Source organism: Murimonas intestini (assembly GCF_024622195.1).
In the GTDB taxonomy this organism is placed as follows: Bacteria; Bacillota; Clostridia; order Lachnospirales; family Lachnospiraceae; genus Murimonas; species Murimonas intestini.
The window spans coordinates 1-115,343 of record NZ_JANKBI010000008.1; the positions used below are offsets into that span (position 1 = coordinate 1).

At 44.6% G+C, this 115,343-nt stretch carries 86 protein-coding genes, 1 tRNA gene, 1 pseudogene, 1 CRISPR repeat array and 1 other annotated feature (1 of these 90 running past the window's edge); of the genes and pseudogenes, 13 read left to right on the forward strand and 75 right to left on the reverse strand.

What is annotated here, in order from left to right; translation table 11 throughout:
• Positions 1–84: 84 nt before the first annotated feature.
• The 7 genes from NSB28_RS12730 to NSB28_RS12765 all read right to left on the reverse strand — a co-directional run bounded on the left by NSB28_RS12730 (position 85) and on the right by NSB28_RS12765 (position 8,157).
• Positions 85–2,025 carry an oxidoreductase gene (locus NSB28_RS12730; RefSeq protein WP_109625710.1) on the reverse strand — a complete coding sequence of 647 codons (1,941 nt, stop codon included), beginning with the start codon at positions 2,023–2,025 and terminating at the stop codon, positions 85–87.
• Positions 2,026–2,132: 107 nt separating this feature from the next.
• The gene (locus tag NSB28_RS12735; RefSeq protein WP_109625711.1) at positions 2,133–3,350 is read right to left on the reverse strand and encodes an AraC family transcriptional regulator; all 1,218 of its coding nucleotides are present in this window, start codon (positions 3,348–3,350) and stop codon (positions 2,133–2,135) included.
• 62 nt (positions 3,351–3,412) lie between these two features.
• A complete protein-coding gene (locus NSB28_RS12740; protein WP_109626019.1) occupies positions 3,413–3,748 on the reverse strand; it encodes an MmcQ/YjbR family DNA-binding protein in 336 nt (111 codons plus the stop codon).
• Positions 3,749–4,277: 529 nt separating this feature from the next.
• Positions 4,278–5,150: a tyrosine-protein phosphatase gene (locus NSB28_RS12745; RefSeq protein ID WP_257497777.1), complete on the reverse strand. Its 873-nt coding sequence runs from the start codon at positions 5,148–5,150 to the stop codon at positions 4,278–4,280.
• 137 nt (positions 5,151–5,287) lie between these two features.
• Complete coding sequence (locus NSB28_RS12750) at positions 5,288–6,259, reverse strand: Gfo/Idh/MocA family protein (protein WP_109625713.1); 972 nt, start codon at positions 6,257–6,259, stop codon at positions 5,288–5,290.
• A gap of 78 nt (positions 6,260–6,337) precedes the next feature.
• Positions 6,338–6,973 (reverse strand): MmcQ/YjbR family DNA-binding protein, encoded by a 636-nt coding sequence (locus NSB28_RS24720; RefSeq protein ID WP_306812185.1) that lies wholly within the window; start codon positions 6,971–6,973, stop codon positions 6,338–6,340.
• Between the two features lie 356 nt (positions 6,974–7,329).
• Positions 7,330–8,157, reverse strand: coding sequence for a MerR family transcriptional regulator (locus tag NSB28_RS12765; protein ID WP_109625714.1), 828 nt, complete (start codon positions 8,155–8,157; stop codon positions 7,330–7,332).
• A gap of 225 nt (positions 8,158–8,382) precedes the next feature.
• Between NSB28_RS12765 and NSB28_RS12770 the strand changes: the two genes are divergently transcribed.
• Positions 8,383–9,612, forward strand: a complete 1,230-nt coding sequence (locus tag NSB28_RS12770) for a LysM peptidoglycan-binding domain-containing protein (RefSeq protein ID WP_109625715.1) — start codon at positions 8,383–8,385, stop codon at positions 9,610–9,612.
• 19 nt (positions 9,613–9,631) lie between these two features.
• Here the strand turns inward: NSB28_RS12770 and pdxT are convergent, their stop codons facing one another.
• From pdxT to NSB28_RS12835, 13 genes are all read right to left on the reverse strand, one after another.
• Positions 9,632–10,213 (reverse strand): pyridoxal 5'-phosphate synthase glutaminase subunit PdxT, encoded by a 582-nt coding sequence (gene pdxT / locus NSB28_RS12775; RefSeq protein ID WP_109626021.1) that lies wholly within the window; start codon positions 10,211–10,213, stop codon positions 9,632–9,634.
• Positions 10,214–10,228: 15 nt separating this feature from the next.
• Positions 10,229–11,104, reverse strand: coding sequence for a pyridoxal 5'-phosphate synthase lyase subunit PdxS (pdxS, locus tag NSB28_RS12780; protein ID WP_109625716.1), 876 nt, complete (start codon positions 11,102–11,104; stop codon positions 10,229–10,231).
• 194 nt (positions 11,105–11,298) lie between these two features.
• Positions 11,299–12,126, reverse strand: a complete 828-nt coding sequence (locus tag NSB28_RS12785) for a GTP pyrophosphokinase (RefSeq protein WP_109625717.1) — start codon at positions 12,124–12,126, stop codon at positions 11,299–11,301.
• A 101-nt stretch (positions 12,127–12,227) separates the two neighbouring features.
• Positions 12,228–12,518 (reverse strand): BMC domain-containing protein, encoded by a 291-nt coding sequence (locus NSB28_RS12790; protein ID WP_109625718.1) that lies wholly within the window; start codon positions 12,516–12,518, stop codon positions 12,228–12,230.
• A 24-nt stretch (positions 12,519–12,542) separates the two neighbouring features.
• Entirely contained in the window at positions 12,543–12,842 is a 300-nt protein-coding gene (locus NSB28_RS12795; protein WP_109625719.1) for a BMC domain-containing protein, read from the reverse strand.
• Between the two features lie 24 nt (positions 12,843–12,866).
• Positions 12,867–14,303 (reverse strand): M24 family metallopeptidase, encoded by a 1,437-nt coding sequence (locus tag NSB28_RS12800; protein ID WP_257497778.1) that lies wholly within the window; start codon positions 14,301–14,303, stop codon positions 12,867–12,869.
• Entirely contained in the window at positions 14,296–15,777 is a 1,482-nt protein-coding gene (locus tag NSB28_RS12805) for a M81 family metallopeptidase (RefSeq protein WP_109625721.1), read from the reverse strand. Before NSB28_RS12805 ends, NSB28_RS12800 begins: the two co-directional genes overlap by 8 nt.
• Positions 15,774–19,097: a DUF5107 domain-containing protein gene (locus NSB28_RS12810; protein WP_109625722.1), complete on the reverse strand. Its 3,324-nt coding sequence runs from the start codon at positions 19,095–19,097 to the stop codon at positions 15,774–15,776. Before NSB28_RS12810 ends, NSB28_RS12805 begins: the two co-directional genes overlap by 4 nt.
• A 6-nt stretch (positions 19,098–19,103) precedes the next feature.
• On the reverse strand, positions 19,104–20,045 hold the full coding sequence (locus NSB28_RS12815) for a DUF5107 domain-containing protein (protein WP_109625723.1): 942 nt from the start codon (positions 20,043–20,045) through the stop codon (positions 19,104–19,106).
• Between the two features lie 19 nt (positions 20,046–20,064).
• Positions 20,065–22,161, reverse strand: coding sequence for an alpha-galactosidase (locus NSB28_RS12820; protein ID WP_109625724.1), 2,097 nt, complete (start codon positions 22,159–22,161; stop codon positions 20,065–20,067).
• 22 nt (positions 22,162–22,183) lie between these two features.
• Positions 22,184–23,008: a carbohydrate ABC transporter permease gene (locus NSB28_RS12825; protein ID WP_109625725.1), complete on the reverse strand. Its 825-nt coding sequence runs from the start codon at positions 23,006–23,008 to the stop codon at positions 22,184–22,186.
• Positions 23,009–23,020: 12 nt separating this feature from the next.
• On the reverse strand, positions 23,021–23,950 hold the full coding sequence (locus NSB28_RS12830; protein ID WP_109625726.1) for a carbohydrate ABC transporter permease: 930 nt from the start codon (positions 23,948–23,950) through the stop codon (positions 23,021–23,023).
• 153 nt (positions 23,951–24,103) lie between these two features.
• The gene (locus tag NSB28_RS12835; RefSeq protein WP_257497779.1) at positions 24,104–25,522 is read right to left on the reverse strand and encodes an ABC transporter substrate-binding protein; all 1,419 of its coding nucleotides are present in this window, start codon (positions 25,520–25,522) and stop codon (positions 24,104–24,106) included.
• A gap of 263 nt (positions 25,523–25,785) precedes the next feature.
• On the opposite strand from NSB28_RS12835, the gene NSB28_RS12840 reads away from it, so the two are divergent.
• Entirely contained in the window at positions 25,786–26,616 is an 831-nt protein-coding gene (locus NSB28_RS12840; RefSeq protein ID WP_109625728.1) for an AraC family transcriptional regulator, read from the forward strand.
• Positions 26,617–26,634: 18 nt separating this feature from the next.
• The gene (locus tag NSB28_RS12845) at positions 26,635–26,901 is read left to right on the forward strand and encodes a hypothetical protein (RefSeq protein WP_109625729.1); all 267 of its coding nucleotides are present in this window, start codon (positions 26,635–26,637) and stop codon (positions 26,899–26,901) included.
• A gap of 4 nt (positions 26,902–26,905) precedes the next feature.
• Here NSB28_RS12845 and NSB28_RS12850 read toward each other — a convergent pair whose 3' ends face one another.
• The 9 genes from NSB28_RS12850 to NSB28_RS12890 form a co-directional block, all read right to left on the reverse strand.
• Positions 26,906–27,730: an acyltransferase domain-containing protein gene (locus tag NSB28_RS12850; protein WP_257497780.1), complete on the reverse strand. Its 825-nt coding sequence runs from the start codon at positions 27,728–27,730 to the stop codon at positions 26,906–26,908.
• Positions 27,727–28,962, reverse strand: coding sequence for a Gfo/Idh/MocA family protein (locus NSB28_RS12855; protein ID WP_109625731.1), 1,236 nt, complete (start codon positions 28,960–28,962; stop codon positions 27,727–27,729). Before NSB28_RS12855 ends, NSB28_RS12850 begins: the two co-directional genes overlap by 4 nt.
• Positions 28,963–29,005: 43 nt before the next feature.
• Positions 29,006–30,553 carry a response regulator gene (locus NSB28_RS12860; protein WP_109625732.1) on the reverse strand — a complete coding sequence of 516 codons (1,548 nt, stop codon included), beginning with the start codon at positions 30,551–30,553 and terminating at the stop codon, positions 29,006–29,008.
• Positions 30,546–32,342 (reverse strand): sensor histidine kinase, encoded by a 1,797-nt coding sequence (locus tag NSB28_RS12865; protein ID WP_109625733.1) that lies wholly within the window; start codon positions 32,340–32,342, stop codon positions 30,546–30,548. Before NSB28_RS12865 ends, NSB28_RS12860 begins: the two co-directional genes overlap by 8 nt.
• Before the next feature lie 133 nt (positions 32,343–32,475).
• Positions 32,476–33,795: an alpha-L-fucosidase gene (locus NSB28_RS12870; protein ID WP_109625734.1), complete on the reverse strand. Its 1,320-nt coding sequence runs from the start codon at positions 33,793–33,795 to the stop codon at positions 32,476–32,478.
• 97 nt (positions 33,796–33,892) lie between these two features.
• Complete coding sequence (locus tag NSB28_RS12875; protein ID WP_109625735.1) at positions 33,893–34,741, reverse strand: carbohydrate ABC transporter permease; 849 nt, start codon at positions 34,739–34,741, stop codon at positions 33,893–33,895.
• A gap of 12 nt (positions 34,742–34,753) precedes the next feature.
• Complete coding sequence (locus tag NSB28_RS12880) at positions 34,754–35,665, reverse strand: carbohydrate ABC transporter permease (RefSeq protein ID WP_109625736.1); 912 nt, start codon at positions 35,663–35,665, stop codon at positions 34,754–34,756.
• A gap of 80 nt (positions 35,666–35,745) precedes the next feature.
• Positions 35,746–37,083: an ABC transporter substrate-binding protein gene (locus tag NSB28_RS12885; protein WP_109625737.1), complete on the reverse strand. Its 1,338-nt coding sequence runs from the start codon at positions 37,081–37,083 to the stop codon at positions 35,746–35,748.
• Positions 37,084–37,329: 246 nt separating this feature from the next.
• On the reverse strand, positions 37,330–38,616 hold the full coding sequence (locus tag NSB28_RS12890; protein WP_109625738.1) for an ABC transporter substrate-binding protein: 1,287 nt from the start codon (positions 38,614–38,616) through the stop codon (positions 37,330–37,332).
• A gap of 287 nt (positions 38,617–38,903) precedes the next feature.
• Here NSB28_RS12890 and NSB28_RS12895 point away from each other — a divergent pair, with 287 nt between their 5' ends.
• The gene (locus NSB28_RS12895) at positions 38,904–39,668 is read left to right on the forward strand and encodes a DUF305 domain-containing protein (protein WP_109625739.1); all 765 of its coding nucleotides are present in this window, start codon (positions 38,904–38,906) and stop codon (positions 39,666–39,668) included.
• Positions 39,669–39,727: 59 nt separating this feature from the next.
• Here NSB28_RS12895 and NSB28_RS12900 read toward each other — a convergent pair whose 3' ends face one another.
• The 3 genes from NSB28_RS12900 to NSB28_RS12910 form a co-directional block, all read right to left on the reverse strand.
• A complete protein-coding gene (locus tag NSB28_RS12900; protein WP_109625740.1) occupies positions 39,728–40,906 on the reverse strand; it encodes an iron-containing alcohol dehydrogenase in 1,179 nt (392 codons plus the stop codon).
• Positions 40,907–41,109: 203 nt separating this feature from the next.
• On the reverse strand, positions 41,110–41,520 hold the full coding sequence (locus NSB28_RS12905) for a winged helix-turn-helix transcriptional regulator (protein ID WP_109625741.1): 411 nt from the start codon (positions 41,518–41,520) through the stop codon (positions 41,110–41,112).
• A gap of 109 nt (positions 41,521–41,629) precedes the next feature.
• Entirely contained in the window at positions 41,630–42,268 is a 639-nt protein-coding gene (locus tag NSB28_RS12910; RefSeq protein WP_109625742.1) for a sugar O-acetyltransferase, read from the reverse strand.
• A 196-nt stretch (positions 42,269–42,464) separates the two neighbouring features.
• Between NSB28_RS12910 and NSB28_RS12915 the strand changes: the two genes are divergently transcribed.
• Complete coding sequence (locus NSB28_RS12915) at positions 42,465–43,361, forward strand: AraC family transcriptional regulator (RefSeq protein WP_109625743.1); 897 nt, start codon at positions 42,465–42,467, stop codon at positions 43,359–43,361.
• Here the strand turns inward: NSB28_RS12915 and NSB28_RS12920 are convergent.
• The 17 genes from NSB28_RS12920 to NSB28_RS13000 all read right to left on the reverse strand — a co-directional run bounded on the left by NSB28_RS12920 (position 43,338) and on the right by NSB28_RS13000 (position 69,657).
• Positions 43,338–44,327 carry a beta-galactosidase small subunit gene (locus NSB28_RS12920; protein ID WP_109625744.1) on the reverse strand — a complete coding sequence of 330 codons (990 nt, stop codon included), beginning with the start codon at positions 44,325–44,327 and terminating at the stop codon, positions 43,338–43,340. The genes NSB28_RS12915 and NSB28_RS12920 overlap by 24 nt on opposite strands.
• Complete coding sequence (locus NSB28_RS12925) at positions 44,311–46,215, reverse strand: glycoside hydrolase family 2 TIM barrel-domain containing protein (RefSeq protein WP_109625745.1); 1,905 nt, start codon at positions 46,213–46,215, stop codon at positions 44,311–44,313. Before NSB28_RS12925 ends, NSB28_RS12920 begins: the two co-directional genes overlap by 17 nt.
• 74 nt (positions 46,216–46,289) lie before the next feature.
• The gene (locus tag NSB28_RS12930; RefSeq protein ID WP_109625746.1) at positions 46,290–48,350 is read right to left on the reverse strand and encodes a thioredoxin domain-containing protein; all 2,061 of its coding nucleotides are present in this window, start codon (positions 48,348–48,350) and stop codon (positions 46,290–46,292) included.
• Positions 48,351–48,674: 324 nt separating this feature from the next.
• Positions 48,675–49,035: a CRISPR direct-repeat array (repeat unit 32 nt; unit sequence ATTTCAATCCACACTTCCACACAGGAAGTGAC).
• 188 nt (positions 49,036–49,223) lie between these two features.
• Positions 49,224–51,284 (reverse strand): TIGR03986 family type III CRISPR-associated RAMP protein, encoded by a 2,061-nt coding sequence (locus NSB28_RS12935; protein ID WP_109625747.1) that lies wholly within the window; start codon positions 51,282–51,284, stop codon positions 49,224–49,226.
• Positions 51,285–51,287: 3 nt separating this feature from the next.
• Positions 51,288–51,950 carry a type III-D CRISPR-associated protein Csx19 gene (gene csx19, locus NSB28_RS12940; protein ID WP_109625748.1) on the reverse strand — a complete coding sequence of 221 codons (663 nt, stop codon included), beginning with the start codon at positions 51,948–51,950 and terminating at the stop codon, positions 51,288–51,290.
• Positions 51,934–53,400 (reverse strand): RAMP superfamily CRISPR-associated protein, encoded by a 1,467-nt coding sequence (locus NSB28_RS12945; protein ID WP_109625749.1) that lies wholly within the window; start codon positions 53,398–53,400, stop codon positions 51,934–51,936. Before NSB28_RS12945 ends, csx19 begins: the two co-directional genes overlap by 17 nt.
• Positions 53,393–55,516, reverse strand: coding sequence for an RAMP superfamily CRISPR-associated protein (locus NSB28_RS12950; protein WP_109625750.1), 2,124 nt, complete (start codon positions 55,514–55,516; stop codon positions 53,393–53,395). The genes NSB28_RS12945 and NSB28_RS12950 overlap by 8 nt, the downstream gene beginning before the upstream one ends.
• Positions 55,479–57,134 (reverse strand): Cas10/Cmr2 second palm domain-containing protein, encoded by a 1,656-nt coding sequence (locus NSB28_RS12955; protein WP_109625751.1) that lies wholly within the window; start codon positions 57,132–57,134, stop codon positions 55,479–55,481. Before NSB28_RS12955 ends, NSB28_RS12950 begins: the two co-directional genes overlap by 38 nt.
• Positions 57,118–58,086: a DUF6602 domain-containing protein gene (locus NSB28_RS12960; protein WP_109625752.1), complete on the reverse strand. Its 969-nt coding sequence runs from the start codon at positions 58,084–58,086 to the stop codon at positions 57,118–57,120. Before NSB28_RS12960 ends, NSB28_RS12955 begins: the two co-directional genes overlap by 17 nt.
• Positions 58,087–58,100: 14 nt before the next feature.
• A complete protein-coding gene (cas6, locus tag NSB28_RS12965) occupies positions 58,101–59,009 on the reverse strand; it encodes a CRISPR system precrRNA processing endoribonuclease RAMP protein Cas6 (RefSeq protein ID WP_109625753.1) in 909 nt (302 codons plus the stop codon).
• A gap of 17 nt (positions 59,010–59,026) precedes the next feature.
• Positions 59,027–59,758, reverse strand: a complete 732-nt coding sequence (locus NSB28_RS12970) for an IS1096 element passenger TnpR family protein (protein WP_109625754.1) — start codon at positions 59,756–59,758, stop codon at positions 59,027–59,029.
• Positions 59,759–60,036: 278 nt separating this feature from the next.
• The gene (locus tag NSB28_RS12975; RefSeq protein WP_109625755.1) at positions 60,037–63,051 is read right to left on the reverse strand and encodes a 3'-5' exonuclease; all 3,015 of its coding nucleotides are present in this window, start codon (positions 63,049–63,051) and stop codon (positions 60,037–60,039) included.
• A gap of 255 nt (positions 63,052–63,306) precedes the next feature.
• Positions 63,307–64,593: an McrC family protein gene (locus NSB28_RS12980; RefSeq protein WP_109625756.1), complete on the reverse strand. Its 1,287-nt coding sequence runs from the start codon at positions 64,591–64,593 to the stop codon at positions 63,307–63,309.
• Between the two features lie 19 nt (positions 64,594–64,612).
• Positions 64,613–67,474 (reverse strand): DUF7225 domain-containing protein, encoded by a 2,862-nt coding sequence (locus NSB28_RS12985; RefSeq protein WP_243134952.1) that lies wholly within the window; start codon positions 67,472–67,474, stop codon positions 64,613–64,615.
• An 84-nt stretch (positions 67,475–67,558) separates the two neighbouring features.
• Positions 67,559–68,218, reverse strand: coding sequence for a uridine kinase family protein (locus NSB28_RS12990; RefSeq protein WP_109625757.1), 660 nt, complete (start codon positions 68,216–68,218; stop codon positions 67,559–67,561).
• A 2-nt stretch (positions 68,219–68,220) separates the two neighbouring features.
• Positions 68,221–68,706, reverse strand: coding sequence for a VOC family protein (locus NSB28_RS12995; protein ID WP_109625758.1), 486 nt, complete (start codon positions 68,704–68,706; stop codon positions 68,221–68,223).
• A gap of 105 nt (positions 68,707–68,811) precedes the next feature.
• Positions 68,812–69,657, reverse strand: a complete 846-nt coding sequence (locus tag NSB28_RS13000; RefSeq protein WP_109625759.1) for an HNH endonuclease — start codon at positions 69,655–69,657, stop codon at positions 68,812–68,814.
• Positions 69,658–70,133: 476 nt separating this feature from the next.
• On the opposite strand from NSB28_RS13000, the gene NSB28_RS13005 reads away from it, so the two are divergent.
• Positions 70,134–71,261 carry a zinc-dependent alcohol dehydrogenase gene (locus NSB28_RS13005; protein WP_109625760.1) on the forward strand — a complete coding sequence of 376 codons (1,128 nt, stop codon included), beginning with the start codon at positions 70,134–70,136 and terminating at the stop codon, positions 71,259–71,261.
• A gap of 166 nt (positions 71,262–71,427) precedes the next feature.
• Here the strand turns inward: NSB28_RS13005 and NSB28_RS13010 are convergent, their stop codons facing one another.
• The 10 genes and pseudogenes from NSB28_RS13010 to rlmD all read right to left on the reverse strand — a co-directional run bounded on the left by NSB28_RS13010 (position 71,428) and on the right by rlmD (position 82,074).
• Positions 71,428–71,649, reverse strand: a complete 222-nt coding sequence (locus NSB28_RS13010) for a DUF1016 domain-containing protein (RefSeq protein ID WP_257497781.1) — start codon at positions 71,647–71,649, stop codon at positions 71,428–71,430.
• Between the two features lie 139 nt (positions 71,650–71,788).
• Positions 71,789–72,787, reverse strand: a complete 999-nt coding sequence (locus tag NSB28_RS13015) for a serine hydrolase domain-containing protein (protein ID WP_109625762.1) — start codon at positions 72,785–72,787, stop codon at positions 71,789–71,791.
• Between the two features lie 341 nt (positions 72,788–73,128).
• On the reverse strand, positions 73,129–73,305 hold the full coding sequence (locus tag NSB28_RS13020) for a hypothetical protein (protein ID WP_257497782.1): 177 nt from the start codon (positions 73,303–73,305) through the stop codon (positions 73,129–73,131).
• A gap of 922 nt (positions 73,306–74,227) precedes the next feature.
• Positions 74,228–75,820 (reverse strand): UvrD-helicase domain-containing protein, encoded by a 1,593-nt coding sequence (locus tag NSB28_RS13025; protein ID WP_109625763.1) that lies wholly within the window; start codon positions 75,818–75,820, stop codon positions 74,228–74,230.
• Complete coding sequence (locus NSB28_RS13030) at positions 75,813–77,567, reverse strand: ATP-dependent nuclease (protein WP_109625764.1); 1,755 nt, start codon at positions 77,565–77,567, stop codon at positions 75,813–75,815. Before NSB28_RS13030 ends, NSB28_RS13025 begins: the two co-directional genes overlap by 8 nt.
• A 249-nt stretch (positions 77,568–77,816) precedes the next feature.
• Positions 77,817–78,893 (reverse strand): PDDEXK nuclease domain-containing protein, encoded by a 1,077-nt coding sequence (locus tag NSB28_RS13035; RefSeq protein WP_330665381.1) that lies wholly within the window; start codon positions 78,891–78,893, stop codon positions 77,817–77,819.
• Positions 78,894–79,092: 199 nt separating this feature from the next.
• Positions 79,093–79,959 (reverse strand): recombinase zinc ribbon domain-containing protein, encoded by an 867-nt coding sequence (locus NSB28_RS13040; protein ID WP_392391501.1) that lies wholly within the window; start codon positions 79,957–79,959, stop codon positions 79,093–79,095.
• Positions 79,889–80,086: pseudogene (gene tnpB, locus NSB28_RS25135) on the reverse strand (IS66 family insertion sequence element accessory protein TnpB); the annotation flags it as partial. The gene NSB28_RS13040 and the pseudogene tnpB, both read right to left, overlap by 71 nt.
• Positions 80,076–80,429 (reverse strand): IS66 family insertion sequence element accessory protein TnpA, encoded by a 354-nt coding sequence (gene tnpA, locus NSB28_RS13045; RefSeq protein WP_109625766.1) that lies wholly within the window; start codon positions 80,427–80,429, stop codon positions 80,076–80,078. The gene tnpA and the pseudogene tnpB, both read right to left, overlap by 11 nt.
• Before the next feature lie 235 nt (positions 80,430–80,664).
• Positions 80,665–82,074 (reverse strand): 23S rRNA (uracil(1939)-C(5))-methyltransferase RlmD, encoded by a 1,410-nt coding sequence (rlmD, locus tag NSB28_RS13050; protein WP_109625767.1) that lies wholly within the window; start codon positions 82,072–82,074, stop codon positions 80,665–80,667.
• Between the two features lie 454 nt (positions 82,075–82,528).
• Positions 82,529–82,835 (forward strand) — a binding site (T-box leader).
• 194 nt (positions 82,836–83,029) lie between these two features.
• Here rlmD and NSB28_RS13055 point away from each other — a divergent pair.
• Entirely contained in the window at positions 83,030–84,736 is a 1,707-nt protein-coding gene (locus NSB28_RS13055) for a carbon starvation CstA family protein (protein WP_109625769.1), read from the forward strand.
• A gap of 241 nt (positions 84,737–84,977) precedes the next feature.
• Positions 84,978–85,916, forward strand: coding sequence for an AraC family transcriptional regulator (locus NSB28_RS13060; RefSeq protein ID WP_109625770.1), 939 nt, complete (start codon positions 84,978–84,980; stop codon positions 85,914–85,916).
• Positions 85,917–85,961: 45 nt separating this feature from the next.
• Here the strand turns inward: NSB28_RS13060 and recR are convergent, their stop codons facing one another.
• The 4 genes from recR to NSB28_RS13080 all read right to left on the reverse strand — a co-directional run bounded on the left by recR (position 85,962) and on the right by NSB28_RS13080 (position 89,812).
• Positions 85,962–86,558 carry a recombination mediator RecR gene (gene recR, locus NSB28_RS13065; RefSeq protein ID WP_109625771.1) on the reverse strand — a complete coding sequence of 199 codons (597 nt, stop codon included), beginning with the start codon at positions 86,556–86,558 and terminating at the stop codon, positions 85,962–85,964.
• Positions 86,558–86,914 carry a YbaB/EbfC family nucleoid-associated protein gene (locus tag NSB28_RS13070; RefSeq protein ID WP_109625772.1) on the reverse strand — a complete coding sequence of 119 codons (357 nt, stop codon included), beginning with the start codon at positions 86,912–86,914 and terminating at the stop codon, positions 86,558–86,560. The genes recR and NSB28_RS13070 overlap by 1 nt, the downstream gene beginning before the upstream one ends.
• Before the next feature lie 14 nt (positions 86,915–86,928).
• On the reverse strand, positions 86,929–88,659 hold the full coding sequence (dnaX, locus tag NSB28_RS13075; RefSeq protein ID WP_109625773.1) for a DNA polymerase III subunit gamma/tau: 1,731 nt from the start codon (positions 88,657–88,659) through the stop codon (positions 86,929–86,931).
• A 79-nt stretch (positions 88,660–88,738) separates the two neighbouring features.
• Positions 88,739–89,812: a 6-phosphofructokinase gene (locus NSB28_RS13080; protein ID WP_109625774.1), complete on the reverse strand. Its 1,074-nt coding sequence runs from the start codon at positions 89,810–89,812 to the stop codon at positions 88,739–88,741.
• 229 nt (positions 89,813–90,041) lie between these two features.
• On the opposite strand from NSB28_RS13080, the gene NSB28_RS13085 reads away from it, so the two are divergent.
• Positions 90,042–90,130, forward strand: a tRNA-Ser gene (locus tag NSB28_RS13085).
• A 59-nt stretch (positions 90,131–90,189) separates the two neighbouring features.
• On the opposite strand, the gene NSB28_RS13090 is transcribed toward NSB28_RS13085, so the two are convergent.
• The 9 genes from NSB28_RS13090 to NSB28_RS13130 all read right to left on the reverse strand — a co-directional run bounded on the left by NSB28_RS13090 (position 90,190) and on the right by NSB28_RS13130 (position 106,059).
• A complete protein-coding gene (locus NSB28_RS13090; RefSeq protein ID WP_109625775.1) occupies positions 90,190–92,985 on the reverse strand; it encodes an ATP-binding protein in 2,796 nt (931 codons plus the stop codon).
• A gap of 76 nt (positions 92,986–93,061) precedes the next feature.
• On the reverse strand, positions 93,062–94,522 hold the full coding sequence (locus NSB28_RS13095) for a GntR family transcriptional regulator (protein WP_109625776.1): 1,461 nt from the start codon (positions 94,520–94,522) through the stop codon (positions 93,062–93,064).
• Between the two features lie 240 nt (positions 94,523–94,762).
• The gene (locus NSB28_RS13100; RefSeq protein ID WP_257497783.1) at positions 94,763–96,283 is read right to left on the reverse strand and encodes a response regulator transcription factor; all 1,521 of its coding nucleotides are present in this window, start codon (positions 96,281–96,283) and stop codon (positions 94,763–94,765) included.
• Positions 96,284–96,288: 5 nt separating this feature from the next.
• Positions 96,289–98,058, reverse strand: coding sequence for a sensor histidine kinase (locus NSB28_RS13105; protein ID WP_109625778.1), 1,770 nt, complete (start codon positions 98,056–98,058; stop codon positions 96,289–96,291).
• Between the two features lie 80 nt (positions 98,059–98,138).
• On the reverse strand, positions 98,139–101,303 hold the full coding sequence (locus tag NSB28_RS13110) for an alpha-mannosidase (protein WP_109625779.1): 3,165 nt from the start codon (positions 101,301–101,303) through the stop codon (positions 98,139–98,141).
• Positions 101,304–101,318: 15 nt separating this feature from the next.
• A complete protein-coding gene (locus NSB28_RS13115) occupies positions 101,319–102,398 on the reverse strand; it encodes a glycoside hydrolase family 172 protein (RefSeq protein WP_109625780.1) in 1,080 nt (359 codons plus the stop codon).
• Between the two features lie 50 nt (positions 102,399–102,448).
• On the reverse strand, positions 102,449–103,333 hold the full coding sequence (locus NSB28_RS13120; protein ID WP_109625781.1) for a carbohydrate ABC transporter permease: 885 nt from the start codon (positions 103,331–103,333) through the stop codon (positions 102,449–102,451).
• Positions 103,334–103,350: 17 nt separating this feature from the next.
• Positions 103,351–104,241, reverse strand: coding sequence for an ABC transporter permease (locus tag NSB28_RS13125; protein ID WP_109625782.1), 891 nt, complete (start codon positions 104,239–104,241; stop codon positions 103,351–103,353).
• 99 nt (positions 104,242–104,340) lie between these two features.
• Positions 104,341–106,059 (reverse strand): extracellular solute-binding protein, encoded by a 1,719-nt coding sequence (locus NSB28_RS13130; RefSeq protein ID WP_109625783.1) that lies wholly within the window; start codon positions 106,057–106,059, stop codon positions 104,341–104,343.
• A 278-nt stretch (positions 106,060–106,337) separates the two neighbouring features.
• Here NSB28_RS13130 and NSB28_RS13135 point away from each other — a divergent pair, with 278 nt between their 5' ends.
• Both NSB28_RS13135 and NSB28_RS13140 read left to right on the forward strand, forming a co-directional pair.
• Entirely contained in the window at positions 106,338–107,888 is a 1,551-nt protein-coding gene (locus tag NSB28_RS13135) for a sensor domain-containing diguanylate cyclase (protein ID WP_109625784.1), read from the forward strand.
• Between the two features lie 7 nt (positions 107,889–107,895).
• Entirely contained in the window at positions 107,896–110,613 is a 2,718-nt protein-coding gene (locus NSB28_RS13140) for a bifunctional diguanylate cyclase/phosphodiesterase (protein WP_109626023.1), read from the forward strand.
• Positions 110,614–110,702: 89 nt separating this feature from the next.
• Here the strand turns inward: NSB28_RS13140 and NSB28_RS13145 are convergent, their stop codons facing one another.
• The gene (locus tag NSB28_RS13145) at positions 110,703–111,734 is read right to left on the reverse strand and encodes a YeiH family protein (protein ID WP_109625785.1); all 1,032 of its coding nucleotides are present in this window, start codon (positions 111,732–111,734) and stop codon (positions 110,703–110,705) included.
• A gap of 140 nt (positions 111,735–111,874) precedes the next feature.
• On the opposite strand from NSB28_RS13145, the gene NSB28_RS13150 reads away from it, so the two are divergent.
• The gene (locus NSB28_RS13150; protein WP_109625786.1) at positions 111,875–112,777 is read left to right on the forward strand and encodes a LysR family transcriptional regulator; all 903 of its coding nucleotides are present in this window, start codon (positions 111,875–111,877) and stop codon (positions 112,775–112,777) included.
• Here NSB28_RS13150 and nudC read toward each other — a convergent pair.
• Both nudC and NSB28_RS13160 read right to left on the reverse strand, forming a co-directional pair.
• On the reverse strand, positions 112,758–113,594 hold the full coding sequence (gene nudC / locus NSB28_RS13155) for an NAD(+) diphosphatase (protein WP_109626024.1): 837 nt from the start codon (positions 113,592–113,594) through the stop codon (positions 112,758–112,760). The genes NSB28_RS13150 and nudC overlap by 20 nt on opposite strands.
• 111 nt (positions 113,595–113,705) lie before the next feature.
• On the reverse strand, positions 113,706–114,632 hold the full coding sequence (locus NSB28_RS13160; RefSeq protein WP_109625787.1) for a DUF1848 domain-containing protein: 927 nt from the start codon (positions 114,630–114,632) through the stop codon (positions 113,706–113,708).
• A 185-nt stretch (positions 114,633–114,817) separates the two neighbouring features.
• Between NSB28_RS13160 and NSB28_RS13165 the strand changes: the two genes are divergently transcribed.
• Positions 114,818–115,343: the 5' portion of a 6-phosphofructokinase gene (locus tag NSB28_RS13165; protein WP_109625788.1), read on the forward strand. It continues 692 nt past the right edge of the window; only the first 526 of its 1,218 coding nucleotides appear in the window; it begins with the start codon at positions 114,818–114,820; its stop codon lies off the right edge, out of view.

Consider the following 115,343-nt stretch of genomic DNA (forward strand, 5'->3'; position numbering starts at 1 on the left):
ATCCTCCCGCCCGCCTGTCCCTCATGCTGATTCACTGCCTAAATGCAAAGCGTCCCTCCCGCCCCTAATCAGCTAAACAGCAACTTACCTGCAGTCCATCGCCGCCTCATACGCTTCCCGTACTGCTTCGAGGGCCTGTCTTGGGGTGGCGGCGTCTCCTATGCAGTATACTTTGGAAAACTTGTCTTTTATTTCTTCATACAGCTTGTTCACGGGCCTGGAACCGCAGGCATAGATGATGTGGGTAAGGCTGTTAAGTTCTGTCACCTGGCCCCGGCATTCCACGATGGCGGCATTTTCTTTGACTTCAAGCAGGCGGCATCCTGTCTTCATCTCAATACCCATCTGAGCCAGTCTCTTCATCATTGGCACTTGGTTATTGACTACCATGCCGGCGCCGATTGCATCAGCCATTTCTATCATGGTCACATGCAGAGGGCCTCTTGCCTGATGCACGAGAAATTCGCATGTTTCACAGCCCACGATTCCTCCGCCGACTACAAGGACATTGCCTCCCAGTACCGGAACTTCCTCTGTAAGGACCTGCCATGCATTCACAGCCTTCTCCTTGTCGATTCCCTTTACTGGCGGAAGAGAGGGCTCTGCCCCTGTCGCTGCCACGATGACTTCGTATCCTGCAACTTTTAACATCTCAGCATCTGCTTTTGCTCCAAGACGGATATCCACAGGAAGCTTTTCCAATTCTTTTTCCAGATAGATTATCCACCTGCTGATCTCCTGTTTATGCGGCGGGATGCATGCCAGGCGCATCTGCCCGCCAAGCTGCTCTTCTTTTTCAAACAATGTAACATCATGGCCACACATGGCAAATGCTCTTGCCGCCGCCATACCTCCAATCCCTCCGCCGACAACAGCTGTCTTTTTAGGGGTATCGCTCTTTGTAAAGCAGAATTCCTTTTCTCTCCCCAATGCCGGGTTGATCACACAGGAAGCATGTCTTCTGTTGCTCTGTTCACCTACACATCCAATTACACATGCAGTGCATGGCGCGATCGCATCTGTCTCCCCGCGTTCTGCTTTTCCTACAAATTCCGGATCTGCTAAAAGAGCGCGTCCGATCACAACACCATCTACCTTGCCGGAATCCACAAGATACTCTGCGTAGGACGGCTCATTAATCTTTCCTACCACAATCACAGGAACTTTAGCCACATTTTTAATGGCCTCTGCCTCCGGCACATTGACACCCCTCACCTCTCCGTGGCAGGGGATGATCTTGTTGCACTGCTCATACTGGGTCCCGCCGCTGATCTCGAAAGCGTCAACCCCGTGTTTCTCCAGCATTGGCACCAGGTACAGCATATCCTGCAGAGTATTTCCCTGGCTGTTTCTCTCGCTGCCGCTCATACGGAGAATGACAGGGAAATCTCTTCCGCATTTTTCCTTAATGGCATCCAGAACCTGAAACAGAAGCCTTGCCCGGTTATCCAGGGAACCGCCGTACTCATCTGTCCTCTTATTCCGCATTGGTGAAAGGAATGAGCCCAGCAGCATATAGGCATGTGCACAGTGAAGTTCAATTCCGTCAAATCCTGCACGCTTTGCATCATAGGACGTCTTTGCATACTGCTCAATGATAGCAGGCAGTTCCTCTTTTTTCAGCTCTCTCGTCTTCTGGCCCATAGAATTTATGTATGTACTGCTGGCTTTTGGCGGTATACCCATAAACGCACTGATGCTTTCCGGACCAGGGTGGGTTATCTGAGGAATGATCTTTGTCCCGTATTTATGTATCCTGTCCGTAAAAGTCCTGTAGGATTCTATGCTCTCCTCACTTCTGAAACAAAGAGTATTTCCCAGATATGGCACATTTGGATCCACTGAAAGTGCATCTGTAATGATGCACCCCACTCCTCCCTTTGCTCTGGCTTCCCAGTATTCCTGCAGAACTTCATTTACTGTCCCGTCCTGACTCTCGTATCCAAGTGACATGGGCGCCATAAATGCAGCATTTTTCATTGTCATTGAACCAATCTTCAGTTCTTGAAATAATTTTGAACTCATAATACCTACCTCCGTTTTTATTTTGATTATAGCAGGAGAAAGCGCAGATATTATATTCAAATATCAAGGTTTTATTATCATATTTTATCTACTTTCAAAACAATTTTTCAACCAGCCTCCGGGCCGCCCATACTTTTTCTGTACTGTCCCGGAGTCTGGTTCATATGACACTTAAAATACCTCAGAAAAGTGCTTAATGAGGAAAACCCGCACATAGTGGATACTTCCAGAATACTTTTATCTGTAGACTGCAGAAAACCGCAGGCGTAACTGACACGTATCTGTCCCAGAAGTTCTTCAAAAGATTTCCCAAAACTTTTCTTGATTACAGTCTGCACTGTATATGGCTTCAGACAGAATTTGTGTGCCAGATCCGCTTCTGTGATGTCATCATAAAAATATAGATTAATATATTGAAGAAACTGCAGCGCCACGCTCTCTGACCCTGCTGCAAATCCGTCATCACCCACCTGAGTCTTTTGATACTGTCTGGGCGTCATGCCGCAGTATTGGGCAAATACACGGTAAAATCCCTGCACACTCGCAAACTCCAGCAAGTCACTGATATATTCTATGGACAATTCCGAAAAATGAAGGAGGGCACATGCATTGATTACTTTTCCAAATTGGACAAGCTGATGGAAAGTATACCCGCAGGCTTCCTTGATCCGCCGGTTCAGAGTGACCGGGGAATACCCGCATTCCGAGGCTGCCTCTTCCAGAGAGGGAGTACTGCTGGCTGCCAGAACGATCTTCAGTATTATATCCCAGGCTTTTCTTTCTTTTTCAGCACCCTGTTCTTCCTCACCGATTTGCTCAAAGGCGTAACGGCAGAAATAAGCATGAAGCTCCAGCGTCTTATATTCAATCATATTTTTTCTCTCGAACCTGTCGCTGTTCTGCTCTTCAAGCAGATCCTGTATAAGATTCTCTGTACGTGTCTTCTCTCTTCCCGTCAGTCTGACTACAGGCTTTGTATCGTAGACAAGCTTTGCATTTGCATTTCCCGGATGCTTCTCCCAGCTCATGTACATAAACAACCCGATATGGAACCTTACGCACACCATCTCAAGGCACTTTCTGACATGGCTTATGTAGTAAAAGTTGTGGGAATAAAGACAAAAAAGGCTGCCCTCCTTTGCCTCACAGGGACAGCCGTTTACCATGAACTCTCCTTCCCCGGACAGAACATAATACATTTCCACTCTCTCATGGAGCGATTGTTTCGTAGGCTTTGAAATCTTCATATATTCCACCTGAATGTCTCTCTCCATGTAATTACTGTAATGATCTATGCCGGTATACCAGTCATTCTGTCGTTTCATCTTCCGCCTCCTTGTGTACCACTTCACATCTCTTAGTTTCCCTCCACAGCTGCGATGTTATTTCAGGAATGACCGCTCACAATATCGTAGCTCTCAGCTATCATGCGCTTAACCTCTTTATCCGGAACCTTTCCATCGAGTATGACAGAGTTCCAGTGCTCTTTATTCATGTGATATCCAGGCACCACAGACTCATACGCCTCCCTCCAGAACACGATCCATTCGGGCCGGCACTTCACATTCACCCAGATATTCCCATTTCTTTCATAGATATAAGCAAACGACTTCTTAGATCCTCTGCAGCGCATAACAGTCCAGTTATCATCATGAAAAGGATAATCTTCATAGACATCCTTTAATGACATACAGAATTTTATTACCTCTTCTCTTGATTTCATCATTACTCCTTTCCCTATTTCTTCTCCCTGCAAGATGATATATGGCGGTCTGTATCTGCCTTCCCCCAGGGTTTTCCTTTTGATATCTGCCTTTGACTTCAGCTTATATCCGGTGGATTTTAATGTCAAGTAAAAATACGGGTAATATAAAAATGGCTGTTACTATTCACAGCCACTGTCCCGCGAGGTGTTTTCGTGCGAATTTCGCATGAAAATCCCGAGTTTTACAGCGCGAAACGGCGTTTTTGCCGATTCTGTGCATCGCGAAGCGCGTTACTGTTCGCAGAACCGCGTTTTTGCGGGGCTGTGAACAGTAACAAATGGCTGTGAATAGAAAAAAGTCCCTGTTCAGCTGAAGGCTGTCTGATTTTCAAACACACCTTGAACAAGGACTCTATATATAATGTATAAATCAAATCACCCATGGCATTCAACAAATGCACATGCAAACATGTTCACCCGACTTTGCCCGCGGTAATAACTCTCAGGCCAGGGACTCCTCCCCACCAGTTCATTGGATCATATCCCGCTATACAAGATACTTATCCTGAAGATTCTTAATATCTTCTTCTGTAAGTCCCACAGCTTCCTTCAGATAAAGATCCATTGAACCATATTTTTCATCTATGGCATCCAGCATCTTTTCCATAAATGCCCGGTCTACGCCTGTCAGCGTTCTGACACCCTCTATCACTGCAGGATCATCTGTCTTTTTAGCTGCCTCATCTGCCATGTACTCAATCTTTGCAGCATTAAAATCATTTGTCAGTGCAAAGTCATCAAGAATAGTCTCTCTGTCTGCGCCCAAAGCTGACAGCAGAAGCACTGCTGCAGTTCCTGCCCTGTCTTTTCCGCCTGTACAGTGCCACAGGACTGCTCCGTCTTCGTTTTCAAGCAGGATCTGGAAAAACTGGCGATATGCTTCCTGTGCATGTTCATCCATTGCCACATCCACATACATATCCTCATCAACCATACCGTTTTCTACCATAGATATCATGGCAGCAGCAGGATCATCCTGATATATGCCAGTCATAGCGTTTGCAGCAGATTTACCTGTATCCGAGCTCTCATCCAGTACCCTGACATTTGTATTTGTGACTCCCTCTATGTCCGGGTCCGGCTCAGATGATACCTCATCTGAAGTTCTGAAGTCTACCACCTGCTTCAGGTTATATTTTTCAGTCAAAATATTCAAATCTTCCTCTGTGGCCCCGGAGAGCTTACCGCTCCTGAGCAGCACATCCTCCCTGACATGTCTGCCGTCCGCTGTCTGATATCCTCCGATCTGCCTGGCGTTTTCCACCTTTTCAAGTCCCAGGGACTGGCTTTCCATTTTAAATCCAGCGAGAGCCCCCACGCTCATAACTCCGACCAATACCATACAAATTAATTTCTTCATTTTCTGCAGCATCCTCCAATCATCTCATGCCATTTACGGCACACTTATAATAGCGTCATGGAGTAATATAACAGAAAATTGTAAAATCAAATTCAAATATAGTTTACGTTTCTGTAAGATGCCCTTTGCTCAACTTTTTATATATCCTGCGGCTTTGTCTCCAATATCAGATCAAACGCCCTGGCGCAGGCTATGGTATCCTTATGGGGAATAACCTGGCTCTCGATCTCTCCCCTGGAGATACAGTCCATTACTTCCTGTATTTCATAAGAAAAACCGTAAACTGTCTCTTTATCCTGGAAAACCACTGGCTCTGTCCTCCCTGCTTCATATAGGAAGGCTTCCTTTCCGTAGTGGGGATGGGGAATCTCAATACGTCCCTTTTCTCCGCAGATAATAAGCTTGTCATCTAAAAGAGAGACTATGCTCGCATGCAGGGAAGCTATTTTATCCTTATAGGTAAGAACAATGTGGTCTGTATAGTCTACACCTGTAGCGCCCCACACAGCCTGGGCCTGAGTTTTCTCGATAATTCCTTCCAGAACATACGTTGTAATTTCATATGCATATACGGTAAGGTCATATGCCGCCCCTCCGCCCAGCTCAGGATTAAAATAACGCGTGTTTATATCCTGTGGAGCAGAAAATCCTATGGATGCCTCTGCAAAAGTCACCTTCCCGATCCTGCCCTCTTCAATCCATTTCTTTGCATTCTTTATATTCGGCAGGAACCTGCTCCACATGGCCTCCATCACAAAGACCTTCTCCGCCCGTGCCCTGGCAAATACTGCCTCTGCCTGGGCGCTGTTTAAAAACATGGCCTTTTCACACAGCACGGGGACCTTGTAGTCCAGGCAGAGCATGGAGAGATCATAGTGGGCATTGGGTGTGACAGCTATGTAGACACAGTCCGGCTTTTGCTCTATGAGCATTTTTTCATAATTGTCATAGGCAGCCTCTATTCCCTGCCCGTCCGCCAGCCTTCTGGCCTTCTCCATGGATTTGCTGGATACTGCCGCTACTTCACAGCCGTCCATACTTCTCACTGTATCACAAAATTGCTTCGCAATATTTCCTGAACCCATCACTGCAAATCTGAAATTTTTCATACTGCCTCCTGTAATTTCATATGCCCAGCAGGGCATAAATATTTGATGAGCTCATTTTACTACATATCTTTCACTTTATCATCTTAATTCTGAGATTTCCTTCTGTCTTTTCTTAGACAGACCTTTTATGATCAGTTCATATGACTTATCTATTATATCCTTCACAAGATCATCGGGCACCTCCCCATCCAGCCTGACAGAATTCCAGTGGATCTTATTACAGTAATACCCCGGAATAATATCATGATACCGGGCGCGCAGCCCCTCTCCCAGATCCGGCGGCAGCTTCACTGTCAGAAGATAATCCCTGCCCTCCTTGTCCTTACAGACAGCAGCATACATCTTTCCATCTACCATAAATCTTTTCCACTGCCACTCCACCTTAAAATCACTTTCTGCCCCCGGCTTATCCGCGCAGTATTCAGAGAGCCAGGGGTATCTGCTGTTCTGTACCTCCTTGAGCTTCCTGCACACTTCAACCCTTGCCCCCGGTGGATTATCCCCATTCTCCTCATCATTTGTAAAACTTATCAACAGTTCACAGGGAAATTCTCCACATTCCCCACAATGGACATGCCCCTTCTCCTGACAGCACTTCGCCAGCCTGCATTCCCCGTGAAATGGATTTCCGCCCGTCTTAATACAGCCGCCGCACCCAAAGTCTTCCTTCCACTTACAGTTCTCACAATCCAGTCCGCATCTTGTCGTAATCATAGTCTTTCTCCCATCCTTCGTCTTCTTTTATTATCCATTGGTAACTATTCAGCACTTTCACAGTTACATGCAGAAATCCATTTAAAATCGCTGGTAACGATGGGATTTCCTCACTCCTGAATCATGTTCAGCCAGTCTGCCTTAGCTGAATTAATAATATCTTACACGAAGTAATATGACAACAGTATGTCATGTATAAAGATTCTCATGATGAATTACAGGCCCTGCTCTCTGAAGCAGTTTCTAATTAAAATACCATATACAAAAACTGCCCTTTAAATAAACAAAAACGAGAGAATCAGTGAATCTTGCACTATTTCTCTCGTTTCTTTTAGCCTGCCGGCATTGCGCTGCTCTTATCTCTTTTCTTTCTTCTTCACCGGATAACAAACTTCTGTCACTAAATCGTCCGGGGTCTTGGCATTATAAGGGCTTACATGATAGATGCAGAAGGATGCTCCGTCATAATCATATCCGTTCTCACTGACCCAGTCAGCCACAGCCCTGTTTACCTTTGTCAGCTGATCATATCCGCCTTTATATGTGGCAGATGCTATCTGTACTTCCTCTACAGTCTTAAATCTGACATGCTCTGTATCCTCGTATGTCCCCTCCACGGCTGACTGTACCTCTACATCCACGTCACTTTCCTTGAATCCTTCATCATGGAAGATTGCCAGTCCGTAACACGGAACGGCAGGCCTGACATTCTGGGAGCGTATCTCATCATTCATTCTCTGCCAAAGCGTTCCCTCGCAATCATAAGAGGGGATTACATCCCTCAGACTTGCCACATATCTCTTAGGCATTGTTTTTAACGTAACCTCATAACCTGACATATTACCGTCCTTTCTCAGCCATCTGATAGTGCTGTCGATAACCTGCATCCGACGCCTGGCTTCCCTTGACTCTTCCTCTAACTCCTCCTTTTTCAGAAGCAGAAAATGCTCCAGTTCCTGAGGATCATCATACTTGTCCAGTATCTTCCCAATCATGGCCAGTCCGAAGCCCATGCCTTTCAGGGCCTGGATCTGCCCGGCTCTGGGAAGCTGTGATTCCAGATAATAGCGGTACCCGGTAAAGGAATCTACCTCGTTGGGAACAAGCAGGCCAATGTCGTCATAATGGCGCAGCATACGGATGCTGATTCTTGATAGTTTCGAAAAATCTCCTATTTTTAACATTCTTTATTCCTCACATATATGTGTAATTTTGAGCTCAAATACAGTATAAAGCATACCACTGTGTAAGAGTCAATACATATCTTGCCATAAGATCTCCATCAGCCGCACATGCCCTGGGTCAAGTTTTGTTGATGCTCATATATTAAAGTAGGGTAACTGTTCATTACTTTCACAGTTGCAAAGCAGGTTCATATTAAATATTTTGATGAAAGGAATATAACGCGTATGAAAACCGTTAGAAATATATTGTGTTTCCTGGTGCCCTTCCTTCTTTTTCTCACCTGTCCCATGGTTCTTTACGCCGAGAGCGCCAGGCTCTATCATGGAATTGACGTCAGCCAATGGCAGGGGGATATTGACTTCCAATCTGTCCGGGATGCCGGAATAGAGATCGTCTACATCAGAGCGGGCGAAGGTTTTAGCTATATTGACCCTTACTTTATATCAAATTACCAGAAGGCCAGGGCAGCAGGCATGAAGATAGGATTCTATCACTACGTGACAGCCTCCACTGCAGAAGAAGCCAGGCAGCAGGCCGATTTCTTCTATTCCCTGATCAGGGATAAGGTCATCGACTGCCGCCCGGCTATGGATTTTGAAAGCTTCCCGGAGCTCAGCGGGGAAGAAATAAATGAGATTGCCGCCGCCTATCTGGAAACTCTGGAAGGACATCTGGGCTACCTGCCTGCCTTTTACAGCAATTCCTATGATGCTTCGGCAGTCTTTGACTCCTCGTTCACAGAGTACCCGCTCTGGGTCGCAGATTATGAAGTTACGCAGCCTGAAAGCACAGGGGCCTGGAGCAGCTGGAGCGGTTTCCAGTATTCTGACTCCGGCTATGTCCCCGGTATCTCAGGCAATGTTGATTTAGATTACTTCAAGGATACGATTTTCACAGATAAGGAGCCAGCCCCCGAAGAACCAGGTGCCGGAGAAAATATTACGTACACTGTCAGAAGCGGCGATACACTGTGGGCCATCGCCCAGCGCTATGGAACTACTGTCTCCGACATTGCCTCATTGAACGGTATCTCCGACCCCAGCCTTATATTCCCCGGTCAGATACTGATAATCCCCCAGTCGGGCAATTCCGGCAGCGGCAGTACCGGCGGAAGCACCGGACAGAATCCTGGCGGTACACCTAGCGGGGAGACTTCAGACACTTATACAGTTAAAGGCGGGGATACGCTGTCCTGGATAGCTCAATATTTTGGCACAACTGTGCAGGAGATCGCCTCTCTGAATAACATTGCAGACCCTAACCTGATCTATCCCGGCCAGGTACTCCGGCTCCCCGGACAGGTAAACAATGTCATCTACCATGTAAAAGCCGGCGACACCCTGTCTGCAATAGCGCTGCGTTTTCATTCATCCACGGCAGCTCTTGCATATATTAACCATATCCAGAACCCTAACCTGATCTATGTCGGCCAGGTACTGGTCATCCCACAGTAAATGATTTTTTTAAACACGCTCAAGTATTGTTAAGGCTTTTCCTTATCATATCCAGAAAATATGCGTGTACTCCTGTGTCATCTGTGACTTCAGGGTGAAAGGATACTGCCAGCTGGTTCTGGTACCGTACTCCCACGATATGCCCTTCCACCCTGGCCAGGATCTCAGTTCCCGGTCCGGCGTCTTCTATATAGGGTGCCCTGATAAAGCTCATGGGCACCCTGCCCACATGGGCCATTCTGCACTCTGTATGGAAACTGCCCAGCTGGCGTCCATAGGCATTTCGTCTGACCGTGACGGGCAGAGTGCCAAAGTAAACGGCCTCATCATTGGAGATCTTTTCTGCAAGAAGTATCATTCCTGCACATGTTCCAAATACAGGAAGTCCTGATATTATTTTCTCCTTCAGCGGTTCTTGCAGCTCCAGCCCTGACATCAGCTTTCCCATGACAGTGCTCTCACCCCCCGGCAGGATAAGACCGTCAAACGGCCTCTGCAGATCCTGCTTCTGCCGTATCTCAAATACTTCGGCCCCAAGCCTTTTAAGCATTCGTTCATGTTCTGTGAATGCACCCTGCACAGCCAGGACTCCTACTGTTATACCGGCGCCCTTCATCTATTTGCCCCGCTCTGCCATGAGCACTTGGATCTCCTGCTCATTGATGCCCACCATGGCCTCTCCCAGGTTCTCGGAAAGTCTGGCCAGCATGTGAGGATCCTGGTAATTCGTCACAGCTTTTACTATAGCCTCCGCACGTCTTGCCGGGTCTCCTGATTTAAAGATTCCTGAACCTACAAATACTCCCTCGGCCCCCAGCTGCATCATCAATGCCGCGTCAGCCGGTGTGGCTACTCCTCCTGCGGCAAAGTTCACAACAGGAAGTGAACCATTCTCATGAACGTACTGTACCAGTTCATACGGCACCTGCAGTTCCTTTGCCGCCTGGAACAGCTCATCACCGCGCATGGACACAAGTCTGGCGATCTCCTGGTTCATTTTCCGCATATGACGCACTGCCTGCACAATGTCTCCTGTCCCCGGTTCTCCCTTTGTGCGTATCATGGAAGCCCCCTCACTGATTCGTCGAAGGGCTTCCCCCAGATCCTTGGCGCCGCACACAAAAGGCACCTTAAATCTGGTCTTATCAATATGGTAAACATCATCCGCCGGAGAAAGTACTTCACTCTCATCTATATAATCAATCTCTATGGCTTCCAATATCTGTGCTTCTGCAAAATGACCGATCCTGCACTTGGCCATTACAGGGATAGTAACTGCTTCCTGTATTCCTCTTATCATTCCGGGATCGCTCATCCTGGACACACCGCCCGCAGCCCTTATGTCCGCCGGAATCCGCTCCAGCGCCATGACAGCACATGCGCCTGCCTCCTGGGCAATACGTGCCTGCTCCGGAGTAGTCACATCCATGATGACTCCGCCCTTTAGCATCTGCGCCAGCTGCTTGTTTAACTTATATCTCTCCTGATCCATACTCTGTCTCCTTTCAATGTCTGACAATGCCAGCAATTATAGTAACAAAACGTAACTGTGACGGGACTTGACAGTTACAACAAGACTAAAGATATCATTTATTTGGTTTGTTTTAAATATCCAGTTATGATATTTTTAGCCAGTCCAGTTTTGTTTGTCAGGAGCACAGCAGCAGGCTCTTCGTTATTCGGATGTCAGGCATCCTCCCCTGTTCCTTCTGCATTTTCCGCCGCCTTCTCTGCAGCTTTTTCCGTATCTTCTTTTATGCTGCGCATCCTGCGGAAATATGAGCTCATCTCGTCAGCCATCCCTGACAGACGGTTCAGCAGAGTGGAAAAATCCGTAAGCATCTCGTCATCTTTAAAGTATGGATAAACTATATCGTGATCGATCTCACTCCATCCCTCCTCAAAAAGTGTCCTTCCCTGGATCTCCACATAGTACCCCTTGTACTTAATGATGTAATGGAGGGAGCGGTAGATTCCGTCAGACCTGATATCTATGATGTCCTCGTCATATATCCTGCTGTCACCTGTCCTGCGGTATACCTTAGGCCTCTCTGCAATATAATAGTGGGCCTCATTTTCGTCAAAGTCATGTATTCTGTCTTCAACATAAAGATCAGGATTATTTTCAAAAACCGATGTAATATACTTATGAAAATAGATCCAGTCCTCCCGGTAAAGGAAAAATACCCTGATTCCAATCAGATCAGTAAGATACTTATAATAATTGCTTCTGTCGATCTTCTCAAACCGTTCAAAATGCTCGCATCTCTTTCTGATAATCTTTTCCAGCAGATGTCCGGGAGCTTTTATTCTGTAGCGGTAAGAATGGATACCTGCCTTTTCAATATCATAAAGATAGTCATTCACAAAATCTTTGCCTATATTTCTCAGCTTCTCTTCCCGCTGTATATAGTCCTCACATATGGCCGTCAATTCATCCCAGCTCAATGCCGATGCTTCCAGCTCCGACTCTTCGATGTTATATTTAGTTAGAAATTCTTTTTTATCTATCATCTGTCACCTCTGAAATGTGTGCTGTCTTATCTGCCGAAAACACCGCAGCAGCAGATCTGCTTAAAAGATCCACTGCTGCGGTGCCTGATCAGGACTTGATTCTACTTCTTTTTCCTTCTGGCCTTAAACATCTCCACAATACCCACCATTTCTTCTGAAGGGTTGGATATTACTGCAGTCTTTATGACTTCACAGGGCGGGGCTTCAACAACTGTATCTACAGCAGCCTTTACCGCTGAGACGCTGCCGCTCACAAATATCAGGGCATGTCCTCCGCACTTTGTATCCTGTGTCTCATATTTTACATCTGCAGCCTTCAGCATCTGATCCGCCACTAATATTGCATTGGCTTCTCCCAGAACCTCAACTAATCCGAATGCTCCATACGTCATAAATATACCTCTTCCTTCCGCACATTATTTATTAATTGTTATCGCCATTGCTTTTTCTGTATCGCCAGCTGGTGATGCGATAACCGAATGGGCGGTGATCCTGGAAATCGGTTCTGCAGCCCTGAGGGCAGCCTCCATCGCCGCTTTGACATCTGATATACTTCCCCGCATCTTCACACAGGCACCTGCTTTGAGACGGTTCCTCTCCACACCCTGGATCTTGACAGCCGCTGTTTTAGCTGCTGCATCCAGCGCTACAAAACAGGCACACTCGCTGTCCAGTTCAAAAATACCTATCGCCATGCCTTCATAATTTTCAGCCATATATGCCTCCTGTACACTACCATACTATGAGGTTATTATATCAAAATCTGTGCAAGAAGTACAGCTCATATTCTTTAATGCATATCCTTTATTCAATAAATAAGGCCTGAAATACCCTGTTGAATCAGACATGGGCAATATTTCCTCTTTTAACCGGATCCCCAGTTCTTCTGCCATGTACTTACGTCTGCGGCACATGCGCTCCCAGGTTTCGGGATACTTGCTCCGGATCTCATCACGCAGGGCTTCATCTGCGATCACAATTCCATCTTCAGCACTCGCTCCTCCGTACCCTGCACGTTTTGGAATAATATCCATCTGCAGCATCATACCGCTTTTTAAACAGATGGCTGAGTCCCGTTCAATGGGAGAAGAGAGCCACTCTTCCGAAGAAGTCAAATGTCCGGGATTTAATACCCAGCCATATTCGCTTTTCGGGAGTACCCGCTCTATGATCTCATAGAGTTCTCCCCCTGTCACCCCGATTCCCACTGTCTCAAACCAGGCTGCCGCCGCTGCAAAATACGGCACTGCCATTTTCTCCATATAATCACAGGCCTTCTCCGGAAGGTCTTCCCTGCAGCGGGCTATGTATCCGGCCCGCGAAGTCAATCCTCCCCGCAGTCCCATAGTCACAGAAAACGTATCTCCCAAAGCAATCTTCTTATTTCTGGGCGCCACCTCAGCGTTTGTAAAACGCTCCCCCGTGGCGCAAATTGTCTGTACATTCACAGGCTGGCCACTGGCGGCGAGAAAGTCCGCTATCTCAAGTTCTGTTTTTCCTGTTTCCACCTGCTCAAGAGCCTCCAGCACACAATCGGATGCAAGGGCGGCGCCGTATTCAAAGTGGGCGATCTCATTAGCATTGTTCAGCACCCTCACTCCTGTATCCGGTGAAATGAACAGACCCCCCTCGTTTTGAACACGTCCCTGCTTTCCCACTGCACTCTTAATACTCTCCACTATCATGTATGGAACTTCAAAAAGCTGTGCGTTGTCCTCCTTATGGGAAGTAAATAATTTCCATCCTGCTATACCGATACACATTCCCTGACTGATTCCCGCCTTTTCAAAAAGCTCTCTCAGAGTAAACTCTGTTTCCATGGGCTGATTTGGCAGGGAAAAATGGGGTACATGTATCACAGTATTTTTTATTCTGCAGTAATTTCCCATACGCAGTGACTCATTGCCCAGCATTAAAAATGCTTTTCCGTCCCGGTGGAGCACAAGGACCGCCTCCTCAAAGCGCGGCTCAAATCCTGTCAGATATCCAAAATTTCCGCCGTGTTCCCGGTCTGCATAGACACAGAGCACATCTGTCCCTTTTTCTTCCATCTGTCTTAAAACTTTATTCAGGCGCTGGTCCATCGTCTCTTTTGTAAGGCTTACCGGACTTTTGGGCCAGTGCTGCACAGGAGGGTTTACTTTCTGGTAACTGATATTCTGATATGCTTTATCCACGTTTCCACCATCCTTCCCACTCTCCGTCCATATCAAACTCCACATCCGCCAAAGGGTAAAAATCCTTTCTCTCTTTTGCATAAGGGATCATCCTGGGCTTCTGCGGAGCATTTCCCGGTGAGAATACCATGTATGCGGCGTTAGCAATCTCCTCAAGTTCTGCATACAGATATCCCAGCTTTATGCAGATCAGATCATACTCCTCCAGATCGATATCCAGAGCTTCAAACTGCCGGGGATCAGTGTAGGCATAACGCTCAGCATTCAGAAGGATATCCGTGTTCCCTTTTCTTGCAAGAGCAAAAGGCATGGATTTATTAGAACGGCTTTCCGGGATCACTCCAGTCCGGATCAGAGTGAAACAGCCTTCCACAGCTGTGCTGGAAGAGTCCAGTTTTCCCCCTATGGAAAGTATCAATTCCTCTCCAGGCTCCCTCTTTGTACAGCAGTTTACCGCCTCCCTGTCTGCAATTCCTGTAATCAGAATTTTTCTGTCCGCACAGGACGGATGTTTCTTTATATACTTCAGAATGGCATCAGCCATGAATGCGTTATCTCCGGATGTTCCTGCCGTTACATTATCACCGGAGTCTGACAGAAATACCTTCTTCATATTTCCGGCCCTTTTCAGCGCCGTATGCAGCCCCTCATCCACTTCCAATGCCGGGATGTTAAAATGAAATTCCCTGCGCAGTGACCATATTTTATTCACAGCTGCTTTTACCCTCTTTTCCAGCTCCTCTGAAAATTCCCAGGATGTCACTGCCAGACTCATATGGTTTTCCATTGAATCAGACCAGATAAACCCGCAGAACCAGGATACTTCCATCGCCAGTTTGTCCCGGACAATGGCTTCTGTGCAGCTTTGGATCTCACAGGACGGGAACTCCCCTGTAATAACCATTTCCCCCGGAAAAGTCATGGGAATGCTGATGCATTTAACTTCCGGTATTTTTCCGCTTTTTAAGCTGGAAATCAGAGCCCTTACAGCTCTCTCCCCTGTTTCTGTTTCATCTACATGGGGTGCAGTCTTGTATGCAGTCACATAATTCAGTTTTTCCGCCAGTTCAGGAAACATATTTCCATGAAAATCAAATGAGGCAAAAACAGGCACCTTCTCCCCGTATTTTTCCCGCAGCTTTTTAATAAAGTACAGCTCGCCGCTCCCCACCCCTTTGATATACATAGCGCCGTGCATACACAGGTAAATTGCATTGGGAACTCCTTTGTCATTACAGGAGGAAAAGAAATCCTCTATGAATTTATCAAATTCCGTCCTGTCCAAAGGCGCCGACGGTATAGTTGTGGCAAATACCGCCGGAATCACCTCATATCCTGCTTCTTTAAACAGCCTGCACTGGGGCAGACAGTCTAACAGCTCTGCCCCGTGATATCTCCTGAAATCATTATATACCATCCTGACGCCGGAAAATGTATTAGCTTCCTGATGGATGCCGCCTGCTAATACCTTCATAATACTGTCTGGGGAATCTGAATGGCTCCCTGATGGTTTTTATCAAGGGAAAGTACCTGGGCAAAATAATCTTCCGCTTTTTCTGCATTTCCTTTTCCCAAATGTCCAAGCGCCATCATAAACAGACAGTGTATCCTGTTCTTTACATTCAGATCCTCTTCAAAAATCAGCAGATCTGGCAGTGATACGGCAAAATAATCTATTTTCACATCATCAAAAATATGTTCTTCCCCGTAACTGATCAGCTTGTTGAATCTGCTGTGTGCTTCCTTCATTTTACCCAATTTTGCCATGGCAGCGCCCTGATAATAGATCATCTCCGGCGGCTGGTCATTGTAATACATGGCCCCTACAGGTTCTGACAATCCCCTGGAGGCTTTTTCAAAACATTCCTCTGCCTTGCTGGTTTCCCCTGCTTTTTCATATGCGATACCCAGGTAATAATAAATATGGTTTTCCTGTGCTCCCTGCAGTTTTCCCTCTCCCAGATTCCATGGATAAGGTCCTGCCGCCTTTGTAAGCAAAGAAACTGCCTCCTCATAATCTTCCCCGGCAATGGCTTCTTTTGCCAGCTGTATCAGGGATATAATATACTGTTTCGGAATCTTGCCTTCTCCGCCCTCCCATGGATGGAATTTTCTGTTTTCCGTCACAGACAAAGCTTCCCGGTAATCACCTGTTGTATTTAAAAGGGTGACATACTCCACAGTCAGATCATCCCTGTCTTCCACCTGTTCCATGTGCTGCTGTAAAAATTCCAGACGTTCTTTTGCAGATATCCCTATTTTCTTATACAGCTGGTCCAGTTCCATCAATACGCGGGAGTCATTTTCATCAATCTTATAAGCAATTTCCAGTTCTCTTCTGGCAGCCTCCCTGTCATCCTTTTTGTTAAAATAAGCAAGCGCCAGATTTCTATGTGCTGTGGGGAACTCCGGTTTCAGTCTGGCTGTCTTTTCCCAGTTCTCTACTGCTGCCTCATACTGTTTTTTATCATATAAAAGGTTGCCCAGATAATAAGCCGCCATCGGCGTATTTTCATTCTGCTTCTGCACAGCCTCCAGGACCACAAGATCCTCCAGGCGATGCGGAAAGCAGTAGTCGCTGCAGGCTTTTTCACCTTTTTCAATAAATGAGTCAGCCTTTGATTTGTCTCCTCTTATCCCTTCGCAGTATGCAAGATAATAGTAAAACAGAGGATACACTTTTCCCTGTTCACAGACGGATATATAATGATTTAAAACAGTCTCTGCCTCTGTAAGCATGCCTGCTTCCATATAATCAACCGCCATCTCCAGATATGTCTGATGGTTTCCTGCCAAAATCCTGTCCGCTTCTGCCCGGTAATCTGCTCCCCCGGCTTTTTCTTCTTCCTGGATAAAGGAAAGCTCATAACGGCTGTTCAAATCCAACACATCAATTTCTTCTGCTGTCTGCGCCCATTTTTTTGCCTCCTGGATGCGTCCCATCTTTCTCAGGATAGCTGCCTTTAAATTTCTGGCCTTCATATTATGATAATTCCTGACAATTGAGCGTTCAATATGCTCCAGGGCTGTCTTATAATCCCCCTGAATACATGAAATACAGGCGAGATGATAGAATGCCGGATCCTGCCATGCCCCGTTCCAGGTGGCTTTGTAGAAGGCATCGTAAGCCTCCTCCATTTTTCCCTGATACTTCAGACAGAGTCCAAGATTGTACAGAGGTTCTCCGTCTTCAGGATTTGGATTGGAGCGTGTCATCTTCTTAACCGCCTTCCGGAAATATGCTTCGCTCTCAGCAATCTGTCCTCTGGAAAATAAAAGCCTTCCGTAGGCATTATTCAGCCTGATATCAGTACTGTCCCTGCGCAGCCCCTCTTTATAGTAATCTGCAGGCTCATAGGTGGCATGGCGGTATTGTTCCAGATGCCTGCCATACAGATAAAGATCTTCTGTTGTTTTTGCCTCTTCAGGAAGGGGAGCTTCCTTTGCCGGTTCCGGGATCTGTTCCACCTTTGGCTCTTTTCCCTGGTAGGATACAAGTTCTTTTCCTTTTTCATTCAGAACACAGACCCTTACATCCCACTCCTTCACATCCGGCTGCATATCTATTTCTTTCTCATAGATATCCACAGGGGACAGATCCTGTACCTCTGTTTTCCACAATTTCCCTTTTAAATATACATTGATCTGTGCATTATTTTCCACACCGGTTGTATATACCGTGACATTTGCTTTTCCGTCCTTTACCTCCAGCCCCAGTGATGCGTCTGTTGTAGCATTTTTTACCATGCCAACTCCCTTATACGGCATAAAATACTGGGTAAATACCTTTTCTTCATATGGAAGCATCCAGGTGAAATCCGGCTGGTTGTCTGTGAAACATCCTGTCATCAGTTCAATATACGGACCGTCCTCATCCGTCAGGTTTCTGTCCCAGGCCTGTCCAAACTCTCCGCAGCCCCAGGTCCACTGTTTCTTGCCCGGCGCTATGTGGTGGTCAGCCACATGGAGAATTCCCGCGTTCTTTTGATAATCATATCCGCCTACAAAATTATAGTCTGAGTGATATGCCATATAGGAGGTGGGAACCGGAATATTTTTATACCTGGAAATATCCACGCCCTCTGAATAATCCATCTTGTAATAAGTTCCCGTAGCAATGGGAAAACGGGAAACATCACGTTTTCCGTGGTCCATAACTGCATGGACATCCGGAGGAAAAACAGACTGTGTATAGTCATTTACAGGAACTGCCGGGTTCGCCCACCATAAAAAAGTCTGCTCCATATTGGTGCGGTTATAAAGCTGCGCCTTAATTTCCAGATAAGCTTTTCCAGGATATAGAGTAAAAGCTGCCATGCCCTTAGTGCGGAACATATTTTCCACTTCACTTACATATACCGTACAGCTGCCGTCTTCATTTTCAGAAAAGTGCCAGCTCACCGGATCGTATGTACTGGGCCTGTGATGCTGGGGCCAGTTAAACTCAATTCCGCCCGAGATCCAGGGGCCTGCAAGCCCTACAAGAGCCGGTTTGATAACATGGTTGTAATAGACGAAATCATAATTATTAGTCTTATCTGTCGCTCTCTGGATCCTGCCGCCCAGCTCCGGCAAAACCATAATCTTCAGATATTCGTTTTCCAGGTACACTGCATGGTACGTCTGGTCTTCCTTTTCATCATAGATTTTATCGATGACAGGATGCGGGTATACTTTGCCGTTGCTCCCCTGATATACCCTTTTCTCTAAAAACATGGGGTTTTTATTTGGCTCCCCTATCGCATAAGTGGGGATCACCACATCTTCTTCCCATACGGAAACAATTTTATTCATTATTTCTTACCTCACATTATCATTTTTTAAATCACATACTTCGATCTGCAATGAAAACTTTAACGGATTTTCCTTTTTTAAATAATAAAGCGTATTATTTTTTTCTGCGATTTTAACATTGTCATAGTAACCGTTTGCCGGCTCCATTGCACAATTGTAATCTCCCCGAAAACCTCCCGCTGTAATCCATACCCCAAGATAGGGGAATTTTTCAGCGTCATAATGGTATCTGCACTCCACACCAAGTGCCGGATATCTGTATCCGCAGAATCCGTTTTCCAATTTTCCGTCTACGTAAAACTTAACCATGGCCTTTGTTTTTTTAGGAGGGACACGCTCAAAATCATAGCGCTCATTTACCCTGTCATACCGTTCGCCGACTCTCCCCAGCTCTTCACTCTCAAAAACATTTTCAAAACGCTCTGCTTCGTCAGAATACAAAAACTGCATATCCTCTTCATAGCGCATCAACCCGTGGAAAGTCCAGATACAGGGAAAAGGCTGGTCCCACTGGTTTTGTATATCATAGTCCAGAATAATCTGATTTCCTGACAGAGTGATTTTCTTTTCATACACATAACCAAATCTTCTGCTGCGGTATTTCAGCCGGACTCCCTCTTCTTCCCTTATCCACCCAAAGCTGCTGCTCCATATTTCTCCATGATCCGGATATATGTATTCCTTCCCGTCTCTTTCAACAACCGCCTCCGCAATGTTGGGAAAGGCCTCGTCAAGACCAGATGCATCATAGAGCGAAAAATCATCCCCCCATTCGGGAATCCTGTAAAAATCACCCGCATTCTGGGCTGCCAGCTCCACTCCTCTCTTTTTTTCAAAGATGGAAGCAATTTTCCCTCCCAGGGACGGCAGCACCACAACTGACAGAAATTCGTTTTCTAACTGTATTCCCTCCAGGTTTTTCCAGACTATATTCTGTAGTTCTGTCATAACTGCATTCCACGGACAGTTACTTTACCTCTTTAAGCCGAATCAGTAAACTGTCATAGTCTCCTTTTAAAATTAATGAAATACCTGCATTCATCAAAAATTCTCCTGTCTTGGACTGTTCTTTTCCATTTAACTCAAAACAGTAGCGTTTTTCCGGTTTCAGTCCTCTAAGCTTCAGGTTATACCAGGAATTCCCGTAACGCTCATGGTCGAGGAATACAAACACTGCACTCTCTTCCCCTCTCACATACTGTACAGCATGGATATCTCCGTCCCTAAAGGAACACAGACGGTATAAATCCCCCAGCTGAACTGTCTCACGGATCTGTTTATAAATTTCAATATATCCTGCCAGAGTTTCCAGCTGTTCTTCTGAAGTTTTATTCAGATCTGTACCGATCCCCAGGGAGCCGCACATGGCGCTGTACATGGAAAACTGCAGCGGGATCTTTCTCTGATCCATTCCAAAATCATCTGTCAGCCACGCCCTCATATATTTGATGGGATAAAGATAGCTGTACCACTCCTGCATATAAAGACGGTCATAAGCATCTGTATTATCGCTGGGCCAGTATTCATCAAAATATTTCATTGCCCCATAATCTACTCTTCCTCCGCCTGAAGCGCACGCTTCAAACTCCACATGGGGATGGCGTTTTCTCAATTCTTCCGCCAGGCGGTAAACCCCCTGGGTATTCCTAAACCACAGTTCCTTCCACTGGGATTTGTCATAATTGGCGCTGCCCATTTCCGCTGCATAGCGGTTCATATCCCACTTAATATATGAAATATTATTTTCTGCCAGCAGTTTATCAAAAAGTCCGATTAAATAGTCTACGACTTCCGGATTTGACATATCCAGTTCATACTGATTTCTTCCCATCAGCACTTCTCTTGTCGGGTAGCGGTAAATCCAGTCAGGATGTTCTCTATATAACCTGCTGTTTTCATTTGTCATCTCCGGCTCTATCCAAAGGCCGAATTTCATGCCCAGTGCATTTACCTCACGGATAAGCTTTTGAAGTCCTTCAGGAAATTTTTTCTCATCCGCATACCAGTCTCCCAGAGCTGCCGTATCATCGTTCCTGCCGTCAAACCAGCCGTCATCCACCACAAAAAGTTCCACGCCCATCTTTGCCGCACGTTCTGCAAGGGCTATCTGTTCTTCACACTGTACATCAAAGGTTGTAGAATACCAGGAATTATAAAGCACCGGCAGCGGCTTCTCTGCCAGAACCTGGGGCATCATATGCCGGAAGCAAAAGTGATGGAGTGTGTGTGTCATATCCTCAAATCCATCAGATGTATATCCTGCATAAACCGCCGGAGTCTCAAAACTTTCTCCCCCATGCAGTGTCCAGGCAAAATCCGTGTCACTGATCCCGATCAGGATATTGAGATAATCACAGTTAACAGCTTCAATTACAGTTTTAAAATTCCCGGAATATTCCAAAGCTCCAAAATACACATCCCCTTTTGTCTCCTCTGCATGCTTATGTACTAAAAAGAAGGGGCTTACTGTATGGGCCGTCAGGCCATATAAGCTCTCGTATACTTTTTTTCCTGCCTCCACAGGCTCACTGTGTGCCAAGAATTCCGCCCCCCAGCGGCCCTTATAGTTAATTGTTTCATATCCTGTGCCTGAAAGCCCGTATTCCGCAGAATATACGCTCTCCAGAATAATAGGCTCCTGTCCTCTATTTTCAAGAACACGCCATTTTTTTATAAGATTTTCTTCCTCATAGACATGGTAATGCAGATGTACCGCAAATGGATAGCAGATATCCTGCAGAACCAGCTCCAAATGTTCTTCACCGGCCTTCACTTCTGCCAGCCTGTACCTGAAGTCCCGCACTCCATCCGCAAACGTCACCTTCAGCGAAGTCTCTTTAAACCGCATTCCCCCAAATGAAGAACATTCTTCTCTGTATAACTGGGGTCCGCTGACATTCACTGTCTGGTTGCTGCTGGAAATATCAGAAAAATCACTCAGCTCATCAACTCTTTTTCCCCAATACCGGTTTTCAACCAGCCCTTCCTTGGTTAAACCCAGCACATAGCTGGCGTTTTTTGTATGAAGTGCAAATAGTTTATTATCAATAATGTTTACTGCCATCGTTTTCTCTCCTTATTTTTAATCAACCTTTTGTTCCTGAGGTTGCAATTCCCTCCACAAACTGTTTCTGGAAAAGCAGGAATAAGATTACCATAGGAACAATCGCAATCAGGGAGCCTGCCATAAGCTGAGGATAATCCACAGAATACTGGCCCATGAGGTTTACAAGCCCGGAAGATAATGTCATCTTATCGATGGACATATTGACGATCAATGGCCACATCATATCTTTCCATGCAAACAGCGCAGTAAATATGGCAACAGACACCAGGCCTGATTTTGTCAGCGGAAGCATAACCTTCCAGAAGGTTTTCCAGATGGAACACCCGTCCAGCACAGATGCTTCCTCCAGATCCCTGGGGATCCCCATAAAAAACTGGCGTAGAAGAAATGTGCCAAAGGTGCTGACAATTCCAGGAAGTACAAGCGCCTTGATGGAATCAAGCCATCCCAGTTTACTGACGATCATATACTGAGGCAGGATAAAAATCTGCCCCGGAACCATCATCTGAAGCAAGACAATAACAAACAGAAAATTTTTAAACGGAAATTCCAGCCTTGCAAACGCATATGCAGCCAGTGCACTGAAAAATACGGAGCCCAGCACACGAAAAACCACCATTAAAAATGTATTCATAAAAAATGTGGCAAACGGAAGCACCTCACTAACCGCCTTATAGTTTTTGAAACTCCAGGAAGACGGTAATATCTGCGGAGGGATCCTCAGCGCTTCAGCCTGTGTCTTAAAGGATGTCAGTACACTCCAGACAAAGGGAAGTATCATAATAAATGCCATAATTATCAATGCTATGTAGACCGCTGCATTCTTTTTGTTTTTTACTTTCATTTCTTACACCCCCTAATCATTATAGTGCACCCATTTCTTCTGCAATTTATTCTGGATCAAAGTCAGTATCATAATAATCACAAAAAGAAATACCACAATTGCGGAACCATAACCTCTGTTATACTTCTGGAATGTATACCTGTAAAACAGATATACGATAGATTCTACTGATTTAAAGGACGGAGATGAAGGTTTGAACATCATATAAATCGTATCGAACACCTGCAGTGAGCTGATTACAGTTGTCACTATTACAAAAAACAGGGTGGGCGATACCATCGGTATGGTGATTTTAAAGAATTTTGCTACAGGACCTGCCCCGTCAATCTCAGCCGCTTCGTATAATCCCCGCGGAACATCCTGTAAGCCCGCCAGAAGAATGATCATATTATAACCCAGCATACTCCAGATACCCACCACAGCAACGGCCGCCATTGCCAGGGACGGATTTCCCAGCCAGTCCGGCCCCGTTATCCCGAAGACCGACAGTATCTGATTAAACAGGCCAAAATCTTTGTTATACAGCCACTTCCATACGAGAGCGACAGCTGCCGGCGCTGAGACAACCGGAAGGAAATAGATGCATCTGAAAATTCCTTTTCCCTTGATCTTTACGTTCAGCAATGTTGCCAGAAGAAGTGACAGAAACACCCCAATAGGAACCGTAATGACTGCATAAATAAGTACGTTTTTCAATGAGCGCCAGACTTCCATATCACCGGCTAGCTTTATGTAATTGTCTAATCCCACAAATTTTAATTCTGCAAACCCTTTTGCCTCATGGAAGCTGTAATAAATCGACTGGATCACTGCCCAGAGATTCAGGACAGCAACCCCAATAACTGTTGGCGCCACAAATGCGTATGCGTATGCCCATGTTTTTACATTTCTTTTTTTCAATGTAAGACCGGGGTTTTTAATTTTTTTCTTTTTACCCACCATGTTACCTCCACTTCTTTAAACAGGCTGATTAATCGGGAAAGACCATACCTCCTGCTGCACCCTGGCTTTGGCTGCGGCGAAGTATGGTCTTCCATCATATACCTGCTTAGGTATAATTTTCAAACAAGCAACCGATTTCCGTATATGAAATCCTTACTGCATACTTGCATTAATCTCTTCTGTAATAGTTTTCATTGCATCCTCAACAGGAAGTTTAAGAGAGAACACCTGCGGCATGTATTCTTCCAGAATCGCACTTGCATCACTTGTACTTGTTGTAAATCCCGGGCTTGTATGTCCATACTCTGCGCAGGTTACAAAAGGAGACACATCTACTTCATATTTTGCGATCCATGGGTCCTGAGTACCGTTAAATGCAGGAATCGCAACACCGGATTCTGCCTGAAGCGTCTGTCCTTCTTCTGATCCTAAGTATTCTACAAGTTTCTTTGCAGCCTCAGGATTCTTAGTATTTGCAGCTACAGAAAATGCCATTCCGCTGCAGATCACACCTTTCTCCTTACCTGTCGGCAGTTCAGCCACTCCAAAGTTCAGTGTGTCTACATTCAGATATTCCGTGAGCATCCAGGAACCGCCAAAGTTCATAGCCACTTTGCCAGATTCAAAATATTCATCTGGTGACAGGTTTGCCAGATCCGCTGAATTCGGAGAATATCCTTTTTCAATAAAGGACACTGCATATTTCATTGCCTCTATAGCTTCCGGAGAATCAAAGGTACAGAGATTCTTTTCTTCATCAAATACTTCTCCGCCATTCTGCCATACCAGGTTCCAGTAAAAGTTCTGCCCGTCATTAGCTGCTGCGATACCGTAAATTCCTTTTTCTTTATCTGTGAGCTTCTCAGCTGCAGACATCATATCATCCCATGTCCAGTCTGCAGTAGGATACTCCACATTAGCGGCATCAAACAAATCTTTATTGTAATATAACCCTAATGTCCCGATATCTTTTGGAATACCGTAATATGCCTCGTCAACTTTGAAATCATCAACTACATACTGGGGGAAATTGCTGGCATTTGCCACATCTCCTGCAAGAACGTCTGATAAGTCCATCAGCATTCCGCCTTCTGCATAATTCTTCACTTCATCCGGATGCATGACCACAATATCAGGCATATTTCCGCCCTGTGCCGCAGCCTGCAGTTTTGTCCAGTACTCATCCCAGGGAACAGTTTCTACAGTCACCTTACAGTCTGGATTATGCTTCATAAAGCCTTCCGCCATCTTTACAAGTCCCGGCTCCTGGTTGGAGTCCCAAAAAATCATTTTCAATTCCCCGGAAACAGAACTTTCTTCTGCCGATGCATTATCATTCTCCGGCGCTGTACTTTCACTCTCTGCTGCAGTACTGTCTTTTTCCGCCTCTGTACTTTCAGTAGCTGCATTGTCTTTTTTTGCTTCTGTACTTTCGCTTTTGGCTTCTGTTGTGCCAGCTTCTGTTTTTGCTGTATCTTTTTCTTTTGCATTATCAGAACCGCCGCATGCGCTCATGGAAACAGCTACAGTTCCGGCCATCAGCAGAGTCATCAATCTTTTATACTTTTTCACGTTTTCATACCTCTCTTCTGTTTTTTTACGCACTGATTCTATATCATTTTCAACATTCTGCACAATATCACCGAGTATATATGTGCTTTTATTTACTATTATTGAGTATTTTATACAAATTCGAATTTGTTTTTGTGATTATATCTTACACTTTTCCCATTACCAATTCTACAGAGATTACTTGTACTTTTTTATATAAATCTTGCATTATAACGTGTTTTAATCTATAATATAAGTAAATCACAAGGAAAGAAGTTGTTTGCATGCTTGTATATGACCAGTATATCTATTCTGAAAAACCTGATTGTGACGATGATATTATTGTCTTTCATTCGGGTTTTTGTTCAACACTGCCGAATTACAGTTACGGAAAAGATACCAGGGACTATTATCTGGTTCATTATGTCACAAAAGGTAAAGGAACATATCAGACAGAGCAGAATACTTATCACCTGAAAGAAAATGATGGCTTTCTTATCCTCCCGGGAGATACAATCGTGCACACTGCAGATAAAAATGAACCCTGGGATTTGTGCTGGGTGGCTTTCTTTGGCAGAAAAGCGGAAAACTTGCTGAAATCTGCAGGTCTGGACAAAAAACACCTGATCTTCCATTATGATGAGGATGACTTTCTGGAAACATGTATTAAAAATATTTATAACGAAAGCCGCACAAATAAAAATATTTCTTATATCAACGCACATTTTTATCTTTTTATGGGCAGACTGGTGGAACAGTACAACAGGCAGCACAACCGTAAGCCTGAGCCTGTACGTTTTAATCCCTTTGATGACGCGATGATATATATACGGAGAAATATACGCTATCAGATTTCTGTGGAACATCTGGCAAATTATATGCGCCTGGATACTTCACAGGTTTACCGGATCTTCAAAGCCCACACCGGAAAATCTCCTCATCAGATGATCAGTGATATGCGGATAGAAAAAACATGTGAATTTCTGGAAAAAACAGACCTTTCCATACGGGAAATTGCAGAATGGATGAACTACGAATATCAGTCGCACTTCACAAAACAGTTCAAATCTAAAATGAACATGAGTCCTTCAGAGTATCGTGCAATGAAAAAATAAATTTAAGGAGGGATATCTATGAAGAAAATGGCAGCACAAAAAAAGGCCTGCATGATTATCGTTATTATCTGGATAGCGCTGGGAGCCTTGCTTATGACGTTATCACTGACAATAGGGAATAGTAATCCTGATACAAGACCTTTTTTAACAGTATTGAGAAATATCTATATAACTGCTGTTCCTGTCATCCTGATCATCGAGGCAGTCATACGCAGGGAACATGTAGTTATGACGGTTGTGGGGAGCGCACTTGTCTTTGCCCTCTCCCTGCTGCTTTTATGGTAGACAGTCAGAGCATAAAGATACCTGACGCGTTTCCCAGATGCCTGCCTGCTAAAAGGTAAGCTTTGGCCCTTTTTTGAAATGCTGTATCTTCCGGATAGTCTGCGGGGTCTTCCCGCACTGTCCGGAAGATCCTCAGCTCTGCATCACGGTCCGCTTCATTTACTTCAAATATATGAAATCGTTCCTGAAATCTGATGATATTTGAATCCGCCTTCATCAGCTCCTTTAATCCCGGATACAGCAGCCATGAATCGCACACAAAGTAATGGAAATCCGGGAACATTTTTTGTGCCTGTCTCAGAGAATCCTCACATGCATCAAATCTCAGCGGTTCTCCCTGGGGTATATGGATATTCAGGAGCATCTGGCCTTTTTTGATTTCAAATCCTCCTGTACTTATGTCTTCTCTGGCAGGATACAGCTCATACTGCAGCCTTCCCAGCCTGAACAGCTTCAGATAAGAGTGGCGCCAGAGCCATTCACACTCCCGAAGCCCACACTCCCCCGTCTGTGCATAGCAGTTCTCACACCATATCCTGTAATCTGAAAAAGTATCCAGATAAAGCTGCTCTGTCAGCCCCTTTCTCTGATAATCTTCATATGCTTCACATGCAAACATTACATAATAATAGAGAAAACGCCTGCTGCTCCCTTCTTCCCGGTTTACCTGCCTGTTAAATTCCTGCCAGTCCCTGAAAAATGTCTCCCGCACAGCCCTGTATTCTTTATCCTCTGTCTTAAGCCGCTCTTCCTCTATGATCCCGGCAGCCGCCTCCGGCATCTTCACCAGCACGCAGAATTCTTCCGGTGTTATTTTTTTTATGCTCACAGACATACCACCTTTCCTGTTATTCTGGATTCCTCAGCAGCCAGAGCCATCAAATGACTCTCTACAGCCATACTTGCCTTGGATGTGCTTTCCTCGTTACCCAGCCCTGCTATAAGAGCGGTAAAGTCCTTCATCATAGCTTCATCACTTCCGCTATGGCCTCCCTCAGTCTTGTGCAGGACGATTTTCTCATAATCGCCGGAAGCAAAATCCATGATTTCTATTTCTCCGCTTTCCATATTTCCCCTGATCTGCCCTTCTGTGCCCATGAGGTTGATGACGCGCTCACATTTATCCGTAAAAGCACACATTGTAAACGAGGCTGTGACCTGGTTCTCAAATTCTATATTTACCACCTGATGATCAACTACGTTGTTCCCGCACTGGAACACGCACCTTCCATAAGGGCCTTTTTCCAGAGCACGGTGCAGGGATTCCCTGCCGGTATCCAGGCTCACTGCGCGGTACAGATCACCTCTTGACGGATGCTCCAGATAGAATCTGGGTGCATAGTAAGGGCATGCATCCCTGTGCCTGCAGCCATCCAGACAATATTTGGGGGCATCCTCCGGGGCATTTTCTTTCTTAAAATATTTCAGGCTTCCAAACGAGCTGATCCTGGTACAATGGCTGTCTGAGAGCCAAAGCAGGATATCCATATCATGACAGCATTTCTGGAGGATCATGGGACTGGCTGTTCTCCCATCACTCCAGTTCCCCCGCACAAAACTGTGAGCCTGATGCCAGTACCCCACGCTTTCTATATGCTGGATACTCACAAGCTCCCCTATCTTTCCACACTCCAGAAGCTCCTTCAATTTCACGAAAAAAGGAGAATAGCGCAGGACGTGGCAGACGCTTAATATTCTGTCATACTTTTTAGCTGCCCTGCCCATCTCCATGATCTCCTCCCGCTCAGGTGACATGGGTTTCTCAACCAGTACATGATATCCCTTCTCCAGAGCCGTCATGACTGGCTCATAATGCATTCTGTCCTGGGTGCAGATAAGTGCGCAGTCCGCCATTTTCTCTTTTGCAAGAAGTGATTCATAGTTCTCATAGCAGTAATCTGTGCTGATACCGTGAAGTCCTGCCAGCATCTCCCTTCTCTCCCTGTTTGGCTCTGCCACTGCAACGATTTTCAGTTCATTTGGATATTTAAGTGCATAAGAAGCGTAGGCATCTGCTCCCCGCAAGCCTGCTCCGATCAAAACTGCCGTAACCTGCTTCATATTTTCCTCCCATTGGTGTTCCATGCAGCTTTTGCCTCTGGAATCACTTATAATCTTTAGGGGATATCCCCGTATATTTTTTAAAAAAATGCGAAAAGTATGTCGTATTTTCAAATCCGAGGGCATCCGCGATCTCATAAATCTTCATATCCCTCTGGCTGAGGTATTCCTTGGCCTTCTCCACTTTCTTCCTGTTGATGGCGCTGATAACTGTAGTTCCTGTACTCTCCCTGAATATCCTGCTCAGATAGCTTGGACTCGTGCCGATGCTTCTGGCCACATCAGAGACAGATATACATTTTTCATAGTTGTCCTGGATATATTTCTCACATTCACAGATCAGCACATTCTTCCTGCTCACAGCAGCGCTCACGAAATCTGCCGTACTCCTTATGATCTTTTCCATGATGCATACATATTCATTTACGTGGCGGCATTCATATATCCTTCTTGAAAGGCTACCCTGAAGCCCTGTCACGTCATAAACTGTTTTGCCGTATTCCGCCAGGATCTTCCGGCACTGGCTGCGGATGAGGATTCCCGAATTTTTAATCACGTTCGCCGTCTCCCCTGCGCATTTCTGCTGATCCAGAAGCACATCAAAGGCTTTCAGAGCTTCTGTTGTCTGCCCCCTGCGGATCAGATGCAAAAGCTCCTGCTGTTTTAAATCAGCTTCCTCTGAATAGTTATTTCCCTCCTTCTTCTCTTCTGAATAAAAATTGATTTTGCTCTTTTCATCCAGAAAGCTTTTTCCCAGCGCTTCCTCCGCCTCACTATAAGCCAGTTTCAAACAGGAAGCCCCCTTCTGTCTCCTGCTGACACCGATGTATACATACAGCTTCATGAAATTATCCATCATGTCTGTGATCTGGGCGCACTTTTCACTGATTTCTTCTATGTAATCTGCATCACTCTGCTTTAAATAGATGGCAAACATGTTTCTTCCCACTGCTAATCCACGGATCATTGCCTCTGCGAAAACCATTCCGAAAAAATTAAGAAGGCTGGCATGGATCTGCTTTCTCCTCCCGGATTCCACCTCTTCCCCCATTCTAAAATGCAGCAGAATGATAAGATATCCATCCTCCATCTGCAGTCCAAGGCCCGCCGCCCTGGCCTCAACCTCTGACTGCTCATACAGGGCGCCGTCAAAAACTGATTTCAGATAATTCTCCTGCAGGACCTGCAGATTCTCCGGCTTTTCCCTATCCTTTTCCCGCTCCAGCTCCTCCCTGGCCTTCTCCACTGCTGTGATCAGACCCTCAAAGGCGCCTGTCTTGGTGACATAATCCACCACACCGTACTTTATCGCTGACTGGGCATAGGCAAAATCGGCATAGGCAGTCAGCAGGATGATCTTTATGGGAAGCCGCCGCTCCCAGACCCAGCGTGCTATGGATATACCATCCTGCCCCGGCATCTTAATGTCCAGTATAAGGATATCAGGGCAGACCTTTTCTATATTATCCATGACCTCACAGCCATTTGAAGCTATATAGGCAGTCTTACAGCCAAGCTTCTCCCAGTCCACGAGGGTGGACATTGCTTTTCTCACAATTGGTTCGTCATCCGCTATCATTACTTTATACATGGTCCATATCTCCTAACTGCGCGCCGCCCTCATCCAGAGGGACACAGATATAAATACTGGTGCCCCCGTTTCTCCTGGAATATCCTGAGAGCCCGTATTCCTCTCCATACATCAGGCGGATGATGTTGTGCACATTGTTCAGTCCTACATGATTATGCTGCCTGTCCTCTTCCTGTGTTTCCATTGGAAATATCAGAGGACCGTCTTCTCCGAATCCGACGCCATTATCCTTTGTCTCTATGTAGAGCTTACCGCCTTCTTCATAAATCCTCACACTGACCACTCCATTTTCCATCATTGGTTCAATCCCGTGGATCACTGCATTTTCCACTATCAGCTGGATACACAGCTTTGGTATATAAAGCTCCTTCAGCTTTTCATCTGCTGTGACAGAATAAGAAAGCCGTTCCCCAAAGCGGTAGCTCTGCAGGTACAGATAATACTCCACATATTCCAGCTCCTGGCGTATCTTTACCTTCTCTGTATTTTTCCTGTATATCTTGGCCTGGATGAGCTGGGCAAAGGAGGAAATCATTTTGTATACTTCCTCGTCACCGTTCATTTTCGCCTCCAGCGCTATAGTATTGAGTACATTAAACATGAAATGAGGATTCATCTGCATCTGCAGGAATTTCACTTCCAGTTCCTTGATAGAGAGCTGCTTTTCATAGACCTGGTTTATCAGATGGCTGATATAAGCTGTCATCTCGTTAAAGGTATGGCTGATCTCATGGAACTCCTGGCTGGAATATTCAGGGAGCTTTGTCTCAAAATTCCCCTCCTTCACCTCCATAAGCCTGCCTGTCACTTCTTTTAAAGGTCTGGTCAGGTAATAGATCACCATTATAAACAGGACCGCTGCGGCTATCATAATCAATACAATGAGCATCACATACAGCTTTATTGAATTATTGAGCAGAGCCGCTGTCTGTCCGCTTGGCACGGCCGCCATCACGCTCATGCCAAGGCACAGCTCTTGCAGACAGAGCCTGTAGGATTTCCCATAGAGGCTGGCAGTATACGGCCTTTCTTCATATACAGTACGTACCTCCTGCCATCCCTGATCTTCAAAAAGCATGCGGGTACCGCAAACCGGCTCTCCCCTCCCCTCATACAAAAGCCACATGGAATCCTCATAGTTCTCCATATTTTCCATCATTCCCTCTATGGCATCCAGGTGTATCTCAAATATCAGCGTCCCCGTCTCCCTCATATTGCTGTCGAAGATGCCATAGGCAATATATCCTCTCTTCTCTTCCCCCGTATAGCATCTGGCATACAGTTCATTGCCGCTTCCCTCTGTTTTGAAACGGCTGAAAATATCCTGAAAATCCTTACTGCTTTTTTCAGCTTCAGAGTAGATCATGGCATAGTAGGATGCCTGTATAGAATCACCGCTTCTGTCAAAAAGACATACTTTATCAATCAGAGGCTGGCTGGGCCTCCCCGAATTCTTTGCATCATTAATGTCCACCCTCTTTTCGAAGTCAGCCTGCAGAGCCAAAAGGCCGCCTGGCTCATGGTCCTCCCTGCCCAGATAATCCATGATCTCATCCGACTCCCTGACACTGTATATGATCTCTTCCAGATAATCCATCCTGTTTGCTACATTATTGCATGTCTCAGTCAGGAAAAAATCCATATCATTGTTAATATATTTCCCCACGATAAGATGGATCGAGACTACCAGCACGATGCCGCCCAGAACCAGGGCTGCCAGTGTAATGCAGCAGTTGATAAGCAACATCTTGTTTCTCAGTGATTCCCGGCGGCGGCACTTTCTCCCCATAATTTTCCCCTCCCCTGTTCCACCTGTGCAAAACAGTTCTCGTACAGGCAGCTTTGCACTGCTTTTTCTCCATTGTAGCAATTATGGGAAAATACTTCAATGGTAAGAGGATGCACGGGAGGTGTATGACTATTTATTCCGCGGCCGTTGAGAGTTCCAGCTCAATTACAGTATCAGCCGTCTCCTCAACAGAAAATGAAAAACATTCTGGCGTTCCGTAGTTGATAAATTCACAGTCAGGGAATTCCCTGGCTACCCATGGGGTCATTTTGAGCATCTCAAAACCGTCTGACAGCCTCCTGGCTTTCTTCAGCCTGCCTTTTATCCCGGGCAGGGCTACAGCGCCAATGCTTTCCTCCATGATATGTGCATACAGGTAATTTCCCTTCCTGGTATATCTCCCCCACTCAGGTTTCTCTATACCGGAACTTCCGCATCCATAAATACTCCCGCCGTTTCTCTTCATCCAACGGCCTACTTCCGAGAGTACCATCAGCTGCCAGTCAGGTATCTCCCCCTTAGCTGTAGGAGATACATTTACAATCATATTTCCGTTTTTGCTGGTGCACTCCACCAGTTTCTTGATTATCTGTACAGCTGTCTTATGGTGAAGGTCCATAGGATTGTAGCCCCAGTTATTGTTCAGCGTAAAGCAGGCCTCCCATGGAATCTGCCTGCCGGACGGGGTCTTCAGGCCCGATGGCGGGATAATCATTTCCGGACAGGCAAAATCTCCCGAAAAAATATTGGGATCATCTGTCATCACAGACCCGTAATTCTCACCATTAGCCTCCAGTCTTCCATTTATGATAATTCCAGGCTGCAGGGCACGGACCATTTCTATCAGCTCTTCTCCTCTCCAGTCGTGTCCAGTATGGCCTTCATATGAGAAATCAAACCACAGGAGATCGATCTTGCCGTACTCAGTCATCAATTCATGGACCTGGTTATGCATATATGTAAGATAATTGTTAAAATCATGCTCTTTTCCCCGGCAGGCCTCATTATTTCTCTCGGGATGATACATATCACCATAAGCCGGATAATCCGGATGATGCCAGTCCAGCAGGGAATAATAAAAGCCCACCTTTAGCCCTTCAGCCCTGAAAGCCTCCGTAAATTCCCGGACAAGATCCCTTCTGCATCTTGTATTTGTGCTCTTGTAATCTGTATACCTGCTGTCAAAAAGGCAGAAGCCTTCATGGTGCTTGGCGGTGAGAACCGCATACTTCATTCCGGCTTCCCGGGCTGCCCTTGCCCACTCTCCTGGATCGTAACGCACCGGATTCCACTCATCAAAATATTTTGTGTATTCTTCCCGGGAAATCTGCTCATCGCTCTGTATCCACTCGCCTCTCCCCGGAATTGCATAAAGTCCCCAGTGTATAAACATGCCAAATCTGGCTTCCATAAACCACTTCGTCCGCTCACCGCGCTCTTCTATGATACCCATTTATTCTCTCCTCCCGGCTGTTCAGTAATTTCGCAGTTGCCTCTCCTCACTATTTGATTTTCAGCCTGCCGTGCTGCCTTCCTGTCTCTGGGCGCACTTATCCCTTAACAGCCCCAGCCGTAAGTGATTTAACAAACGTCTCTGAAAGCAGGCAGAATATCACGATGGTTGGCACCACCGCCACTATGATGGCAGAAAACATTCCGTTTAAATTCTTTGAGTAAGCTGACGTAAACTGTCCCAGCAGGGCCGGTATCGTCATCTTCTCAGGTGATTTAAGCAGAATAGAAGCAAAATAAAATTCATTCCAGTTATTCAGAAAAGCCATGATCCCGGCTGTTGCCAGGCCCGGCTTTGCTATAGGCAGTATAATCCTCACAAAGGTGCCGGTATATCCGCATCCGTCTATCTTGGCTGCCTCCTCCATCTCCTTTGGAATAGTGGAAAAGTAACTCTGGAGGATGAAATAAGTCACCGCTATGCCCAGCCCGGAATAAATAAAAATCACACCCGCCCTGGTGTCCTTCAGTCCCAGATCGCCTAACAGGCGGTATATTGGAAACGATATTGACACTGACGGGATAAAAAGTGTGGTAGAAAACATCAGTGTAACAAGCGCACGGCCAAAGAACTTCATCCGCGCCACCACATAAGCTGCCATAGCGACAATAGCAACACTGATAACCGTGGAAATGATCGTAATAATAAAGCTGTTGATAAAATAAGTCTGAATATCCAGCTTTGTGAAGATCGTTACATAACCGTCAAAAATCCACTCATCCGGCAGGGACAGACCCCCCGGATTTTTTTTAAATGATGAAATAAATACCCACAATATAGGATATACAGAAACTATCATTACAAGCAGCATAATGAAGTAGCGGAATATTTTTGCCCCCCTGCTTCCGCCTTCGCTGTGTTCTCCGTTTTTCTTTCTTTTACTCATGCCTTTGCCTCCCTATTCCCCATCCTTAGTATGGAACAGACGGTTGATGCAGCCTACCAGCAGGATACCCAGGAATATCTGTATCACCCCGGCAGTATTTGCCCTGGCAAAATTCAGCTTCTGACTCCCCAGAGCCGTCTTGTATATATAAAAGCTCAGGCTGTAGGTAGAATTATCGGGGCCTCCCCCGGAGATCAGGGCTATCTCATTGTACAGGAGCAGTCCGTAGTTAGCTGCTATGACTGACACAGTGCCTATCATTGGTCTTAAAAGGGGCAGTGTTATCCTTGTATCTATCTGGAGACTGGATGCCCCATCCACTTTAGCTGCCTCATAGATGCCCGGATCAATGGAAAATATCTGGGTCATCAGAAGCAGGCAAGAGGATCCTCCAAACAGCACAAAGCTAAATGTCACTCCCCAGAAAGCCCATTTCTCATTTGCCAGAACACTCACATTGCTGCCGGGCACTATCTTGTTGCAGATTTCGGTCACAATACCTCTGGCCGGGCTGTAGAGATTCAGGAAAATCAGGCCTATGGCCGCCGTGGAAATAATATTGGGGATAACAAAAGCGTTCCTTGTCATCCTCCAGCCCCTCTCCCGCTTTGAAAGAACAAGGGCTACCAGTACACTCCAGGGAATCTGGATGAGCATGGTAAGTATCACCCACTTAATAGAATTGATAAGAGCCCTCTGAAAATTGGCATCAACAGTAAATATTTTTCTGTAGTTGTCAAAGACGTGGTCCCACCCCAAAAATCTGGGGGCCACAAAGTTTTTGGAATTCCACTCACAGAATGAAGTAAAGAAAATATTGATCAGCGGGTATGCGTAAATAATAAGGTAGAGCAGGATGGCCGGCATCAGAAAATACAAAATAAAGCCAGTCCTCTTATTCAACCGAGATTTTTTCTTTTTCATTTTACCCTCCTTAAAACTTCCTGTCCGGGAAAAAGCGGGGACTATCCCAGGACAGTCCCCACTGCTGCGCGGCTTACATTTTATTGTGCTGCCTCCAAAGCCTGGTCGAGCTCTTTAATGACATCATCCACGCTCTTTGATCCATCTTTTAATCCGGCATACTTATTCTGGTATTCACCTTCCACATCTCCGCCAAAATTATTGCCCCAGCCCAGTGCTTTAATATCCGCTGTATTCAGCGTTCTGCAGGCCTCCACCAAAAGTTTGCCGGCCGGACTTTCTACTGTGCCGGCTGCCGCTTCATAATCTACAGCCGTGCTGGGAACCATTCCTATGCCGTTTTCCACTATCCTGCCCGCTATCTCCGGACTGGTCATATATTTAATGAATTCTACACAGATCTCTTTTTGTTCATCAGAAAGTTTATCAGATACTACATACCCGCAGCCCCCTGAGAGAAGACCTGCCTTTTTGCCGTCATCTGTAGGAAAAAGTGCCGGTTTGAGATTTTCGATCCCCGCTTCACAGTCTGTAAAATCACCTGCCGCCCACACGCCGTTAAAGAGCATAGCGCTGTCGCCGCTTGTAAAATCCAGCATATACTGGTTATCGTCATCTCCCCCAGGGCCGAAATGAGCCGCATCTATCTTCTCAAGTACATTTTTCTGCATAAATCCTGTTGTCTGGCGGAAAGTCTCATCATCAAAGCTCTCTATTTCCCTGCCCTTAGCGTAGAACTCTCTGGATGCCTCATCTCTCTGGGAATATCCTGCTGCCAGGATATTAGTGGGCCATCCTGCATTCATACTAAATGGTGAGATTCCTGCTGCCACCAGCTTATCCACAGCTGCATCAAAATCTGCCCAGGATTTCCACATATCAGGCGTTTCTGCCCCCGCTTCCTTAAATAAGGCTTCATTATACCAGAAACCCACACCCTCTACCTGCTCTCTCACAGAGTATATTTTTCCATCCGCGGTCATGTTCTGGTCGTAGCATACGCCAACACCTGCCTTTAAGTCGTCATCTGCATCCAGGTATGGTTTCAGGTCCATGATGGCACCCGCACCCGCGGCTGCTTCCGTGATATCCCATCCGCCAAAATCTGCAATGTCGTAAAAGTCACCTGAACTCAGATCATTCAGCGCAGTGTTGTAGATGCCTTCCGCGCCGCCCTGGTCAGCCACGATATTAAAGGTAAATTCATCCTTGTGCATATCGGCAAATTCCTGATATATCTTCCTCATCTCTGCTGCCGGCGCCCACTCTGACTCATCATGATAATAGCCGTGTGTAAATGTCACACTTGGAAGTCCATCTCCCCCGTCATCTGCTGCCAGAACTGTCTGTCCTGCGGCAGATACAAAAGATACTGTCATTGCAAGTGCAAGAATGGAACTGAATACTTTGTTTTTCATAGTGCGTCCTCCTTTTGGATAGCTCTTAATGGCTTAACATATCCGTTACCTATAATCTACTATAGCCTTTGTACAAATCCAATAAACAGAACTGCCCCTTTCTTACGCTTTTTTGGCCTCTTTATACCTTAAAGGCAAAAAAATGCACTTTTTTTACCTGTTCTTTAGGAGACCGGTAAAAAAAGTGCATTTGTAACTGTTCATCACCTTCACAGTTACGTGTATCTTTCAGCTCTGTTCTATTATTTATTTCTCTGCTATGCGGTTCAAATCCTCCAGCATGGGGGCCAGCTTCTTCTCATCCCTAGCCGCTCCCGCCAGCTGATCTGCCAGCACATCCCCATAGCTGCCCGTCCACACAGAACGCAGTGTCTTGATCTTCACATCCGCCCTGTTGGCAGCCTGCAGTCCTTTTCCAAGCAGAGGATACTCCTGGAGTATCTCTTCCCCGCTTACCTGAGGATTCACAGGAGCCTGCCCTGTCTTCAGGGCCAGCTCTGTCTGTACCTCCTCACTGAGCATATATTTCAGGAAACGGACACACGCCTCTCTCTTTCGGGCATCCTGATTATTATAAACCACATAGCCCGCGGAAGGTGAGACATAGGCCAGACTTCTGCCGTCTTCCATGGGGTATGCTGCATAACCTATATTTTCTGCCCCGCTGCTCTCCCTGAAATATTCACTGTCCCACACTCCGTTAAAAAATATTGCGCATTTGCCTTCAGCAAAAAACTGCCTGGCATTATCCAGATTATTAACATCATGAGAATAAGAAAGCAGCCTCCCTGTATCCTTCACAGTTTCTTCCACAGCCTTTGCCGCAAAGTCACCGGGTATCGTATTTGTCATAGAGAAGCCTTCTTCACTGCCGGCCAGCCTTGCAAAGAAAAAATTCTCTACGATCTGGTCGTTTTCCAGGGCAAAAGGTGTAATATCAAGACCATTCTCTTTACTCCACCCTTCAATCTTATCACAGTCCCTAAAAAACTCATCCCATGTATCAGGAAGATCCACATCCCCCTTCTCATCTGTTATCCCTGCTTTTTTGAAAATATCTTCATTATACCAGTAGCCGCTGACCTCCATTGCATCCGGCAGGGTGTACAGTTTTCCGCTGCTCTCCCATGCTTCAAAAACTGCAGGTGATATCTCCTCTTTAAATTCCTCATCAGCCTCTATATATGGCATCAGATCCATTGCCATTCCCCGTCTCACGGCATTCTCCACGTAGTAAGAAAATCCGTTAGTGCTGATAATATCAGGCATCTTTCCTACTGAAAGCATATTATTTGCTTCTTCCACTGCAATGGTCACATCAGGAAAGGGCTGAAATTCGAGAACAATATCCTCATTCTGCTCATCAAACTGCCTGTAGATATCCTGCATGGTCTGATGATTCTTCAGTGTTCCGCCCCAGCCATGCATCAGCGTAATTGTGACAGGTTCCAGGATCTCCTCTTTTTCCCTGCACCCTGATACAAGCATTCCCAGGCAAAACATAAGACAGACAATATACCATCGTCCCTTCATCAGCCATCCTCCCCTTTCTGTATTCGTCTCAGGCAGTCAGGAAAACTCTGACCAGCCGGAATAAGCATTATTTTTATGAGTAAAAGTGTATCATATTTCTCCTGACATTTCCACTTCATCTGCGCGCATCTGTAATCCGTCAGAGACTTTCAAAATAAAACAAATGCATAATATCCCTTGTAATCCTAATAATAAAGTAGACCTTATCGTGCGCAGCATGCCCATCCGTAGGATCTGAATTATGGGATGCACGGAGGTGTATAAATTATTCAGAAAGGAAAATATTTATGGATAATAAAAAGATTTACTGGGTCATAGGAATCATTATCGCAGTCCTTCTGATCCTGCTCATCATCCTGGGATACAGCTTCAACGGCAGGAGAAACAAAGCTTCTGAGACGGAAGACGGCAGCACTGAGAGCATTCAGACTGAATCATTACAAAGTACTGCTTCAGAATCTGATACAGCCGGTGAGACATCCTCAGAATCAGATGGTTCACCTGCAGATTCAGCCGCTCTGAGCCAGTACCTTCAGGAGCAGGATATTATCATGTCCGACATGATGGGCAACATGGAGGTGGAGCCCACAGGAAATGCTTCGGTAGATTTTTTAAAGGGAATGATACCTCACCACAGGTCAGCTATCGACATGTCAGAGAGCTATCTGAAGCTTGGGGGCGCTAATGCCGAACTCAAAAAACTGGCAGAAGACATCATAGACGCACAGACTGGGGAGATCGACGAGATGAACCGTCTGATAGAGGAAATAGAAGCCTCAGGTAAGACTGACACTGATAAAGAGCAGGGCTACCTGAACAGCTATAATAAAATGATGGCGAGCCACCAGCATATGCATCACGGCACATCCTCCGCAAAGGATGTGGAACAGGCATTTGCAGAAGGTATGCTGATGCACCACCAGATGGCTGTGGATATGTCAAAGGCGATCCTGGATTATACTGATAATGATGAGGTCCGCAAACTGGCGGAGGATATCATTGACGCCCAGGAAAAAGAAATACAGCAGATGCAGGATATAATAAATCAGTAAAATACCGCTTTCCCGGCACTGCTGCAAAATTTCGGGAAAGCGGTATTTTGATAACTGCCTTATCTGGCCATCTCATAGATTGCCAGCATATCTGCTTCATGGAGGATCCTGGCAGATCCGGCATTGTCATTTGTAGTTATGCTGCACATCCTGGCCATTGTCTTCATCTGCTCATCTGTGGGATCCAGCCCCAGTTCAGCAAAAGATGTGGGCATATCAATGGACCTGTAGAAATCTTCCATGGCTTCGATTCCCTTAAGGGCTGTCTCTTCAGGGCTACCGCCTTCCTGAATTCCCATCACATTTACTGCAAAGCGCACGAACCTTGGCAGACAGTCCTTATATACATACCTGGCCCAGCTGCCCCATACTGCAGCCAGTCCTGCTCCATGGGCCACGTCAAACATTCCGCCGATCTCATGCTCCAGCATGTGTGTGGCAAAATCTCCTCCGTCATTTCCGCAGCCAGTCAATCCGTTGTGTGAAAGGCTTCCGGCCCACATGATCTCTGCACGCGCTTCATAATTTCCCGGGTCCGCTTTCAGGACATGGGCATATTTCATAACAGTGCGCATAAGCGCTTCTGCAATGCTGTCTGTGATCTCCATATTTCCGCCAGATGTAAAATACCTCTCCATCGTATGCATCAGGATATCCGTGCAGCCGCAGGCTGTCTGATAATCCGGGAGGGTCATAGTGAGTTCCGGATCCATAACTGCAAATCTGGGGCGTGCCAGATCAGAATTGTAGGCTCTTTTAATCCATCCCTCTTCTTTTGTTATAACTGAGCTGTCGCTCATCTCACTTCCGGCAGCAGCAATAGTCAAAACAACACCTATGGGCAGACATGTATCCGCCTGTCTTTTCCTGTCATAGAAATCCCAGACATCTCCGCCATTCGCTACTCCATATCCGATAGCCTTGGAGGAATCTATAACACTTCCGCCTCCCACAGCCAGGATAAAGTCTACATTTTCCTTCCTGCACAATTCGATTCCCTGATAAACGAGGGACAGCCTTGGGTTCGGCACCACACCGCCAAGTTCCACATACGAGATGCCTGCCTCATCAAGAGATCTTTTGATACTGTCAATCAGCCCTGACCTCTTAGCGCTGTTTCCGCCATAATGTATCAGAACTTTGCTGCACTTCTCCTCTTTGACAAGCTGCCCTGTCTGCTCACTGGTTTTCCTTCCGAATACTACTTTTGTAGGTGCAAAATATTCAAAATTATACATAATACGATTACTTCCCTTCTCCTAGTTATATAACTCATTATAATCTGAAAAATATCGTAGTACAAGAAGGCACTATTTTTTCCCCAGGTTACTTTCAGGTTCCCTCAATTTCTTCTTACCTTGTAACTGTTCAGTACCTTCACAGTTACATGCAAAAATCCATTTAAAATCGCCTTCGGCGATGAGATTTTTGCACACTTGAATCATTTTCTTACGGTCTGTGCAGTAAATGCACAGGCCTGCTGAATAGTTACCTTCCCCTTATCATTGCAGGTTGCATGAGTCAGCTCATACTTCTCCCCAATGTTGGCATATCCCCAGTCACACATCAGATTCAGGATAGGGAAAAGAGTCTGCCCCAGGGCAGTAACAGAATACTCCACCTGGACAGGTACAGTAGGTACGACTGTCCTGTCTATGATTCCGTCCTCCTCCAGCTCCCGAAGCTGGGCTGTGAGTGTCTTTTTCGGGGCTGTCCCCAGAAACCGCAGTATCTCATTATACCTTTTTGTCCCCTGATGCTGGAGAAAATGCAGGATCAGGGGCTTCCATTTGCCTCCCATCACCTTCAGCGTGATCTCTATTTCGCATGATACGATCTTTTTATCTGACAATAGTTTTACCTCCTGACAGGCAATCTGGCACTTCCCGGACATCCCGGCAGAGCCGCTTCCTGCCACCTATTATTTTATCACGCAATCACGCTAAAATCATCTGATTTTATTATTTGTTTCCTTTTTCCGTCATTGCCTCCACAGCCTTCCAGGCTTCCTCATCAAATTCCCTGTCTTTATAATAATATTTTATATCTTCCTCAGTAATTTTCCTTATGACTTTGCAGGGATTTCCCCCGGCTATCACCCAGTCAGGGATGTCCTTCGTCACCACACTCCCGGCCCCGATTACTGTGTTGCTTCCGATATGCACACCCGGAAGTATTACTGTATTTCCCCCGATCCACACATTATCACCTATGGTCACTTCGATCCCATATTCATACAGGGTATTCCTGGCCGCCGGATGTACAGGATGACCAGCCGTATAGACAGACACATTTGGAGCCATCTGGCAGTTATCCCCAATCTTTACTTTTGCCACATCAATAATAGTACAATTATAATTTGCAAAGAAATTTTTCCCTACCTCAATATGTGAGCCATAATCACAGTAAAACGGCGGATTTATAAATGCCTCCTCCGACTTGCCCAAAAGCTCTTTAATTATTTCAGCAATTGCATCAAAGTCCGATCTGTCAGCTGTGTTGAGCTTCTGGAGTATCTTTCGGCACTTCATCTGCTCCTTCATAACTGCTTCATCTGATATGTATGCAAGACCTGCATCTCTTCTTTCAATATTATCCATTTATTTATCCTCCTGATTTATATTTCCGTGGGCCGCGTCTGCACACCAAAGTAATATTGTGCTCTTTTTTCAGCCATGATATAATAATATTATTTATTACTCTTATAATCTACCATAATCATCCCTGTTTTTTGTAATTATCGTATTTTTTTATGCCAGCGGGGATTTTTGTTGAAAGAAAAGCAAGGTGCAGAATATGAAAGAATTAGAAATCATGAAGGACGACTCTGAAATCGTTCACTATGACCGTTCAGGTGTTCCTCTTTATATAAGAAATGCCAGGTTATCCAGTTATCCAAATATGCGTGCACTATGCCACTGGCATGAAGACCTGGAGTTCATCCGTGTCTTCAGCGGAAAAATGAATTACTATGTGAATGGTAAGAGTATCCTTCTCAATGAAAATGACTGCCTTATGGTAAATGTGCGCCAGATGCACTATGGCTATGCCTCCGACAAGACGGACTGTGATTTTGCCTGCATTCTGTTCCATCCCAACTTATTTACCGGAAACAAATCACTTTATCAGGATTATATCCTGCCTATCCTGAACAACCAGAACCTGGAATATCTCCATTATACACCTGATGAGACCGGATTCCCGGATGTGCTGCAGCTACTGGACAGAATCATCTCTCTGAAGGAGCAGTCTGTCCCGGGTTATGAGATGGAGGTCATTGGGATTATGCATGCCTTCTGGAACAGGATCCTGCAGCATCCCGAGATCATACCTCCCGCATCCTCTGACAAAGACCGTTCAGACCTGGCGATACAGAAGAATATGGTCTCTTATATATACCAGCACTTTTCAGAAAAAATATCGCTGACAGACATAGCCGCAGCCGGAAATATCTGCCGCAACAAATGCTGCGTGATCTTCCGGCACTATCTACAGCAGTCGCCCATAGAGTTCTTAAATTCTTACAGGCTCAAGGTCAGCTGCGGACTGCTGAAAGAAACTGCTGACAGTATTACACGTATAGCGCTTTCCTGCGGCTTTAATCATCTCAGCTATTACTCAAAGCTGTTTTTACAGAATTATGGATGCACTCCAAGCGAGTACAGATGCTTATATACTGCTCCCGGAGACTGATTTATGAACTGCTTTGCCGATTCTGAAGGAATAGCATATATCCTTCCCTGCATCTATGCAGTACTCCGACTCCACATCAGATCCCCAGCTGTCGATCCCGCCCACACCTCTCACTGCCCCTGCTATGCACAGTACTGTGCGCCTCGCAGGCGGCAGTTCTTCATGATGCGTGGCATTTTCCAGTTCTTCTGCAGTATAGGGAAGACAGGAAAATGCAAAGTTCCCTTCTGCTGCCGAAAACCTGATTCCGCTCTGTAAACATTCCCTTTTCCTGTTATCCAGGACAGTGCTCCTGTATATCTCCACCCATCCTGTGTCCATATGCATACCGCACTCCTGGGGTACTATGTAAGGGGTGACCGGAAGCCCTTCTGTCTCATAGATTCCCCGGATACCCCCAGCCATACGGTCAGGATAAGTCTCTCCGGACAATCCCTCATAACAGAACCCGTCTGCTCTGGACGGCATCACAAAGCGCATCCCAAATACCGGAAGCTCAGGGAGCCCCGCCTTTCCAAAATAATGCACTGACACAAGGATCTCTCCACCCGGCTCTGTCAGATAAGAAACCGTAACTGAAGCGGAGGGCACTGTTATAGTCTCATATGTGAAAATAATTTCTACAGAATCCGCCTCAGCCCCTGCATGATACTGATTGTTGGCCGGAGCCTTCGGCAAGGGGATTTCCTCACCGTTTACCTTCACTTCTGTATCCGCATGTTTTATAAACATATCAGCTGCAAGCCACATTCCTGACCGTAAATGAAATTTACTGCCCCTGTCATTGTCGGTGAGCGCCCTCCAGAATGTAGGCTTTGGTGTGCGGTACAGCCACTCTTTTCCCTGGATCACAAGTGATTCAGGCCCGCCCGTCTGATAAGAAAATATATAATGGAAATCCGGGCCCTGCACTCCCAGGGTCACGTCTCCGTATACAAGCTTTAATTTATTATTTGTATAATCCATAATAGTATCTTACCTCCTGCATCGCTGGTTTCTCTGTCCTGTCCGCAAACACGATCCCATTTCCCGAAAATTCATAATCAGAAGGCCTGTCGTCAAAATCACCGCCATAACGCAGAACCCGTCTTCCTGTCACTTCATCCTCCACCCACAGGGCCTGGTCAATAAAATCCCAGATAAAGCCTCCTTGATACATCTCATACTTATCAATCAAATCTATGTAGGACTTCAGGCCCCCGAGAGAATTTCCCATATCATGCATATATTCACAGAGGATAAATGGTTTCTCGGGGTCCTGGGCAAGGTATTCTTCCGCCTGCCGGGGAGATGCATACATCCTGCTCTCCATATCCGAGATCCTGCCTTCATATTTACGGTTGTGGAATACTCCCTCATAATGTACAAGCCGTCCATTATCCCGCTGCTTATAATACTTGTTCATACGGGCTATGGCTTCGCCGGCATAAGATTCATTTCCCAGGGACCAGAACAGTATGGAGGTATGATTCTTCAGAAGTTCAAAATTGCTTTTGGCACGGTCCATGACAGCCCCTGTCCATTTTTCACTGTCTCCCGGCACATTCCAGGAAGGTTCCACTGCCCCCATCTTCTGCCAGGAGCCATGGGACTCCAGGTTAACCTCTGCCATCACATAGACCCCGGCTTCATCGCACATATAATACCAGGGTATCTGATCAGGATAATGGCATGTCCTGACAGCATTTATATGATTTCTCCTGATACACTCCATATCCCACTTCATCTCATCCGCACCGATGCATCTGCCGCCCCCGGCACTCCATTCGTGACGGTTGACACCATTAATGACAAGTCTTTTCCCGTTCAGGCAGATCACCTTATTCTTCAGCTCTACTTTTCTGAATCCAACCTGATAAGGGATAAACTCTGTCACTTCACCCTTCTCATTATATAAAGTGATGCCCAGCGTATACAGGTATGGCTCCTTATTATCCCAGGCCTTTACTCCCTTTAGCTCTGTCTGGCCCAGCTTCACCTCAGGCTGTACTTCCATTTCTTTCTCAAGGCACACGCATCCTTCCCTGTCCTTCAGCACAATATGAACTTTTGAACCTGCTCCCTCTTTCATGGAGGCGCCGTCTCCTGAGATTTTCATATCCATTGAAAAATATCCGGCTCCCGTATCAGGATCAAGCTCCGGCTTTGCCCACATATCTTCCAGATGAAGTTCTGGCTTCGCAAACAATGTCACGTTTCTGAATATTCCAAAGAACCGGAAAAAGTCCTGGTCCTCTAAAAAAGCAGCCGTACTTCTCTTATGTACCTCTACCGCCAGCAGATTGTCCTTCTCGCGTATGTATGGGGTCAGATCAAATTCTGACGGCGTAAAGCTGTCCTCCGCATACCCCACAAAACTACCGTTGAGCCATACATACATTGCCTGTTCCACGCCCTCAAAGCATATGACTGTCCTCTTGCCTATGAGTCCCTCATCCAGATCAAACCGGGTCACATAAGAACCTGCAGGATTATAATCATCTTCACTGAACATCCCTGCTCCCATGTGCTGATCATCAGGCACACCTGCCGGCCTGCGGTACCTGTGTCCCTCCCAGGGATACATTGTGTTGATATAATGGATCTTATCATACCCGGCCAGTTCAATATGACCGGGCACCTGGATCTCATCAAAGCCTGACCTGTCATATTCTTCCTTATAAAATTCCGCCGGACGGCTTTTTGCATTTTCTGAATACTTAAACTTCCATGTACCATTCAGGCTCTGCGAAAAAGAGCTCTGCCCTGACTTGTACTCCTGCTCATTTGCAAAAAATCTGTGGTCGCTGTGGGCAGGAAGCTGATTGACCCGGAAAACCTCCGGGTCATCCAGCCATTTGATATCTGCTTTCATCTGTTTCCCTCCTCTTCCTTTTTCAGAACTTAAATATTATTTTAAGATAAACTGATTATAAAATCAACGGAACTTTATTTATCTTCATCCAGTTTTTTAAGAAGCTGAGACATCTCTGAGAAAGGCGGCATACATTTGCTGCCACTGCACAGGTAATACAGTGCACCGTCCTCAGGTATTGGATAATCTTCTGTAAATGGAGCCAATCTGCCAAGTTCCTCCTGGTTTTCCCCTTTCTTCACTACAACAGACAGTCCCCGCACTGATTCTGCCAGGTATCCCAACTGTTTTATGATATGCTTCCGCTCCTCCCTGCCGCATGCAGATGACAGAGTACATACAAGCTCTTTTGCCGGATATAGGACATTCATCATAGTCAACAGTGCATAACTGTGCCCGGAAGGATACCCATCCATGGCACCTGCCAGATAATACAGCTGTTTTTCCAGAACTTCCTGCCACTTTATCTCCCCAGTGATCTGGTACAGCTGCTGCAGCACCCGGACAGCAGCAGAATTTCCTGAAGGCAAAGCGCCGTCATAAGTCTCTTTTGTCCTCACGATGAGCTGTTCCCCATCACTTGCATTTATATAGAATCCTCCGCGTTTCTTGTCAAAGAACTGCCGAATCATAATATCCGTCCAGACAGCTGCCCGTTCCAGATAGCTCACCTGAAAAGTCACCCTGTACAACTCCAGCAGTGCAAGGACATAACAGGCATAATCATCCAGTTTTCCCTCCCCCACAGCTTCCCCATCCCTGAAGCGTACCAGAAGGCGTCCTTCCTTTACAAGGAATCTGTTTATAAACGCTTCTGAGCGTACTGCCATATCTATATACCCAGGCTCGCCAAGCACCGCCCCTGCCTTAGCATAAGCAGAGATCATCAGGCCATTCCAGGATACCAGTATCTTGTCATCTTTATGCAGCCGTGCCCGCATAATGCGGTAATCATAGAGCTTTTTACTTGTTTCCCTATCCTGGTCCTCACAGACTTTCTCATAGTCCTCATTTTCCAGCAGATTCGGTATACTCTTTCCTTCAAAATTTCCCCGTACTGTGATTCCGTACCGCCTGCAAAATGCCTGCCCTTCCTCCTTCCCCAGAACCTTTTCAACTTCTTCCGGAGTAAATACATAGTATTTTCCTTCCACGCCGTCACTGTCCGCATCCTGTCCGCAGTAAAATCCGCCTTCCGGATCTGTCAATTCTGCTTCCACATAGTCAAAAATCCTTCTGGCTGCGTATTCATACAGTTTTCTTCCTGTCAGGCCAAATGCTTCCACATAACTAATGGCAAGCAATGCATTATCATAAAGCATTTTTTCAAAGTGGGGCACCAGCCATCTTTCATCTGTGGAGTATCTGGAAAATCCTCCTCCAATATGGTCAAAGATCCCGCCGCGGTACATCTGTACCAAAGTGGTTTCAGCCATGTCCAATGCTTCCTGCTTCTTCTCTCTCACTCCATATTCAAGCAAAAACATAAGGTTATGAGGTGTGGGAAACTTTGGAGCTTCTCCAAATCCCCCATTCTTTTTATCAAAACTGTCTGCAAACTGCCGGAAAGCCTTATGCACCAGATTTTTATCTGGCTTTATTGATACGGCCATTTTCTCCTGTTCATTTAAGTAAGCTTCTATCTGTCCTGCTTTATCAAGAAGTTTTTCTCTGTTCTCCTTCCACTGTTCCGCCACTATAGTCAGCAGCTCTTCCAACCCCGCTCTGCCGTATCTGGATTTTGGCGGAAAGTACGTGCCTGCAAAAAACGGCCTGCAGCCGGGTGTCATGATAATTGTCAGGGGCCACCCGCCCTGGCCATTCATAGCCTGACAGACGGACATATATACTGAATCCACATCCGGCCGTTCCTCCCGGTCTACCTTCACACTAATAAATTCCCTGTTCAAAAGCCCGGCTATTTCCTGATTCTCGAATGATTCCCGCTCCATCACATGACACCAGTGACATGTACTATATCCGATGGAAAGAAAAACAGGCTTATTTTCCACCCTGGCTTTCTCAAACGCTTCCTTGCCCCAGGGATGCCATTGCACAGGGTTATATGCATGCTGCTGCAGATAAGGTGATTTTTCATTAATCAGCCGATTAGGTATCTTTTTTTGATTATCCATAGAATATCCTCTTTCTAAAAAGAGGACATATTTGCAGCAGCAAACACATCCTCTTTGAATTATTTTGGTTTTCTTATTACTTTAATATTTTCACCTTTTCTGTATTTTATTATACTTCCTGATTCATCCTTCACCTGCCCCCATCCGGCATGGTTTCGAGAAAAGCGGCATCACATGAATATACATATCAGCGGCTTGGGCACCAAAGATAAGTGTTATATTGGCTTACAAGGTGCATTGTTAAAAAAATACTTAGTAGTTCTATACGTACTTCCGTACAGGAAGTGACGCAATCAACTCCCTATTCTACAAGGCCAATGGGAAATTTCAATCCACACTTCCACACAGGAAGTGACTCAGTCTGGACAAAATCCAGACGAGTCCGACCAATTTCAATCCCCACTTCCACACAGGAAGTGACTTAAGGCAGTACATGCTGAGAGCATTAATGCCACGATTTCAATCCACACTTCCACACAGGAAGTGACAGCTTGTATATATGTGTTATAAGTAATACATGATATTTCAATCCACACTTCCACACAGGAAGTGACCTCTGTCAGTTCTGATATGATCGGTGCCAGGACAATTTCAATCCACACTTCCACACAGGAAGTGACTGCGGAGGACACCGTGGTATTTATGATGCGGTGATTTCAATCCACACTTCCACACAGGAAGTGACAGCAAATATATACAATATTCTTCTATAAAAATTGTACCTTTCTTCTAAATTCTATCCTCTTTTCTCTCAAAATGCAACTATTTCTTAAAATATATTCAATTCTTTTGACCTAGTTCCAGGTTTTTATACTTTGTTCAGGTGCGAATCTCTCGGCAAATCTATGTTTACTCCATATTCGCACCTGACATTTATTTTTCTTTTTCTATGAGTCTATACAATGCTTTCTTTCGACTTAATCTGTTATTTGCATCATCTTCTGCAGCAGGTAAAATTTTTGAGAAATTTGGCTTGAAGTTGTCTTTTCCTTTATTCAGGCGGAACCACTGATGCGAGGCAGCTGCATTATTCTCTCCCTGGCTTTTGACAGTCTTGTCCTCTCCTATAGGATAATTAACATTTTCCGGTCTTTTTTCCCAATTAGCCATTATTTTCAAAGCTTTGGGAATTTCTTCACTAAATTGCCCAGATGACTTAAAGAAGTTTTCAAAATCTAATTTATTATCCTTCCCTATCGTCTTTATTTTCCAACACCCGTTGTCTTCGTTAATTTCCCGGATATTGAGTTTATCAACTATAATCTGCGCACTGCCAAATCCCAGCGGCTTACCTCTTCCTATTTTGTGAGCGCACTCAGGGCTGCCAAAGTCAAGCGCCCATTTCAACTGTTCTAACTGTTTTTTATTTAATTGTTCAAAGTACACGCAAAACTGAAACAACGGCTGTGAGTCTCGTTCGGTATCGGGTTTCATCGGGCGTATCCTCTGCTGCATAGCGTTTACTTTATTGTCTGTAAAAGCGTCCATATTCACATCTTTATGCCAATAATATTTCCGCCCCCGCAGTTTGGGCTGCGCTCTCCCCAAAGCCATTCTCGATACGTTAAACTTTTCTTTTCTCTCTTCTCTTTTATATTGATATTTATAATCATAAGTCCAATATCCCTGCTTATCTTTTCCACCAGTCTCTTCATACTCTTTATAGGGAGACTCTGTATAAAACTCAACTGCACTCGGACGGGGCTCAGCTAACTCAGGCAGGACAATGGGGTCTTCAAACAGAAAACTGCTATTTTTTACAGGTTTTATTAACATAGCGTCCGTAAACCTGACCTTCGAGCCATACGCATATGTCCCTGGCTTCTCTGCTTTTTCCATCATGCCAAATATCTGACATGCGGAACACAGTTTTTCACTATTACAAGGCTGGTACTCTCCATTACTCTTCAGGAGGCTGCCTACGGTTTTCAGAAATGTCTCCCTTCCTATACATGCCGGGCATAAATAAATACGACCTACTGAGTCTTTCGAATAGTATACAAGAATCCGTGTCCCATCTTTTGGTACTTCAAATTCTTCATACCACTTTTCATCTTGAACCTTACAATTTTTTGTACTGTCCCTATATTCTTTCAATATCTTTTTCAAAAGTTCTATATCCTCATTGCGAACTCTTATCAGCTTTTGTCCCCCCGATTCCCAAAAAACAGACTCATATTTTTTTCCGTCTATGTATTCTCCTTTGTGAAGATACCCTTCTCTATACACGTAGTTTTCTTTACCTTTTGTTTTCCTTCTCCCATTAATCAATCCATAATCATAAACTACGCCTTTGTTATCAATATATACCCAAATCTTCTGTCCTTCTTGCCAAGTGTCATACTCTTTTCTGGTTACTAATTTTCCTTTAGCCTTTCCCCTGCTCTGCTCCTCTTTTTGCTCCACAAGAAGTTTTACTTTATTACATGATTTTAAACGCCACCCGCGCTCTTTACAATCCCAGTATAAGATTCCTGGATTTTTAACCTCTCCACATCTTCTGGATATATCCCTGTTTTCATCTACTGATGACATACATCCGTTAAATGCTGCCTCAAATACACTCCTGACAGCGCCTCTGATCTCACTGCCTGGAATCACCGGATTACAGGGCGGTGCGGGCGGGTCACTAATATACGGCTGTTCTTCTGACAAGTCATCATATGAGAAAAAATCATATCCGCTGTATTTCTTATTTTCCTGCTTTCCCTTTTCCCATTCTTTCTGTGTTAACAGCCTGACGGATGAAGATGTATTTGGAATAAATAGTGGAGTCAGCAGCTTCACTCTGCATTCAAAATAGCCTGTAAAAGCATCTTGATCATTCGTTTTAGGAATATCACGCCTACATTCTTCTCCCAAAGGAATAAAATTATAAGGATTTACAAATCTAGCTGTAGTATCTGTATCTATATATGTATATGTCTTATCCATTTTTTACTGCCCTCCTTCCCTGGCTTCCTCTTTCCAATAGTCAAATCCCACCATACGCATATCCACTTGATAAACTAGTTCCTGATGATTCCATGTTGGGATACGCATAAACTTTCTTACCAAAAGGGCAGCTTCCTGCTGTACTCCTAAATTGATTGGAACCCATATTTTTGTTCCTCTGTCAGAAGTTAACAGACTCCATTGTTTTGAGTTTATCTTTTCTGAAATTTGAGCTTTCCCCCAAAGTTTCTGCTGTTCATCGATAATGTATTCTTCCGGATTTACATTACTATTATTATATTCTGGAATACAGCCTCGAAATCTACCAGCCCATCCCCCTTTTAACGGTACGAGACGCAGTTCTCCGTTTACATCAAAAACCCGGAGTTCCTTCAGATATTCCCACTCCAATGGTACATATTCCTTCTGACCGCCCATATAAATAAAAAAACTGCTATCTTTATAGATCCCAAACCCAACTGTAAAATCTAACACTGTATAAACCCAGGGCGTAGTCTTTCCAAAATATTTTTTTACAAGTTCATGTACTTCATCAAGCGAACTTTTGTTAAATTCTTCATACACTTCAACAGTATTATATTTTACACCTTTATCATTATGTTCTGTTTCTTCACATACTGGGACTATTTTATTCTCCTGCTGCATATTCTCCCCCCTTACACCACGAAGCTGCCATCTGCATATATTCTTGTGTCGTTTTCTCATCCAATGCATTCCCATCCAGCAAAATATCTGAATCCTTCTCATCAGGCCTGCAGAATATCCCCCTTCCAACTGCTGTCTCTCCGCCAATCGACAATATTCCCGCCTGCAAATCCTTAATGCTCCATAAGAGCATTCCACAGATTACTTTACTGCTGGGATCACTTATATTGCCGTATATATTGCTTTCTTTATCCTTATCTTTTTTCCACCGGATGCGAAGTAAAGCTGTTCCACCTGCCCATGGTACTTCTTCAAAAAGAGCACCTTTTATTGTCCCCCCTGTAAACCGGTCTATCGAATTCCTGGTTATCGGTAAACTATGACCGCCATTCACCAATACCTCCTCAAATATAACCCTTGACGATACCAGCTTTTCAACCCTTTTTTTCTCCTCCGTCCATGTTCCAAAAAAAGGTTCCAGCCTTTTTTGTGCTTCTTCCCAACTATGCAGATGTGCAATACCGTTTACAATCTTGGCAATATGGCTGCGAAATGCCCCCGCAAAACTGCTGCCTGGTATCACTGCCTGCTCTCCCTTTCCGCTTACTGTCAGCTGCCCGTAGTCCGGAACATCCTCAGCTTTTCCAAAGGTCTCGCTGTAAGTTCTTACCAACAGTGTATTAGGAATCCTCAGCGGTACTTCCAAAACATGTTCTGCCCGAAAATTTTTCGTTTCTTCCTCATTCATTTTGAAATCTATAAATTCTGCCTGTTCAAATGCATGCTCATGATCCCAGTGCCAGTCCAGCCAGGCCAAATATTCATCTTTTACTTCCATATTGAATTTTTTGACCCTGACTTCTTCTATTTCCAGCTTTCCAAATCCCCTGTTGCTCTTTGCACCTATTCTTAACTCTCCTGCTGCAAATCCCTGCGCCCATCTCCGTATCCATGTCTGTTCCGTATTCCACACTTTCTGAATGTCTTTATTTTCAGCCATACAGGCTTTACGCTCAATGATCTCCAGCCTCATTCGAAATTTTGCACCTCGTTCGATAATCTGCATCTCATACTTTGATTTATGCCGCGGCGTCTTCTTTTCTTCTAGTTTAACTCCATCCCGGATAGACATTTTTACTTTTTCTAAAAATGTATCATAACAAAATATCCTGCTTTGCCTGTCACTTTCTGAACCTGGATCTACATCATCTGGTGCGCCAAAAAGCTGATCCGATTCTCTTCCCAACCCCAGTTTCTTACTGTATGCACGCAGCGAACCAGCTATGGCGCTTCCCGGTATAAAAGGGGCCCCCCATGCGCTCAATATTACATCCGCATCAGTTTCTCCCTGCTCCCCGGAACCAACTGACAATGGAGAGCCGAGACATCCTGTTATTTCTATACACATCCGTCCGCATATTTTATTAGATTTTTCTGCGCTGTCATTCATCCTTTACCCTGCACCTCGCTTTCCATTTTGCATTTTCAAGATATAGTTTCATAAATTCATATGGTTTTCCCTCACAGGGTTCTATCAATTTTAAAATTTTATCCCTTTTATCCTCTTTTTGTATGCACATTACTTTTTCTTTAATCTGCTCATAAAAATCTTTGTTTTGGGCATAACTTCTCAGCAGCTGAGATAATAATGAGATTGCAGAAGATGGGGGAAGTTCATCCATTTTGACAATATCCAGTTCTTCTATCGTCTCATATTCACATTCCAATTGATGTTTCCGGAGACAGATAATCCTTTCAGCAATGCTATTGTGACTCTTTTCTATATTATAAACTGCGTCAGAATCAATAATAATTTTATCTGTATCTTCTTTATTCCACGGTCTGACCGCCACCTGCCCACACCCTCTGCCGGTGAGCTCTCCCCACCTGTTTTCTTCAAGTTTACAGGCATGTATCTCATGATCTGTTTTCAGGTAAAATGTGCTTCCCACATCTGCCGCGGGACAGGATACCATCGGCATTCCCCATCTGCTATTATACCCACTGTACACTGTACAGCTGCCTGCTATTTTTCTTAATTCTATCTTTTTGCACCCTAATATTTCCCCTAATTGTTTTATTAATCCAACCTCTTTTAAAGTATAATCCCCGGACTTTTCATCCCTGATAATCAACGGTGAAAGAAGCCACATCATCCATTCATTCCCGCCAGGTGATGGTTCAATCTGATTTGTTTTCAGATCAACCCTCACTATTTTAAAAGTACAATTTCCATATTCAGCTGTCCTTGATCTTCCAATCCGCAGTCTATAGTCATTGTCTTGCAGACATTCAGCTAAAACCCTGATATCTTTTGCCTTCCCGCGCCAGGTTCCTGCATATGTCTGGCCCTTCGACAGTGGGGTATACTCAAAAAACTCTCCTGTAGGAATGCTGCTATCTGCTGCCCGGTCATTAAGAGCATGGGCAATTCCCCGGTCAATTGGACGAGCGTGGTGAAAATGTATCTCCCTATTGGCAGATGCTATATGCAGTTCTTCGCCTTCCCAGCATACCAGGCCTTTTAATTCCTTCCTTTTCAGCTCCCTGTCCTGCTCTATGTTAAACCAATTTCCATCATTCTCCCGCATTTCTGCAATTGCTTTTGGGCATGGAACATATATCTTATCATTACGCTTCAAATATCCATAGCCAAACTGTACACCATCATGCAGAAAAATTCTGCTGAAATTCTCATCTTTATGGGCATCAGCACCCAATGAAAATTTTCTGATATACATTCCAGCCAGCGCCCCCAGCACCGGACCTGCCGGAAGGCAATCATTATTTCCGTCAATCATCACAGGAGAATCAAAATAAATCTCATAGGACATGACCACGTCCTCTTCTGGGTCATATTCTTTGAATATATCTGATTTTTCTTTCGTAAAGTCTCCCTGCTTTTTTATATTTGAATCAACTGACAATAATGTCTCTGTTGTTACTTCTTCTAATATACACTGTACCTCTCCCCAACCTCTGGTGATTCCTAATCCCATATGGCGCAGCCCTTTGGCGCATTTTATCAGTACTGCCTCATCCTTATCATTCAGTTCTCCCTCTATACAACTTACAAACTCAACTCCGGCCGGAACCACCTGCATCGTCCGCAAAGTATTTTTTTTTGCGGTTCCCGTCTGTGTATCTATCGCTGTGCGGGTACGCTTTCTTGTAAAAAATTCCTCAAAATAAGTCTTTTCAGATTCCAGACAATTCCGTATCTCCGACTGGAAAAGTTCATAATCCCCAATTTGAACAGGAACCCCTTTTCCTTCTCCAAACATATACTGTGGGATAGAATGCAAATGAGAATCACCTATGTATACCCCTTCTGTCCGTTCTGCCCCCGGTTTTCCAAATATTCTTTCTAATGTGTCCCCCTCAATAAGACCATTATCCCTCATCTCCATACCTGCTTCCAGCAGGCACCCCTTTATCCGTTTTGCAGGAATATAGGGAATCCCATTTTCCAAGGCGGTCTTAACATTTATTATGCCCGGTGCATCTTCACCCGTGGCTGTACATAAATCACTTTTCAAAATAATTTTCAGATTCCATTTTTTCATTGACCTGCTTCTCCTGTAAACCTAAAAAATCTGCCAATAGTTCCACTTTACACAATCCCCGAAGCTCCAATGCATCATATAAAGGAGAATCCTTCCATTTTTCCGTTTGCATCAGTTCCTTCATACTGTATCCGCGGGAAGTAAACTCCCTGTCCAAAAAATCCAGCTGACCTTCTCCGCCCAATATAGCGCGGTATATCTTATGAAGCCTGTTAGATGGCCATTCCTCTTCCATTTTCTTTATTGTCTCATATAATCTGACCAGAGCATCCAGCTCGATTCTCTGATCTTCAGTGTCTACACTATATGGACGCATATGCCATTGCCTATGTTTTAAAGTGCCCCCTGCCTCACTTCCCTTCAACACTCTAAAATCCAGAAAGCTCTTATCCATACTTCCTTTCTTTCCCTTTTTTTCCTCATACCACTTTCCTTTTGCTGTGGAACAAGTTTCTTCCGCGATACGATAGGCTTCATAAAACGGGAAATGGCTATGCACAAAAGCTATACCAGCGCATGCCGTTATCTTTTGTATCTTTTCTTTCTGACTCACAGATAGTTTTTTCAAAAATCCCGCTGCAATGGGAATTGCCAAATCCGCCGTGCACAAAAATGTAAAGTCATCTCCATCTAATACGATTGGCCTCAACGGAAATATGATATCCCCTTTGCTGTCTGTCCTTAAAAGTTCTTTATGCTCCCACAGCCTCATAAGCACTGCCTTATATGTATTTCTAAAAATACCGGATATTTCCTTTGATTTCTTTCTTAACAGAGGAACCGCTTTCTCATAAGCATCCTGCTCCCCCAATACCTCCTGAATCTGCCGCCCCATTCCATTCCCATCAATATGGACCACAGCAATATAACTGTCATTTCCAGGTTCCCGGCATAACGAATCCATATCGACCGGATAATCATAATCTGCTATCCCCGCTATTTGCGGATACAAATTTTTGTTTTTAGACGCTCTTGAGCACCTATATGCCATCCATTTTTGATACCTCATCTCAGTCATATTCTCGACAGCCTGCATATTCCCAGTATTTTCAACTTCCTCATTCTTATGGCGCAAACACCTGGTTATAGGCTGATGGTTGGAATTGTCCTGCTCAACTACCGGAAACGGAGAGTAAATTGGCTGACGAATCATATTAGCCTTATTTTCTGCCATTTTTTTCGCTAACTCATTTACATCATTTTTAAAACTATTCAGCTTACTGTTGACATACGCAACTGCCAGATAAATTCCCTGGCAGCCTCTTGCCACTTTCTCGCCCAGATTCTGACTTACCTTTTGGAATACCTCTCTGTCCCGAAATAATACCATCGCATTACCGCCGCCAATATAGATAATTTCAGCTTCGATATTCGCATCTTTGAATATTCTCAATTCATCCTGTATTTTCCAGTCTAATACATTTATTGATTCTGTTATGTTTTCTTGCTGCGGGGCCGTTGCTGCCTTAATTGCTTCTGGAAGATACTCTTCTAAAATTCTTGTCACCTGAAAAGATGCCCCAACATTCTCCCGAAGCCGGTTTGTAGCAAATATATATTGCTGGATTCCACTGACATCATACTTTGCCAGAATATATGTATTACTTTTGCTGTCCATCTTCTGCTCCTTTCGTTACTTCATTCAAAATCTGATTAAACCGTTCAGCGTAGGCTTTATGCGGAAAAAGCATCGGATTGTTCAAGACCATAAGGAGCTGATTTAGCTGAAAGATAAGGGATAGAAGCACATTTTCGTGTTTTTGCCCATACTTATCAATTTTCTCAACTTTTAAATTCTGAAGAAATTCGGGTCTCTGTGCCTCAGATACTATTTTCTTTTTTTTCTTACGCTGAACTTTTTCGTTAATAATATATTGGTTATCACAATCTTTTTTTTCCAATGCATTGTTGAGTGAATCATTCCATTCTTTTAAAGAATTCTCTTCTCCTCTTATGTATTTATTTAATCTTTTAACCTCTCCAATTTCCGACACTGACAATATGATATCAAACTCCTCTATTAAGACTGAAATCTTATTAATCGGTTCTATGGCGCATAATATCATAATTGGACGTGTCGCAGTCTGGGTAACAGGCATCGGCGTTGGCTCGAGATTATCAGTCATCGACGATGCCGTACGTGCTACAGAGTCCATAGATGTAAACAGGGCCTCTATGGATTCCCTCCAGCCGGATACATCAGCATAATCTACGCTTTTGCTTTTGCATTGAACCACAGCCGCAACAGCTTCAATAGGAATGAATTTAATCTCTCCATAATTAAAAATATAAGGCGTATACATTTCATCAAAAATTGCCAAATCTACTTCTTTTGACTTGTTTCCATAGGAATCTATAATAAACACACTCTGCTCAATACAGTATTTTTTTGGAACAATCATTTCAAACAAAGATTTCCACACGTTCTCTCTATAAGCCCCCTGCGTTGGGTAGTGGTTCGACACGTTCAATAATATCTGATTAGCAATAGACTGTTCCAACTTCATGTAATTATCCGCTAACATTCTTATAATATCTTCATATCCAACCGTTTTTTTCTCATCTTCCATTTCACTTTCCCTCTCTATTTGTCGTAAAACACCTCATAGTGGCCAAATCCAATTGTTGCACCTTTTCCAATCCGCAGATACTTACCTGCCTCCAGGATCGGCACAAAATCTGTCAAATCTCCCTCGTATAAAATCCACCCTTCCCTGGACGGCAGCTCAAGTTTGCCTTTTTCCTGATTCATCGAATACCTGGTAAAAGGAATTTCCCTCCAATATTCATCTACAGTTTTGACTTTCCTGGCCTGCTCCAGCAGTTCTTCCTTGTCCCACTCCAGTTGATAATCTGTATAGGCCAATGTTAAAAGAGATATTCTGCGGATCAGAAACTGTATCAGCATTTCAAATGAAAGCTTCTCAAACAAATGCTTTCCAGATACGATTCTGAGCGGTGTATCAAAGAGCAGGTTTGCATAGGAGACATTTCTTCCTGTTATCTGCAGTGGTCTGGAGACAAGATTGCAGATCCAGCTCTTGCCCCCGGTATAAATTATCTTGCCCGATTCCGGATCCGACACCTGTATCAAACGAAATGCCAGCCTCGATGCTCCCCACCCTTTCAGCTCCGCTGCCTGCAGCGCATCCAGATAAATTTCTGCCTGTTCCGTACCTGTTCCAAACAGCGTAAGATCAAATATACATTGATCCCCCTTTTTCCACCTTTCCCTGCCTGCTCCATGGACATACAGGGCGTATGGGTTCACCGCTCCTGCTTCTTTGCCAGTGTTGCTAAAACAGCGCACATAGAGACATGTCTCTTTCTTCCTGCAGCGAAAACATTTCTCTCCTTGATTCTCACAGAAAAAATCCCGTATACAATGTCCCAATATCCCCCTTATTGTAGATCCTAAATATGAAGGCAGACTTCCTTCTTCCTGACATTCGTACGTTGCCCGCAATGTAATAATCTTAATAAATTCAAACATATATCCTCCTGGACTGCTTATTTTTTGTCTTCCAACGTAACCTTGTCCGGCACAAACTGATCAGGATAAATACGGCTGCCCTCGTATCCACAAACTCCCACTCTCGGAGAATTACAAACAGGCAACAGCATATCCTCTTCTAAATCATGCTTTTTCCTGCAGTCATCACATAAGAAAGCGCCATATTCAAACTCTGGGCAGAAAACGGCTGCTATTTTCTCGTGGCATATGTCACACAAAATTTCTGGCGGATTATTTCTTGAGAGAATAGTAACTTTTTCCTTTCTCCATGAAGAAACTATATAGTCACGGACATTTATGACCAAATCTGTTGTAGATCCAAAATCATATTCATATGTAACTGTCATACCTTTTTCCAGCACGGAATTCAGTTTATAATTCATACTTTTCGCCGGCTTTCCCCAGTAGTAATCTTCAGACGGAACAGCATCATAGCTGGTGCCGTTTATATCAAAAGCACTCAAATGCCCACAGCATTCCAGCCATATGTCTCTAAGGAAGCTGTCAAGATCCTTCAAAGTTGCATCTGCACGAACCTCAATAATCAGCCAGTATTCTTTGTCACGTTTTCCAAAGATATCAAGCTCATAATACATTCCTTGTGTATTATTTAATTTAGCATTAACGCTGGATTTTCGTTCCTGGCAATTGGCCAGGTGTCTGAGCATGTACGATTTCGTATATTCTCTGCCACAATATTTACATTTACCTTTTGACTGTGTCCTCATAATCTCTCCTTCTATTTGCACTTTAAAGAATAGCAAATATATCTATATAATTTAGATGCAAACACAATAAATCCTCTTCAAAAAGTATAATATTTTTATTCTATATTTTCAAGTTATTATTCAATTTATTATTTTCCAACAAATTTATTTATATATTTTTATTTTATATATGTTATATACACATGGTGGCTGCACGCACTTCTCAATACAGAAAACGCCTGATACTCACTTCTTCATGTTTGAGTACAGGCGTTTTATTCTTACCTCAGTTAATCTTTTCAGCATTCCACTTTAAAGAAATAATCAATCTGCTTCTCCCCCTCTGTATAAACATAGCAGCCATACATGGGTATAGTGCAGCACATTGTCCTCCTGCCGCCGGGAATAAATATCTGATAACCGCTGTTGGACATGATGCAGGCCGGCCTTCCGGGTCTTTCGCTGAGAGAGATGTATTTTGCCGTAGACTTCAGGTCAGTCCACCGCTTGTCAGTCGTCCCTCTTGCCTTTAATACTTCCTTTTTAGACCAGTCAAAATACGTCCATGTCTGGCTTTTTGCAGAATTCTCTATCTGTCTGGGCATCGAAGCGCTTTCTGAAAGGAGCTTTCCCTTTGGAGTAATGAATGAGATCCCGCCGTTTTTCTTGTCGATCCGCAAAAGGAGCTTTTCTGTCATTACTTCCACCCTGTCTTTTCCTTCTCTGCATTTCCAGGCTGGCCTCGCAGTTTCCATAAGCTCTGACGGAATATCTGCAAGATTGCCAATAGGCTCTCTGCTAAAGCTGATCCGCATTGTATCCCTTGAGACAGGTGTGATCCGAAGTATACCGTATGCATTTGTGAGTTCCACGTATTCTTTCTTTTTGGCCACCCAACGGATAGTTAAATTTATATTGGAATGTCCTAAGGGCCTCAGGCTGGCAGTCTCCGGCATGGTACCGAATTCGGAACCCTCCGGCATACTTTTTGCTGTCTGCTTTTTCTCTGACAGCTTTTCTTCCTTAGGACTTTGGACCACAATCCTCTTTGGCCCTATCCTGTTGCGCAGCTCCATCTCAGCATGTCCCTCCCGGGCCCTCTGCAGTTCTATTTCTCTGTTGGTTTTAAGATCCGGTTCAGGCATACTGCGTACAGCCTTCTTGGGTGGTACCACAAGATACTTCTGCTTCTTCTCTTCTGACACTGGTGCAGCGATCAGATCTGTCAGCTTTCCTGTATAAAGTACTGCCAGTTCATGCAGCGCCCTGGTGGCTGCCACATACAGCAGCCTTACAAAGCCATCGTCTGCCGGATAGTTCTTATCATCGGCTCCCCAGAGAAGAACTGCATCAAATTCCAGCCCTTTGGCATATTCGATTGGAAGAACCATTACTCCGCTTCCAAACTCCTCTGTTTCTGCATTAAATTCACGAAGTTCCACACTTTTTCTCAGCTGTCCGGATAGTTTAAATACTTCTTCCTCATCCCTGCAGATCACTGCAATTGTCTCATACTCTTTTTCCTGCCATTTTAAAATTGTATCAATTGTCTCCTGTATCAGCTGTTCCCCGTCATTACACCCTGCAATCCTGACTTCATTTCCATGACGTATAATCGGCTCAACAGGATAGATTGGAAAATTCCCATGCTGCAGAATATTTGTTGCAAAATTGGAGATTTCCACAGTATTACGATAGCTTTTTCTCAGTAATCCAAAATAGTCAAACTCTCCGGGCAGCATAAGACTCCTCAGCTCTTCCCAGTCCGTCAGCCCATAATCAAAGTAAATATTCTGCGACACATCCCCCATAATGGTAAAGGTGCATTTACTGAGGCAGTATTTTAGCGCCCCATAGGCCATCATGCCGAAATCCTGCGCCTCATCAATGACAACATGGCTTGCCTCCTGAATAACTTCTGTCTCTTTGATCCTTTTATACAAATACGCCAACGCCGCCAGATCATAGAGATCAAATTCCGTCCCGGGCAATAAAACAGAATTCCCCTTCTCATTCTGTTCCTTTAAAAAGTCATTATATAATTCGAAAATGGATCCCTTCCACTCTCTTTTTCCAAAATATGTCTGGTAATACTTGAGAAGCCTCTTCTGCTCATCTGCCGGGTAAGTATAGTATTTCCCATATATCTCATTCTCCAGTTTTGCCATCAGATGCTCTGTCAGCTTATCCAGCTTGTCCGGAAGCGACAGATAATGAAACTTCTTAAGCAGGCTCTCAATCAAACTGCTGCTCATCAGGAGGTGATGAGTCTTTTCTGTAATGACGTCCTGCCGTGGTATATAGTCCCACTCATAATGCTCGCAGAAATTTTCCAGGTCGTGAAACCATGAAAAGCTCCCCTTTACACAGGATGTTTTGTCCTCCCTGTTCAGTTTTTTTACAGTAAAATTCTGTATATCCCAGTCTTCATACAAGAGACGTATAAAAAGCTGCTCCATTGTCATCTGTGATATGCCGTATACATCCAGATCCGGTAAAACTCCGGTTATATAATTCAGGAGGATCCTGTTGCTCCCAATAATATAGAAATCCTTGGGCTTAAATTCCAGCTCATAATTATAAAGGATATAAGATATACGGTGCATAGCTACAGTTGTCTTACCCGAACCCGCCCCGCCCTGCACTATAATATTGTGCTGGGGCTTCATGCGGATAATCTCGTTCTGCTCCTGCTGGATCGTGGCAATAATATCATTTAAAACAGTCCGCTTGCTTCTGGCCAGGTATTTCGTCAGCAGTTCATCATTTGCCACCACATCTGAATCATAAAAGTCCTTTAATTCATCGTTTTCTATCTCATAAGTTCGCTTTCTGGAGAGGTCAATCTGAAATGCCCCTTCTCCCTTTACCGAATAGGTACATGCACCAAGGGAGCTTTCATAATATACCGATGCGATCGGCGCCCTCCAGTCAATGACCGCCAGATCTGCCGCATCTTTCGTGATGGCAGCCTTGCCAATATAATAGCACTCCTTTTTCAGCAGATTGGAATCTGTAAAATCAATCCTTCCGAAATATGGCTTCCGTCTGCTGCGCTCCATGCGGAGGAGCTCCTGGCGCACCTGCTGAAATCTGGCATCAGTATTGAACCACAGCGCCAGACCTTCTTTATCCTCCACATCATATACTTCCTTCAATTCGTGCAGTTCCTCTGCCAGACTCTCAACAGATGCCCTTGCCCTGTTCAAATTATCATCCGCGATAGCAAGAACATCTAAAAGCATTTTTTTCTCTTCCTCCAGGGTAACTCCCGGAATTCTCCGTACACTCTTTGTCTGATCCTTCTGATTCATGCCTGTCTCCCTTCTTCTTTCATGTTACAGACCGCTTTCCCTGAAAAGCAGCATCCCTGTTATTTATCTTAACAAAAAATATAAAAAAGACTAGACTTGTAATAAAAAAATATGTATAATGGATAATATAGTGTACCCTAAAGTATGTCAGGGTCTATATTGTGTAAGCAAAATACCGCCAGGATATGAATCCTGACGGCTTTTTATTAATCTTTTCTGCTACGGCGTCCTCTGCATTTCCGTAGATAGCTTATTTTAGGATATAAAACTTTTCTCTATTACATTCCCGAGACTCTTTTCAATATTAAACAAATCCAGGAACTGTACTCTTATGTCTGCACCGTCCCCGGATTTATACATGATCTGCCTGTCCGGAACAGCTAAATCAGTCAGTGGGTAAAGTACTGTCACATTCCGGGCATTATACTTTTTCTGGTATGCATACATCTGGTACATATCGCTCTGTGATATTCCATAATTGGCCTTGTTCTCTGAGAGCAGCTTCCACTTTGTATCCATAATAAAAACTGCATTATCTTCCTTTCGCTTTACTGCAATGTCTGGTTTTATAAGAAATTTCTTACCTGGTTCATCAAATAAATAACATGACTTATCCTGTACCGATACAATGTAATCTGCAGTGCCTAATGCCTTCTTTAATTTAGACGCAGCATAACTTTCAAACAATCTCTCCATTGGAAATAATAATGCCGCGGCTATCTCTGAACCGGAAAATGAGGTGAAGCTCTTTCCCGTCAAAAATACACGGCACCACAATAATGCAGTTTGGTAATCAGCCATATTTCTGCCGGGAATAAACTTTGAAAAGTCACCTTCATGATCCAAAGATACATCTACATCACAAAACTCGTTTAATAAAGTCTTTATACTGCTTTTATTCTTCACTGAAGATGATTGCCGGTATAGATACTTTAAAGTGGACTTTATCAGCCTGTTTTCCGGCCTGTTGCTGTTATACTCATCAAATTCAACGTAGCTTCGTTCCTTATGGCAGTAATTTCTTTTTATATGCTCAGAGAAAAGCAGTTTTCCCCTGAATATTTCTTCGTTATTTTCTACAGTTATGTAATCGCATTTAAGCCCGCGTTTGACAATCTGAAAAACCTCATCCACAAACATTCTGATGAATATTTCGAAAATATTCATGGTTTCAATATTTACATTTGATATCTGCAAAGTCTTGTATGGAGATACTCTGAGGGTCTTCAGCATATCTGTAAACAGCTTTTTTACCCTCTGTTCTGAAGCCTTCTCCGGCGAATATATCTTTGGCAGGATCTCAATGGTTGTCCCATCGGTCATTGTAATAACGCCCACATAATTTCTTGCCGTGATGACCTTGCCTGCGCCTTTTCTAGCACTGATCCCCATCAGCTCCAGAGCATCTGTGTCTTTGCTTTTATTAGTTAAAATAAATTTTTCCAGCTGCTCAAAGGTGTGCCTGGGCAATGGAGTATATCCCGGAATTTCTTTTTCAGCTATAAAAGAACCATATTCTGTTATCTGATAGGATGCTTTCATCCGGCACACCTCCTCTGCACTAAATTGAGCGGTATGATTCAATATTCATAAACGCCTCTTTATTAATTTCATATATATTGTTCTCATCAAATTCATAATCTGTATTTCCAAAAAGCTCACTGTAATCTATACTTACTGCTGATATGAATTGAATACCAGGATCCTGTTTATTATTATCTCCAAGTATAAGTCTTATTTTCTCATAATCCTCATAAAAATACTCCTGCAGCAGCGGTATAATGCTGTCAGCGAAAATTTCTGCCAGCACCTCAATAGTCGGGCTCTTCTTCAGAGGCATAAAATAGGCATGTCCAATCGTATGCTCCCTGTCATAAAGGACACGGATCCTTCTATTCATTCTGATAAGCATATCTTTGACAGAAACATCTTCCACACTGATTCCTTCCAATACATCTGCATCCGGCTGCATTTCTTTAAATTGAAACCTTCTGCGCAGCGCTGTATCAATTGTGGCAATGGACCTGTCTGCAGTATTCATCGTTCCAACAAGGTATACATTGTCAGGGACCCCGAAAGGCTTCTTAGAATAGGGCAGCTTTACCGTGGTTTCTTCCGGCTGTCCTATCCGTTTTGAGTCCTCTATTAAAGTAATTAACTCTCCAAATATTTTAGAGATATTTCCCCTGTTTATTTCATCAATAACAAAGACATAATTATTACCGTTTGGCCCGATTTTATTTGCGGCGCCTGTGTGCTTATTGACGATACCCATTACATCGGCAAGTGAAACAGACATCTTGTATACAGCGGAAAGTGTCATTGTGGTTCCGCCATTTACTTCTGTAATATCTTCCCTGATGCCTTTAACTAACCAGTCCACTTTTCTCAAACGCTTGTATTTATCATATTCTTCATGCCATTCATAATCACCGGTAATAACACCTACTGCATCTATAGTCGTGCTGCTGTAACAGGAAAGAACAATATCTCCCACTCTCATCTTATTAATAAAAGCATTTACGACTGTCTTCCCGCCATCCGTAAAATCAGTCTCGCCTGTAATATCAGGTCCATAATCATCATAACCCAGGCGGATATGCCCGTTTTCCAGACACTCTGTCCTTGTGGGATTATCATATGTGCCTTCGAGGGATACCTTCCATACAACAGGTGAAGTATTTAAACCTGCATCAGCAGCCTTTTTTATAACTGGCCGCAGCGCTCTGTCACAGAAACTTTTAAACAGACCGGAGGCTATCTGATATTGAACCTCTTCTTTATTTTCTTCATCACTCTCATCCATATTTGGCCTGATACCCTCAATAAACTCCTCATAGCCATAGGATTGATGGAATGTGGTTGTTTCAATATTTCCATCAGTCTTATACTGATTATACCTGGCCAGAACATCGTCGTAGTTTTCTTCCTTCACATCCTCCAGCAATTTTTTCTCAATTATAGCTACTGCATATACTACCGTGCTGTAGGTTTTTCCTGTTCCGGGAGGTCCATAAAGAATTGTATTCTTGGCCACATCAGTCGTCTGGTCTTCTGTATTATCAATATCAATCTCCGACAGGTCCATCTTCTCCAGCGCCGCCTTCAGCTCCTTCCGCAATTTCCAGGAATAACGTTTCCTTCCGTTTTCAATCACACTTCTTCCGCGAAATGCAATCGGATAGTATCTGAAGCCCACATCATCTATACAGTCCGGGCAGTTATACTTTTTCTTTATCTTTTCACAAAAGCTGCTGCCCAGCTTATTATAATAATTATGTACTTTCCCATACACATCTGCAAGATGCCTGCATGTGCTCTCTCCGCCTTGTTCAATAAACATCTTCAGCATAACAAGGTTTTCTTTAGTCGTGACATCAGAATCGTTTAAAGCCTCCAGCCACACCCCCGGCGTAATCCCGGGATCATACTCATCAGGTGAGGGCCAGTATGCTGCTTCACCTATGCCTTCTTCTTCCTTTTCCTTAGTTTCTGTCCGGGGTTTCATCCTGCTTCCATAATAAACAACATCCATTGCCGTCACATAACCGTCTTCATCCTGAAAACATTCTTCTGTCAAACGCGCTGCACTCATTGCCATTAATTCTTTGTCCTGCTTAACATAGTTCCATACTTGTGAACACATTTGATTACAATTTTCTATCTTCCAAACCTCAGATTTGGCTTTTCCCCGTTTTTCCGCAAAGCCGATCAAATTCTTAAAAGCTTCATAGACTTTTGCTTTATAAAAATAATATTTTCCCGGATATTCAAAAGTTAAATATACAGAAACTGCATGCAGATCCTGAAAATGTGACAGAGCCTTCCCTTGTCCAGCCTCCCCCTTCAAATGCTCACAGTGCAGCCGGAATCCTTCTCTAAAATCACTATATCTCTTTCCTAAAGGAATACTTTCATCATACAGCTCCCTGAACAGTTCTCTAACTGCTTCCGGATCACTTTCCGCATATTCGCAGAGCATTTTATAAGCATAATACATACCGGAAGTCAGCAAATTAGCAGCTTTACTAAAAGAAACCGACAGCATCCTTGAAAAATCCGAAGCCTCAATATCCCAATGCTTTTTGTACCATCCAATAGCTTCCCATTTGTATCTTTCTTCTGCATCAACTTTTTGAAAATCTGATTTATATGCGGATATAATGGCGGTAATATCAATACCTGTATAGTTTTCACCAACATATTCGTACTGGCCATTGCCCCTATTCAGAAAGAAATTTGGCTTATTATCCAGATCCTCTATCCCCTTGTTTGTCATATTATAAGAATAGTCACTGGGAAGAATACTGGAAGGATTAGTGCCATATTTATCCTGCAGCAGCTTAACGATCTCCTGTCTTGTCATTTTAGTTCCAAGGGCAAGATCCTTTAAAATTTCTCTGTATTGTTCTGTAATTGTCATCCATTTTTCCTCCGTCAGCAGCTGCTTTTTACCTTCACAATTTCATGCATAAATTCATTTAAAATTACTCCCGGCCATGAGATATCAATCGTCTTCATTTGAAAAAGAAGGCACATGAATCAAAAGATTATCTGAAACTGAATTATCTTGTGAACCACTAACAATGACATCAACATATTTCCATGATTCCTCTTCCAAAAATAAAGGAGCCAGCAATGAATCCCACCAGTCCGCAAATTCTGTGACAGACTCAACAGTTCCTCCATTTTCCCCATTGGCAAGATCTCTCTTAACGACACGCTCCCTGGCAATCTCCGGCTCAGTATCTACCCATATGGAATATGCTGCAATATCACGCAGCGTTTTTCTGCACGCTCCCATCCCCTCTATGATAAGTGCCCTATTGGGGTCAACTTCAATAGAACCCTGGCGGCCCTCTTTAACCCATCCGGCTGGTCTGTACGCCACATTTTTTCCATTGATCCAGGGATTTACAATACCCTCGAGCATTTCATGATCCCAGTGAATAGGATCAGCACACCAGCTTACATCATCTGTATGAACTAAATCTGCATTCAATATATCAGCCAGTTTTAAAGCTAACGTTGTCTTACCTGACCCGGCAGCTCCATCAATAAGAATAAGTGGTTTTGACACATTATCCCCTATCTTTGCTGCCAGATCAGACAGAGATTCTTCTGACCACGAGTTTATATTTAGGGACGGCAACGCTATAGGTTTCATATTTAAATACTCTCCTTTCCGTGAGGGGTGCCGTGCGCCAAACAATCTTTGACATAATCGACGGGAACATCCATCCTTTCTGCAACCTGTTCTACTGTCATCCCCTTATTAAAAAACCGCTTTGCAACCATTGAAATATCCTCTGCAACTTCAATTATATGGTGATTGGGATCATAAAAACGAACAACCCTCTGTCCCCAATTATGCTCCAGCAACTCATGAACATATTCAATATTGGCCATTTGCAGTTTTCTGTAAAATTCATCAATATCTGAGACTTCAAAATATAATTCTACAGCATTACTTTTAAGATATACTTCTTTATCATTAATAAAACTGCTCCATGTCTCAATTGTTTGCAAAAACAATCCGCCGTCCAGCTGAACATTCGCACCGAAATCACCTATCATCTTGATGCCCAGTATATCTTGATAAAATTTTTTACTTTCTTCCATATTTTTAACTGCAATTAAGGTACCCTTATACATTCTAATCATCCTTTCCCAGCTGAGCTGACAAACGGCTCACGCTACTAGCCCCTCACAGATGTGTACGTGCGCTCTTCACGCATACATCTCCTCTTAATAATATTCTTATAAATGCCGATTCAATAACAATTTCTGCTCTACACCATTTTTATAGATATACAGCCGTTTTTGCCTGTCAAACACAGGATTCGTATCATGTATAATACTGTGGTGATTTGGACATACAATAAGCTGATTATTGGCATCATTATTCAGGCTAGACACGAAATAATCAATATGATGTGCCTCAGCAATATGAGATCCATATTCTTCTCCAATAAGACAACCACAGAGTTGGCATCTATAGTTATAAAGTAACTTTAGATTATCTCCGATTTTCTTGTTTAACTTACGTATCTTTACAATGCATTCTGATTCCAATAATGCAGAAGTTGCATCCTCTACATCATAATTAAATTCTGCCTCTAAGATACGTTCTTTCTGACCAGAAACCACCTGTTTCAAGGCAGCAATATCCTCTGAGACAATGGGATCCAGTACATAAGAATCATCATATTCTGTAGTGTAGATAGCCAGATACTCTTTTAAGTCTTCTGGCAAACGTATCATTGTACGGTCGCCTGGCTGCCGCAGCTCTCTTGTTTTCTTTATAAACTGATAACTTGTCATAAAGCAGGCCTGCAATTCCTTAGCTAATTCTCCGCCTTTAATGTATCTGATCTGGAGAGTATCCTTTTTCCTCTTAAACTTGGGATCAAAATTCACATTTGTTATTTTGGCTTTATAAGAGTGTCCGTTAAGATATAGTGTAATATCTTTCGATTCTCCTCTCTTTAGAAATCGGCCCATGATCTGTCCAAAAACTACTTGATTATCAAAAGGCAAGGTGAGACCTTCATTGAGCAAAGACCAGTCTACTTCTTTTTTATAAACATAATTTTCAGTTGTCATTTAATATCACCTAATAATATAAAATTTTCTTTGCAGCATTTTTTACAGTTGCCTTAGTCTGATCTGCGCTTTTCACTGTAACACCGCCATGTACGATTCTAACTCTTCTATGGTATAAAATAATTTCAGTCATACCATCCCCACACCGTATATCTATTGACTTCAATTTTACCACATTCAAGTCAATATGCACACATATGGTTGTCAGTATAACTATATTTTTTTAGTTCTTTTAAAAAAATCCATTATGCCGTAATAAATCACTCTCTGCTCAAGTACATTTCGAAGAACTTGCATATTTTTTTTAATAAATACTAACCGCATCACCAGATTTTTTATAAAACTCATTATGTATCCAAATCTTAGACTTCAATACCTGTATTTAAAAATCATTTCAATTATCATCCATAATTATACATGGTATAGATTTACTTCAACTACAAATAATATCCTTAATAACAACAGGAGGTATCGGAATGAAAGCTATCGTATATGATGGGCTGCAGAAAGTTGAATGCAGAACCGTGGAAGATCCGAAGATAGAAAAAGAAGATGACATAATAGTAAAAGTCACTTCCACTGCTATTTGTGGATCAGATTTACATTTAGTGCATGGTTTGGTAAAAGGAATGTATGATGGATATGTATTAGGTCATGAAACAATGGGAATTGTCGAGGAAGCCGGAAAGGAAGTTAAAAATCTGAAAAAGGGGGACAGGGTTGTAATCCCCTTTCCTGTGGCATGCGGACATTGCGAATTCTGTAATAAAGGAGAATTCAGTCAGTGCGATAATTCAAATGATTATGGTGAATCTGGTGGATTATTCGGTTATAGTAAATATCATGGGAACTATGCCGGGGGACAAGCAGAATATATAAGGGTTCCGTATGCCAATGTGGGGCCAAAAAAAGTGCCGGATGAATTGACAGATGAGCAGGTCTTATTTGTAACAGACGTCCTGCCCACCTCCTATTGGGGCACGGAAATAGCAAATGTGAAAGCCGGAGATACCGTCGTAGTTCTGGGCTGTGGACCTATAGGATTGATGACAATCAAGTGGTGTATTCAAAAAGGAGCAGGCAGGATCATTGCAGTCGATAACGTCAGCTACCGCCTGGAACATGCAAAAGGCTATGGGGTGGAAGCCTTAAATTTTGAAGAATATGAACAGGTAGGAGAGCATATAAAAGAGATTACACATGGAGGAGCTCATTCTGTTATTGATTGTGTCGGACTGGATGGTAAAACTTCGGTTATGGAAAAAATTGAAACTGCACTCAAATTACAGGGAGGATCAAAATCAGCTATAGAGATAGCTTCCCAATGTATTAGAAAAACCGGTACAGTAGCTCTCGTTGGAGTATATGGCAATAAATATAATAATTTCCCTCTTGGAAACTTCTTTTCCAAGAATATCACTTTAAAAATGGGACAGTGCCCTGCTACCAGATACGTTGACTTGATGTTACAAAAAATCCAAAAAGGTGAATTTGATGCAACAGATATTATAACCCATAAGCTTTCCTTAGAAGAAGGCAGTCACGCTTACAGCATTTTTGATAAAAAGGAAGATAACTGTATTAAAGTAATTTTAAAACCGTAAGGTGATGTATTACTATGGAATATGCGTGAGATTCTAAGCCAATCTTCATATCTTTAGCGGAGATTGGCTTTTTCCATTAAAATCGAGTGGGATAAGATTTTCTGTTTATTTACCTCACTTACCTCTTTAACGTGAGAATTACCCCTTTATGAAGATTTTACCCCCTTTAATAATTTTCTTTTTTCTTATCATATTCTAACGCTTCATGCTCTCTCTGCACTTCTCGTAATAGTTCCTCTTCACTTGGCAAATAAAACTTATATTTTGAAGCGGAAATTTGTGTTTCATTTTCTGGCAATGTATACTTAACTACAGACCCACTTTTATCCGCACACAATACAATTCCTATTAGAGGATTATCTCCCTCATTCATCAATTCACGTTCCAATCCGAAGAGTTTCGCAACAAGTATAGGAAAAGAGTACCCTTTTCCATAAAAATAGCTTGTTTCTGTCTGCGACAGTAAGAGAGATTTTTGCTTGTTTAAAAGATCTGAAACCCTATAACAAACCAGATGTTATAAAATACTACTTATAAAAATTTTCTCTAATTTTTCGCATTTCTTTCCACACATTATCACCATAATTACTCACTAAAACAGAAATCATGCCATTATTAGGATTATATTCAGAAATAAAACTCACACCAGGGTCACACCCCTGAAAATATACTAAATCTTTACCACATGGATTGTCAATAATCCATACGCCATAGCCATAGTAGCCTTCTTCGGCGTCCGTCCCGTCTCCGCTTTGTTTAGTAAACATCTTTGAAAGAAACTCTTTTGAAATAAGTTTTTCATTTAATAAGTTCGTCCAAAAATTGACTATATCTTTTACTGTTATAAAAGCTCCTCCTGCCCCCGTTCCTTTTGCATCAACAGAAAAGATATTTGTACGGAAATCATTTGTATCAGAACAATAAATATAATTATTTGCACATTTCGACGGTAATCTATCCAGCTCATAGTAACCCGTTCCATTCATATTGCATACATCAAAAATATTTGTTTGCAAATACTTATCAAAATACATTCCTGTTACTTTTTCAATTATCGTTGCCAATAACACATAACCCGAATTGTTGTATTGAAACTTTTCACCTTTATGATACATCATAGGCTTATCTATGAACAAAGGGAACAGATCATTATTATGTCTAATCTTGTAATTAGGATACTCAAACCATAATTCCTCATATTCGTCCATAATACTTTCATCAAAATAATCTGGCACCCCCGAAGTATGATTTAACAATTGTTCTACTGTCACATCAACATCTATATCATATAAATCAAAATCAAGCAGTTTTTCTAATGTATCCTCAAAGTTCAGTTTTCCTTGCTCAATCAACTGTAAGATAGCTACAGCAATAAATACTTTTCCTGCTGACGCACTGGCAAATTTTGTTTCAATTGTATTTGGTATTTCATTTGCCAAGTCAGCCAGTCCGGATACATGTTCTATTAGTATCTCACTATCTTGTACAACATATATACCCCCTCTAAAATTACTGTCTATGTTCATAATCTACCTCGCTGAATAATAAATGCGTTCGCCCCGTACAGTATAATATTTTCTTATATCTGCTCGTATCGTTTTATATCCCATAAGAAGTTCGGGCACTAAAGAATTAAAAATTATTGTTGTTCTGAATACCTCAACATGCGAAAAAGCCTGTATTTCCAATGACTTTCATCGATTAATACCCTTTAGCAGCTCAAATTCAAATACTATTTTTTATTAATCAAATCCTTGATTTCATCTACCAAAGGCTGATATCCAATTATTTCTTCCAATATCGTTCCTCCATAACTCGCACCAGTGGTGCGAGAATTAACATTTTCATTTTACCCTATAATGCAATTTCAGTGATCACACCTAAATTCTTCAAACATTTTCTTTAATATCTGAACATTACGATATTTCTCTTTAAAAGCATCCATAACATACCCGTCTACTTCTTCAAAATGCGGCATCCTTATTTCATCAGCGTAATCTTCTTTTCTATTCCAGTTATTATAAAGAAATTCCTCATACGCCATAAACTTCTAGCAATAACATTTCGTTAAATTGGCAAAAATCCAACATTCCGTCCAAAACACATGCTTTTTCCTGCTCATCTGTAATCTTTATTAATAAAAAGCGACTTCAATAAATTGAATCGTATTATCCTTTCTCTCACGATAAATAATAATCATCTTCTTATTAAGGAGCCTTTGCCGATATTGCTTTGCGCAATTTAACACGATTCTTTTTGCAGCTTCCTTTGTAAATTTCATAATTCAGGTTATTCTCCTCTATAAATTTAAAGAGAGAGTAATAACACCACTGTGCTATATACTCTCTCTTTGTGGCTAATTTTAGTGTTGTCTGCCAACGACCAGTCAAAGACTGGTAAAGATATCGGATTTTAGTGTTGTCCGCCAACGACCAACCACTTGATTGGCAAAAGTATCAGATTTAAGTGTTAGCCCACTAGAAAAGCACGCTTTTCTTCTACTATTATTATACGCAAATCCTATTTTTATGTCAATAGATTATTAGTAGGTGCCTTTATTAGCTATTGCCCTTTCAAATAATCCGACAAATTTTCTACATAAGTAATATCACAACTCCATTTTGCACTAAAGATCCCGCAAATGCCAGTAAAATCAATCTTTCCGCACCAGAAACGTCACCGTCTCCACATGTGTTGAGTGTGTGAAAAAGATTTCCAGAAGGCATAATTGGGCCTTGGCGGAGGTATTTAACTCCAACCGAATTCTCAAATTTCCCCTTCCTTTTTGGTTCTTCTCCTTCACCTTTGTATTAGTAAAAGTATAGCATAAAATTTCGTGTTTTGGAGGCTTTGCTACACCGGATAGAGAAATATTTTGTCAGCAACTTTACTGCCAACAATAAAGTCCTTGAGTTCAATTCTCAAGGACTTTATTCTTAACAGCTTAGTGCTTTCGACGCTGCACACTACCACCGTAATTCTCGTCGTCGCTCTTGTAGTCCATCTTTCAATAAAAACGATGATGGGTACGCTTTATAAAAATCATTCTGTCTGCTCCGATATCGTTGAGTCCCATTCATTATGAAACAAGCATCTTTTGCGCGTGTAATCCCAACATAATGAAGATTAAGCAACTGTTCAATTTCATCCGCTGTACCATACTCATCAGATATAATGTATTTGTACATATCCATATGGAACACAATATTGAACTCAAGACCTTTTGATTTATGTAAAGTCATTATATTTAATTCATCTTCAGCAGCGGGCACATAGCTATTTAAAGCTGTGCTATCTGACAATACGTGTTTTAGTAAAGCAACGGTTCCAGCATTATATCCTTTGGGATAAACCAATTCCGCTATCTCGATAAAATTATCTATTACATTAATCATCTCCCCAAACGGACAGCTAAATATCTTATGACACACTTCTAATGCCTTTCTGTATCTATCTGGCTCGATTTCTTCAGAAAATAATTTTTCGGCATAGTCTACAGCATATATACTTTTATCAAATCGTGCATTCAACAATTCACAAAATATACGTCCCCAATTTGAATTGTCCTTGTCTAATGGACTCTCAGAAAACACTTTATGTTTCGTTTTTAAAACTGTATCTAAAAAATGAATTGTTCCATTTCCTCGACATAAAATAGCCACTTGATTATTACTTACAACTTCATAAGTCTTTTTTATCGCCTGTAATTTCTGATCGATTTTTTTTGCTATTTCCCTTTCTGATCCCTCAACACATACACGAAATACCCTTTTATCCTCTTGAATTTGCTTTGAGGCGTCAAATAGGCATAGCGAATACTCCGCAATACTAGGATGACATCTATGATTTACGCTGAGCTCGTAATGCTTAAAATCTTCTCTGCCTATAAGTGAAAGCAGATATTTCGGGAAGCGATTGCTAAACCCATATATAGCTTGATTAATATCACCAACAGCAACTCCTATAAGTCCGCTTTCACACAACATAATAAAAATATCATGCTGTATTTGTCCACAATCTTGATATTCATCTATAAACACAGATACATATCGGGATTTAATATATTGAAGCGCTCCAGGAACTTTTTTCATGATGTATAATGCTGTTTCTCCTGACACATCCAAAAAAATCTTTCCATTTTTCAATGATTCTAATAGCAATATTTCTTGGTCATTTGTAACATCCGAACCCATTCCAAACAATCCAGAATATATTGGATCACTTTCCGATGAATTTACAACTTCATATTCAGGTAAAGTGTACGTTAAATGACTTGCAAAAGGAATAATTATTTGCGAAATATAAAATTTATCTATCGTACCAAAAAAGGAGTTCTTGTGTTCTATACCCCTCTGTTTGCAACGACTTTTTAGCTCATCACTTGCCTTGTTTGTAAATGAAATAGCAATAATTCCTTTATAATCCGGCAATTCTTTCAAAACCAATCCTATCTTCTCAACAACAGTATATGTTTTTCCAGATCCCGGTCTTGCTGTTACAACAACATTACCATTTTGCTCTAATATGCTTATTTGTTCCTCTGTCGGCTTTTTAATCATGAGCAGGATGACTCCCTTCTTCGACAGTCTTTTTTAGCGCTAAAAGTGGCGCACAAACTTCTGCCCCCTGAATCTTACCTAATTTAGTATGTTCAGACGTCAAAAAGCTCATCATATTTTGTGCCTTATGCGTCTGCATCGCCTTTACCAAAGTAGTAACTGTACGCTTTCTATAATATGCCTTAAGATCATCATACAAGTCACTCTTTGCCAAGTCCATCTCTAAATCAACATCTGACACATATAAACCATACACTGTTGCCTGTGCTCTAAAATAATCATTTAAGGCTATTGCTGTTGCCGGTATAGATTTCTGATGTCCCCATTCATTTTCATCTTTATGTTGCTGCCAATATTGATTAATCGGCTCATCAGCATTTCTTATCTGCGAAAGGATTCCTGCTATTCGAGAGATTCCTGCATAATAGTCTTTTGTAGGCGCTTTATTTGGTTTTGAAAAGATATCATTATCTGTTCTTAGAACCCATGGTATCTTCAAAGCATCACATATTGCTACATATGGTTTAAACCCTACTCCCTCTACCGCTAATATTGAAATATTTAATCGGTCAAGATCAACACCTATTTCCTGCGCAAGTGCGGTATAAAAAAGGACTTCTGATACGCCTTCCACGAGAAATACACCATCCGAAAAAAATATTTCCGCCGAAAGTGCATTTAAACGATATCCGAATTTTTCGAATTCCGCCTTCAACAGTTGACTACATCCTCCGCATGCAACATGCGTGTATTTGTTAACAGTATGCAATCTAATAATACTGTCTGGCTCAAACTTAGATGCAATATGCGGTGAATGCGTTGTAATTAAAATCTGATCATTGAAATTTGATTGAATGTATTTTGACAGTTTTCTTTGCTGATGTGGGTGTAAATGCGCTTCTGGCTCCTCAACCGCAAAGAAAGTAACGTGATCAATATTCTTCTGAATATTTTGTTTTGCAATCCATGTTGCAAGAAAAATTTGATTATTTCTCCCATCACCACCAATTGCTAATGGACCTTGATCGGATGAGTATGATAATATTAAGTTATCCAATAACTTTTCCGCATCGCTCTCTCCTGCAACAAATTTTACTTTCTGATCTTCATTATGAATAGATAATTGTGCCAACTCTGTATTCACACTTTCCAAAGCAGATGCAACATAATTCAATGAGCTAACCTGACTGTTTATATCATTTAATTTACTTTGAATTTCACCAGTCTTAACATCATCTGCTTCTTTTGCCTCCTTATCCAAACGTTCTTTAGCCATTCGTAATATCTGAATACGCTCTCTTTTCAAAAAGCCAAACAAATCTCTATTTGTATCAACACATTGCATATTCAATCTTTTAATATACTGGCGGGTAGACTGTTCTTCAAGGACTGTTTCATCATACCCTATCCATATGCTGTACTGACCATTTTTACTGTTCGTATATCGAATAACTGTAGTTTCATCCTTGATACTACCACCAAAAGTACTTAATAAGCATTCTTCAGTGATTCCACAAATTGTAACTGTAATCTCTATGCTTTCAGCGCCCGAATAAGCATTATAGTCACTATCTGTCAATTCTAAGTCGTGTTCATTAAGTGATTTGTCAAACAGTAGCCTAAGAGCATACAATAAATTGGTCTTTCCAACATCATTTGCTCCGATAATAAGTGTTTTGGGTTGAAGAAAAATTTCTGCATCATCGAAATTTCTGAATCCCTTAATGCGTATTTTCTCAATTCTCATCAAATGCTTCCTCCGCAAAATACGATTATTGTATTAGATTAAATATTATAGATATAGCAAAAGCAGCATGCCACCTCTTTGTGTATGTATTTAATAATATTCTACCACCATTTTTCCTTAAAGCCAACCACTATAGCTGTGTTTTCTACTAACAATAAAACGCTCGAACCATCAAGGCTCAAGCGTCTTATTCTTATCAATATTGTTCTGCATATCTGGATTCTAATAGTGCCACAGGCTGTGGCACTATTACTCCAGTTCTTTTTCGATTTCTTCAATAGACGGCAGGCTGCTGCGCAGTTCCTCCGGCAATGCCTTGGCAATCTGATTTTTCCACTCCGCAACACCAATGGGATTCTTGTATCCCGCCAGAGAATACTCTACCACCGTTTCATTCTTGCCTTTTACCAACAGCAGACCGATTGTCGGCTGATCATCTGGATGACGCAAAACATCGTTTACTACATTTTGGTACATATTCAATTGGCTGATAAATCCCGGCTCAAAGTCGCAAGCTTTCAGTTCAATCACCACATAGCATCGAAGTTTTAGGTGGTAAAACAGAAGGTCGATATAAAAATCATCGCCGCCAACTTCCAAATGTACCTGTCTGCCTACAAAAGCAAACCCCTGTCCCAACTCCAGCAGAAAGCTCTGAATATGTTCTGTGAGCTGTCGCTCAATCTCAACTTCTCGCCGGGGCATATCCGTACCAAGGAAATCAAACAAGTACGGATCTTTAAACACTTGATTGACCATATCTGAATCCGCTGGCGGAAGTGCCGCAGGAAAATTATTCACACTTCTTCCTGAACGCTCCATGAGACCGCCCTGTATTTGCAGGTCAAGCACATTGCTGCTCCAGCCATTTTCTATTGCTTTATTGGCATACCAGATACGGCTCTCCATAGAATCCAGCTTATCCAACAGCATCCGATTTGTTCTCCACGGAATTTGTGCCACAACCCGTTGCACAATTTCAAAGTCAGGCCAGCTCTCTGCAAACTTTCGCATATATTTGATATTTCTCGGAGAAAATCCAGACATCTCCGGGAATGCACCCTTTATGTCCTTGGCCATGCGGTCAATGACTTTTGCGCCCCAGCCTTCTTCCTCCTGTTTTTTCAGAATAGCTCTACCAATGTTCCAGTACAGGCATATCATGCTGGAATTTGCATTCAGCACAACTGAAATCCGCTGCCTTTGGATTTCTGCTTTTACTTCTTCAATAAATTTCAAATAAGCATCACTCATCTCGGAAAGATTTGGAGCAACAGGGAATATCACTCCATCCTTATTCTTTCCCATTTGATTTCGATTATCCAAATTTTTTCACCTCGCATTTTGCAGATTTCTTTCATAAAGTATATCATGTTCGACAGTAATTTTCTATCCTAACCGCTCATAGTCACAACGCTTCTCACTGCCAAGAACAAAATCCTCAGCTCTATGTCTGAGAATTTTGTTCTTATCAGTGTATGTACTCGGCAAGAGCGCTCTCTTTTTCCGGCTCCTGCCGCTCTATTTAGTCCTCAAAGTCAATCCGCTGTGTCATAACGATGCCAGACTTAAACTGTATTTCTATCTTGCTCTCATTGATCACCCTAACCGTCTGCAGCAGCCTGCGGACAAGGTCATCGTCAAATTCCCGCTTCAGGTAGCTGGCTTTTTTCATATAGCTCTCCATATCCTGCATCCGCTGGTCGTAGGATTCGGCAAGCTGGCGTTCTCTGATTAACTTGGCCTTTTTCTTTTTCAGCTCCTTGATTTCATTGGCGATGACGCGATATTCCTTGTCAAACATCTCATCCGCGCATTCTGCCTTGGCGCTGTCCTCAATGAGTGCCATCATCCTCTGCTGGAGCTGCTCGATCTGCTCATCATATTCGGTCGGTTCGCTCTTTGGGGAGTAGCTGCCGATGATCCGGATGACGTTCTCCCGGAACGCCTGCACAAATTCGCCCTGATCCTCGACTACGCTGTTGATGGCCGCCATGATTGCTTGGTGCAAGGTGTCCTCTTTGATGGTCGACGAGTGTTTGCAACGCTTGGAACCGTATTTCAGGCGGTTGTCGCAGCGCCACACTGCCCATTTCTGTCCGTATTTTGACCATACCTGTCTGCGATAAGGCTGGCCGCATTCGGCGCAGATTAAGATATCCGACAGCACATACTTGGAGCTGTATTTTCCCTTGACCGGTTCGGCCTTTTTCTTGGCGGCTGGGCGGTAGATGGCGGAGCGCCGTGCTTTTTCTTCCTGCTTCTTCCTGACTTCTCGGCCATCGGAGGCGCCCGGCTTCAATCCGCTTATAAAGCAGGCAGAAGCCATCGCCCTCCCATACCAGGCCTTTGAACCGGTCAGTGCGGCATCCGCAGAAAAGAAACAGAACATCCTTTTGAAACGGATCCAGATGGAACTGTTCCTTTACTAACGTCGCCAAACCATCAATCCCTTTGCGAAGATCACATTTTCCACAGTAGATATAGATGGCCTGAAAACCGTTGAGTTCAGAGAGCACGGAACATCACCTCTTTCAAAAAAGAGAGGATGCGCTCCGGCGCATCGCTGCTTACTTCCATGACAGTATCACCACGGCGAATGCGGATTGCCACATTTGAAGTCTGTATAGCAGAAGAAACTGAAATCTGCGCAAATGTGCCGGAAGGAGCATGATCCTTTGCGGGATCCGGTGTTTCACAAGCATTCCATGCCATTTTTCTCAACCGGTTTAGCCGATAATAATAGACCGACTCCCGGATTCCGTTGGCGGCACACCATTCTTTGATGGTCAGACCGCTATCATTGCGTTGTTTGATCATTGCGGTCCAACCGGCCGCACGAACCTGCATTACTTCATTCATACTTGAAATCTCCTTTGAAACTTAGAAAACTCCAATCAAAGTTTCTGGAGTTCTTTAAGTAGATTTGATGAGATCATCATCGCATAAAATCAGTCATAAGTCAGCCCACGAATTATGGAGCATTTACTGTCATCTGTGGAAAGGGCAAAAAATCGGGGCAAAAAACGCTCGTTTTTTGCCCCGATTTTCGCTCTATTTTCGCTTCAAAGCCACAACATCTTGTGGTTAAACCTCTCTATTTTCGCTCATCACCACAATACGTCATCTGTATCACCACCTCAACGTGCCCTGTAAACGGAAACAAATCCACCGGCCACGCCCCCCGTGCCCCATACCCATGCCGCGTGAGATACTCCAAATCTCTGGCCTGTGTCTCCGGATTGCAGGAAATATAGATGATCTTCTCAGGCCCCATCCTGACCAGGGATGAGAGGAATTTCTCATCGCTTCCGCTGCGGGGTGGATCCATAAAGACTACATCTGCCTTCTCTCCCTGTGCCGCCATATCTTCCATGAATTCTCCGGCGTCGGCACAGTAGAAACGGATGTTTTTCGTATTATTCTGCTTTGCATTTACGATGGCATCGCGGATGGCATCCTTGTTTAACTCAACACCTGTCACGCTGCCTGCCTGTTTACTGGCTATCAGGCCGATTGTACCGATCCCGCAGTAGGCGTCAAGGACCGTCTCTTTGCCTGTCAGTCCGGCCAGCTCTATGGCTTTTCCATAGAGGACCTCTGTCTGCACGGGATTGATCTGGTAGAAGGACTTTGATGAGATCCTGAACCTGCAACCGCAGAGCACATCTTCTATATATCCTTTGCCGAAAAGGATCTTTTCCTGATCTCCCAAAACCATGCTTGTGCCCCGGCCGTTCACGTTCTGGATGATCGTGGTGATTTCCGGATATAGGCGCCTCAGGGCATTGACAAAATTATTTTTGGACGGAAAAACAGGAGATGCAGTCACCAGCACCACCATGATCTCTTTTGTGGCAAAACCTCGTTTTACCAGCACATGGCGCAGGAGTCCGTATCCCGTGTCTTCATCATATGTCTTTATTTTAAATGACCGGAGAAGCTCCCGGATAGAGACTATTATCTCATCCGCTTTACGATTCTCGATCATACATTCATCTACCGGCACAACATAATGTGTGCCCTTCTGGTAAACGCCGGATATGGCGTTCCCTTTTCTGTCGTGGTCGAAGACCGCGTGGACCTTGTTTCTGTAATGATAAGGCTCCTCCATACCCACAATGGGATATACCGTACAGTATTTCTGGAGAAGCTTTCTCACTTGTTTCTCTTTTAGCTTCAGTTGTTCCTGGTATGGAACACCCTGATATTCACAGCCTCCACATTTCTTATAAACCGGGCAGACATCCGTCAGAGCTCCCGCAGTTCTTCTGCTTCTGTTGACAGCCCCGTATGGAATCTTCGTCCCACTCTGGATTCCACTCTTCTGCTGTCTTTCTCTGCCTGACCTGGCATCGCTTCCCACTTGCAAAGCCTTTCCTTCCGGTTTTACTCTTCTTCCTCTTGAATCGGCAGATTTTCTTGCTCTGCCTTTTTCTTCCTCATATTGTTTTTTCTCAGGTCTTGCTTTTTCAGTTCTCTTATAATCTGTTCTTTTCTTTTCCATCAGTATCCATCCTATCCGCTTATTGAGTGCAAACGGCCGCCGGCCAGTTTTTTTCTACATCCATACTACCATAAAGCGCGGAAGAATACTATATGAAACCTGCAGGCACATTAATTACCTGCCCTGTTATGTTCTGACAGAAACCCCACAGTTTCTGTCCCGGGCGGCGTCCGCCCAATAGGCTCGTATCAAGTCCACGGGTCTTCTCTATTATAATACCTTAGATTCTGACAAATTTCTCCACAAAGAAATTTTTTATTTTTGGTGAGTTTTAACCGTCACAAAATCGTCACGCTGACGTTGTGCACTTTTACCATACTAATTTCTGTGCTTCTGTTCACATGTTGGTTGTCTGTGTAATGTTTCTTAAAAAAAACTAAAATATCTATAAACTTCCTATTGACTTTTTCATGGTAAAGTACTATAATCCTAAATCAAGTGATAGTTAATATGGTTATATGCTTTGACTGGGAGCCATTGATATACATCCTTTCATCACAGAGAGCCGCAGGCGCTGGGAAGCGGTATGAAAAGTACATCAACATCACCCATGAGCATTTGACCCAAAAGCCGCAGTATGTCTTATGCGGCCCAGTAGGCTCAAACGGCTGCTTTCCGTTACAGAAGCGCCTGTTAACCCCCTTATGCAGATATTTATTATGTTTTACCTGCATTTTCAGTATTACTCCGGGGTGATGGGATTGAGTGGCTGCTTTTTCAGGCAGCAAATAGAGTGGTAACGCGGACGGTCCGTCTCTGTAATGATTTCTCAGGAATTCATTATGGAGATTTTTTTATTTCCGCAGTTATTCTCCCGGCTCGCAGCAGAATATATCCATACCGGCTGTCTTCTGACACATTTCAGGCACACCACAGTGTGCCGCCATTCCGGCCGCAGCTTCAGCTTCATCACGCTTCCGGAATACACTAACATCATGCTTAGGAGGGAATCATTATGAATGGCTTAATAATCATCGTTATAGCGGCTGTCGCACTCATTGCAGCATACCTGATCTATGGCCGCTATCTGGCAAACAAGTGGGGGATTGACCCAAAGGCTAAGACCCCGGCTTATGAAATGGAGGATGGAGTAGATTACGTCCCCGCTGACACAAACGTAGTGTTTGGTCACCAATTTGCATCCATAGCAGGCGCAGGACCTATAAACGGACCTATTCAGGCCGCTATCTTCGGATGGGTGCCCGTTCTTCTGTGGGTTCTTCTTGGAGGTATCTTCTTTGGCGCTGTCCAGGACTTTGCATCCATGTATGCCTCAGTAAAAAACAAAGGACGTTCCATTGGATATATTATTGAAAGATACATAGGAAAACTTGGAAAACGACTTTTCCTTTTATTTACCTGGCTCTTTTCCATTCTTGTCGTTGCCGCATTTGCTGATATCGTGGCAGGTACTTTTAATGGATTCGATGCACAGGGGCAGGTGGAAGCTAACGGCGCTGTTGCCATGACATCTATCCTGTTTATTATCTTTGCTGTTGCACTTGGATTTTTCCTGAAATACTCCAAATTTAATAAAGCGGTTAATACAATTGTAGCCATTGCGCTGCTTGTACTTTCCATCGTTATAGGTGTAAATGCACCAATCTATTTTTCACGTGACTTCTGGCTGTTATTTGTATTTGCTTATGTCATCATAGCGTGCGTGACCCCTGTCTGGGCGCTCCTGCAGCCGCGTGATTACTTAAACAGTTACTTATTGCTTGCCATGATGCTGGCGGCCTTTGTAGGTATCATCATTTACAATCCTTCTATGAACCTGCCTACATTTACAGCATTCAAGATTGAAAGCGGAAATACGGTATCCTACCTGTTCCCGTCATTGTTTGTCACGATCGCCTGCGGGGCTGTGTCAGGCTTCCATTCACTGGTGGCTTCCGGTACTGCCTCAAAACAGATCAAAAACGAAAAGAGTATGCTTCCTGTATCATTTGGAGCCATGCTGCTGGAAAGCTTCCTGGCGGTCATCGCACTCATATGTGTGGGGTTTGCGGCTACTTCCAGCGGGCTTCCTGAAGGCACACCGCCCCAGATATTTGCATCTGCTATTTCCACATTCCTGACAAAGGTGGGGATTCCGGAGAATATCTCTTTTACATTGATCACGCTGTCAGTTTCTGCATTTGCACTCACAAGCCTTGACTCCGTAGCACGTATCGGACGTCTTGCTTTCCAGGAATTCTTTACAGATGATTCTGTTGCGCCAGAGAAGCAGTCATCCGTAAATAAAATCCTGACAAACAAATATTTTGCAACTATACTGACCCTGATACTGTGCTTCCTGCTGGCTAAGGTAGGCTATTCAAGCATCTGGCCTCTGTTTGGCTCAGCTAACCAGCTCTTGTCTGCACTTGCCCTTATTGCATGCGCTGTCTTCCTGAAACGTACTCACAGGAAGGGCTTCATGCTCTGGGGACCTATGGTGGTCATGCTGGGCGTTACCTTCACAGCCCTTGTATTGAAGATCATTGACCTGGTCGGCACTTTCTCAGCCGGTGTCCAGGCCGGAAATGTCCTTCAGCTGGTATTTGCAGTGCTGCTGCTCATCCTTGGAGTGATCGTGGCTGCCGAAGGTATACGCAAGCTGCTTTCAAAAGATGATACTTCAGATGACAATAACGCACCGGAAACTGCTGCTGTATAAATGCCCGGATAGATGCATTTGGCGTCACACAACATTTGTTGTCACACAAACTATACTAATAAAGGTCTGCCCATTATTTTAGGGCAGCCTTTTTAGTTAATCCAAATAATAACTATTCTGCAGGTAATTGTGAGATCACAGAAAATCGCAAATGAAATAAATAAGGAAAAAAGCATACACAGTAAAGCCCTGCCAGTCCTCATATGGTATACTCCAATCATAAAACACAGGAGGTGCTGCGATGCATTCATGGGAAGCGATAGAAAAAACTTTAAACTTTATAGAAGAGAATCTGACCGGAGAAATACAGACTGATACACTGGCAGACTTAGCCTGCCTTTCTCCCTTTTATTATCAGAGGCTGTTTAAACGGCTGGTGAAAAAGCCTGTGCAGGAATATATCAAACTCCGGCGGCTGGCCAAAGCAGCTGATATTCTGGATAATCCAGAATGCAGGATCATTGATGCTGCCATGGAGTGCGGATTTTCAAGCCATGCCGGCTTCACACGCGCTTTCAAGGAGGTCTATCATATCACACCTGAAGATTACAGGAAATCCTCCGTAATGCTCAATACGTTTAATAAGCCTGAAATCTCTATGGGATATGTGCTGATTGATGAAGGATTCCCCCTGATTACAGGAAACATTATCCTGGAGATTTACAGAAGGACTCTTACAGAACCTGAAATTTACCTGGGGTACGAAGGTGCTGTAAATATCTCAGAGCAGATCCCGGCGGGCGAGAGTACAGGAATCGACGTGCCGGGGCAGCTCTGGCAGCAGTTCCACGATAAAAAAGATGATTTGGCCGGCCTGTTTCAGGATAACACTGAACTGGGCATGTGTTATGGCGCAGACCCAGGATCAGGAACCTTCAAGTATTTTGCCGGCGGTTTGGCAATCCCCTCAGACATCAGCACATACACAGCGGATGGATTAACAGTACAGTCACTGGAGGCCGGAGAATATATTGTATGCAGGGTAGAAGCGGAATCTTTTAAGGAGCTTGTCACCAACGCTCTGGATCAGGCCAGCAGGTACTTATTTTCCACATGGCTTCCAAAACACGCTCTCACCACCCGGCCCTTCTCTGCAGAAAAATACTTTACAGCTGATAAAGATATAAATTCTCTGGAAATCTGGGCAAGCCCCATTGATACAATTGAAAAAAGCAGCTGAATTTAATCAGGCGGGTAAGCCCCATCCGGAGCATACCCGCCTTCCTTATAATTCTACCCTGCCTTCCAGTGCACGCAGCAGAGTCACTTCATCTATGTATTCCAGATCCCCGCCCACGGGCACTCCGCTGGCTATACGGCTGACCTTGATCCCTGTAGGCTTAATCAGCTTGCTGATATACATGGCTGTCGTCTCGCCTTCCAGACTGGAATTTGTAGCTATAATTACTTCCTTTATATCTCCCTGAAGCCTTGTCATCAATTCCTTCAAACGTATGTCGTTTGGACCGATGCCAAGCATAGGTGAGATGGCTCCCTGAAGCACGTGATAGACCCCTTCAAACTTCGCAGTCTTTTCATAGGCAGCCAGATCCCTGCTGTTCTCCACAACCATAATAGTACTCTGGTCGCGCTTGGGGTTCCGGCATATTGGACAGAGCTCTTCATCTGTCAGCGTACAGCACTGTGAGCAGTACCGCACATTTTTCTTTGCTTCCAGGATGGCGTCTGAAAGCCTTTTTACATCTTCCAGAGGCTGATTGATAATGTGAAAAGCCAGGCGCTGCGCTGATTTCGCTCCCACGCCCGGCAATTTTGCCAACTCTTCAATTAACCTGCTGATTTGGCTGCTGTAATAATCCATTAGAACGGAAACCCTCCGCCCAGGCCCCCAAGACCGCCTGTCAGCTTAGACATGGCTGAAGCCTGCTCCTCTTCCATCTTGCGGAGAGCTTCATTTGTAGCCGCCATGATCAGATCCTCGAGCATCTCTATATCGTCCGGATCAACTACTTCTTCTGTAAGCTTCACCTTAGTCACTTCTTTTTTTCCTGAAACAGTCACCTCTACTGCTCCGCCGCCTGCTGTTGCTGTAAATTCCTTTTCTTCAAGAATCTTCTGGTTCTCTTCCATCTGCTTCTGCATTTTCTGAGCCTGCTTCATCAGGTTGTTCATGTTGCCAGGCATTCCTCCGCCAGGAAATCCTCCACGTTTTGCCATTTCTATCTTCCTCCTTAATCTTCTATCATGATTTCAGTGTGTATTGCTTCTTTTAATACTCCTTCTACATCAATATCTGCAAGATGTCCCTTAGACAAATGCTCATCTGCCTGCAGCACCATCTGTACCTCCACATGTTTTCCTATCTTGGCAGCTATAAGCTGCTCCAGTTCTGCTTTGGCCTCTTCATTATTAATATAAGGTTCCGCCAGAAAATCTGCAAAAGCCACAAAAAGCCGCTCATCCCCGCCTGATGTATTGTACTTTGGCTCTGCAGATGAGAGGACTACCCTGAACCTGCCGTGTGTCTGAGCTATAATACTCTTCCACAGTGCTTTGACCTGCTGAAGGTCCTTTGGCGCCGCCTTGGGCAGATCTGCAGGGGATATTCCCATTCCTGCCGCACCCAAAGGCTGCCCCGCCGCCGACATTCCCGAAGCAGCGGCCCCTGACTGACCTACTGACGCCTGGTTTCCTGCCTCCGCTCCTGACTGGCTGCCCCAGGTTTCCCCATAGACTGCCTGCCCTCTGGCACCCCCAGAAGACTGCAGCATACCCTGTGGGACCATTCCCGACTGGAATGCAGCCGCATACTCTTCCAGCTTCTTCTCTAATATGCGTACCCGCTCTGTCAGAGATATTTCATCCCTCTCCATCTGCGGTCTGCACAGCTTCATAAAGGCCATCTCCACCAGAACGCGCCTGGAGGAGGAGTACCGGATCTGATTGGACAGCTCAGAAAGCACTCTGATATAGCGCATGAGGGTATCCTCCCTCACCATAGCCGCCTCTTCCTCCAGCTGCCTCAGATTCTCAGTAGATACGTCCAGCACATCTTCCATATTCTCCGAGGACTTCACCAGCATCAGGTTTCTTATATACCAGGTAAAGTCAGATACCATCTGGCCTATCTCCCTGCCCTGCATAATGAGCTCTTCTAATGTAGAAATCACCGATACTATATCATTTTTCAGGATCTCGCGCAATAGTTTACTGAATACATCTGTATCTACAGCCCCCAGCACCTCCAGCACGTGATCATAAGTCAGCTTCTGGCCCAGATAAAATGCGATGCACTGGTCCAGGAGGCTCAAGGCATCACGCATGGAGCCGTCCGCCTTTTTTGCGATATAACGCAGCGCCTTCTCCTCCACATCCACCTGCTCCTGATCCATCAGGTCCCGCAGCCGCGATGCAATTGTTTCAATATCTATCCTCTTGAAATCATACCTCTGGCACCTGGACAGGATCGTAATTGGAATCTTGTGTGCTTCTGTCGTAGCCAGGATGAAGATAACATAAGAAGGAGGTTCCTCCAGCGTCTTTAAGAGTGCGTTAAATGCTCCTATTGACAGCATATGAACCTCATCAATGATGTATACCTTATAGCGGCCTTCTGCCGGAGAATACGCCACCTCATCCCTTATCTCTCGAATGTTGTCAACGCCGTTGTTGGAAGCGGCGTCGATCTCAATCACATTCATGGAGGTTCCCGCCGCTATGGCCCTGCATGTATCGCATTCCCCGCATGGATTGCCATCCACCGGATGTTCACAATTCACCGCTTTTGCCAGTATTTTTGCTATTGTCGTCTTTCCGGTACCTCTGGTACCGCAGAATAAATAGGCATGTCCGATCCTGTCTGCCTTTATCTGGTTCTGCAATGTTGTCACTATGTGATCCTGTCCCTTGACATCGGCAAAGGATGAGGGACGGAACTTTCTATATAAAGCAGTATAGCCCATGACCTGCTCTCCATTCTATCTTTAATGCCAGACAGTGCAGCATCAGCCTGCTGCACTGCATTGACCAGCCTTCGTTTACTTAATCCCCAAAGCTGAGGCCCATTAACTTGGCTTCCTGGATGATCTGGTCATCAGGTGAAACCATTTTCAGCTTGCCTGCCACCTCACCCAGAGGAACCTTCTTTACTTTATTATTCACAATTCCAACCATGTATCCATAATCATTATCCAAAATTAATTTAGCTGCCGAAGCCCCGAGCCTGGAAGACAGTACCCTGTCATACGGACATGGTGTTCCGCCCCTCTGGGTATGCCCCGGAACGGTGATCCTGATCTCAGTGCCTGTCCTTTTCAGGATCTCATCTGCAAGCTCATAGGAAACTGACGGATATGAGTAATTCTTCATTTTTTCCTTTAATTCTTTCTTGGACAGCTTTGCATCCTCCTTCGAGATGGCTCCCTCAGCCACAGCCAGGATCGTGAATCCCTTTCCTGCCTTTGTACGCTTTTCGATAGCCTCCACGACCTTGTCAATATCGTATGGGATTTCCGGAATCAGGATAATGTCAGCGCCGCCCGCAATCCCTGCGTGCAGAGTCAGCCAGCCGACTTTATGTCCCATTACCTCCACTATGAATACCCTGTTGTGTGATGCTGCTGTGGTATGGATGCAGTCAATGGCATCTGTGGCAATATTAACAGCGCTCTGGAATCCAAAGGTCATGTCCGTGCCCCAGATATCATTGTCGATTGTCTTGGGCAGATGAATAATATTCAGCCCTTCTTCCCGAAGCAGGTTTGCTGTCTTCTGAGTCCCGTTCCCGCCAAGGATAACAAGGCAGTCAAGACGCAGCTTATAGTAATTCTGCTTCATGGCCTCTACTTTGTCAAGGCCATTTTCATCAGGCACACGCATCATCTTAAAGGGCTGTCTGGAAGATCCCAGGATAGTTCCGCCTTTAGTAAGGATACCGGAGAAATCTTTCGATGTCAGCATCCTGTAATTACCATAAATCAGGCCTTTGTAGCCATCTGCAAAGCCATATACTTCCAGCTCGTCCAGATTAGCGCTCAACCCCTTTACAACTCCTCGCATAGCTGCGTTTAATGCCTGGCAGTCGCCGCCGCTCGTTAACATACCGATTCTTTTCATGACAACTTCACATCCTATTCTATTTTATTTTTATACCATTACCAATACTTCTATTATATAATACTTCGTGGATTATCACAATGTTTTTATCTGAATAGCGGGATGGTGACGTGTGAACAGTAACGGGTAACCGTTCAGAAGAAATAATTTCAAAAATCCATTGACTATCTTTCCCTGTATAGTTATAATTATAGCGTTAGCCCGACAGATACATGGGTTATCAAGACAAGGAGATGTACCCAAGCGGCTGAAGGGACCGCACTCGAAATGCGGCAGGCCGGTAATCCCGGTGCGAGAGTTCAAATCCCTCCATCTCCGTCAGAGGCCTGACAGCCTGAAGCTGTCAGGCCTCTGTTCGTTTTATGTTCATGAGAACATCAGTCTTTTCTGCGGAGCCACTTCTGCAGTACAATGTGTATCTGCTCCATATCCAAAGGTTTTGCCAGGAAATCATTCATCCCTGCTTCACGTGCCATATCCCGGTCCTCCTGGAACGTGTTTGCCGTGAGCGCAATAATTGGAACAGACTGGGCGTCAGGATGGTCAGAGGCCCTTATAGCCCTGGCTGCATCCAGCCCGTTCATATTTGGCATCTGCACATCCATCAAAATCAAGTCAAAATGTCCCGTCTCACTTTGTAAAAACCGGGCCACAGCCTGAACACCGTCAGTGGCCAGTTCAACCTGCGCTCCTTCAAAGGACAGCAGATCAGAGGCAATTTCAGCATTGAGAACATTGTCCTCCACCAACAAAAAGCACATACCTTCAAATGAATTTTCCACAGTCTCTGAGGGAACTGCTTTAGTTATCTCTCCAAATGGCATGGAAATGCTGAAATAAAACTCACTGCCCTTTCCGGGCTGGCTTTTCACCTGCAGTCTTCCCCCCATACACTCCACTATATTAAGGCTGATAGGAAGTCCCAGTCCTGTTCCCTGGCTGCGGGAATGATTGCTGCCAACCTGCTCAAATGACTCAAAAATACGGGACATATCCTCTTCGGCAATCCCTACGCCTGTATCAGAAACGCTGAACAGATAAGCCGCTTTTGTTCTGTCTGCCCCTGTTTCTTCTACAGTCAGGCACACCTGGCCGCCTGCAGGTGTAAATTTAATGGCATTAGAGAGCAGGTTCATGAGTACCTGCTTGAGACGGATGGCATCCCCCAATAAATCAGTGTGGTTCAGGCTGGTCTTACTTGAAAGCTTTATCTGCTTGCGCTGGGCCTGGGCCTGCATAATGCTGCAGATCTCATCAAGTACCAGGCTGAGAGAAAAGTTTTCACTTGCAATCTGCAGCATGCCGCTGTCAATACGGCTCATATCCAAAATATCATTGATCAGCCCCAAAAGATATTGAGACGAGGTATTGAGTTTAGTCAGGATTTCTTTAGCATCATCAGGAACATTATCCTTCATGGAAAGAAGTGTGGAAAATCCCACGATAGCATTCATGGGTGTCCGGATCTCGTGACTCATGCGGGAGAAGAACTCACTTTTTGCCTTACTTTTTGCCTCCGCTTTTGTAACGGCCTTTTGCATGTTGGCTGCCTGGATCCTCATTTTGGAAATGATTGCTATGGCAATAACTATAAGCAGGGAAAAAGCAGCAATGACAAGTACCGCTGATATGGGGTTTCCTTCAATGAATTGGCGCAGCGTAGTGGAAGACTCTCCTATGGAAACAAAATTATGATCCACAATAGCCATTTTTTCTTGTTCAGAGAGACTGTTGATGCCTTTATTGATTATAGTTAGCAAATTGGGATCTGCCGGCATTGGCATGGCGAAGCTGAACTCCACACGTGTCTCCGACTGGCTGACAGGAACAACATTGTTAAATATATTATCCTGCATTACCTGCTCCATATGAGCAGCCAGGCCACAGGCAAAATCCACCTCACCAGTATTCACGGCGCAGAGCACCTCATACACTGTTTCATAATATTTTATATGGCTGGCCCTTGCATACTCCGGCATCTGACGGCCTTTGAGCAAACCACAGGTAAGGTCCTCTCCCGGATAGGTCACTGATTTATTGCGGACGATCAGGTCAGTTAGCGTGGAATAGGGAGCAGATGCAGCCAGCTGGCTCTGGACGTCATCACTAATATCATTATAGAAGAAGCCTGCCATATCGGCTTCCCCCTGTACTACCATCTGCAGTGTCTGTGCATAGCTGTCGGCAAAAACACAGGAAAATTCCAGACCGTACTGCTGGTTTATTTTATCAAGCAGCTCAGGGACTATGCCATCGTGCCCGCCATCTTCTGTATCTGCACAGTAAAAAGGATGGAAGTAACTGGGAACCGCCACTGTTACTGTTCCTTTATTTTGAACATATTCCCACTCTTCATCGGTCAGCAGCAAATTACGCGCGCTGGTGGCATCAAAATATTTACTATAGAGCTGGCTGGAAAAATCAGGATTCGCAGACATGATTTTGCTCATGGCCCAATTGAGCTGTTCCAATATCTCAGGGTTGTCCGGCTGCGCTACAATGTAGTGGAGCTGTGCGTCAATATAGGCCACTGCACGGAATTCCCCGGTATCATCCGTTATATTCCCCAGCTTGGCATCGATGATGCCATCTGCCAGATCCTTGTCAATCTGGCCCGCTGCGACTTCCTCAGGCCCATATTTCCTGATGGTACAGTGCAGTCCATTTATTGATAAAAATTCCTCCAGCCGGCGCACATGTTCAGCCGCCCGTTCAACAACCCCGATGATCTTTCCTTCCAGATCTTTGTAATCATAGCCGCGTATGGATTTGTCATCCCCTCGTGCCAGCAGGACAGATTTTGTACTGCCACAGCTATAATCCGGGTATGCGAAATATTGCTCAAGTGATTCGGCGTAATAGGTGCCGCCCATCAGGTCGTATTTTCCAGCTATAAAATCATTCACCATGTCATTTCCCGAGGTGCTGATATAATCATATGTCCAACCGGTGTATTTGGCAATCTCATTTAAGTAGTCCACTACCAATCCATAATGATGTCCCTGTTCATCAAGCATAGTAAAACCTGGAACCTCCGGAAAAGGCACCCGAAGCACAACCGGTTCTGCCGCAGCGGCTGCTGCCGGAAAAGCGGGAATGGCTATCATTAAAAATGCTAAACATACGCCTAAAAATCTTCTCTTTAATATTCCCCTTTTTGTTACAGGTTTCATACAAGACCTCCTTATATATTCCATTTTATCATGAACCGTGCTTGTGAACCGACACATTGCGTTTTACATACTATTCTCACACCTGAGAGTCCTTATAAGGCTCCAGTGCTTCCAGATAATTTAACCGCCTGTATTCCGATATGGTCTGCTGCTGCGTATAATAAAACATCTCTGCAGTCTGCTTTGCAAATTCTTCAGAATGTCCATCCAGCAGAGCCTGCACCGCACTGACACATCTGCGGTGCAGCTCCAGCTTTTTAGAAGCATTTTGAGGATTTACAAGGTTTGGGATCTTCCGTCCAATGTGGTAGTTTTCCAGGAGAGTCATATAAACTGCACGCATTCCCCCGCAGGGCAGATTATCTGTTAAAAACTCAAGAATAACGATGGGTGCAGGCTGATACAGATTGCTGACATCTTTCATTTCCTTTACATTTTGCAGCAGGGCCTGCACCTGTTCACGAGATACAGCCATTGCTGTATGGAGCGCCGCACCTCTGACCGTAATAGTAAGCAGTTCTACAGTCTCCAAATATTGTTTACTATATTTGACGATGAGCCTGCGTGGAATAGAGATATTATCCAATGCCGGGAGGTCTGCTGATACAAAAATCCCCCTCCCTCTGACCGTCTCTACCACTCCCTGTTGTTTCAGCATCTGTATCGCCTGCAGTGTAGTAGTTACACTGACGCCATACCGCCTCTGCAGAATTATGTGCGAGGGCAGCTGATCTCCGGGACGGTAACCGCCTGCCGCTATCAGCCCAAGTATATCCAGATACACAGTCATGTAATGCTCTTCGGCAATCTTCTCCCATTTTTCCGTATTTAAAATGCCTGTTCTGAAAGGAGAATCTTCGGGAACAAAACTCTCAAAATGTTTTGTCGTTACCGGTGTTAAATTAAAAAACTCAGAAAGTAAATTTTGCAGCTCCGCCTCTGTGTAAGGATAACTTTTTACTTTATTCACAAATTCCAACAGATCATTTTTATAGTTGATGCGTATACTGACGGAATAGGATTTATACTCCAGATCTAAAAAACCAAGGCTGTCCACCGCGCATAAAGCCAATTCATTATTGCATTTGGCAATAAAGAATCTCCAGAATAATTTCGAGTTTTTCCAAAAAAGGCTGGGAAACGCGGGATCCATCTGGCAAATCAACTGTTCAGAAATTGTCCAGTCATCTTCACAGCATAAAGACATCCCCCTGCATATCAAAGGATGACAAAGTAATTCCCCTGTTTTGAAAACATCTGTCATTGCAGCGGGGTCTGGCTCTTTTAAAGTCTGTACCGGTGGAACTGACATGGATTTATCAAAAATAACAACAGCACGCTTTCTTTCCCTTGTTTCTATCAATCCTTCATCAGTTAACATGGCAAATACACGCCGTATTGTTTTATCAGATACTTTGTATTCCCTGCAGAGCCTGGCTGAAGAGGGAAGAACACATCCTTTTGGCATTAACCCGGACTCAATCTTATATTTTAAGGTCTGAAATATTTTCTGATACTGAAAACCTTCATTGCTCATATAGTCACCTGTTTATTTGCCTTCCGTTCTTGCAGATAAAATTTCTGCAGCAGTCATTTATTGCCCTTTAAAATCTGCGTACCTATAGTATATAATATTACTGTAGTTTTGGACAAAAGTCAATTTACATGCCACAATTTTTAGTGAAAGCTGCTCTGTTTTTGAAAAGGGCGCTGCTAATCCATCAATGTAGATGAATAGAGCAGCGCCCTTTCCCTAAAACCCTCTTTCTCTGCAGTTTTAATTCTTTGTTACCCCCTTATACTGCTGTGCAGTAACACCCGTATACTTCTTAAACAGCACACAAAAATACCTGTAGTTTTCATATCCCACCATCTGGCTGACTTCAAACACCTTATACCCTTCATTCAAAAGCTGTTTGGCTTTTTCCATCCTCACCTGTGTCAGATATTTTATATAAGTTGTTCCAACCTCCTGCCTGAATACGCTACTGAAATAAGCCGGTGTCATCCTGGCCTTTTCTGAGAGGTCAAACAGCGTAAGGTCATCCCTGTAATGGCTGTGGATATAATTCTGTACCTCCTGGATCTCCGAGCGTTTCCTGCCCCCTGCCCTCACATTCTCCATAGTCCTGCTGATGTCACAGAGCTTCTGGAAGAAACAGCTTCTTAATTCCGGATAATTGGTGCATCTGCCGACCTCCACATGAGCAGGCGTTTCCTCCCCGTCTGTGAATATTCCTTCTCCCATGCCGCCTGTCTGCTCCTTCATAAGGCCAAGTGCGCTGTATATAGTCTCCAGAACAAAGTGCTTGACCAGTTCCGGACCTGTATTCTTGTCTCTGCACTCCATAATAAAATCAGATACGGATTCTTCAATCTCTTCCGTGCGGTTCACCCTGACAGCCTCTAAAATTGCCCTCTCGCATTTCTGGATATTATCAGGCAGCCTTTTACTCTGACGGAGCATCTGATAATCTACCGGCTGGGTATTTCCCAGGAACTGTCCATATGCCATAGCCTCCTTTGCCTGTGCAAACACCTCCGGTATCTTTGTCTGCACTGCCGCTGCGTAGGAGAATCCTATATATGCCTCTTCATAATCCTGCTGCCAGATTCTTAAAACTCCCTCCAGACTCTTTTGAAGCTCTTCCTTATGGCTGTTTACAGCTGCCAGGCACATGACCATCTGCATCTGGGGATAGACGCTGTAAAATACTCCGTATTTTTTAAGTCCTGTGCTGTGATTAAGAAATTCCCTTATCCGCAGGTTCTGTACGGGCACACTGCATACCAGGATCATGCACCCGCGTATATCCTCAATAGAAATGGGCATCCCGGCTGCATCCCAGTTCTCTTTTGCCGCTTCACCTGCCCGTATAAGCTCCTCCTTCACCAGCTCTCTTGTCTCTTCACTGCTCTTTAGAAGACCGAGATTTCCCAGGGCCTTCCGCAGCGCTTCCTCCACCTTTGCCGCAGTGACAGGCTTCACAATATAGTCCAGCACTCCAAGGACGATCGCTTTCTTGGCATACTCGAAATCTGTGTACCCGCTGAACAGTATAAACTGGATACCAGGATAGATACATTTTACTTTTTCTATGATGGAAAGTCCGTCCATCCCCGGCATCCTGATGTCTGTCAGTACGATCTGCGGACGTTCCTTTACAATGAGGTCAAATCCACTGATGCCGTCCATGGCTGTGCCCGCTATGGTAATCCCGTACTTTTCCCAGTCCACCAGGGCCTTCATTGCATCGATGACCAGATATTCATCATCCAATATTACTGCCTTTACCATTTGTCTCAGTCCTCCCATCTCATGCCCGCCGTCTGCACTCCTGCAGGCAGCCTGACTGTGATCCTCGTTCCCTCACCGGGCCGGCTTTCTACCTCAAGGTCATATGTCACTCCATAGTAGAGCTGTATGCGCTGCCGTACATTTGTCAGCCCATATCCCTTTTTCCAGTCATCCTTCTCCATTCCCACGCCATTATCCTCTATCTCAAAAATAAGCTCTCCATCTGCCATACGCCCACTTATCCTCACAGTCCCCTGCCCCAGCTTCGGCTCCAGCCCGTGGTAGATGGCATTTTCTACAATGGGCTGCAGGATAAGCTTCAGCATCCTCTCTTCCATCATATCATCTGCCACATCAATCAAAAAATTCAGCTTTTCTCCATATCTCATTTTCTGTATATAGAGATAGTTTGTCACATGGCTTACCTCTTCCTTGACCTTTGTAAATTCTCTTCCATGGTTCAGGCTCAGCTTAAAGATCTCCGACAGGGCCAGTGTCATATCCCCTGCTTCCTTTGGCCTGCCCATCTGCGTCATCAGATATATGGAATCCAGCGTATTATAGAGAAAATGAGGATTGATCTGTGCCTGCAGAGCCTGCAGCTGAGCTTCCTTCTGCCTCATTCCCGTCTCATACAGACTGTCCTTCAGGGCGAGATTCTGCTCTACCATTCTTTTAAAACGCCGCCCGATCTGGCCAATCTCATCCTCTCCAAACTCTTCTGTAATTTTATAGTCTCCCTGCTCATCTACCTGTCTGATGGCATTTCCCAGCTTATCCAGCGGGCGGTTAATGATATGTGTAAGCAGGACGCCAATAAGCCCTACAATGACTACAAGCACAAGACAGATACCCAGGGTTGCCATGCCGATCACATTTGAGCTCACAGCCAGGACATCTTTGTCCAGTACATAGAGGATATCCCATCCGCTCACGCTGTTTGTCATTTTTCCCACCTGCCAGCCATCCCTCATATCCAGTCCGCCTCTGTAGTAGTCCCCAATGACTCCCTTCAGATTCTCCACAGTCCCGGCTGAAAACACTACTCTTGGCTCTCCGCCTGCTGTGCTGTCCACTACTGCATAAGAGCTGCCCTCCAGCTCTTCACCTGTTGGAAGGACTGTTCCCAGCAGGCCGCTGTCTATAGTCATTGTCAGGTAGCCTACAGGAGCAAAATTCCTCAGATTGTATATCAGCTTCACACAGTCAAAAAGTCCCGTCTCCTCACTCCTTCCCAGGAAGCATTCCTTTCCGTTGGCTGCCTGAGCCGCCTCATATACCCCCTCCTCCAGAGGTCTGTCCGTACCCAGATAAAGAGCCGGCTCTGTACTGACCACATAGCTCTTTGTATACCGAAAGCCGTTCTGGTTATCAAGCACCAGCCTGTTTACCATCAGGCTCTCCGGAATGACGGAAAGTGTCTTTTTATCCAGTTCCTCCAGGATCTCATGCTGGCGGTATGCACTGAGCTCACTAAAATATGAGGGATCCTTTCCCAGCAGCATGACAATGGAATCAGCCCTTATGTTTGATGCAGAGTCATAAATGAAATCTCTTGCTGAATGTCTGATGTTTTCAAATAATACTGTCAGGTTTTTATCATAGGATTCAATATTATACTCATGTATTTTTACAACCTGCTGCATAGTAAGTGTCCGGGATACGTGATAAGAAATAATTCCCAGCAACAGCAGCGGCAGGATTCCAAGAAGGGCCATATAACAGAGCAGCCTGCCCCTGATCGTCTTAAACTTCACAAATTTTCTCTTTTCCATGCCGCACCTCCGCTTATCCCATCTATGTCACCGGGGTTTCTTACCTCTCGTTTATCTTACGTATCTTCTTGGCATCCGCCTTAGATATCCGGAATTAAACTGAGGATCACAGTCTTTATCTCAAAAGGTGTAAATGCCAGCCTGACCCTTCTGCCGTCTTCCTCCAGCGTCAGCTCCTGCTCTTCTCTCTCCAGCATATCTGAAAGGACTGCTTTTTCAGCCGGCAGTCTTGTCTGGAGTGTACAAGAGACGCTGGCTCCCATACATTCGTATAGACGCAGTACGGTTCCCCGTCCATTCTCGGCTTTTTTTACAGTCTCTATCACCACATGTTCTGTATCCAGCACAAACCAGGACTCCCGGCTGCACTGCCCTGCAGCGGCGGTCACAGGTACATTCAGCTCATATGCCTCCTGTACAGTCCTGCTGGACATGAAACTGCCGTTCCAGCAATAAAAAGCATATGTAAACTCCTGCAGCCCCATATCCGCAGACTCGTCCGGGAATGTGGAGGATTTCAGCAGAGTAAGCGCCATGGTATTGCCTGACGCACTTATTCCATACTTGCTGTCATTTAATATGGCACACCCCCTGTTTTCCTCTTTAAGCGCACTCCATTTGTGACCGCATACTTCAAATCTGTCTCTGTCGTAATTCCTGGAAGCATGGTTGGGCCTTTTCACATAGCCAAACTGGATCTCACTGACAAGCTCATCTGGTTTTATATTTACAGGAAACTCTGCCTTCAAAAGGCGGTGTGTCTCCTTCCAGTCTATTTTAGTCCGGAATTCCACACGTCTGCTGTCATGGTAAAGACGGATCTCCTGAAGCATTTCTGACTGCCCTATTGTCCTCTCCACACAAAGAGATGAAAATACAGGGCCATTTTCTACTATGGTGATTCTGGCCTCCCCTGATACAGGCACAGGCACTTCTCTGTAAATACTGTCAATGTCCCATGCCTCAAAATGTCCCGGTATATCCTGATACATTGCCAGATGCCCGCACGTTCCTGATGTCCATTCAGACTGATACTCTTTATCATAGATGCCAGATACTTCACCCGCACTGTCCAGCCGGACACACAGGAATGCGTTTTCAAGTCCAAAGACTCCATTTTCCTCAAATGCGCAGCAGACAGCATCCCCTTGCCCGCAGCGGGATGGCTCCGCTGACCGTCTGCATTTCTCTGCTTCTTTCCTTTCGGGCCGGAGCATATTCATACCACATGGCGGCAGCACTGCCTCCGCAAATCTGCCCTCTTTTCCCTTCTGCACTAATACCTCTTTTCCCTGTGCATCCCATACTCCATCCCAAGAGTCCGGTATGCGCACGACTGCACGTCTTTCCCAGGACAGAGAATTAAAGAGGCTGATCCCCTCGCCGGAGCATTTTTGAAAAATGCTTTCTGCTGCATTTTCCTTGATTTTCGACAGCTCCTCCAGAACCTCTGCATAGTCCTTCTCAGCCCTCTCATATACCTTGTGGATAGAAGAGCCGGGCAAAATATCATGGAACTGGTTGAGCAGGACTCTCTTCCACAGCTTTTCAAGCCGCTCCTGGGGATAGGTTTGCCCCCGGACAGCCGCCAGAGCTGCCGTCATCTCCGCCTCCCTGAGCGCAAATTCACATTTCCTGTTACCCCTCTTTGTCCTGGCCTGGGAGGTGTATGTCCCCCTGTGGGCCTGATAGTACAGCTCACCCACATATTCCGGCTTTGTCTCGTAATCCTGGGCAATCACATCAAAAAAGTGGTTTGGATCATCAAACTGAACACGCGGGGCCCCCTCCACATCTTTTAATAAAAGACAGTTTTCTATATGATCCCGTGAAGCGCCGCCTCCCCCATCCCCATACCCGAATGGAAACAAAAATCTGCAAAGCCCCTGCTTCTGCGCCCTGTTCTTCCAGCGTTTTATAACTGTGTCTGCATCTGTGGCAGAGCTGTATTCTACATGTATAAATGTGGGGATCGAAGTGCCGTCTATTCCCTTCCAGTTGAAATAGTGATACGGAAATGGTTCTCCTCCATTATAAGTCCAGAATATCTTATGTGTCGAGAATCTTTCAATTCCACACTTCTTCATTATCTGCGGAAGGGCGGCGCTGTATCCAAACACATCAGGGAGCCATAACAGGCGGCTGTCACATCCCAGCTCTTCTTTAAAATACTTTTTGCCATATACCAGCTGTCTGATAAGGCTCTCCCCGGATGGAAGGTTTACGTCAGCCTCCACCCACATTCCGCCCTCACAGATAAGCTGTCCGTTCCTGATTTTTTCCTTCATCTTCACAAACAGCTCCGGGTATCTCTCCCGGATCACTTCATAGAGATAAGGCTGGCTGAGGAGCATCCTGTACTCAGGGTACTCATCCATATGCCGCAGCTGGGCCGCCATAGTCCTTGCACATTTCCTCTGCGTTTCTTCAATGGGCCACAGCCACTCCAGATCAATATGGGCGTGTCCTACCACATGCATGACAGGAGCCGTGGAACCATTACGGCACTGCAGCCAGGGACGCAGAAATGCCCTGCAGTCCTTTATATTTTTATCAAGTTTTTCCCCGCTCTTCTCAAAATCCAGCATCCTTGCAAATCCACAGAGCGCCTGCTCCAGTTCACAGGCCCGGAGGGAGTCCGCCGGTTCGTTCTTCCATATATCATAGAGCAGCGCCGCCTCCAGCCACAGGTGATATGCCTCTTCATTCCAGACTCCCGCCGTACTTGTTCCAAGTATACGCATGGCTTTCTTATCTTCCCTTTTCCATCTGATCCCTCCGGGAAGAGGCCCGGACGCACATTCTCCCCTCTGGGGCGGTCTTTGATGTCCTCCGTAGCACTCAGCCAAAATCTCATACTCATCACCTTCTGTTCCATCTTTTGTGACCGTGTTGTCACATAAAAAATGGTGACGTTCCAGTATCCAGTCATCCCTTCTTGTCCCAAAGCATTCTCCATTCACAAAAAGAGTTGCTTCACCCCCCAGATTCAGGTCCATGACAACTCTTTTTCCCTCCGCCCAGCTTCCCAGCACCAGCTTAGCGCGAAACCATCCATATTCCCACTCCCGGCCCCAAGGCATCCCCTCCCCTGCCGGGGAGAAAGGATGCTCTGCCGCCTCCTCATGACTCAGATGCATACTTGTTGTGAAATAGCTAAATTCCAGACGCTGCACCGGTGTATAAAAACATTCCTTCAGCGTATCCAGCCACATGCAGATACGGCTTTTCCATTCATTTGTCATATTTACCACCAGCTCCTAGATCACTTCCAGATCATTTGCCGCACCCAGTCCCGGAAACGCTGCATGGGGCTCTGTCTGGTACCAGTAGCCTACTGATGCTATATCATCCTGAAGCGGAAGATAACGCATACCTGAACGCCAGCCAAGTGCTTGTATCGTTACTTTAAGGTCCTTCTCAAACCGTATGGGATCAGTGATATGCCATCTGTACATGCCAAATCTCTGCTGTGACCTGTAAAGGCCGTCCGGCTTTATCACCTGGTGCAGTCCTGAATACGGTGTGGAAAAAATACCATACTGTCCTGACGGGAACTCAAAATTCCATGCTCCACCAATATAATCCTCCGTCCCTGTACCGCATATTGTAGGATATTCGGTGTCGCCGTCCATATAAAATTTAATTTCCCCTTCTCCCCACCAGTTACTGTTGTTTACACCCCATGCCAGATACGTTCCCACGTAGTGCCCCCTGCCGCTCACATTATCCAGCACGGTATGGACTTCCTTATACTTCAGCGGATTGTCCCTCCGAAACTGTGCGTGAAAATATGCAGAATCCTCCGGAACCTCCGTGAGGCAGTATGTCACCTGGTAGTACAGCACACTCTCTGCTTCTGCCAGATTCTCCATAGTTATCCTGGCTCTCCTTCTGAAGGGCATCTCCCAGTAACAGTTCAGTCCTCCTGACGGGTTTACACATACTGCCAGCGAAGACAGGTTTGCTTTCTCACACCATCCCTGGCAGAAGAAATCTCCCACGGGTACTTCCACCGAGGGTGTTTCCTCTCCGTCCCAGTAAAACCTTATGATCAGACTTCTGAAATCTGTATGGGGACAGGTCAGCCATATATGCTGGATGGCTCCTGGTCCTTCTATGTCTGCCATTACCGCTGTACTTTTGCCCGGTATGCGCACTGAAGGCGATATTTTCCATCCCTGTCCCAGCTCTCTGGCGCATTCCGCGCCCGTCCCCTCAACAGCCCTTGCTCCGTTTCCCTTTTCCCCTGTAAAATTTTCAGGGCTGACAGAGCGTGTCCTGGCATCTGACAGCCTGGACAAATTCCCCATGCCGGTTCCTAATCCATTATAACTCATTCTTATTTCCTCCTATACATTTAATTCTCATAATCGTTCAGTATCCAATGTCACTCTTTCACCGCCCCCATAACAATCCCGGACACAAAATATTTCTGCAGAAACGGGTAGATGGCCAGAATAGGAATCATGGAGACCACTATCTTTGCGCTGTTAAATGTCAGCGTGGACAATTGCTGCTGTCTCAGGATCTGGTCATACGTCATGTTGGCATAACGCCTGGACGTATCTGCCGTCAGAGACTGTATGTATGTCTGCAGGGGCAGCTTTTCCGGTGAATTTATATAGATCTTGCCATCAAAGAATGCATTCCAGTGATTTACGATTGCAAAAAGTGCAATTGTGGCGATCGCCGGTTTTGCCAGCGGTACAAAGATCCTCCACATTATGTACCACGGGCTGGCGCCGTCCATGGCGGCCGCTTCTTCCAGGCCTTTCGGGATCCCTTTAAAGAAATTCATCAGGATGATCACGGAGAATACAGGCACTGCGCCCGGGAGCACCAGGGCCCATATGGTATCCATCAGCTTCAGCTGATTGATCAGCAGGAATGTGGGGATCAGCCCTCCGCTGAACAGCATGGTAAACACAACGATCCACATATAGATATTCCTGGAGGGAAATGCCGTCTTATCCTTAGACAGAGGATAGGCCATCATAACAGACAGGAACATATTTATGGCCGTACCCAGGATCACCCTTACCACGGAATTCAGGAAAGAACGGAAAAACTGGGTCTCCTGGACCAGGGCCTCATATGCCGCCAGTGTAAAGTTCTTTGGGATCAGTCCCACCTTTCCGGTAAGCGCGCTTGTCTTATCGCTGAATGATATGGCCACTGTATTCAGGATCGGGAAGAGGCAGCTGGCGGCGCTGATGATCAGGATCAGCCATACAACAGCATCAAACAGGCTGATATGTTTTCTCTTTTTCATATCGTTCTCCTCCTCTCCTAGAAAATGCGGTAGCCGGCAAACCGGTCCGCCAGTTTATATGACAATACGATCAGCACAAAGCTGACTGCTGATTTCAAAAGCCCCACAGCCGTACCAAAACTGTACTGCAGCTGTACAAGTCCCATCCTGTACACATAAGTGTCAATAATGTCACCCGTCTCATATACAAGAGGTGAATACAGGTTAAATATCTGGTCAAAACCTGCGTTAAGCACATTTCCCAGGCTCAGGGTCGCCATCAGGATCACCGTAGGCATAATAAGCGGGACAGTTATCTTTGTTATTTTCTGCATCCTGGACGCTCCGTCTATATCAGCAGCCTCATAAAGTGAAGTGTCAATATTCATAATTGCCGCCAGATACACGATGGCGCCATAACCAAAGCCCTTCCAGACATCTGATCCTATGATAAGGGGTCTGAACCAGGTATTGCTGGCCAAAAACAGAATCGGTTCATGGCCGAACATCCCAAGTATGCTGTTAATGAAGCCGTTGGGTCCAAACATATTGCCCAGCATGACTGCCACGATTACCCAGGACAGGAAATTCGGCAGATATACAATGGTCTGGACGCATCTTTTAAATATTTTTCTCCTGCACTCATTTAATACTACCGCAAAGAAAAGGGGCACTATAATATTCAGGAGCATCTTGAAAACAGCTATGTAGACTGTATTAAATATAATCTGCTTCGAATCCGGGATCAGAAACAGCCTCTTAAAATTCGCAAGCCCTACAAACTGGGAACCCAGTATTCCTTTGACAGGCTCAAATTTCTGGAACGCGATCACCGCGCCAAACATGGGCACAATAGAAAATATGAGAAGGAACACCATTCCAGGCATCAGCATCAGGTGGTAGGGAAGCGTATGTCTTTTCTTTTTCACAGGCAACCTCCATTTTATAAAAATGGGGTCTTAGCAGCTCCGCCTAACCCCATTTCCATGTCTATTCTGTTCACTCTGCCCTTACAGCAGGGTACTTAACTATTTCTGGCTGTCAACTATTTCCTGGACTTCCTGCGTCAGGATGTCACCTCCCAGAACTCCCCATGTTTCAACAAATTCATCAAAGTAATCTACTGTCTCTTCTCCTGTAATGATCTTCAGATACATCTCATCTTCTAATTTGTCTAAATCTGCCTTATAGTCCTGAGAAGATTTAGTCGTATAATAAAATGCTGAAGGAACCCCTACGCTCTCCGGCGCATCCAGGATAGTGGACCCAATATATCTGGCATAGTATTCTCCCCAGCCTGCGCTGTTTACATCCTTTGACTCTGCATACTCCCGGGCATATCTCCAGCTGGTGCGGTCCTGCTCCGTGGTTGTATCATCTCCCTGGAAAGTATCGTCCTTCAGATATTCTGCTATATAATGTCCTGTTTTTGGTACAATATCGTAATATTCAATATTGATATCACCTGTAGGATACTGTGCCACCCAGTTGGTGCCTGCGTCTTTATAAGGCTTCATGGCCTCTGTTCCTCCTTCCATATAACCCCGTGCCATGTCATTTTCCAGGTTCAGCATCTTGATGATTGCTTCCGGGTGCTCATATCCCTTGCGCACACAGAGGAAGTTGGCTGTCGGTGAAGGCTCCATATGTTTAAACTTACCGTTTTCATCCAGTGGTGCATTTACGGCTACCCACTCTGCCTCCGGGTGTTCCTTGGCCAGATCCTGGCGCTCAAAAGCTGTCCACCATGGGCCAAAATACATCCCTACCTGGTTGCTGTTAATCAGGGCGCTGACTTCCCCCGGATTTGTTCTTACCACAAAGGATTTATCCAGAAGCCCCTCCGCATACATATCACTTACTACTTGCAGCCCCTCTTTCATCTTCTCTGAGGTGGAACCATAATAAACTTTTCCGTTTTCGTCTTCCATCCACTGTCTTGGCCAGGCATCCATCATATTAAATATTGGCTCCAGCCCGGCATATGTCCCGTAACCCCCCACAGGCCTGACGGCATCCAGTGCGATTCCGATCGTGTTCCCTTCCCCGTTTTCTCCTGGGTCCTTTGCAATAAATTCTCTTGCAATATTCTGGATATCTTCCAGCGTCCTGGGTTCTTCCAGGCCCAGCTTATCCAGCCAGTCCTTCCTGATCCAGAGTACATCGTGGGCATATCCAAGGCTGGCTCCCGGTATTGCCATCAGCTTTCCGTCGAATGTAAGCGGCTCCAGATTCTTCCCCTCAAACGACGCATGTGTAGCTTTCATATAATCTCCGGCACAGTTTTCATAGGCATCTGTCAAATCTGCCAGCATATCATTGTCAACAAGTGTCTTTAGCAGGTTATAGTCATTGTTCCCGATCCAGATCATATCCGGAATCTCGCCGGAGGCAATAGCCAGGGACAGTTTATTCGTATATTCCCCTCCGTCTGCTTCCCAGAGGATATCTACGTCTATATTCAGTTTTTCCTTCAGCCAGTCAAGAGTGACATTGTCGCTGGAGGATTTCCCTTCGGGAAAATGAGGGTTCGCCATGGACACCTTTGCTGTAGTGATGGTTATTGGTTCATCATATTTTCCCAGGGGGGTCAGATCTTTATTTTCAGATGTCTTTACCACTTCAGGGGTGTTTTCTGTAATACCTGCTGTTTCAACCGTGCTTCCGCCATTCCCGCTGCATCCTGCAAATGCTGAAACCATTGCTGCCGCGGCTAACAGTACCGCTAATACTTTTCTTCTTTTCATGTCCCAACAGTCTCCTTTACTGTGTGTTTCCCACAGGGCGGCGCCATGATCCCGGGGTATTTTTGTTTCTGACTATCCATACATGTATTTGATAATCATATTTTAGACTGTGTACCTCTGTCAGACAAGTTCACATTTTTACGATAGTGTTTATTTTTCCCCACAGGCTTCATTCATATTGATTTATCCAGTCAGTGATGCTATACTTAACTGGTACAGGTACCAAGTTTTATCAAAACATAAAACTTCCAATTTATTATAGAGAAAGGTTCACTAAAATGAAAAATAATAAGAAGAATTCTGGCAGTAACTGGCAGATTTCTTTTTCTCCCATACTGCGCTACAGTGCACTGTTCTGCCTGCTGATCCTGGCTGTCATCATGCTGGGGGGCGGTTTTTTGTCCTTTTCCCTGATGAATGCCCGCGCCCACGCTTCATTAGCCAGCACACATGCCCAGATCTCACAGCGTATTGACGAGTCTGTCACACTTCTGGAATCGCTGGCAGGTCTGCCTGAATTCTACGATCCTTCCATACCCCCTATCGATAAAGTGAAAAAGCTGGATCAAATGGCTCCCCACTTTGGGTATCTGATGATTTGTTACGTAGATTCTGACATTGTGGTATACTCTGACGGTTCTGAGCCGGCAAGTCTTGCCAGCCGTGATTATATGCAGAACCTTTTTTCCACCGGGCAGGTCCAGGTAACCGACAGCTTTGCCGCAGGCGCTGACGGTGTTACACTTAACTATACTGTAGCCGTTCCCCTGTTCGGCCAGCAGGGAGACATCACAGGATGTCTCTTCTGTGCCATCTATTTTGACGAGGTAACACAAATATTAGAGGAGGCTGACAGTGTAAATAACTCTTCAGCCACACTCATCGGCACCAGGGGGCAGGTCATGTCCTCCACTGCTGGGCTTCCATATGGTGATCCTGTCATGGATACACTGAGAAGCTCCAGAATATTTGGCATTACCCCGGATAAACTTGAGGAACAGTTTTTAGCTGCAGTTCCGGGTTCATATTGGAGCTACCAGAATGGAAGCTTATTTTATACTGCTTACCAGAGGGTAGAAAACACCGGGTGGGACATCCTGTGTTCCGTCAGCTTCTGGAACATCTTCTTAAGCGTCCTTCCCAGTCTGCTTCTTGTAGCATGCCTGACTGTGCTGCTCTGCATTGGACTGCTGCTTTTACTCCGCCGTTATATTGCCGGGCAGATGCAGGTAGTAAATATTCTCGTCCATTCTGTGGAGGAACTTGAAAAGAAGATCTACCAGGATGAACAGCCGGAGGACAGGGATTTTAATGAAATCATCCGTTTGACAAGTAATGGCCTCTTAGACAGTCTGACAGGCGTCGTTACCCGGTCTGTATTCCTCAATCAGGCTGCTGCCCACCTGAAAAAACTGGATCCTCAGCTGGTCAATGCCCTGTGTTTTATAGACATGGACAATCTTAAACATATAAACGATACGTATGGCCACAGCGGAGGGGATGTAGCGCTGAAAAGCATTGGCTATATCCTTCGGGAATATGAGAAGAAATATGACGGAGTTGTGGGACGGTATGGAGGCGATGAATTTATCATGCTGCTGACCGGTCTGGATGATGAAGCTGAATTGCGCAGCGTACTGGATGAACTGGTCCTCAGGCTCCATTCCGAAATAGGTTCCGCCGGACAGAATATTCCCATACAGTGCAGCGTCGGCGTATCTGTCTGCCTCCCTGAATCCGACCTGGAACAGCTGATAGCGCAGGCTGATGAAGCACTGTATTTCGTCAAGCAGAATGGGAAAGGCTACTACAAAATCTATGAGAGTTGAGGGACGTATGAAGATCCATAACAGACGGTACTTAATATATGCTGCTATGGTCCTGCTGATACTTGCGCTGACCATGGCGCTGGAAGTCAAACTGCAGAATAAATATACCAGTTCCGGCAAAAGAGAAGCAGAAAATATCCTGCAGTTTTACAGTGAGAATATGATGCTGCAGCTGAAAGGCAGCCTGAATGAAGCGGACTCCCTCGCGCAGACCGCCCGCATCATGCATGGCAGTGATCCCTCCTGGTTTAAGACAGCTGCCGCACCTCTCCTGGAAAAGGAGGAGGTGCGGTATGTATGTCTGATAGAGGGCGATATAATATCCGCAGCCCTTCCTGAGTCTGAATTCAGCGGACAGGACGGACAGAATCTTAAGGATTTTTCATATATTTATACATTGGCTAAGGTTGTAAAAGACATCGTGGTTGAGGGACCGGTTGAACTTGATTCAGCTGCGGGCACCCGGGAGGTCTTTTTGTTTTTACAGCCTTATTTGGAAGATGATGCCTATATGGGTGAGGTAGTGGTTGCGCTGGACAGCAATTATGTCCTTCAGGAGCTGGGGTTAGATTATCTTGTCAGCCAGGGATACGAGTACGAGCTCTGGCGGGTGGGGCCTCAGAATGGCAGCAAAGAAGTCATAGCCGTCTCACAGGATGATATAGATTTTTCCCATGCCGCCAAGTCTTCCTTTTATCTGCCTACCCAGTGGAATCTCAGCATACAGCCTGCCGCCGGATGGGTCAGCCCTGCACAGCGCACCGGTATACTGCTTTTCTGCGGCCTGTCCGCCGCTCTTGTGCTGGGCCTTGTATTCTGCCTGTTTAAGCTTACCAGGCAGAGGCATATGCTGAAACAAGTTGCCTGCAGAGACATACAGACAGGTCTTTTTAATTATTCCGGCTTCACAGATTCACTTGATGCATGGCTCTCCCAGGGAGATTCCTCCATCCAGTTGTTTTATCTTGTTTTTGAAGGATATACTCAGATGGCCCAGCAGATGGGGCATGATCAGGAGACTGCTTTCCTTCAGAGTATACGGCGCCGTCTTCGGGAATATATTCAGAATCCATTTATTGCCGGACGGCTGGACAGCGGGATTTTTATCCTGGCTGTACGCGAGGATATGACAGAAGTCCAGCAGGAGGACTTTGCAAAAGGCCTGTCTCTGGAGCTCATGCTGAAAATCCGCCTGAAAAACGAGAAAAGCTTTCTTACTGCCCGTTACCACTACATGCGCTGCCAGCCAGGATCTGGTGCTGCTGACGCTGTTTCTGCTGTTATCGATGCCTATTATACGAAGTGTTCCAAAGAGTCACCTGTATATATGCTGACTCAGAAATGCAGGCAGCTGATCGAGGGCAAGAGCAATGTTGTCTTTGATGAATACACAGACCCGGGCATGATGGAGCTCTCTAAAACCTTTAACCAATACCGTAAGCAGGTAGAGCAGCTGGCATACTCTGATCCTGTGTTCAGTGTGGGAAACCGCCCTAAATATCTGCGGGATACAAATATGCTCATATCCTATGATAAAAAAAGACGGTTTGGGCTTTTTTGCGTAGATATATGCTCCTTCAGCCAGTATAACGAATTATTCAGCGCTGATATTGGCGATGCGATTCTCCAGGAAGTGGTAAACCGCCTGTCACGTCTGCTGGGCACTTACCTGTACCGTATAAACGGAGACGTCTTCTTAGGCATCTCCCTGTCAGATGAGCCTGAAGAGTCCTTTGCCAAACGTCTCCAGCAGCTGCTTACGTCCCCTGTTACTGCCGGGAATGCTTCCTTTGCGCTGCAGGTGCGCATTGCAGTTTGTCAGTATCCCGCCCACGGCAGCAGCCCTGAAGTACTGCTTGACAGGATACAGTCTGCACTGCGTTTCTCAAAAGAGTCAGGCCAGAAGATCGTTATTTACAATAATAAGCTGAATCAGGCTATCCGCATCGAGGCTGACATCCTCCGGAGACTAAAATCAAGTATACACAACAAGACACTTGAGGTTTGGTACCAGCCTCTCTCAAAACTGTCAGCAGACAGCTATACATCACTGGAAGCGCTGGTCCGGCTGCCTGACGGCAAAGGCGGTTACCATTCAGCCGCGCTTGTTATTTCCCTAGCTGAACGCAGCGGCATGGTGGAACTGTTGGGAGATTATGTCTTAAAACGGGCCTGCTGTTTTATGTACTCTCACGGCAAAGAACTGGGCCTTGAACGTATCTGCATAAACCTCTCAGTCCAGCAGCTTCTTGTTGAAAACAGTGCGGACCACCTCCTGCGCCTCATACAGGAATCAGGTGTCGCTACCTCCCAGGTGACTCTGGAGATCACGGAGAGTATTCTGATACAGTCCATCGAGCGGGCATCCGCCACCCTGGATACCCTGCGCAGGGCAGGACTTCACATCGCACTGGATGACTTTGGAGTGGGGTACAGCAGCCTGAATTATCTGTCGAATCTGCCGGTAGATGTCATCAAGATCGACCGCTCCCTGACGCAGCAGATCCTTACAAACCCGAAACAGCACGCTCTGCTCAAATCTATTGTGGAGATGGCCAAAATCAATTCTCTGTCCGTTGTGGCAGAAGGGGTGGAGACTGAAGAGGAGCAGAAAATGATCTCCGCTTCCGGCGTCCAGTATATACAGGGTTATTATTATGCCCGCCCCATGCCGGAAAAGGAACTTATCAGTTTTTTTAATGGAATTGAAAAGAATACGAAGTAAAATAACCCTCTGAACTATTTACAGAGAAATGCAGTAATGCCGCACCCGTAGAAAGGCGCGGCATTAAATTTTATATTAGGATTTTTTATTTACCAGATACCAAGCAGGCTCTGCATCAGAAGGCTGACCCCGGTGATCCCTATCCAGCAGACAAGCCCCATCAGGATTGGTTTTCCACCGGTCTTTATAAGCTTCACAATATTAGTATTGATGCCAATAGCTGCCATGGCCAGTACAATGAAAAATTTGCTCAATTCCTTAATAGGGGAAAATACTCCGGCCGGAACCCCCAGGGAAAGTGCAATCGTTGTAATGATGGATGCGGCAATAAAGTACAGGATGAAAAATGGGAATACCTGCTTTAACGGAACATTTCCGGCGCCGGTTCCTTTCTCCCTCTTTGTCCTGACTAATGCCAGCACAAGAGTGATTGGAATGATAGCCAGCGTCCTGGTAAGTTTTACAGTGACAGCCTTATCCAGGGTAGCGGACCCCAGCTGGTACATATTGTCCCATGTGGAAGCGGCTGCTGTGACTGAGGATGTATCGTTTACAGCAGTTCCTGCAAAGATCCCGAACGCTTCGCCTGATGTCTGGGAGAATCCCAGCCAGGTACCCAGCGCGGGGAAAAGGATGGCTGCAAGCACATTAAAGAAAAAAATAACGGAAATGGCCTGGGCAACTTCCTCGTCATCAGCATCTATGACAGGCGCCGCAGCTGCAATGGCAGAACCTCCGCAGATAGATGAGCCAACGCCCACCAGTGTTGAAATCTTTCCGGGTATATGCATAGCCCGGTGCAGTATATATGCCAGGACAAGTGAAGTAGTGATCGTGGACAGTATGATAGGCAGGGACTGTACCCCTGTCTTTACTACCACATTCAGATTCATGCCAAATCCCAAAAGCACAACTGCGTACTGGAGCACCTTCTTTGATGTATACTTCACACCGCTCTCTATACGGCTCCTGTCTTTTATAAACATTGTGACTACCATGCCCGCCACAATGGCGATCACAGGTCCTCCTACGATAGGTACCGCCTTGCCCAGAAACCAGGCCGGTACAGCTATCACAATGCACAATAACAGTCCTCTGTAATTCTTCTTCAAAAAATCCATCTTCTCTCCTCCATATTTCTTTTCATATTTCCTTCTTTTAACTCCGCAATACATAATAACAGTATATGTAAATACTGTCTATTTATGGTTTTTTATGTTATAATAAGTTATGCTTATGATTCATCCCAAAGGAGGATATTATGCTGGATTTAAAAGTACAGACATTCCTGACTGTCTGCCAGGAAATGAATTTTACCCGGGCAGCCAGACGGCTGCATCTTTCTCAGCCCGCCGTCACGCAGCATATACACAGCCTTGAAGAATACTACCACGCTCCGCTGTTTGAATTCGAAGGCAAACGGTTCCGCCTCACCAAGTACGGCCGGCTCATACATGACACCCTGCTTGCCCTGAAAAATAATGAAAATTACCTGATGGAACAGCTGGATATCTTAAAGAATCACCACCCTGTCATAAACATGGGGGCTACCCTGACAGCCGGGGAATTTCTTGTGGCAAAACCTATCAGCAGGTATTTAAATTCCAACCCGGATACGGAGCTTTCTCTTACTGTCACCAACACAAGGGAACTGCTTCAGAAACTGGACGATGGTGTTATTGATTTCGCAATTCTGGAAGGTGATTTTCCAAAATCCGCCTATGCCCATCAGCCGCTGTTCTTTACAGAGTTTATTCCGGTATGCTGTCCCTCTTATAAGTTTACCCGGAATATCTCCGGTATACACGATCTTACAGGAGAAAGACTCATCATCAGGGAGCAGGGTTCCGGAACCAGATCCATACTGGAAACAGAGCTGGACCGGAACAGTTTAAGTGCAGATGACTTTCGGAGGATAATAACGATCGGGAACATGAACGCCATAATTGATATGGTCGCATATGGCTGCGGAATCACATTCCTTTACAGAAGTGCAGTGGAAGACAGGATCAAAAATGGTTCCCTTACTGTGATACCCCTGAAAGATTTCCGCATTTACCATGAGATCTCGGCTGTATGGAAAAAAGAAAATCTACAGGGAAATTATTTTGCACAGCTTGTCAGTGACATATTCTGCTCCGACACTACACCTCCCCTTTTTTGAATTTGATTATCATTTCATTTGTCAGGCTCAGACTAGTCTCCCGGACAGGGATACTCTCCCTTTCAAACCACTCTGCCATGGCCAGCTCTTCCCTGTCCAAAGTGATAGTTTCGTCCCCGTCCAGCTCAGCAAAGAAGCCAAACAGGAGTGTGTCGGTAAAAGACCATGGCTGGCTCTTATAATACCTTATATTTTTTACCTTCAGCCCCACCTCTTCCATGACTTCCCTTCTCACAGTCTCTTCAATTGTCTCCCCAATCTCAGTAAATCCCGCAATTAATGCGTACTTATTAAAATCCCGGTTGGCATATTTAGACATCAGCAGTTTATTTCCGTGTGTGACTCCCACAATTACTGCCGGAGAAATTTTCGGATACTCTGTTATACTGCATTCCGGGCAGTACATCATGCGTTCTTTCTGGCTGTGCACCATTGCTTTGCCGCAGTGCCCGCAGAATTTTCGTGCAGAATACCATTTATACAGCTGATATCCGGTTATCCCTGCAAATGCCAGAAACCGCGGGAGTGCAGTCCGGAAAATTTCTGTGTTTTCCATTCTGTATTCTTCTGTCAGGGGATATGTAATGTCTTTAGCCAGATAAAATCTGACTCCGTCAATGGCAAACAAGTACGTACATCCTTCATACAAGCCTGCATTCATGTCCTCCAGATCTTTAAAGCACGGAAATCTTATTTCTTCCCCGTCCCACCTGATCAGAACTTCCCGTCCTCTGTAGTACAGAAGACAGCTGCTCTCATCCGGCGGCACTGGTCTATATTCATTTGAAAATTTATGTGGTTCTATATCCTGTATCATATCTTCTCCTTCCACAAAATCAGCCATTTCCAGCTGTCTTTAAGACAGCACCGGGTGGGTTACCGGACGCACAGCATACAATAACTCAGGCGCACAAGTACTGCTCACAGATCATAGCGGCAGTTTCAGCTGCCCCGTCCTGACCGGGACAGCTGTCCTCTGTGTGATTATCTCATCCCCCCTGGGCCAGCCGCCCAGCATAGGCGACAAAGGGGCACAGGCTGAGAACCTCTTCCTCACTGCAGCTGCCCTTGTGTTGGCATAACAGTATGTACAGCCAAATGCGCAGGTGTCATAAGCCCCTATGTCCACGCTGGCTATACAGCCGCATTCCTTCCGCTGTCCCGTATCCTTCTTTACATCTATGCAGCATCCCAGGATCTCTTCTATTTTATCCTGGTCTATGCAAGCACCCTTTTGTATCCCGTACCGGCTCAGGTCACTGGCCTCCGCACATGTATACACGGGTATTCCATAATGTTCTGCCGTCTTTCCAATACTCAGGGCTATATCTTCTATCTCATCCGCTTCAGGGGCGCGTATACTCTTCCCCAGATGCGCATATTCATCCACAAAACTGATGATGCATCTCTTTGTGCGGCCCTGCATTTTCTCACACATGGATGCGAACTGCTCCTTATGCCAGGAGGCCGGATACTTATCAGTGATAATTATGGGATCGAAACGCCAGTCCACCCTCTCAGGTCCTGCCTGTCCGCTCAGCCTGCAGAAAATATCCCACAGCCTCTCCTTGTCCATAAGTCCCGGCTCCAGGTCCGTCCCGTATCCTGTCAAGGTAAACTCAAAATAATAGGAAAATCCCATCGCCTCAATCTCTTTAAGCTTTCCCAGCATTGGTTCCGGATTCTTTGTCCAGAATACAATACAGTCAGTGACCTCCGGCGACAGCTCCACCCGGCCAAGCCTTCCGGCATTATACGGATTGGGAATAAGGGCGTACCCTTCCCTCAGCCTGTTCATCATCCATTCAAAATGAAAGGCCGGTATATCTGTTCTTCTGCTTGCGCTGATTATCATTCTGCACCTCCCCGGATATGACTTTTTACTATTATAACAGCTTATGGGCCAATAAATTGAGTATTTTAATAAAATTTAATATTTTATCCATGAATTCCTTTACAAAATGTTGTAAAATAAATTGACTGCCAAAACTGGGGTATACTGGCAGCCAGGAAAAGAATTGAAGAAAGGGGTTTATTCATATGAAAAATTTAATTGTCGGCCAGTCTGGAGGCCCGACCGCTGTGATCAACAGCAGCCTGTACGGTGTTATCCAGGAGGCATTTTTACATACGGATGAAATTGAAAATGTATACGGAATGATAAATGGGATCGAAGGATTCTTAAAAGGAAAATATACCGACCTCAGGGCCGAGATGCCGCCTGAGACACTTCAGGCACTGCGCATCACACCCGGGGCCTATCTGGGTTCCTGCCGCTATAAGCTTCCCGAAGATTTAAACGATACAGTCTATCCTGAACTCTTTAACAGGTTCAGGGAACTGAACATCGGGTATTTTTTCTACATAGGCGGCAACGACTCAATGGACACTGTCAGCAAGCTTTCCCGCTATGCCACAGAACACCGGGAAGAAATACGTATAATCGGTATCCCTAAAACTATCGATAACGATTTAATCAACACCGACCATACTCCCGGATTCGGCAGCGCTGCTAAATATGTAGCCGCTTCTGTCTGTGAGATCGGCATTGATGCTTCTGTCTATG

Excerpts from the sequence above, each read along its gene's own strand:
- NSB28_RS13145 (WP_109625785.1), bottom strand. The coding sequence starts at position 111,734 with ATGGATTTTTTGAAGAAGAATTACAGAGGACTGTTATTGTGCATTGTG.
- NSB28_RS13135 (WP_109625784.1), top strand. The coding sequence starts at position 106,338 with ATGAAAAATAATAAGAAGAATTCTGGCAGTAACTGGCAGATTTCTTTT.
- NSB28_RS12920 (WP_109625744.1), bottom strand. The coding sequence starts at position 44,327 with ATGGATTATACAAATAATAAATTAAAGCTTGTATACGGAGACGTGACC.
- NSB28_RS13015 (WP_109625762.1), bottom strand. The coding sequence starts at position 72,787 with ATGAACATAGACAGTAATTTTAGAGGGGGTATATATGTTGTACAAGAT.
- NSB28_RS12830 (WP_109625726.1), bottom strand. The coding sequence starts at position 23,950 with ATGGTGGGTAAAAAGAAAAAAATTAAAAACCCCGGTCTTACATTGAAA.
- NSB28_RS12745 (WP_257497777.1), bottom strand. The coding sequence starts at position 5,150 with ATGAAGAAATTAATTTGTATGGTATTGGTCGGAGTTATGAGCGTGGGG.
- nudC (WP_109626024.1), bottom strand. The coding sequence starts at position 113,594 with ATGATACAGGATATAGAACCACATAAATTTTCAAATGAATATAGACCA.
- pdxS (WP_109625716.1), bottom strand. The coding sequence starts at position 11,104 with ATGGATCAGGAGAGATATAAGTTAAACAAGCAGCTGGCGCAGATGCTA.
- NSB28_RS13160 (WP_109625787.1), bottom strand. The coding sequence starts at position 114,632 with ATGATAATCAGCGCAAGCAGAAGAACAGATATACCGGCCTTTCATTTT.
- NSB28_RS12805 (WP_109625721.1), bottom strand. The coding sequence starts at position 15,777 with ATGAAGGTATTAGCAGGCGGCATCCATCAGGAAGCTAATACATTTTCC.
- NSB28_RS12890 (WP_109625738.1), bottom strand. The coding sequence starts at position 38,616 with ATGAAGGGACGATGGTATATTGTCTGTCTTATGTTTTGCCTGGGAATG.
- NSB28_RS12900 (WP_109625740.1), bottom strand. The coding sequence starts at position 40,906 with ATGTATAATTTTGAATATTTTGCACCTACAAAAGTAGTATTCGGAAGG.
- NSB28_RS13120 (WP_109625781.1), bottom strand. The coding sequence starts at position 103,333 with ATGAAAAAGAGAAAACATATCAGCCTGTTTGATGCTGTTGTATGGCTG.
- NSB28_RS12995 (WP_109625758.1), bottom strand. The coding sequence starts at position 68,706 with ATGTATAAGGGTACCTTAATTGCAGTTAAAAATATGGAAGAAAGTAAA.
- NSB28_RS12815 (WP_109625723.1), bottom strand. The coding sequence starts at position 20,045 with ATGACAGAACTACAGAATATAGTCTGGAAAAACCTGGAGGGAATACAG.
- NSB28_RS12770 (WP_109625715.1), top strand. The coding sequence starts at position 8,383 with ATGAAAACCGTTAGAAATATATTGTGTTTCCTGGTGCCCTTCCTTCTT.
- NSB28_RS13105 (WP_109625778.1), bottom strand. The coding sequence starts at position 98,058 with ATGGAAAAGAGAAAATTTGTGAAGTTTAAGACGATCAGGGGCAGGCTG.
- NSB28_RS13000 (WP_109625759.1), bottom strand. The coding sequence starts at position 69,657 with ATGACAACTGAAAATTATGTTTATAAAAAAGAAGTAGACTGGTCTTTG.
- NSB28_RS12970 (WP_109625754.1), bottom strand. The coding sequence starts at position 59,758 with ATGAGGACACAGTCAAAAGGTAAATGTAAATATTGTGGCAGAGAATAT.
- NSB28_RS12985 (WP_243134952.1), bottom strand. The coding sequence starts at position 67,474 with ATGACAATTACAGAACAATACAGAGAAATTTTAAAGGATCTTGCCCTT.
- NSB28_RS12990 (WP_109625757.1), bottom strand. The coding sequence starts at position 68,218 with ATGAAACCTATAGCGTTGCCGTCCCTAAATATAAACTCGTGGTCAGAA.
- NSB28_RS12875 (WP_109625735.1), bottom strand. The coding sequence starts at position 34,741 with ATGAGTAAAAGAAAGAAAAACGGAGAACACAGCGAAGGCGGAAGCAGG.
- NSB28_RS12765 (WP_109625714.1), bottom strand. The coding sequence starts at position 8,157 with ATGTTAAAAATAGGAGATTTTTCGAAACTATCAAGAATCAGCATCCGT.
- NSB28_RS13060 (WP_109625770.1), top strand. The coding sequence starts at position 84,978 with ATGCATTCATGGGAAGCGATAGAAAAAACTTTAAACTTTATAGAAGAG.
- NSB28_RS13100 (WP_257497783.1), bottom strand. The coding sequence starts at position 96,283 with ATGGTAAAGGCAGTAATATTGGATGATGAATATCTGGTCATCGATGCA.
- NSB28_RS12935 (WP_109625747.1), bottom strand. The coding sequence starts at position 51,284 with ATGGATAAGACATATACATATATAGATACAGATACTACAGCTAGATTT.
- NSB28_RS12735 (WP_109625711.1), bottom strand. The coding sequence starts at position 3,350 with ATGAAACGACAGAATGACTGGTATACCGGCATAGATCATTACAGTAAT.
- NSB28_RS12845 (WP_109625729.1), top strand. The coding sequence starts at position 26,635 with ATGAAGAAAATGGCAGCACAAAAAAAGGCCTGCATGATTATCGTTATT.
- NSB28_RS12810 (WP_109625722.1), bottom strand. The coding sequence starts at position 19,097 with ATGAATAAAATTGTTTCCGTATGGGAAGAAGATGTGGTGATCCCCACT.
- rlmD (WP_109625767.1), bottom strand. The coding sequence starts at position 82,074 with ATGGAAAAGAAAAGAACAGATTATAAGAGAACTGAAAAAGCAAGACCT.
- dnaX (WP_109625773.1), bottom strand. The coding sequence starts at position 88,659 with ATGGGCTATACTGCTTTATATAGAAAGTTCCGTCCCTCATCCTTTGCC.
- NSB28_RS13020 (WP_257497782.1), bottom strand. The coding sequence starts at position 73,305 with ATGGCGTATGAGGAATTTCTTTATAATAACTGGAATAGAAAAGAAGAT.
- NSB28_RS12950 (WP_109625750.1), bottom strand. The coding sequence starts at position 55,516 with ATGAAAAAATGGAATCTGAAAATTATTTTGAAAAGTGATTTATGTACA.
- NSB28_RS13130 (WP_109625783.1), bottom strand. The coding sequence starts at position 106,059 with ATGAAAAGAAGAAAAGTATTAGCGGTACTGTTAGCCGCGGCAGCAATG.
- NSB28_RS12870 (WP_109625734.1), bottom strand. The coding sequence starts at position 33,795 with ATGGGTATCATAGAAGAGCGCGGTGAGCGGACGAAGTGGTTTATGGAA.
- NSB28_RS12790 (WP_109625718.1), bottom strand. The coding sequence starts at position 12,518 with ATGACGTATGGAGCATTCGGATTAGTTGAGGTTCTGGGAGAAGCCAAT.
- NSB28_RS13150 (WP_109625786.1), top strand. The coding sequence starts at position 111,875 with ATGCTGGATTTAAAAGTACAGACATTCCTGACTGTCTGCCAGGAAATG.
- NSB28_RS12910 (WP_109625742.1), bottom strand. The coding sequence starts at position 42,268 with ATGGATAATATTGAAAGAAGAGATGCAGGTCTTGCATACATATCAGAT.
- NSB28_RS13040 (WP_392391501.1), bottom strand. The coding sequence starts at position 79,959 with ATGTTCTGTTTCTTTTCTGCGGATGCCGCACTGACCGGTTCAAAGGCC.
- NSB28_RS13080 (WP_109625774.1), bottom strand. The coding sequence starts at position 89,812 with ATGAAAAGAATCGGTATGTTAACGAGCGGCGGCGACTGCCAGGCATTA.
- NSB28_RS12750 (WP_109625713.1), bottom strand. The coding sequence starts at position 6,259 with ATGAAAAATTTCAGATTTGCAGTGATGGGTTCAGGAAATATTGCGAAG.
- NSB28_RS12865 (WP_109625733.1), bottom strand. The coding sequence starts at position 32,342 with ATGGGGAGAAAGTGCCGCCGCCGGGAATCACTGAGAAACAAGATGTTG.
- cas6 (WP_109625753.1), bottom strand. The coding sequence starts at position 59,009 with ATGTTTGAATTTATTAAGATTATTACATTGCGGGCAACGTACGAATGT.
- NSB28_RS12795 (WP_109625719.1), bottom strand. The coding sequence starts at position 12,842 with ATGGCTGAAAATTATGAAGGCATGGCGATAGGTATTTTTGAACTGGAC.
- NSB28_RS12975 (WP_109625755.1), bottom strand. The coding sequence starts at position 63,051 with ATGAATCAGAAGGATCAGACAAAGAGTGTACGGAGAATTCCGGGAGTT.
- NSB28_RS12840 (WP_109625728.1), top strand. The coding sequence starts at position 25,786 with ATGCTTGTATATGACCAGTATATCTATTCTGAAAAACCTGATTGTGAC.
- NSB28_RS12880 (WP_109625736.1), bottom strand. The coding sequence starts at position 35,665 with ATGAAAAAGAAAAAATCTCGGTTGAATAAGAGGACTGGCTTTATTTTG.
- NSB28_RS12960 (WP_109625752.1), bottom strand. The coding sequence starts at position 58,086 with ATGGAAGATGAGAAAAAAACGGTTGGATATGAAGATATTATAAGAATG.
- NSB28_RS12895 (WP_109625739.1), top strand. The coding sequence starts at position 38,904 with ATGGATAATAAAAAGATTTACTGGGTCATAGGAATCATTATCGCAGTC.
- tnpA (WP_109625766.1), bottom strand. The coding sequence starts at position 80,429 with ATGAATGAAGTAATGCAGGTTCGTGCGGCCGGTTGGACCGCAATGATC.
- NSB28_RS12740 (WP_109626019.1), bottom strand. The coding sequence starts at position 3,748 with ATGAAATCAAGAGAAGAGGTAATAAAATTCTGTATGTCATTAAAGGAT.
- NSB28_RS12885 (WP_109625737.1), bottom strand. The coding sequence starts at position 37,083 with ATGAAAAACAAAGTATTCAGTTCCATTCTTGCACTTGCAATGACAGTA.
- NSB28_RS12925 (WP_109625745.1), bottom strand. The coding sequence starts at position 46,215 with ATGAAAGCAGATATCAAATGGCTGGATGACCCGGAGGTTTTCCGGGTC.
- NSB28_RS13115 (WP_109625780.1), bottom strand. The coding sequence starts at position 102,398 with ATGAGTTATAATGGATTAGGAACCGGCATGGGGAATTTGTCCAGGCTG.
- NSB28_RS12930 (WP_109625746.1), bottom strand. The coding sequence starts at position 48,350 with ATGGATAATCAAAAAAAGATACCTAATCGGCTGATTAATGAAAAATCA.
- NSB28_RS13140 (WP_109626023.1), top strand. The coding sequence starts at position 107,896 with ATGAAGATCCATAACAGACGGTACTTAATATATGCTGCTATGGTCCTG.
- NSB28_RS13110 (WP_109625779.1), bottom strand. The coding sequence starts at position 101,303 with ATGACAAATGAATGGAAAAGCCGTATCTGCATGTGGCTGGATACGCTG.
- NSB28_RS13025 (WP_109625763.1), bottom strand. The coding sequence starts at position 75,820 with ATGATTAAAAAGCCGACAGAGGAACAAATAAGCATATTAGAGCAAAAT.
- csx19 (WP_109625748.1), bottom strand. The coding sequence starts at position 51,950 with ATGCAGCAGGAGAATAAAATAGTCCCAGTATGTGAAGAAACAGAACAT.
- NSB28_RS12860 (WP_109625732.1), bottom strand. The coding sequence starts at position 30,553 with ATGTATAAAGTAATGATAGCGGATGACGAACCAATTGTGAGAAAAGCA.
- NSB28_RS12730 (WP_109625710.1), bottom strand. The coding sequence starts at position 2,025 with ATGAGTTCAAAATTATTTCAAGAACTGAAGATTGGTTCAATGACAATG.
- recR (WP_109625771.1), bottom strand. The coding sequence starts at position 86,558 with ATGGATTATTACAGCAGCCAAATCAGCAGGTTAATTGAAGAGTTGGCA.
- NSB28_RS13095 (WP_109625776.1), bottom strand. The coding sequence starts at position 94,522 with ATGAGCAATGAAGGTTTTCAGTATCAGAAAATATTTCAGACCTTAAAA.
- NSB28_RS12820 (WP_109625724.1), bottom strand. The coding sequence starts at position 22,161 with ATGGCAGTAAACATTATTGATAATAAACTATTTGCACTTCATACAAAA.
- NSB28_RS12980 (WP_109625756.1), bottom strand. The coding sequence starts at position 64,593 with ATGAAAGCATCCTATCAGATAACAGAATATGGTTCTTTTATAGCTGAA.
- NSB28_RS24720 (WP_306812185.1), bottom strand. The coding sequence starts at position 6,973 with ATGATTACGACAAGATGCGGACTGGATTGTGAGAACTGTAAGTGGAAG.
- NSB28_RS13070 (WP_109625772.1), bottom strand. The coding sequence starts at position 86,914 with ATGGCAAAACGTGGAGGATTTCCTGGCGGAGGAATGCCTGGCAACATG.
- NSB28_RS12785 (WP_109625717.1), bottom strand. The coding sequence starts at position 12,126 with ATGATAGATAAAAAAGAATTTCTAACTAAATATAACATCGAAGAGTCG.
- NSB28_RS13090 (WP_109625775.1), bottom strand. The coding sequence starts at position 92,985 with ATGAAACCTGTAACAAAAAGGGGAATATTAAAGAGAAGATTTTTAGGC.
- NSB28_RS13030 (WP_109625764.1), bottom strand. The coding sequence starts at position 77,567 with ATGAGAATTGAGAAAATACGCATTAAGGGATTCAGAAATTTCGATGAT.
- NSB28_RS13055 (WP_109625769.1), top strand. The coding sequence starts at position 83,030 with ATGAATGGCTTAATAATCATCGTTATAGCGGCTGTCGCACTCATTGCA.
- NSB28_RS12855 (WP_109625731.1), bottom strand. The coding sequence starts at position 28,962 with ATGAAGCAGGTTACGGCAGTTTTGATCGGAGCAGGCTTGCGGGGAGCA.
- NSB28_RS12825 (WP_109625725.1), bottom strand. The coding sequence starts at position 23,008 with ATGAAAGTAAAAAACAAAAAGAATGCAGCGGTCTACATAGCATTGATA.
- NSB28_RS12915 (WP_109625743.1), top strand. The coding sequence starts at position 42,465 with ATGAAAGAATTAGAAATCATGAAGGACGACTCTGAAATCGTTCACTAT.
- NSB28_RS12945 (WP_109625749.1), bottom strand. The coding sequence starts at position 53,400 with ATGAATGACAGCGCAGAAAAATCTAATAAAATATGCGGACGGATGTGT.
- NSB28_RS13005 (WP_109625760.1), top strand. The coding sequence starts at position 70,134 with ATGAAAGCTATCGTATATGATGGGCTGCAGAAAGTTGAATGCAGAACC.
- NSB28_RS12955 (WP_109625751.1), bottom strand. The coding sequence starts at position 57,134 with ATGGACAGCAAAAGTAATACATATATTCTGGCAAAGTATGATGTCAGT.